We start from the raw sequence: 108,833 nt of genomic DNA on the forward strand, positions 1-108,833 counted from the left end.
AAACGCCCGGTTACATTCCGAACCCGGAAGCTAAGCCTTACAGCGCCGATGGTACTGCAGGGGGGACCCTGTGGGAGAGTAGGACGCCGCCGAACAATCATTGAAGAAAAGGCTCACACCTTATGGTGTGGGCCTTTTCTGCGTTTACAGGGCCCTTTCCGGCCCCTTTACGGCTCCACCAATCGCGTCTCGTACGCGAAGATCACCGCCTGTACCCGGTCCCGCGAGCCCGTCTTCGCCAGAATGCGGCCCACATGGGTCTTCACCGTCGACTCCGCGAGATGCAGACGGCCGGCTATCTCCGAGTTCGTCCAGCCCTTGCCGATGACCGTCAGGATTTCCCGTTCCCGGTCCGTGAGCGTGGCCAGGCGCGGATCCGGTGCCCCGGGCTCGGTGGTGCCGGACGGGAGGTGGTGGACGTACGCGTCCAGGAGGCGGCGGGTGAGGCCGGGGGCGACGACCGCGTCGCCCGAGGCGACCGCGCGGATGCCGGAGAGCAGGTCCTCCGGCTGGGCGTCCTTGACCAGGAAGCCCGAGGCACCGGCGCGCAGGCCGGCGTAGGCGTACTCGTCCAGGTCGAAGGTCGTGAGGATCAGGACGCGGGTGCGGTCGCCGGAGGCGGTGATGCGGCGTGTGGCCTCGATGCCGTCCAGGCCGGGCATGCGGACGTCCATCAGGACGACGTCCGGGTGGAGTTCGGCCGCCTTGCGGACCGCCTCGCTGCCGTTGGCGGCCTCGTCGAGGACCGTCAGGTCGTCCTGGCTCTCCAGCAGCATGCGGAAGCCGAAGCGCTGGAGGGGCTGGTCGTCGGCTATGAGGACGGTGGTCACTGTGCGGGTTCCTCCGGGAGATGCAGATGGACACGCCAGCCGTGGGCCGGGTGGGGGCGCGGGCCGGCTTCCAGGGTGCCGCCGTACAGAGCGGTGCGTTCCCGCATGCCGGTCAGGCCGCGGCCGCCGTTGCTGTCGGGAGTGCCGCCTCGGCCGGTGTCCGTCACTGTGACGGTGACCGCGCCTGTGTCGGCGTAGGAGAGGGCGATGGATGACGTGGCGTTCGGGCCCGCGTGTTTGAGGGTGTTCGTCAGGGCCTCCTGGATCACGCGGTAGAGCGTGAGCTGGCGGCCGGGTGAGATCTTCGGGTCGCCCTCGATCGTCGCCTCGACCGGGAGGCCCGCGGCGCGGACGCCGTCCAGGAGGCGGTCGAGGTCGGTGAGAGCGGGCTGCGGGGTGAGGTCGGCGGGCTCGGGGTCGTCCTCGCGCAGGACGTCCAGGAGGCGGCGCAGCTCGGACAGGGCCTGGCGGCTGGTTCCTGCGATGGCGTCGAGGGCCTGGCCGGCGCGTTCCGGGGACTTGGCGGCGGCGTAGCGGCCGCCGTCGGCGAGGCCGGTGATGACGGAGAGGTTGTGCCCGATGATGTCGTGCATCTCGCGGGCGATCCGGGTGCGTTCGGCGGCGGCCGAGAGACGGGCCTGCTGGTCGCGTTCGATCTCCAGGCGGCGGGCGCGGTCCTCCAGGGCGGCCGTGTAGGCGCGGCGCGTGCGGACGGTGATACCGATGGCGACGGCGACGAGAAGCGACATCGCGTGCGGGACGAGGCCCTCGTCGGCGGTGCCTTGCGGATGGCGTACGACGGTCAGGACCACCGGCGCCATGCAGACTGCCGTTGTCCACCACAGGGAGCGCAGCGGGCTGCGCAGGGCGATGTGGAAGACGACGAGCAGCTGGAGCAGGGCGGCCTGGAGGAGGGCGCCGGTCCAGGCGTTGACCAGCAGGGCCGGGGCCATCAGGAGCAGCACCGTGCGCGGGTGGGAGCGGCGCCACAGCAGGGGCAGGGAGAGGGCGAGGCTGAGGACGAGGACCAGGGCGTCGGGGACGTCGGTGCTGCGGGCCACGCGGGTCCAGCCGTCGCCGAGGAAGTCGATCAGGGCCGCGGCCGTCCAGAAGCCCGTGAGGTGCAGGTCCCAGACGAGCGGGTGGCGCCGGTCGAAGGCGCGCACCCGCTGCACGGTCCGCTGGAGGTACTGGGTCAGGGGCTCCGGTGTCTGGGGCGCTCGCGTCGTCTGGTCCTCCGGCACGTCGTCCATGGTCGCCGCCGACTCCTCCGTACGGAAGCCTGTTTCCGTCATCCAACTCGTCGTACGGAACTTCGTGCTCGTCATACGTCCCGTCGCTTGAGCAGCACCGCCGCCAGGGCCAGGATCGCCGCGGTCCACAGGGTCATGGCGAGCAGGGCGCCGCCGGGGGAGGCCATGCCGGGGGCGGGGTCGGCGTAGGTGAGGGCTTCGAGGGCCTTGCCGGGGAAGTAGGGGGAGGCGTCGTCCACGAAGTCGTAGGGGAGCAGGGCGAGGATCTCGGAGAGGATCATGACCAGGCCGATCAGGGCGCCGATGCCCGCCGAAACGGACCGCAGCAGCGAGCCGAGGCCCAGGGCGAGGACGCCGAGGAGGGCGAGGCCGGCGGCGTTGGTGACGAGGGCGCGGATCACGCCGGGGTCGCCGAGGGAGGCCGCCTGGTCGGTGTCGGCGAGGAAGGTCTGGGCGAGCGGGAAGGTGAGGAAGTTGGTGATCAGGACGGTGACGAAGCCGACCGCGGCCAGGACGGCGGCCTTGGACCACAGCACGGGCAGCCGGCGCGGCACGGCCGTCATGGTGGCCCGGATCTGACCGGTGGTGTGTTCGCCGGCCGTGGCCAGGATGCCGAGTGTGCCCAGGATGACCTGGGAGAACTGCATGCCGAGCAGCACCAGCAGGACGGTGTCGATGTCGTCGTCGCCGCCTCCGCTCTCGTAGCTCGCGCCGATGATCAGGCCGGTGCCGATGGTCAGGACGACGGTCAGGGCCAGGCTGACCCAGGTGGAGCGGAGCGTCCACAGCTTGTGCCATTCGGCGCGCAGCACGCGGGCGGGGGTGACGGCGACGGGGGCCGTGGCGGTGCTCATGCGCGGGCTCCTTCCAGGTGTGTGGGGCCGTACTCGACCGAGTCGTGGGTGAGGGCCATGAACGCCTCCTCCAACGACGAGGCGTTCGAGGTGAGTTCGAAGAGCGGGATGCCGTGGGCGGCTGCCGTGCGGCCGATGTGCTCGGCGTCCGTGCCCCGCACGTCGAGGGTGCTCGGGGCGGTGGCTGTGACGGTCGTGCCGGTGCCGCGCAGCAGCTCGGTGAGTGTCTGGGCGTCCGGGGTGACCACGCGGACCGAGCCCGCCCCCGAGTCCCGTACGAAGTCGGCGACCGTGGTCTCGGCCAGCAGGCGGCCGCGGCCGATGATGACCAGGTGGTCGGCGGTGAGGGCCATCTCGCTCATCAGGTGGGAGGAGACGAAGACCGTGCGGCCCTCGGCCGCGAGGGACTTGAGGAGGGTGCGGATCCACAGCACGCCCTCGGGGTCGAGGCCGTTGACCGGCTCGTCGAGGATGAGGGTGTCAGGGTCGCCGAGCAGCGCGGCGGCGATGCCCAGGCGTTGGCCCATGCCGAGGGAGAAGCCCTTGACCCTGCGGTGGGCGACCTCGGTGAGGCCGGCCAGCTCCAGCACCTCCTCGACCCGGGAGCGCGGGATGCCGTGGGTGAGGGCGAGGGCCATGAGGTGGTGGTGGGCGGTGCGGCCCGGGTGCACCGAGCGGGCCTCCAGCAGGGCGCCCACACGGGTCAGGGGCGCCGGCTGGGCTGCGTACGCCGTGCCGTCGACGGTGGCGGTGCCCTCGGTCGGGGCGTCCAGGCCGAGGATCATCCGCATGGTGGTGGACTTGCCGGCGCCGTTCGGGCCGAGGAAGCCGGTGACGGTGCCGGACCGGACGGTGAAGGAGAGGCCGGCGACGGCGGTCTTGCCGCGCCTGCCGCCGTAGCGTTTGGTCAGTTGCTGCGCCGTAATCATGCTTCGATGCTCGTCCGCGCGGGCGGCCGGGGCGTCGGACGGCGGCCGTATATCGGGTGAGCCCGTAGTACCTCGGTACTACGGTGGCCCGCATGACCGATTCCGCAGGTGAGAAGTTCGTCGTACGGGCCCTCAGGGCCGAGGAGTGGCAGCGGGCGAAGGAGTTGCGGCTGCTGGCGCTGCGCGATCCGGTCGCGCCGATCGCCTTTCTGGAGACGTACGAGGAGGCCGTGGAGCGGCCCGACTCCTTCTGGCAGGAGCGGGCGGTCCGTTCCGGTGAAGGGGCGCCCGGGGCGCGGCAGTTCATCGCCGAGGCGGGCGACGGGGACTGGGTGGGCACTTTCGCTTTGCTCGTCGAGGAGGCCGGCTCCACGGACTGGGCCGGGTTTCCGGTGGAGCGGAATCAGGGTCATGTCGTAGGGGTCTTCGTACGACAGGACTGGCGCGGTGGGGAAGTGAGTACGGCCCTGCTGGACGCGGCCGTGGGGTGGGCCTGGGAGCGGGGTCTGGAACGGGTGCGGCTGATCGTGCACGAGGACAACACGCGGGCGCAGGCCTTCTATCGCCGGGCCGGTTTCGTGCCGAGCGGGGTGACCGTGCCGCTGCCGCAGGCGCCCGGGGAGAAGGAGCTGGAGTTCGTGCTGGAGCGGGCCCGTCAGGGGCTGTGATCCGGAAGCAGGCCCTGGACGGGGAGTTCGTCGTGCGGCCAGCGGGAGCGGGCCTGTTCGCGGGAGCGGACCAGGGCGAGGGTGTGCAGGCCGTGCTCCGTGCCGGAGGCCAGGAGTTCGGGGAGCTGGGGGAGGGGGGCCACGGCCGCGATGTCGTCCAGGACGAGCGTCAGTGGTGGGTCGAGCCGACCGGAGGATGACCGTGCGGCCATGCGCCGGCCGTGCTCGACCACGCCTGCGACGAGGGCCGTCAGGAGGGGCATCGCGCCCGGCTCGGTCCGAGGGTCCTCGATGGATTCGCCTACCACGTAAAGCGTTCCCCCTTCGTGGATGAAGGAATCCAAGGCGAGCGCATCGGTTCGGTTGGGAGTGCATGCCTCGCGGATGTTCACCGTGGACAGCGCGGCGAGGGCCCGGCCGGTCAGCTCCTGGGCCATGTCCCGGCGGTCGGGGTGCGCGGTGAGGGCGGCCTCCAGCTCGCCCGCCGAGCCGGGGGCGGCCTTGGGGTGCGTGCGGAGCGTCTTGACGGCTTCCTGGATCTGCGTGCCCTGCGACCAGCGGTGGACGTGGCGGATGGTGCGGCCGTCCAGGGCGGCGGCGTGGAGGTAGCTGCGCAGGAGCGTTTCGGCGGTGTCGCCGACCGCTTGGTCGAGCCGGGAGGTGGGGCGGACCGGGGTGAGCAGTGCGGCTGCTCTCTGTGCCGCTGTCTCCTTGGTCTCGCAGCCGGTGGTGGGGGACCAGTGGAGTCGTGCCGGGGTGTCGCAGCGGTGGGTGGGGTCGTACAGGTGGGTGGGGCCGAGTTTCGATCGGGCGTCCTTGGTGGCGTGCCAGAGGGCGGGGTTCGAGGTGACCACCAGGGCGGGGCCTTCCGCGTCCTGGAGCGCCTGGGTGGCTGTCGTCTCGCGGCTTTCCTTTGTGGTCGCCACCAGGGTGTTGGCCCAACTGCCGACCCGCTGCTGCTCGGACGGGGAGGCCTGCGTCGCCTCCACCGGCGGCTTCTCCGGTGCCGTCGGCTGCGGCTGCTGTTCCACCCGCGGTTGCGGCACCTCGTACTGCGGCTGCTGCTCCTGGGGTTCCTCTCTGCGTCTCCTGCGTACGGCCCTCCAGCGGGCCACCGTTCCCAGGACGAAGACGGTGACGACCACCAGGATCATCAGCTGGCCGATGAGCAGGCCCCAGAAGAGGCCGTAGCCGGACAGGGCGGTCGCCGGGGTGTCCGGCCAGGCGCCGGTGAGGTCGTGCGGCTGGGCGATGAGGTGGCGCATGGCCAGGGGGGTGCGGGCGAAGGTGACCGTGTCCGGCCAGGAGCCGTGGGCGAACCACGCGGCGAGGCCCGTGGCCGTCCAGGCCAGCACGGTCATGCCGACGAGGAACGCGAGTATGCCGATCAGCAGGCCGTCGGGGATGCCGCCGCTCTGGGCCTCCCGCTGCTGGTTCTGGGCCTTCACGCGGTCGCCCCTCCCCACTCCTCCGCCGTCACGCCGTCGCCCCCTTTCACGCTTTCACTTCACGCTTTTACGCCACCGTCGACTCGGAGTCGCCGAGGTGTTGTTCCACGAAGGCGGCCGCGCGCTCCTCGGCCTCCAGTTCGGCGGCGAGGAGGGCCTCGTCCGCGAGGTCGGAGGAGGACTCGGTCATCGCGCGGTCGGTGAAGACCAGGGGGCGTTCGGTCTCGGTGACCAGGTGTTTGACGACCTGGACGTTGCCGTTGACGTCCCATACGGCGATGCCGGGGGTGAGGGAGGGGATGATCTCCACCGCCCAGCGCGGCAGGCCGAGCACCCGGCCGGTCGCTCTGGCCTCGTCGGCCTTCTGGGCATAGATCGTCCGGGTCGAGGCCATCTTCAGGATCGCCGCCGCCTCCTTGGCCGCCGCGCCGTCGACGACGTCGGACAGATGGTGGACGACCGCCACGAAGGACAGACCGAGCCGCCGGCCGAACTTCAGCAGGCGCTGGAAGAGCTGGGCGACGAAGGGGCTGTTGATGATGTGCCAGGCCTCTTCCACCAGGAAGATGCGCTTCTTGCGGTCGGGGCGGATCCAGGTGTGCTCCAGCCACACGCCGACGATCGCCATGAGGATGGGCATGGCGATGGAGTTGCGGTCGATGTGGGACAGGTCGAACACGATCAGCGGCGCGTCCAGGTCGATGCCGACCGTGGTCGGGCCGTCGAACATGCCGCGCAGGTCACCGTCGACGAGCCGGTCGAGCACCAGGGCCACGTCCAGGCCCCACGCCCGTACGTCGTCTATGTCGACGTTCATCGCCTCGGCCGATTCGGGCTCGGGGTGCCGTAGCTGGTCGACGATGTCGGACAGGACGGGCTGGCGCTCGACGATGGTCTCGTTGACGTAGGCGTGCGCGACCTTCAGGGCGAAGCCGGAGCGCTCGTCGAGGCCGTGGCCCATGGCGACCTCGATGATGGTCCGCAGCAGGGCCAGCTGGCCGGTCGTGGTGATCGCCGGGTCGAGCGGGTTGAGCCGGATGCCCTGGTCGAGTGCCGCCATGGGGTCCAGCCGGATCGGCGTTATCCCCAGCTCCTGCGCGATCAGGTTCCATTCGCCGGCCCCGTCCTCGCCCTGGGCGTCGAGCACGACGACCTGGCGGTCACGGAAGCGGAGCTGGCGCAGGACGTACGTCTTCTCCAGCGCCGACTTGCCGTTGCCGGACTCGCCGAGGACCAGCCAGTGGGGGGCGGGCAGCTGCTGGCCGTACAGCTGGAAGGGGTCGTAGATGTAGCCCTTGCCGGAGTACACCTCGCGCCCGATGATCACGCCGGAGTCGCCGAGGCCGGGCGCGGCCGTGGGCAGGTAGACGGCCTGGGCCTGCCCGGTGGAGGTGCGCACGGGCAGGCGGGTCGTCTCGACCTTCCCGAACAGGAAGGACGTGAAGGCGTCGGTGAGGACGGACAGCGGATCCCGCATGCGTATGGTCCCTACCTTCGGATGCCGGTGGCGAACGGAAGCGTGTTCACGAAGGCCCGGTGGTGCTCGCGGTCGCACCACTCCAGCTTGAGGTACGACTTTCCGGCCGACGCCCTTATCGTGCGCTTGTCGCGGGCCAGAGCCTCGGGACTGCGCGAGGAGACGGTGATGTAGCCGACCAGGTTCACTCCTGCGGCGCCGCTGGCGAGGTCCTCGCCCCGCTGGTCGAGGCGGGTGTGGGCGGCGACGTCACGGGGGTCGACGGTGCGGTTCATCTTGGCGGCGCGGGAGGCCTCCGCCTCGTCGTTGGTCTTCTCGGTCAGCATGCGCTCGATGGCGATCTCGGTGGGTTCGAGGTCCATCGTGACGGCGACCGTGCGGATGACGTCCGGGGTGTGGACGAGGAGCGGCGCGAGGAAGTTGACGCCGACGGGCGTCATCGGCCACTCCTTCACCCACGCCGTGGCATGGCACCAGGGCGCGCGGGTGCTGGACTCCCGGGTCTTGGCCTGAAGGTAGGTGGGCTCCATGGCGTCCAGCTCGGCCGGCCAGGCATTACGTTTCGTCATCGCCTGGATGTGGTCGATCGGGTGGTCCGGGTCGTACATGGAGTGGATCAGGCTCGACAGCCGGCCCTGCCCGAGGGGCTGGCGGACGCGGATGTCGGCCTCCTGGAGGCGGGAGCAGATGTCGGTCAGCTCGCGCGCCATGACGACCGCGAGCCCGGAGTCCCGGTCGACCTTGCCGCCGTGCGGGCGGGCCGCGCGGGCCATGGCGTTGGCCTCGGCGGCGAGTTCGCGGGTGAAGTGCATACAGGCCACGAGATAGGCGCGGTGCTGCTCGCTGCTGGTGGACACCATCGACTGGAGCTGGTCGTACGACTGCTGCAGCCAGGCCGGTGCCCGCTCGTCGCCGCGTACGGCGACGTCCTTGGCGTGGGCGTCGGGGTCGGCGGGCAGGGTGCGGGCGAGCATCTGCAGGCGGGTGACGAAGCCGTCGCCGTTGGCCACGTGCTTGAGCAGGGTGCCGAAGCGGTCGACGAGGGCTTCCTGGTCCTCGCTGTCGCGCAGGCCAACGCCGGGGCCCTCGATCTCGATGGCCGCGGTGACGGTACGGCGGTCCGCGTGCAGCAGCACGGCGATCTCGTCGGGGCCGAAGGGTGCGGCCAGCCAGGTGATGCGGCCGATGCCGGGCGGGGGACCGACCTCGACCTCGCGGCCGTCGAGCCGGGTGCCGGCCTCGACGGCGCCGGAGCGGTAGACGGTGCCCCGGCGCAGGGTGCGCTTGTAGCTGCGGTTGATCTCGAACCACTTGTAGAACGTGCGCTGCTTGTACGGCACGTAGACCGCGGCGAGCGCGACCAGCGGGAAGCCCATGAGCAGCACGATGCGCAAGGAGAGCACCGGGACGAGGAGACCGCACATCATGCCGAGGAACGCGCCGCCGATGATCAGCGCGATCTCACCGGACTCACGATTCCGGCCGACGATCGCGTTCGGCCGGGCGCGGCCGATCAGATATGTACGGCGGGGCGTGACCGGATGGGACAGATGGGACTCGGTCGTCAACGCCCTTCACCTCCCGTGCGGTTGGTACTGCTGTTGCGGGTGCTGCTGGCGTGGGGCGTGTTGACCGGGCTGCTCGAACGGGGCGAGGGTGCGGCGGAGGGGACAGATCCGCCGCCACCGGTCGAGGTGCGCGAGCTGTGCGCGGCCATGCCGCCGGCGGTCTGGTTGGCCGGGCGGGGGGTGCCGGTGCCCTGCTGTCCGCCTCCGTTGCTGTCGGCGCGGGTGCTGTGGGTCTTGATGCCCTGGGCGACGAGGGTCGCGGGGGAGCTGATGACGGCGGCGGCCTTGCCTTCGGCGCCCTGCATGATGCGGTTGCTGCGGGAGCCGGCGATCTCGTCGCCGAAGCCGGGGACGAAGCGGTAGATCATCGCGGACGCGAAGATGGCGAGCAGGATGATGGCGAGGCCGGAGACGACGGCGGAGAACGCGTCGGGGCCGTCGTCGGCGGAGAGGGCTCCGGCGAGGCCGAGCACGATGACGATCACCGGCTTGACGAGGATGACCGCGATCATGATGCCCGCCCAGCGGCGGACGTGGCCCCACAGGTTCTTGTCGACGAGGCCGGCGTAGACGACGGTGCCGAGGAGTGCGCCTACGTAGAGCAGGGCGGCGCGGATCACGAGCTCCAGCCAGAGGATGCCCGCGGCGAGGATGGACACGAGGGAGACGACGATCAGCATGATCGGGCCGCCGCCGATGTCCTCTCCCTTCTCCAGGGCGCCGGAGAAGTTGCCGAAGAACACGTCGGTCTGGTCGCCGGTGGTGTTCGCGAGGACTTCGCTGATGCCGTCGGTGGCGGAGACGATCGTGTACAGGATGAGGGGCGTGAATGCGGACGCCAGCACCGTGAGCCAGAGGAACCCGATCGCCTCCGAGATCGCCGTGGACATCGGCACGCCGCGCACGGCCCGCTTGGCGACGGCCAGCAGCCACAGCAGCAGGGTGAGGATCGTCGACGCCGCGAACACGACCGCGTACTGCTGGAGGAACTTCGCGTTCGTGAAGTCCACCGTCGCCGTGTCCTTCACGGCCTCGCTGAGCTTCTCGATCGTCCACGACGCCGCGTCCGCGCATCCGCGCGCCAGCGAGGAGAGGGGGTCGAGGGTGGAGGTGGGGTCCAGGGAGGGGTTGGTGGAGGTGCCGCCGCTGTTGTCGCCTTCGCAGTACTTCTTGGCGGGTCCGCGTACCAGGTCGCAGGGGTCGTTGCTCGGGGTCGGTGTGGGCGCGGCGAACGCGTGGGAGGCGAGCAGCACAGTGCCGGTCTGTACGGCGGCAACAGCGCCTGCCACCTTGAGGAAGAGCTGGTTAGCGCGCATACGTGAACCCTCCGTACTCCTCGACGGCCTTCGTCATGTCGTCGGCGGTGGAGGCCTTCTGATCGCGCCCGACCGGCACCGGCCCGTCCTTCTGCTGGAAGTCGGTGACCTTCCAGTCGTTGTCGATCCACTGCAACTGATAGGTCGTCGTGTACCAGCTCTCGGACACGGGGTTGGTCGAGTTCTCGCCGGAGAAGCCGAAGAGCGAGGTGTACCAGACCTCGACCGTGGCCTCGGCGCCGCTGAACGCGGTGGCCTTGGTGCCCACGGGGATGATCCGGGAGACGAACGTCTGTCCGGCGGGTGCTCTGCCGTCCTTGGCGAGCCCGATGTTGGCGAGGAACTTATCGTCCGAGTACGCGCGGTCCAGATCTGTCTGCCGTGAGGCGGCGACATCGGGTGCGTACACGGCTCTCACGATGGCGTGGCGACGGCCGGTGTCGAACATCTCGGCCGATCCGAGCGCGACCGAGTAGTTCGCCGCCGCGCTCTCCGCCCCCTGCTGGTCGTGGGCGAAGCCTGCTGCCACCGGGCGGGTTCCCGTCGGGGCCGTGGGGGAGGTCTGGGGGGTTTTGTTGCCGGCGGTGTCGGATGGCGAATCGTCTCCTCCGCGGTTCGCGAAGGCGATCGCGGCGATGAGGAGGACGACGACGGCCACGACGGTGATGAGGCTGCGGGAGGAGGACCGGCGGCGGGGGCCGCCGGTGTAGGGGTCGCCTTCGGGGAGGCGGGTGCGGGTGCCTGCGTAACCGCCGGAGGCGTGCGTGTCGTGCTCGTCTCCCAGGCTCATGCGGCGTACGCCCCCTCGACGTCGTACCGGAACTGGAACACGTACGACGGTAGCCGTGCTGGTTCCCGCGCGGGCGCGGTGTGGTGACTCGACATCAGGGAGACGCAACCTCAGCCGGTGGGCACGACGGATGGGTGGGGTGTGGGGGACAGGGGCGGTTCCGGGCGTGCGTGCCCGTCGGGGGGCGAGGTGCTACACCGCCCTACACCGCCATGCCGTAGACGATCGTGAACAGCGTGCCGAGCGAGCCGATGATGAAGACGCCCGTCAGGCCCGCGATGATCAGGCCCTTGCCCTGTTCCGCGCTGAAGGTGTCCCGCAGGGCCGTCGCGCCGATACGCTGCTTCGCCGCGCCCCAGATGGCGATGCCGAGGCACAGCAGGATGGCGACCGCCATCACGACCTCGATCATGACCTTCGCCTCGTTGCCCAGGCTGCCGAAGGGGCCCCAGTCCGGAGCGATCCCGCCGATGATGGTGTTGATGTCTCCCTTGTCGGCCGCAAAGAGCATGTAAGTCACCGCCCCTGGTGGGTAGTTCCGTCGTCCCCTGCGGTGTGCAGAGGTCAGGCCCATTCTCGCCGACAATGACGCCGCAGTATGTCGACTTGGCGTCATTGCTTGGCGGGTTTCGTACGAATACCTTGGTAACTCTGTGTATCACGGCAGGTCACGCCGGGCAATGAGGCCTGAGCGGAACCTGTCGGCGGTTCCGTCGTTGACCCCTTTTACCGTCGTGGCGGCGCCTCGTGACGATCCGTCGGGTGAAGGCTAACCCTGACGGGGGGTGAGGCCGTGCAGCAGGTGGTGGACGAGCTCTCCGACGGAGTCCAGGGCCGCGTCGGCCGGGAGGTGGCCGCCCGCGGTGAAGGCGGCCACGCCGTGCAGGGCGGCGCCCGCCAGAAGGGTGATGCGCTCGGGGTCGCCCGCGATGATCTCGCCGCGTGCCTGGGCGTCGGTGACCAGGCGGAAGAAGGGCGTCATGGCGCCCTCGACGGCCGCGGCGAGCTGGTCGGAGATGTCCGGGTCGTGCTTGCGGGCGTACATCAGTTCCAGCAGGGCCGCGTTGTCGGCGGCGAAGCGGAGGTAGGCGCGGGCCAGGGCGGTGAGCCGGGTCTCCAGGGGGAGTGAGGGGTCGTCGGCGCCGTGGACGGCCCGGGTCATGCGCTGGAAGCCCGAAAGTGCGAGCGCGTCGAGCAGGGCCTGCTTGTCCTTGAAATGGCGGGTCGGGGCGGCGTGGCTGACGCCGGTGGTGCGGGCGAGCTCGCGCAGGGAGAGCGCGGCGGCCCCTTTTTCCCGCAGGGTGTCCTCGGCGCCGGCGAGCAGGGCGGCGCGGAGGTCTCCGTGGTGGTAGGGGCGGGGCTCGGACATGGTCAGCATCGTAGCTGTACGTAGTCACTGACAGCTCGGTTCCGGCATGGCTGATGTTGCCGTTGACAGCATTGTTGTCGCTGCCTACATTGGCGCCATGTCCTCTACACGCACGCCGGCGTCCCGGCCGGCCAAGTGGAACGCCTCCCAGCTCCCCGATCTGTCCGGCCGTACGGCGCTGGTCACCGGGGCGAACAGCGGCATCGGGCGGGTCGCCGCCGCGGCGCTGGCCCGTGCGGGTGCGCATGTCGTGCTGGCGGTGCGCGACCCCGAGCGGGGCCGGAGCGCGGCCGCGGCCATGGGAGGCAGCACCGAGGTGCGTCGTCTCGACCTCGCCGACCTGGCCTCCGTGCGGGCCTTCGCGAAGGAGTGGCAGGAGCGGCCGCTGGATCTGCTGATCAACAACGCGGGCGTGATGATGCTGCCGCGGCAGGAGACCAGGGACGGCTTCGAGATGCAGTTCGGCACGAACCATCTCGGCCACTTCGCGCTGACCAACCTGCTGCTGCCGTATGTGACGGACCGGGTGGTGACCGTCTCCTCGGGCGCCCATCGCTGGGGCGGTGCGAAGAACCGCATCCGCTTCGAGGACCTCCACTGGACCTCCGGCTACACCCCGCAGGCCGCCTACGCCCAGTCCAAACTGGCCAACCTGCTGTTCACCCTGGAACTCCAGCGCCGTCTGGCCGAGGCCGGCTCCGGGGTCCGTGCCCTTGCCGCGCATCCCGGCTGGTCCGCGACCAACCTGCAGAGCCACGCCGCCAACCCCGTCGCCCGGGTCTTCATGCAGCTCGGCAACCGCTTCATCGCCCAGCCCGACACCTCCGGCGCCCTTCCCACCCTCTACGCCGCCACCCAGGACCTCCCCGGCGCCGGCTACGTCGGCCCGGACGGCCCCGGTGAACTCCGCGGAGCCCCGACCCTGGTGGGCCGCTCCCCCGCGGCGAGCGACCCTGCGGCGGCGCGGCGGCTGTGGGATGTGTCGGAGGAGCTGACGGGGGTGGCTTTCCCGCTGGCGGTGGACGCCGTCAACTGACCGTATGGCAAGGTCGCTTCGGTGGACGCACTCAGAGATCGGGATCCGGCGCACATAGGCGCGTACACACTGCTCGCACGGCTCGGAGCGGGTGGCATGGGCCAGGTCTACCTGGCCCGGTCGCCCGGCGGGCGGCTGGTCGCGATCAAGGTGATCCGCGACGAGATCACCGACCACCCCGAGGCCCTGGCACGCTTCCGGCGCGAGGTCGAGACCGTGCGGGCGGTGCGCAGCGTGTACACGGCGAACCTGATCGACGCGTCACTGGACGCGGCACCTTACTGGCTGGCCACCGAGTATGTGGCGGGGCCGACGCTGGACAAGGCTGTCGCGGACAGAGGGGCGTTGCCTGCGGAGACCTGCCGGGGTGTGGCAGCCGCGCTGGCCGAGGGGCTGGCGGCCGTGCATGCCCAGGGGGTCACCCACCGGGACCTCAAGCCGCAGAACGTCATTCTGGCGGCTCAAGGGCCGCAGCTCATCGACTTCGGTATCGCTCGGGGTGTGGGTCACGCCGTTCTCACCGAGACCGGATTCGCCCCGGGCACACCGGGTTTCGCGGCGCCCGAGGTGCTGCTGCGCAACGAGGTGGGGCCGGCCGCCGACGTGTTCGCACTCGGTGCCACGCTCGCCTACGCGGCGACAGGCCGTCCGCCCTTCGGCGCGGGCGAACCCGCAGGGGTGAGCTATCGAGCGGTCCACGAGCCGATCGACCTCGCCGGTGTGGAGCCCCGGCTGGCAGGACTCATCGAGGCCTGTGTGGCCAAGGACGCGGCGGCCCGTCCGGGCCTTGCCGAGGTGATCGCCCGTTGCGCCGTGCGCTCCGCGCTGGTCGAGGACGGGTGGTACAGGGCGCTGACGGGACCGACCGAGCCCGTTCCCGCCGTCGCCCCGTCCCGGGGGTTGCACGCCCTGCCGACGGCCCCCTCGCCGTACAGCTCCGGCTACACGCCCACGCAGCTGAACGTTGCTTCCCGCCGCCGCCCCACGCCCTGGCTGATTGCCGTAGGAGCGGGACTCGCGGTCGGCGCTGTGACGGCGGCTCTTCTGCTGCCCGGCGGGCAGGACGGGGATGCGAAGGAGACCGAGGGGGCCGGCCGCCCTGGAGCCACTTCGGCGGCACCCACCGGCGATGCCCCGGAAGATCCGGCGGTCCAACCGCCCGCCTATGTCGAGCAGACCAACCCGTCTCGCGACTACTGGACGGCAGACCCCGCATCGACGCACGGGGAGGGAGAGTGCAACCTGCCCGCCGAGGAGCCCAACGGGCTGTTCCAGGCCTCGGTGTCCGCTGCCGACTCGAACGCCCCGTACAACTCGGGCAGAGGCCGGATCGGCATCCGGTTGAAGGACGCTGCCTCAGGTCCCGGTGAGAGCTACTTCGTCTCAGTGGCCGTCAAACCCCCTCATGAGATCGACGCGGACACGGGCCGGCCGTTCGAGGGGGCGCCCCTGCAGAACCTCAGCCTCGGCTATGTCAGCGAGCCCGTCGACCTGTACCGGAACGGGTCGGCCCAAGGGGCGCCTGAGTGGACCTATCTGACGTACCCCGACGACTTCCACAGCTACGTCCGCGGCAAGAAGGCAGGCGACGCCATACCCGTCGGGAACGACCCCGGCGACTGGACCGTGCTCTTCCTGCATGTTCAGGAACCCCGGAAGTACGTCACCATTCAATGCCGTGGGTTCACGGCGAAGTAGCTCACACGGACGCGCTCAGGCTGGTAATTGACCCGTAGAACGGGCTCTGGTGGGGGAGAGTTGAGGCGTGCGGAAGGTATGGGTGGCCGGTGCGGCCGTCACGGCAGTCGGACTCAGCTTTGTCATGCTGCTCGTCGTCGGCGTCTACATCATCGCGGGAAACCTCCTCAACGGCGTGAACGGCGCCAGCAGGAGGCTTGCTGAGGGTTCGGTACCCGGCGCCTACCAGACGCTGGTTCAGCGCTGGGGCAATCTGTGTCCCGCCCTCAGTCCCGCCCTGCTGGCGGCGCAGTTGTACCAGGAGAGCGGGTGGAACCCGCGTGTCGTGAGCCACGCCGACGCCCGCGGCATCGCGCAGTTCATCCCCAGCACCTGGGCCACGCACGGCATCGACGGTGACGGCGACGGCGACCGTGACATCTGGGACCCGAAGGACGCGATCCCCTCGGCCGCGTCGTACGACTGTGAACTCGCGAAGTACGTCAAGGACGTTCCGGGCGACACCACCAACAACATGCTGGCCGCCTACAACGCGGGGGCGTACCGCGTCATAAAGGCGGGCGGTGTTCCCGCCATCACGGAGACGCAGAACTACGTGGAGAGGATCCGCACGCTCGAGAAGAGCTTCGCCGCCCCCACCACCCGAGTCGCTCCCTCCCAGCAAGCCGCCGGGGCCATTCACTTCGCGCAGAGCAAGCTCGGGACGCCCTATCTGTGGGGTGGGAACGGGACGCCCGAGCAGGGGGGTCGGTTCGACTGTTCGGGGCTGACGAAGGCGGCGTACGAGAGTGTGGGGATCACGTTGCCGCGGGTGGCCAATGATCAGTACAACGCGGGGCCGCATCCGGGGCGGGACGAGTTGCTGCCCGGTGACCTGGTGTTCTTCTCGACCGATCCGTACAACTCGCGGGCCATCGATCACGTGGGGATCTACGTCGGCGGCGGGTACATGATCGACGCGCCGCGCACGGGGGCCGTGATCCGGTTCGACCCGATCGACACCGCGAAGTACTTCGGTGCGACGCGGGTCACGGCGGATGGCGCGAAAGCGTTGCCGACGGGTGTCTGAAACAGGGCGAACCGAGGGTGAATCCCTCCCCTGAGCTGCGGCTATGGGTCTCTCTTCGATAACGTCTGCGTGATCATTCAGTGGAGTGTGGAACGAACCAGTGGGAGCCGTGCGTTCCTGTTGACAGATCCAGACGCCAGTACGACGAAGGGGCCGCTGCACCATGGCTGGACTCGCGCAATCCGGGTCGAACCCCGACGTCGAGCTGCTCTACGACATCAACGGCCTGGCCAAGGACGCACCGCACTGGTTCGACACGGTCATGGAGTACGTCGGTGAGTACGGGCTGCTGTTCGCCATGGTGCTGCTCGTGCTGTGGTGCTGGTGGACCGGGCGCCGCCGCGCCGACGCAGACGAGGCCGCCTCCTCCGCGGCCGCGCTGCTGTGGGCGCCGCTCGCGGCCGGGATCGCCGTCCTGGTCAACGTACCGATAAGAGGCTTCGTCGAGCGGCCCCGCCCGTTCCGCGACCACCAGGGCCTGGAGGTCCTGGTGTCCGGCAAGGACGACTTCTCCTTCGTCAGCGACCACGCCACGCTCACCATGGCCATGGCGGTCGCCCTGTTCGTCGCCAACCGCCGCTTCGGGCTCGTCGGCATAGGGCTCGCCCTGCTGGAGGGCTTCTGCCGGGTGTACATGGGCGTGCACTACCCGACCGACGTCATCGGCGGCTTCGCCCTCGGCACCGCGGTGGCCCTGCTGCTGTCGCCCCTCGCCATGGCCCTGCTCACCCCGCTGACCCGGGCGATCGGGCGCTCCCCGCGGGCCGGGTGGCTGATCCGCAGCAGATCGTCCCAGAAGGGCGCCGTGCTCCCGGGCACCCGCACGGAGCCCGCCTCCGGCACCGAGCGGGACCTCGCGGCCTGACGCCCGGTGCCGGAGCGGCCTCGGGCGTTCACCCTTCCTGATGCCTGGCCGCGTCCGTACGGGCCAGACTCCGCGCCCGGCGGGCCGGGCCGCGCCAGCCGCAGCTGCAGCGGGCCACACAGAAGGGCCCTTGTTCGACGGTGGTCGTACGGTGCTCGACGGGGTCCTGAGTGGGCGCGAAGCGCTCCTGCTGCGTCACATCGACCACGTTACCCAGGCCGGGTGAAGAGTGGGTCTCCCGCATCTCCGGCTCCCGCGGCGGACCGCGTGACGGCACTCCCTACCCGTCGTTAACCGTCACGAGAGGCGGCCCTTGACGGACCACGGCTTGGGGTAGGCAGGCGATGGCGGAGCGGCAGCACGGCAGGGCGGGCGGGACGGTCGTGGCGGCGGGGCTCATGGCCTGTGTCTGTCTCGGCACCTCCGGATGCGGGAGCCGCGGTTCGGCCGCCGAGGACCCGGTGCACACCCTGCACGAGGCCGCCGACGCGCTGGTGGACGCGAAGAGCTCCAAGGCGCGTACGTCGATGGAGATGGCGACCGGCGGTACCCGGGTCACCATCCGCGGCGAGGGCGTCTACGACTACACCCGGCAACTCGGCAGACTTCGGGTGCTGCTGCCGCAGGACCCGGCCGGCCGGGTCGCGCACCGGCCCATCACCGAACTCCTCGCGCCGGGCGCGCTGTTCATGAAGAACCGGGGCGCGGGCGTGCCGTCCGACAAGTGGGTGCGGGTGGAGACGGCGACGCTGTCCGACGGGAATCTGGTCACCGGCGGGGCCACCGACCCGTTCGCGGCGGCCGAGGTGCTGCGCGGCACCCGCTCGGCGACGTTCGTCGGCACGACCGACCTCGCGGGCACCGAGGTGTGGCACTACCGGGGCACGGCCGACCTGTCGGCGGCGGCGCGGGGTGCCTCCGGGGGCACGCGGGACTCCCTCGCGGCAGCGGCGAAAGGGTTCGCCACGGCTGTGGTGCCGTTCGACGTGTTCCTCGACGAACAGGGCCGCATCCGCAAGATCCGGCACCGCTTCAGCTTCGTCAACGGCCGCCACCAGGCGACAGTGGCGGTGGCCTCGACAACCCTGCTGTACGACTTCGGCACCCCGGCACAGGTCCGTCTCCCGGCCCAGGAGGACATCTACGCGGGCCGGATCGCGGAGGAGTGAGAGCGCGGCCCCGCTTGTATGAGAACTAGCCCGTCCGTGCCATGCGCGGTGCGTAGGCCGCTCCCTACTCTAGGAAGCCGGTGACGGCGGAGAAGAGGTGATGCGCGTGGCTCCGGTCGGCGGTACGGCGGTGCAGGACCACGTGGCCCTCGCCGAGATCGAACTGTGCGGGGAACTGATCATCGCGGCCTCGGCGGCCGATGTGGAGCGGCTCAGCCTGGACTGCATCGACGAGGTGCTCAGGGTCGCCGAGGAGAGAGAGGCGACGGCGGACGGCTGAAAAGCGCCGCCCGCCGCGAGACCCACCGGCTCAGGTGCGCAGCATCCGCCCGATCGCCTTGGTGGCCTCCTCCACCTTCGCGTCGATCTCGTCGCCGCCCTTGAGGGCCGCGTCGGCCACGCAGTGCCGCAGGTGTTCGTCGAGCAGCTGCAGCGCGAAGGACTGCAGTGCTTTGGTGGAGGCGGACACCTGCGTGAGTATGTCGATGCAGTAGACGTCCTCGTCGACCATGCGCTGCAGGCCGCGGATCTGGCCCTCGATCCGCCGCAGCCGCTTGAGGTGCTCGTCCTTCTGCTTGTGGTACCCGTGCACTCCATGGTCGTGGTCGGTCCCCACGGCCTCGGCGGACGCCTCGGCGCCGGCCTCGGTGGTCGTCATCACGGCCTCCCAATCAAGACGAGCTTGGTCATATACCCCCTGCGGGTATATGGTACCGAATTTCGCGGGTATGAGGGCCCTGTGTCCGACACCACGTTGTCCACGGCTTGCCCCGCCCGCCTGCCGATAACTCTGCCTGATGGGCGACACTGGGGGACGGCCCGTTAGCCGTGGCCGAATGTTGCGCCTAGCATCAGCCTGACCGAAACCGAAGCACCCCGAGGACCCCAACGTGCGCTTTCGTCTGACCCCCAGGGAGACGAGCTTCTACGACATGTTCGCCGCCTCCGCGGACAACATCGTCACGGGCTCGAAGCTCCTCATGGAACTGCTCGGGGCGGACACCTCCGCCCGGGCCGAGATCGCAGAGCGTATGCGGGCCGCGGAACACGCCGGTGACGACGCCACGCACGCGATCTTCCACCAGCTGAACTCCTCGTTCATCACGCCCTTCGACCGCGAGGACATCTACTCCCTCGCGTCCTCCCTCGACGACATCATGGACTTCATGGAAGAGGCCGTCGACCTGGTCGTCCTCTACAACGTCGAGGAGCTGCCCAAGGGCGTCGAGCAGCAGATCGAGGTCCTCTCGCGCGCGGCGGAGCTGACCGCCGAGGCCATGCCCAACCTGCGCACGATGGACAACCTCACGGAGTACTGGATCGAGGTCAACCGGCTGGAGAACCAGGCCGACCAGATCCACCGCAAGCTCCTCGCCCACCTCTTCAACGGCAAGTACGACGCCATCGAGGTCCTGAAGCTCAAGCAGATCGTGGACGTCCTCGAAGAGGCCGCCGACGCGTTCGAGCACGTGGCCAACACGGTGGAGACCATCGCGGTCAAGGAGTCCTGACCCGTCCATGGACACCTTCGCGCTTGTCGTGACCATCGCGGTCGCACTCGGTTTCACGTACACCAACGGCTTCCACGACTCCGCCAACGCCATCGCCACCTCCGTGTCGACCCGGGCCCTCACGCCCCGTGCGGCGCTCGCGATGGCCGCGGTGATGAACCTCGCGGGCGCCTTCCTCGGCCAAGGGGTCGCGCACACCGTCAGCAAGGGCCTGATCGAGACACCCACGGGCGACAAGGGGATGGGCATCCTCTTCGCCGCGCTCGTCGGCGCGATCGTCTGGAACCTCGTCACCTGGTACTTCGGTCTTCCCTCGTCCTCCTCGCACGCGCTGTTCGGCGGCATGGTGGGCGCGGCGCTCGCGGGCGGCACGGACGTCATCTGGTCGGGCGTCCTGGAGAAGGTCGTCATCCCCATGTTCGTGTCGCCCGTGGTCGGCCTCGTCGCCGGTTACCTGGTCATGACCGCGATCATGTGGCTCTTCCGCAGGTCCAACCCGCACAAGGCCAAGCGCGGCTTCCGCATCGCCCAGACCGTCTCGGCGGCGGGCATGGCGCTCGGCCATGGCCTCCAGGACGCCCAGAAGACGATGGGCATCGTCGTGATGGCCCTCGTCATCGCGGACGTCCAGGGCGCCGACGACCCGATCCCGGTCTGGGTCAAGATCGCCTGCGCCGTGATGCTGTCCCTCGGCACGTACGCCGGCGGCTGGCGCATCATGCGTACGCTGGGGCGCAAGATCATCGAGCTCGATCCTCCGCAGGGGTTCGCCGCGGAGACCACGGGTGCGTCGATCATGTTCACCACGGCCTTCCTCTTCAAGGCGCCCATCTCCACGACCCATGTCATCACCTCCGCGATCATGGGCGTCGGCGCCACCAAGCGCGTGAACGCCGTCCGCTGGGGCGTGGCCAAGAACATCGTCCTGGGCTGGTTCATCACCATGCCGGCGGCAGCCGCCGTCGCGGCCTGCGCCTTCGGCCTGGTGCATCTGGCGTTCCTGTAGCGCCGTCCCACCCGTCCCCTTCCCGCCGTACGCGACTGCGGGCCGTCGTGGGCTGGTCGCGCAGTTCCCCGCGCCCCTAAAGGACGGGGCCCTTCGCGCCGTATGCACCTGCGGGCCGCCGTGGGCTGGTCGCGCAGTTCCCCGCGCCCCTAAGGGCACGACCGTCAGCCCCGTACAACCGCAAGCAACCACGACCGGAGGACGACGCGGCCGGGGGCGATACCGGCCGCGGCCGCGTACGGCGGGACGGCATACGAACGGTCGGCGTGGGCCAGTCGCGTACGGCGGGGAGGGGACGGGACGGGGGGTTGTCCGCCCGCAGCGGCCGGCGGAAACGGGGTTCGACCCCCGTAGCCGAGCAGATCGCCGGACCGAGGACGGACAACCCCCCGGCCCGGCCCCGTCCCACCCACACACCGGGTGCGCTACCGCAAGCCCCACCGGACAGGAACAGGCCGCCGCAGGCATCCGGCGCAGGGAACGAGAACGGGCCCGCCCCCCGGGAGCCGGGGAGCGGGCCCTCTTCTGCCTCGCGGTGGCACCGCCATGCAGCACCGCGAGGGGTTCAGGGGAGCGACGGCTCAGCCGAAGCGGCCGGAGATGTAGTCCTCGGTCGCCTGGACGGACGGGTTGGAGAAGATCCGCTCGGTGTCGTCGATCTCGATCAGCCGCCCCGGCTGCCCCACGGCCGCGAGGTTGAAGAACGCCGTCCGGTCGGAGACACGCGCCGCCTGCTGCATGTTGTGCGTCACGATGACGATCGTGAAGCGCTCCTTCAGCTCACCGATGAGGTCCTCGATCGCCAGCGTCGAGATCGGGTCCAGCGCCGAGCACGGCTCGTCCATCAGCAGCACGTTCGGCTCGACAGCGATCGCCCGAGCGATGCACAGCCGCTGCTGCTGACCACCCGAGAGACCGGACCCCGGCTTGTTGAGCCGGTCCTTCACCTCGTTCCAGAGGTTCGCGCCCTTCAGCGACTTCTCCACGATGTCGCTGAGCTCGCTCTTCTTGTAGTTGCCGTTCAGCCGCAGCCCCGCCGCCACATTGTCGAAGATCGACATCGTCGGGAACGGGTTCGGCCGCTGGAACACCATGCCGACCTCACGCCGCACGGACACCGGGTCGATCCCCGCCCCGTACAGGTCCTCGTCGTCCAGCAGCACCTTGCCCTCGACCCGCCCGCCGGCCGTGACCTCGTGCATCCGGTTCAGCGTGCGCAGGAACGTCGACTTACCGCACCCGGACGGGCCGATGAAGGCCGTCACCGAGCGGGGCTCGACCGTCATCGAGATGTCCTCGATCGCCTTGTGGGACCCGTAGTAGGCGGTCAGTCCGCTTACGTCGATTCGCTTGGCCATGTCTACTTCACTTCCGATAAGTCTTGCTCAGTCGCCGATTGGCCGCGTCAGCGACCGGTCTGAGGGGCCTTCCAGCGGGCGATCCCGCGGGCCACCAGGTTGAGGATCATCACGAACGCGATCAGCGTCAGAGACGCCGCCCACGCACGGTCGTACGCCGCGGAGGACTGGCTCTGCTGATACTGCTGGTAGATGTACAGCGGCAGCGACGCCTGCGCGCCCTCGAAGGGGTTGGCGTTGATGAACGGGTTGCCGAACACCAGCAGCAGCACCGGCGCGGTCTCACCGGCGATACGCGCGACGGCGAGCATGATGCCGGTCGTGATACCGCCGATCGCGGTCGGCAGCACCACCTTCAGGATCGTCCGCCACTTCGGCACGCCCAGCGCCAGGGACGCCTCCCGCAGCTCGTTCGGGACGAGCTTGAGCATCTCCTCGGTGGAGCGCACCACCACCGGCATCATCAGGATGGCCAGGGCGAGCGAGCCGGCGAAGCCGAAGGGCTGCATGTCCCACATCAGCATCAGGCTGAGGATGAACAGACCGGCGACGATCGACGGGATGCCGGTCATCACGTCGACGAAGAAGGTGATGGACCGGGCCAGGTTGCCCCGCCCGTACTCGACCAGGTAGATCGCGGTGAGCACACCGATCGGCGCGCCGATCGCGGTGGCGAGACCCACCTGCTCCAGGCTGCCGAGGATGGCGTGGTAGATACCGCCGCCCACCTCGGAGTCGGCGACCACACCCATGGAGTGGGTCAGGAAGTAGACGTCGAGGACCTTGATGCCGCGCTCGACGGTCGCCCAGATCAGCGACGCGAGCGGCACGATCGCGAGCAGGAAGGCGACCCACACCACGGACGTGGCGACGCGGTCCTTGGCCTGCCGCTTGCCCTCGACGCGCGCGGCGATGGCGAACGTACCGAGGACGAAGAGAGTTGCGGCGATCAGGCCCCACTGGATACGGCTGTCCAGGCCGGCGCCGAGGCCGATGCCCACGGCGACGGCCACGGAGCCCACGGCGATGCCCCAGGGGGACCACTTGGGCAGGCTGGCGCCGCGCAGGGTGCTGGGGCGCTTGTCGGTTGCGACGGCTGCGTGGCTCATGCGTTGGCCCCCGAGTACTCCTTGCGGCGGGCGATGATCGCGCGGGCCGCGCCGTTGACCAGCAGGGTGATGACGAACAGCACCAGACCGGAGGCGATGAGCGCGTCACGCCCGAAGGGCGTCGCCTCGTTGAACTTGCCGGCGATGTTCTGGGCGAAGGTGCCGCCGCCCGGGTTCAGCAGGCTGGTCTCGATGGTGAAGCTCGGGGAGAGCACGGTGGCGACGGCCATGGTCTCGCCGAGCGCGCGGCCGAGGCCGAGCATCGAGGCGGAGATCACGCCGGAGCGGCCGAAGGGCAGGACGGCCATGCGGATGACCTCCCAGCGCGTGGCGCCGAGGGCCAGCGCGGCCTCCTCGTGCATCTGCGGGACCTGCCGGAAGACCTCACGGCTCACGTTGGTGATGATCGGCAGGATCATGATCGCGAGCAGGATGCCGACGGTGAGCATCGAGCGGGGCGCGCCGCCCTGCCACTCGAAGACGCCGGTCCAGCCGAGGTAGTCGTCCAGCCAGCCGTACAGGCCGTTCATGTGCGGGACGAGGACCAGGGCGCCCCACAGGCCGTACACGATGGACGGCACGGCGGCGAGCAGGTCGACCACGTAGGCGATGGGACCGCTGAGCCGGCGGGGGGCGTAGTGGGTGAGGAACAGCGCGATGGCGACGGCGACCGGGACCGCGATGACCATGGCGATGACCGAGGAGACGATCGTGCCGAAGGCCAGGACGGCGATGCCGAAGACGGGCGGCTGGAGGTTGGTGTTCCACTCGAAGGTGGTCAGGAAGTTGCCCTCGTCCTCACCGATGGCGAGGAACGCCCGGTAGGTGAGGAAGACCGCGATCGCGGCCATGATCGCGAGCAGCAGGATGCCGGAGCCGCGGGAGAAACCGAGGAAGATGCGGTCTCCGGGGCGGGTGGCGCCGCGCGCGTTGCGCTTCTGCTCGACCGGGCTCGGCTGTGGGGAGGGGGGAGGAACGTAGGTGTTCTGCGTGGTGGTGTCCATCGGGTTCTCCGGTCTGCGGAGCCGTCCGTGAAGGGCGGCTCGTGGGGCCGTACGCGATGTGCGGCCCCGGGCGGCGGTGCACCGGACGGTGCGGTCCGGTCCCGGGTGGGGGCCGGACCGCACCGGGGTCAGCTCAGCTCTTCGATGGTCGTGCGGACCTTGGCGATGATCTCGGCCGGGATCGGCGCGTAGTCGTTGTCGACGAGGACCTTCTGGCCGTCCTCGCTGGCGAGGTAGCGCAGGAAGGCCTTGGTGGCGGGCAGGGTGTCCGCCTTGTTGCCCTTGTCGCAGACGATCTCGTAGGTGACGAGGGTGATCGGGTAGGCGCCCTCGGCCTTGGTCTTGTAGTTCAGCTCCAGGGCGAGGTCCTTGCCCGTGCCGACGACCTTGGCGTCCGCGATGGCCTTGGTGGCGCTGTCGGTGGAGGCCTTGACCGGCGCGGCGGCACCCGTGTCGAGGGCGACGGTGGACATCTCCTTGGCGTAGGAGAGCTCCATGTAGCCGATCGCGCCGGAGTTCTGCTTCACCTGCTGGGCCACGCCCGCGGAGCCGGAGGCCGCCTGGCCGCCCTTGGCCTGCCAGGCCTTGCCGCCGTCGTACTTCCAGTTCTCGGGGGTGGTGGCGATGAGGTACTTGGTGAAGTTGTCCGTGGTGCCGGAGTCCTCGGCGCGGTGGAACGCCTGGATCTTCAGGTCGGGCAGCTTGGCGTCGGGGTTGAGCGCCTTGATGGCCTTGTCGTTCCAGTTGGTGATCTTGCTGTCGAAGATCTTCGCCAGGGTCGGCGCGTCCAGGACGAGGTTGTCGACGCCCGGGATGTTGTAGGAGATCGCGATCGGGCCACCGACCATGGGCAGGTCGACGCCCTGGCCGCCCTTGCAGACCTGCTTGGAGGCGGTGATCTCCTCGGGCTTCAGCGCGGAGTCCGAGCCGGCGAAGGCGACCTGGCCCTGGGTGAACGCGGTCACGCCCGCGCCGGAGCCGCCGCCCTTGTAGTTGATCTGCACGCCGTTGCAGGCCTGGGTGAAGTTCTTCACCCACGCGTCGATCGCGTTCTTCTGCGCGGACGAGCCGTCGGCCAGCAGCTGGCCCTTGGCGTCGTCACACTTGATGTCACCGGCGGCGCTCGTGGTGGCGTTGCCACCGCCGCTCTTGTCGCCGGTGTCGTCGGAGCCGCACGCCGTGAGGGCCAGGGCGCCGGAGACCGCGAGAGCACCGAGGGTGAGGGCCCGCCGGTTCATGCGCTGAAGCTTCACTTTCGGGAATTCCTTCCAGGAGCCGCCGTCCTGAATCGGCGGCGTGCGAAGTCTGAGCGGCGTGAGCGGCACTGGGCGCGCCCTCACCGGGTAAGGCCGAAATTAGGCAGAACAGGTGAAGCCGCCGATGGCCGGAAGTGAACGGGGGGTGAACCCCTGCGGTCGGTGCGGTTAGGTCACGGAATGCTCACAGGGAGGGCACGTGGAGGTACCGGAGCAAGTCGGTCCCACCGCACCGGCGGCTCCTTCCACAGCGCGGCGCAAGCGCGACGTCCGGGCGGGAACCCGGCGCCCCGCGGGCCCGTCTCGTTCCACAGGGACCGGAGCGACACGGAGGCGGACATGGAACGGCGTACGTTCATCTCAGGAGGCGTCGCCGCCCTCGCGGCGGCCACGTCGGCCGCCTGCACCGGCGGCACCGGCACGGCCCGCCCGGGCGGCACGTCCGCCTCTGCCTCTCCTACGCTGCTGTCGTCGAGTACGGCGATGACGGCGACCGGCGCCTCTGCGGCCGCGGCCGGCTGGGCCGCACTGGCCCGCGACCTCGACGGCTCGCTGATCCGCCCCGGTGACGCCTCCTGGGCGGCGGCCCGGCAGCTGTACAACACCCGCTTCGACGGGCTGAAGCCCGCCGCGGTCGCCTACGTCGCCCACACGGCCGACATCCGCACCGTCCTGTCGTACGCCAAGGCCCATGACCTGCGCGTGGCGATCCGCAACGGCGGCCACTCCTACGCGGGCTGGTCCTCCGGCAACGGGCGGCTGATCATCGACGTCTCCAAGCTGAGCCGGGTACGCGCGAGCGGCGGGGAGGCGGTGGTCGGGGCCGGCGCGAAGCTGATCGACGTCTACCGGGCGCTGGCCGCGCGCGGTACGACGATCCCGGCGGGCTCCTGCCCGACGGTCGGCGTCTCCGGGCTGGTGCTGGGCGGCGGACACGGCGTGGTCTCCCGGGCGTACGGGCTGACCTGCGACAGCCTCACCCAGGCCACCCTGGTCACCGCCGACGGCCGGCAGCTCGTCGCGAACGCCCGCGACAACAAGGACCTCTTCTGGGCGCTGCGCGGCGCGGGCAACGGCAACTTCGGCGTCGTCACCGAGCTGCGCTTCCGCACCCACCCGGCCCCGCAGGCGGTGTCGGCGTACATGAGCTGGCCGTGGTCGAAGGCGGCCGCGGTGGTGAAGGCCTGGCAGGAGTGGGGGCCGAGCCAGCCCGACGAGATCTGGTCGTCGCTGCACCTGGCGAACGCGGCCGGCGGCACCCCGACGGTCTCCGTCGCGGCGTTCTCCCTCGGCACCTACGGCGAGCTGCAGAACGCGGTGGACCGCCTGGCCGACCGCATCGGCGCCTCGGCGACCAGCGTGTCGCTGCGCCGCCGCTCGTACGAGGAGGCGATGGAGGTGTACGCGGGCTGCTCGTCCTTCGCGACCGACGCCCAGTGCCATCTGCCGGGCTCGACGCCGGGCCGCTCCCCGCGGGGAGCGCTGGGCCGTGAGACGTACGCCGCCCGCTCGGACTTCTTCGACCGCTCCCTCTCCGCGGCCGGCATCCGCACGCTGCTGTCGCAGATCCGCTCGGTGCGGGGCGGCACCGGCAGCATCGCCCTGACCGCGCTGGGCGGGGCGGTCAACCGGGTCTCCCCGACGGCGACGGCCTTCGTGCACCGCCGCTCCCGGATGCTGGCCCAGTACATCGGCGCCTGGCGCGCCGGCACCTCCGGCAGCACGGCCCAGTCCTGGCTCACCGAGGCCCACCACGCGATGCGCCCCTACGCCTCGGGCGCCGCGTACCAGAACTACACCGACCCGACCCTGACCAACTGGCGCAAGGCGTACTACGGGGACGCGGCGCCGCGCCTGGCGCAGCTGAAGAAGCAGTACGACCCGGAGCGGGTGTTCACCTACCCGCAGGCGCTGTAGGCCGGGACCTCTCAGCAGGCCCTAGTGATCCGCGCCCTCGGTGGCGGCGATGATCTCCAGAGCCCGGGTGACCATCCGGTTCTTCCGAGCGGTCTCCGCCGCGAGATCGGTCTTGTGCTCCGCCATCGCCATGCGCTCGTAGCGGGCCTCGGCGGCCGACCAGACGCGGATGAGGTCCGCGTCGTGCTTGCAGTCCATGTCGCGGTCGCGAAGTGATCGTTTCAGCGGCGTTAAGCCTTCCGCCACACATGTTCGAGTGACCGCAGCAGCTCGGTCACCAGCTCCCGGTCGCGCGGCTGGGTCAGCCGCAGGCGGGCCGCGTCCGGGCGGAGCCAGAGGACGCGGTCGACCTCCGTGCCGGGGACGAAGCCGCCGCCCGTGGCCTCGGCCGCCCAGTAACGGACCTGCTTGGGACGGCCGTTGGCCAGGTAGTGCAGCGTGGCCAGTTCCGCGCCGGGGCGGGCCGTGCAGCCCGTCTCCTCCACCACCTCGCGCAGCGCGCCAGTGAGGGCGTCCTCGCCGCGCTTGAGCTTGCCCTTGGGGTGCGACCAGTCGTCGTACTTGGGGCGGTGCACCAGACAGACCTCCAGCTCCCCGTCGGCCGGGGAGCGCCGCCACAGGACGCAACCGGCCGCCAGGACAACGGAGTTCTCTTCCGGGGTGGACACCTGCCCGTCACCGCCTTCCGTACGCGCGCCTCAGGGCGCCGCCACCGTCTGTTTCTGCCAGGACTGCTGGAAGGCGAACCGTGCCGCCTCCACCTCGTGCCGCTGATCGGCGTGCAGCACGCCCAGGGCGTACGCCGTCGCCGGGGCGATCCGCGGGGTGCGGGCGGCCTGCGCCGCGGCCGCGGCCGCCTCCGCGGCGTCCCGGTGGCGGTTCAGGGCCTGCCCGGCGGCGAGCAGGCGTACGTCCACCGGCGCGTCCTGGCCCTCCAGCACCTCACGGGCGTACCGGTGCAGGCGCAGCAGCAGGCGGACCTGGTGCCAGGGGGCGTCCTGGGGGTGCGGGGCCGGGTCCGGGGACAGGCCGTGCACCAGGGCCTCCGCGTTGTACGGGCTGCCCGCGGTGACCAGCGGCAGCGCGGCGACCGCGTCCGTGAGCCGCTCCTCGGCCGCCGCGGCGAGCGCCCGCAGGTCGGTGTCGGCGGCGGCCGGGGTGAGCGGCACCTCGCTGGCCAGTAAGGCGACCTTGTCGGCGACCGCGTGGAAGCGGCTGCTGCCCAGCGCCTGCAGGGCGCTGGAGTGGGCCCGGGTGCGGGCGAGGGTGAGCTGCCGGTCGAGCAGGGCGCCCGCCTTGGCCGCGCCCACGGTGAGGTTGCCGCGCTCGGGCGCGGGCGGGGCGCCGCCGGGCAGGCCGGGCTGGGCAGGCAGCGCCCCCGAGCCCGACAGCCGGTGCAGCGCGGCCAGCAGCCGCTCCAGGCGGGCCGAGCAGGCGTGCTCCAGCGCCAGGGTGCCGGACAGCCAGGCGAGTTCGGGACGCATGCCCTCCGACCAGTCGGCCTCCAGGAGGGGACGGTAGGTGTGCAGGCTGCCGCTGATGCGGCGGGCCGAGCGGCGCAGGGCGCGCGCCGCTCCGACGGACTCCGGCGAACCGCTGTCCCCCACACCCGACCGGGCTCGCGCCGGGGCGCCCCCACCCGCCCCGGTCTCCCGGTGCTGGCGCAGCGCGCGCAGGAACTCCGTGGCCTGGGCCCGGAGATAGCCCGCGAGGGCCTCTCCGGTCACCGGGCGGGCCAGCGGGTCCGTCGGTTCAAGGTGTTGCTGTGCCACGCCGGCGCCTCCGGGCGTCTATGAGCATCTCCTGGATGTTCCTCAGGGGCTGGCCCTCCGCGTCGACCGCGTGCCGGGTCCACTCGCCGTCCGCCCCCAGGTGCCAGGAGGCCGTGGCGCTGGACATGCCGGACTCCAGCAGCCGGTTGAGGGAGGCGCGGTGGCTGGGGTCGACGACCCGGACCAGCGCCTCTATACGGCGGTCGAGGTTGCGGTGCATCATGTCGGCGCTGCCGATCCACACCTCGGGCTCGCCGCCGTTGCCGAAGGCGAAGACCCGGGAGTGCTCCAGGAAGCGGCCGAGGACCGAGCGGACCCGGATGTTCTCCGACAGGCCCGCCACCCCGGGGCGCAGCGCGCAGATGCCGCGCACCCACACATCGACCGGCACGCCCGCCTGGGACGCGCGGTAGCAGGCGTCGATGACCGCCTCGTCGACCATCGAGTTGACCTTGATACGGACGTACGCGGGACGCCCGGCCTTGTGGTGCTGGACCTCCTTGTCGATCCGCGAGACCAGGCCGTCGCGCAGCGACTTGGGCGCGACGAGGAGCCGTCGGTAGGTCTCGCGGCGGGAGTAGCCGGACAGCCGGTTGAAGAGGTCCGAGAGGTCGGCGCCGACCTGCGGGTCGGCCGTCAGCAGGCCGAGGTCCTCGTACAGGCGGGCCGTCTTGGGGTGGTAGTTGCCGGTGCCGACGTGGCTGTAGCGGCGCAGGGTGTCGCCCTCCTGGCGGACCACCAGCGACAGCTTGCAGTGGGTCTTCAGGCCGACCAGGCCGTAGACCACATGGCAGCCGGCCTCCTCCAGCTTGCGCGCCCACTTGATGTTGGCGTGCTCGTCGAAGCGGGCCTTGATCTCGACCAGGACGAGGACCTGCTTGCCGGCCTCGGCGGCGTCGATGAGCGCGTTGACTATCGGGGAGTCGCCCGAGGTGCGGTACAGGGTCTGCTTGATCGCCAGCACGTCCGGGTCCTCGGCGGCCTGCTCCAGAAACCTCTGCACCGACGTGGAGAACGAGTCGTACGGGTGGTGCAGCAGCACGTCACGGCTGCGCAGCGCGGCGAAGATGTCCGGCGGGGAGGCCGACTCGACCTCGGCGAGGTCGCGGTGGGTGCCCGCGACGAACTTGGGGTACTTCAGCTCGGGCCGGTCCAGGCCGTGGATGCGGAACAGGCCGGTCAGGTCGAGCGGGCCGGGCAGCGGGTAGACCTCCGCCTCGGTGATCTTCAGCTCGCGCACCAGCAGGTCGAGGACCTCGCGGTCGATGGACTCCTCGACCTCCAGGCGCACCGGCGGGCCGAAGCGGCGCCGCATGAGCTCCTTCTCCAGGGCCTGGAGGAGGTTCTCGGCGTCGTCCTCCTCGACCTCCAGGTCCTCGTTGCGGGTGATGCGGAAGGCGTGGTGCTCCAGCACCTCCATGCCCGGGAACAGCTCTTCCAGGTGCGCGGCGATGACGTCCTCGATGGGGACGTAGCGGCCGGGGCTGGACTCCAGGAAGCGCGACAGCAGCGGCGGCACCTTCACCCGGGCGAAGTGCCGGTGGCCGCTGACGGGGTTGCGCACGACGACGGCCAGGTTCAGCGACAGGCCGGAGATATAGGGGAAGGGGTGCGCGGGGTCGACCGCGAGGGGCGTGAGGACGGGGAAGATCTGGTGCCGGAACAGCGTGAAGAGCCGGGCCTGCTCCTTCTCGGTCAGCTCGCTCCAGCGGACCAGGTGGATGCCCTCCTCCGCGAGCCCGGGGGCGACGTCCTCGTGGAAGCAGGCGGCGTGCCGGGCCATCAGCTCGCGTGAGCGGGCCCAGATCATCTCCAGCACCTGGCCGGGCTGCAGTCCGGAGGCGGAGCGGGTGGCGACGCCGGTGGCGATACGGCGCTTCAGACCGGCCACCCGGACCATGAAGAACTCGTCCAGGTTGCTCGCGAAGATCGCCAGGAAGTTGGCCCGCTCCAGCAGCGGTGTGTCCGGGTCCTCGGCGAGCTCCAGGACGCGCTCGTTGAACGCGAGCCAGCTGCGCTCCCGGTCCAGGAAGCGGCCCTGGGGGAGCTGGACCCCGTCCACCTGCGTTTCCTCGTAGGCGTCGAGGTCCGCGTCGAGGTCGGGTTCCAGATCGGAGACCACGGCCGCCACGGTGTGCGGGCGGTGGGCGGCGATGGAGCCGACGGAGGGCTGCGCGTGCTGGACCTGGGCCTCGGCCTGGGTGTTCTGCTGGCTCATGGACCCATTCTTCCGCGCCAGGAGTGAGACAGGCGCGTCGGAAGTCGCGGGCGGGAGCGTGAGGGCGGCCCACTCGGGAGGCGGCGAAGGCTCTGGCACGGCGGGGTTCATTGGCCGAGCGTCGCAAGGGTGTCTGAACCGGTGGTTACGGAGACATGGCGTTCGGGATAGCGGGGGGCGGATCACGGACGACCGGAGGATCGTTTCGCCGCCGGTCGCCGTCGAACGACTATTCGATTACGGCGATCAGGGGCGCGACCACGCCCATAGGCGGGGCCCCGATCAGGGGCGCGGCCACGCCCATAGGCGGGCCCCCGATCCAGGGCGCGACCACGCCCGCAGGCGGGCCGCGCCCCGCGGAACGAACGACCGGGCCTCAGGTCTCCGTGCGGTACATCAGGTCGGCCTCGTGGGTCGTGAACCCCAGCCCCTCGTACACGGCCACCGCCGCCTTGTTGTCGGCGTCGACGTAGAGCATGGCCGTGGGCAGCCCCTGGGCGGCGAGGTGGTTCAGCCCGATCGTGGTGAGCGCCTTGCCCAGGCCCAGGCCCTGTGCCTGCGGTGAGACGCCGAGGACGTAGACCTCGCCGAGCTGCTCCTCCGCGTGCACCTTCGTCCAGTGGAAGCCGACCAGCCGGCTCTCCTGGAAGGCGAGGAAGAAGCCGGCCGGGTCGAACCAGGGCTCGGCCTTGCGGTCGTCGAGGTCGCGCTGGGTGAGGGAGCCCTGCTCGGGGTGGTGCGCGAAGGCGGCCGCGTTGACGGCGAGCCAGGCGGCGTCGTCCTGGCCGGGCACGAACGTACGTACCGTCACATTCTCGGGCAGAACGGGCTCGGGGAGTTCCAGGCCGGCCAACGGGCGGCGCATCTGACGCAGTTCGCGGAAGAGGGTGAGCCCCAGCACCTGGGCGAGGTGGCGGGCGGCCGGATGCCCGCCGTGGGCCCACACCCGCAGGCGCTTGCCGGAGGCGGCGAGCAGGGCCGAGCCCAGCGCGCGGCCGTGTCCGTGGCCCCGGTGCGCGGGGTGGACGACCAGCTCGGCGGCCGGCGCCTCGACGGGGTCGGTGTCCTCCAGCTGGGCGTAGCCGACGAGTTCGTCGCCGACGCTGAGCAGCAGATGGGACACGCCCGGGCGCTCCCCGCCGCGCAGCTGGAGCCTGCCCTGTTCGGACACCGCCTGCTGGCCGTCGTTGCGGGCCGCCTCGGCGAGCAGGTCGAGCACGGCGTCGGTCTGCTCCGCGTCGAGCGCGGGACGGGTCTCGAGGGAGCGGGGCCGGCCGGGCCGTGCGAAGTCGTCGCTGGTCATGCCTACGAGGGTAAAGGGCGGCGCCCGTGAGGGAGGGGCAAAGGGAAACCCAGATGTAACCATGAAAGCACTGTCGCGCTACGCGCGTTGACTCTAGGCTGCGCCCGGACCGAGCCACACCTCTACATGCACCACAGGGGGGCGCATGCCTGCCATCTCTCAGCACCACCACCGCAGACGCCGTACGTACCGGCTCCTCGCGGCCGCCGCAGGCCTCGCGACCGTCGGAGCGCTCGCAGCAGCGCTGCCGGGCGTCGCGAACGCCGACGAGGACGGCTACGCGGGCAAGCAGTCGAGCCGCTACCAGGACGTGCAGCTGCTGTCGTTCAACGACTTCCACGGCAACCTCGAGCCCCCCACGAGTTCCTCGGGGCGGCTCACGGAGATTCAGCCGGACGGCAGCGTCAAGACCATCGAGGGCGTCGGCGGCGTGGAGTACCTGGCCGGCTCGCTGCGCACGGCCCGCGAGGGCCACCCGTACTCGATCACGGCCGCCGCGGGCGACCTGATAGGCGCCAGCCCGCTCATGTCCGCGCTCTTCCACGACGAGCCCACGATCGAGGCGATGAACGCCCTCGACCTGGACGTCACGGGCGTCGGCAACCACGAGTTCGACGAGGGCGCCACCGAGCTCAAGCGGATGCAGAACGGCGGCTGCCACCCGAAGGACGGCTGCTACGAGGAAGGGCGGACGTTCGAGGGGGCGCAGTTCCCGTACCTGGCTGCGAACGTCGTCGACGAGAAGACCGGAAAGCCGATGCTCGACCCCACCTACGTGTGGGAGAAGAACGGCGTGAAGATCGGCTTCATCGGCGTGACCCTGGAGGGCACCCCGGGCATCGTCACCGCCGAGGGTGTCAAGGGCCTGAAGTTCCTCGACGAGACCGCGACGATCAACAAGTACGCGCGCGAACTGCAGAAGCGGGGCGTGAAGTCCATCGTCGCGCTGATCCACGAGGGCGGCGCCCCGGCCTCGGACGCGTACAACTACGACTGCGGCGCCGGCGGCTCCGGCATCTCCGGCCCGATCGTCGACATCGCCAAGGGCGTCACGGCCAAGGTCGACGCGCTGGTCACCGGTCACACCCACGCCGCGTACGCGTGCACCGTCCCCGACCCGGAGGGCAACCCGCGCACGGTGACCTCCGCCGCGTCCTTCGGCCGTCTCTACACGGACACCACGCTGACCTACGACCGGCGCAGCGGCGACATCGTCCGCACGTCGGTGACGTCCGCGAACCACGTCGTCGTCCGGCAGAACCCGGCCTCCGACATGACCGCCCTGATCGCCCATTACAAGGCGATGTCCGCACCGGTGGAGAACCGCCCCATCGGCTGGATCGCCTCCGAGCTCGCCCAGCCCAAGGCGCCGGACGACTCCACGCTCGGCAATGTGATCGCGGACGCGCAGCTCGCCTACGCCAAGTCCGTGGACCCGAGCGCGGATGTGGCGCTGATGAACCCGGGCGGCGTCCGGGCCAACCTGGTGTACGCGTCCTCCCCGGCCGGTGAGGGCGACGGTGTGGTGACGTACGGCGAGGCCTTCAGGGTGCAGCCGTTCGCCAACACGGTGAACCTGGTCGACCTCACCGGCGCCCAGCTGCTCACCGTGCTGCAGCAGCAGGTCTCCGGCGCCAACGCGGCCGCCCCGAAGATCCTTCAGCCGTCGGGGCTGACGTACACGCTGGACCTGACGAAGACGGGCGCCGACCGGATCGTCACCGACTCCGTCCGCGTCGCGGGCGCCCCGCTGGACCCGGCCGCGGTCTACCGGGTCGCCGCCAACTCCTTCCTCGCCGGCGGCGGTGACGGCTTCACGGAGCTGGCCGCGGGCACGAACCGGTTCGTCGGCCAGGACGACCTGTTGGCCTTCGAGACCTACCTGAAGGCCAACTCCTCGGCGGTCAACCCGTTGCAGGCGCCTGCGACGGACCGGGTGAACGTCATCAAGTGACCGACCGCGCGAAGGGGCCCGGGGGCGCTGTCCCCGGGCCCCTTCGCCGTATCCGGAGGCTGTACGTCCGGCGTCATCCAGCCAAGTTCACGCGGCATTTTTCGTTCCGAACCAGCCACACGGGCGGTCGCCGCTCATATGCTGCGTGTGATCTTGTCGGCACAACCGGCTTATGTGATCACTGGAGGGGCAAGACTGTGAGACATCCTGTCAGACGCTCCATCACCGTCGTCCTGGCGCTGTTTCTGGCCTGCGTGGGCATATCGGCCCCCGCGCACGCCAGTTCGACCACAGGCGACCGAGTCCTCTACTGGAACCAAGCGCTGATCGACGCCTACGTCACCACGGGCGGCTCTCCCGGACCCCTGGCACGGGCCGGGGCCATGATGCATCTGGCCATGTACGACGCCGCGAACGCCAGCCGCTGCCACAGCAGCGGCGGCTTCAAGCCGGAGAACTGCCTCGGGGCGCTCTACACCCCCGGCATCAGCGTGAAGGCCGGCGTCGCTCCCAACGTCGAGGCGGCGTTGGACCACGCCGCCTACAACGTCCTCAAATCCGCCTTCCCCGCACTCGACTTCACCCCCTACCTCACTGCGGCCCGCTCGGGCGAGCCGGTCGACGCCACCACCACGGAGGGCAAGAGCGTCGGCGAGAAGGCCGCCGCGGCGATGATCGCCCGTCGTACCGGTGACGGATCCGGGGACACCACGCCGTACACCCCGAGCACCGAACCCGGCCAGTGGCGGCCGACAGGCTCCGGTCCGGCGGCGGATCCGAACTGGGGCAAGGTCAAGAAGTTCGTCGACTACGGCGACTACCCGTGGACGCACCTCAAGACCACGGCGGCCGACCTGCGTCCGCAGCCGCCCGCCGGCATCGCGACGATGCCCGAGCTGCTGAAGAGCTCGTCCTACACGGCCCAGTTCAAGGAGGTCGCGGAGCTCGGCGCGGCCAACAGCACGACACGGACCGCCGAGCAGACCCAGATCGCCTGGTTCTGGGCCAACGACCTGAACGGCACCTACAAGCCGCCGGGCCAGCTCTTCACCCACACCCGGACCGTCTCCCAGCAGCGCGGACTCGACCAGCTCGCCAACGTCCAGCTCTTCGCGCTGGTCGCGGGCTCGATGGCGGACGCGGGGATCTCCGCCTGGGACGCGAAGTACCAGACCGGCATCGATCTGTGGCGGCCCGAGAGCGCCATCCGGCTGGCCGACTCGGACGGCAATCCGGACACCGTGCAGAACAGCTCCTGGCAGCCGCTCTCGGCCGACGAAGCAGGGAACCACTTCAGCCCGCCGTTCCCGGCCTACGTCTCCGGGCACGCGACCTTCGCGGGAGCATGGGCCGAGTCGATGAAGCTGTTCTTCGGCACGGACAACATCTCCTTCACCGGCACCACCGACGATCCGCACGCGGTCGGTGTCTCCCGCACCTTCTCCACCTTCAGCGCGGCGGCCACCGAGAACGCCCGGAGCCGGGTCTACCTCGGTGTGCACTACCAGTGGGACGGCGACCTCGGCGTCGCGACCGGCCGGAAGGCCGCCGGCCAGATCATCAACAACTCGTACGGCCCGACGAGTTACAACGACAAGACACCCGTGTACAGCAGCCCCCGCCTCACCACCGTGGGCAAGCAGTGGCTGATCAAACCCATGGGTGCCACGAGCGTCGGCAACCTGTACGACGGCCCGCACGCGTCCTGGTACTGGTGTGACGACTACGGCGCGGACAACGTCTACAACCAGCTCATCTGGAACTCCTACGGCTGTGTGAACGGCTACGACGGCTCCGCGCACGCCTACTACACACCGCGCTAGTACCGGAAAGGACGGTCTTCCCGTGATCAGGAAGCATCTCCGACGCATCGGCGCGACCGCCGGTGTGATCGCCGCGCTCGTCTCCGTCTCGGTCTCCGTCGCGGTCGCCGGCGCGAACGCGACGGGATCGCAGAACGAGCCGAGCGTGCCAGGGACTCTCCGGGTCTTCGCCGGACCGTACGAGCAGGCGCAGTTCTGCGAGGGCGGCCCGACCCCGGTGATCTCCGGCACGAGCGGCGGCGCGCTCGCCGCCTCGCCGACCGCATTCGGCAAGGACGCGGGCAAGAACAGGAGTTACTCCGCCCTGCGGGCCACCTTCGAGGTCGGCAAGCCGGGCGAGGCTCCGCTCATCACCCAGACCGAGCGGATCTGGCCGAACGGCATGGTCTTCAACCTCGCTCTCGCCGCGGGCGAGCTGAAGCCGGGCGACTACCGGTTCCGCCTGCGCGCGATCGGCAACAAGGCGTCGGACTGGACGTCGTGGTGCGCGTTCACCGTCACTCAGTGACCCACGCCGTGTGCGCGTGAATCCGACCTGAACGGTCGAGAAGGCCGGTTCCTCGTCGGGAACCGGCCTTCGGCCTGTTGGTGTCAGGACGCCGACGGGGTCCAGCCGCCCAGCCAGTCCGCGACCTCCTGGCCGGAGGCCTGGGCGTCGGTCAGCTGGGGACGGTCGGCGGAGGCGGTGCCTGCGCCGGGGCCGGTGTTCTTGTACTCGGCGAAGCGGTCGTTCTTCCAGGAGAAGCCGCTCATGTCGGTCCAGGGGGTCGTCTTGATCGCGGCGCTCAGGGTGGTGTTGCGGACCGTCGTCTGGGGGTCGAGGGTGGCGTCGCCGCCGGCGTGCCAGGGGCGGCCGAGGTAGAAGGTGCGGTCGGAGACGGCGCCGGTGATCGCCGAGTTGGCGATGAGGAGGCCCTTGCGGTCGGCGGCCGTGCTGGGGGCGGTGACGTAGCCGGCGGAGGTGCCGTCCCAGCGCTTCTTCAGGGTGATGACGGACTTGTCGACGACGGCCGTGGCCCGGCCGAAGATGAAGTCGACGTTGCCGACGACGTAGGAGTTCGTCATGTAGACCCGGCCCAGCCGGTCCTTCGCGGCCGTGTCCAGCAGCAGGGTGTCCTGGTCGCCCTCGACGATGACGCTGTCCAGGAACACCTTGTCGGAGGCGGTGCGCAGGGCGACGGCCTGGTGGCCGGAGAGGGACTGGTTGGCCTTCTCGTCGAAGTCGTTGGAGACGGTGAGGTTGCGGGCCTGGAAGTCGTCCGCCTCCACGGCGACGGTGGCGCTGCCGCCGGTGCCGTACGTGCCGCCGCCGGGCTTGGGCGTGCCGGACGCGTTGTTGTAGACGATCACCGTGTCCTTGCGGCTCGCACCCGTGCCCTGGATGGTGACGTGCGGCTTGTTGGAGGGGACCTTCACCGTCTCGCGGTACGTGCCCGGCTTGACGGAGATGACGATCCGGGAGGGGTTGTTCGCCGGTACTGCGTTCACCGCGGCCTGGACCGTCGTGTACTGGCCCGTGCCGTCCTTGGCGACGGTGAGGGTCGTCGCGGCGGCCGTGGTCGTGGCTGTTGTGCCCAGGGAACTCCTCGGGCCCGCGCCCGACTTGACCAGCGACGGGACCTGCGCCGCCGTGTCCGCCGTGTAGGCGTAGTACGTCTTCGGGTCGAACCCCGTACCGCCGCCGCTCTCGTTGCGGCCGCTCGTGCCGGAGAAGACGTTGCCGCGCTGGACGAGGGTGGCGGTGGTGTCCCGGATGACGGGGTTGGTGAAGCCCTGGAAGTACGAGTTCTCCAGCAGCATCTTCGTCTTCCCACGGGCGTAGTTGCCGTACGAGGACCTGATGGTGGTGTCCGGGACGTCCTCCAGGAAGTTGTTGTAGAGGTGCGCGTGCGCGGCGTTGTCCGTGGACGGGTTGCGCTGCTCCGTCTCGCGGATCCAGTTGTGGTGGATCGTGATGTCGGTGACGACGTTCTCGGTCCAGCCGATGCCGAAGGCCTTGTTGTCGTTGCTGAGGCGGTTCCAGGAGACCGTGACGTACGTGCTGTCCTTGCGCACGTCGATCAGACCGTCGGCCATGTGCCGCAGGTCGTTGTGGTCGATCCAGACGTGGTGCGCGCCGTCCATCTGGATCGCGTCGAAGTCGTGCTCCTTGTCGTTCCAGACGCCCTGGTACGCGTCCCTGATCGTCAGGTTCCTGATGATCACGTTGTGCACGCCCGGGCCGAGGAAGAAGCCGCCGCCGACGATGTGCCCGGACGTCCCCGAGCCGATGATCGTCTTGTCGGAGGCGACCTTGATCTCCTTGCCGACCGGGTTCATGGTGATCGTGCCCGCGACGACGATGACGTACGGCTCGGGGGCCGTCGCGTACTTCTCCAGGTCGGCGAGCGTCCTGACGGTGACGGTCCGGCCGTCGCGTCCGCCGTACGTACCGTTCTGGCCGAGGGCGTTGACCGAGGCGAACCCGTCGGCGGCCGCGGTCGCCCAGGTGGGCGCGGTGGCCGCGGAGGCCTTCTCCGGGGCGCCGATTCCGAACACCGACCCGTACGCCAGCACCCCGGCGGCGGTCACGGCCAGCGGGGCGCCGATCATCACGGCCGTACTGCGCCTGCGGTGACGGGACTTGGACCTGCGGCGGCTCTCACTCATGCGCGGAATCCGTTTCGTGGGGGAGCTTCTGGTCGTGCTGTGGTCGCCGCCGGGGACGGGTTGGGTTGCCGCGCACGGCCGAACGAAAGGGAGGGGCCGTGCGTCGGGGGGACATGAAGAGACTTGTGAGGGGTGCGGTCGGGGTCGCGGTCGTGACGGTGCTCGCCGGATGCACCGTGGGCGGCGGGGACGGCGGTGAGGGTGCGGCCTCCTGCGCGTACATCGCGCTGTACGACGGCCGCCGCTACTTCGGCTACGGCGCGGGCGACTTCGAGCTCGGCGAGCGGCTCGGTACGGCGGTCCTGCCGTCCTGCGACGACACGGGCGGATACCCCGATGATCCCGGAGTGCCCGAGCGGCGCGTGCCCGCCTACGCCATCAAGGGCATCGACCCCACGGTCGCCATCACCACGGGCACCGACTCACCGGACACGGTCCTGGTGGCGGACGGGGCGGGGGAGACGCTGCCGCCTGAGGTGCGGGAGGTGGTGCGGGTGGGGGAGTGACGGGCGGCGCGGCCGGGGCTCGCATGCACGCCGGGAGTGTTTGCATGGTTTGTGGCAGCTGCCGGGCTCCCTGGGGGCATCTGCGTGCAACAAACGATGCAAACCCGCCGGACATCCCCGGACCGGCGGCCGGGCGTGGTGGGGCGTCAAGGGATCTCCGGTGGTGCTGTGGCCGCCCCCGGCAGCCGTACCGTCGCCACCGTGCCGCCGCCCTCCGCCGGGGTCAGGGTCACCTCGCCGCCGGACTGGTGGATCGTGCGGGCGACGATGGAGAGGCCGAGGCCTGAGCCGGGGAGGGAGCGGGCTGAGGGGGAGCGCCAGAAGCGGTCGAAGACGTGGGGGAGTTCGTCGGCGGGGATGCCGGGGCCGTGGTCGCGGACCTGGAGGACGCCCTCGTGGAGGGTCACTTCGATCGTGCCGTTCGGCGGGCTGAACTTCACCGCGTTGTCGAGGATGTTGACCACCGCGCGTTCCAGGGCTGCCGGCTCTGCGCGGACGTACCAAGGGTCCAGGGCTGCCGTGATCGTCAGTTCCGGGCCGCGCAGGCGGGCTCGGCGCAGGGCCGACTCGACCGTGTCCTCCAGGGAGACGACCTGGACGCGTTCTCCTCGCTGGGCCTCCGAGCGCGACAGCTCCTGGAGGTCGCCGATCAGGGCTGCCAGTTCTGTCATCTGGGCCTTCACCGAGGCCAGGAGTGCCTTGCGGTCCGCCTCGGGGATCGGGCGGCCCGTCTCCTCGCTGCGGGTGAGGAGTTCGATGTTGGTCCGGAGAGACGTCAGCGGGGTGCGGAGTTCGTGGCCCGCGTCCGCGATCAGTTGCTGCTGGAGGTCCCGGGAGCTGGCCAGGGACGTCGTCATCGAGTTGAACGAGCGGGACAGGCGTGCCACCTCGTCGTCGTCCTCGTCGTCCACGGGGATGCGGATGGCCAGGTCCTCCGTGCGGGCCACGTGCTCCACGGCCTCCGTCAGCTTGTCGACCGGGCGCAGGCCCGCACGAGCCACGGCCAGGCCCGCCGCTCCGGCGCCGACCACTCCGATGCCGGAGACGAGCAGGAGGACCCAGGCAAGTGAGGACAGTGGCTCGGTGACCTGGCCGAGGGGCTTGGCGACGGACACGGCGATGCCGGGCTGCACCTCGCGGGTGTTCCGGTCGACGACCGGGCGGGTGTAGACGCGCACGGCGGTGCCGTCGGTGGTCTTCGCGGAGTGCAGGGCCGTCTCCGCGTCGCCGTCGGCGACCGCCAGGTCGGCGTCCTGCACCTTGACGCTCTTGATGCCGGGGTTGGTGCAGGTGGTGCTGTCCGAGTAGAGGATCGTGACGATGGGGGAGTTCGGGGCCAGCGGAAGCTGCCGGGGCTCCGGCAGCCGGCAGTTGTCCACCATGACCGTCAGCAGCCCGCTCGAGACCTGCTCGCTGCGCAGCTGCTCGTCCAGCTGCCGGTACAACTGGCCGCGCACCAGGAACCAGCACGTCACCGAAACCGCCGCCACCGCGAACGCCACCGCCGAAGCCACCAGCAGCGCAAGTCGGGAGCGCAGGGGGAGGCTCTTCAGCTTCCTCACTCGGTGCCGCCCTGCCGGAGTACGTAACCGACCCCCCGCACCGTGTGGACGAGGCGCGGCTCGCCGCCTGCCTCCGTCTTGCGGCGCAGGTACATGACGTAGACGTCCAGGGAGTTGGACGACGGCTCGAAGTCGAAGCCCCAGACCGCCTTGAGGATCTGCTCGCGGGTGAGGACCTGGCGGGGGTGGGCCAGGAACATCTCCAGGAGGGTGAACTCGGTGCGGGTCAGTTCCACGGGCCGGCCGGCCCGGGTGACCTCGCGGGTCGCCAGGTCCATGCGCAGGTCGGCGAAGGTGAGGGCCTCGTCCTCGGGGGCCCCACCCGACAGGGCCGCCGCGTACGAGCTGCGGCGCAGCAGCGCGCGGATGCGGGCGAAGAGCTCGTCGAGCTCGAAGGGCTTGACCAGGTAGTCGTCGGCGCCGGCGTCGAGGCCCGTCACGCGGTCGCCCACCGTGTCGCGGGCGGTGAGCATGAGGATCGGGGTCGTGTCGCCGGCCCCGCGGATGCGGCGGGCCGCCGTCAGGCCGTCCATGCGGGGCATCTGGATGTCCAGGACGATCAGGTCGGGCTGGTACGCCCGGGCCTTGTCCAGAGCGTCCAGGCCGTCCACGGCGACCTCCGTGCCGTACCCCTCGAAGGCGAGGCTGCGCTGGAGTGCTTCGCGTACCGCCGGCTCGTCGTCGACGACGAGGATGCGCTGGGGGGCACGGTCACGGTCGCCTTCGGCGGGGCTCATGGGTGTCTGGTTCCTCGGGTGCGGTGGGACACGGGGCTCGCTTCTCAGCCTCGCACGTTCCGGGCGTCACGGCGGCGGCCGACGGCCTTGCGGCGGCTCGCGCGTGTGCCGGGCGCCGCCACCTCGGGGGCGCGGCCGGGCGTCGGCGGGTGCAGCTCGTACGCCACCGCGAGGGCCTGCCGGACGTCCCCCGGGCCGTGCCCGGTCATGAGGTGCTCCCCGCCCGCAGCTTCGCCAGGTCCGCCTTCACCGTGTCGACCGGGATCGCGAAGCCCAGACCCACGCTGCCCGCCGCCGACGACGAGGAGCCCGAACTCGCCGAGTACATCGCCGAGTTGATGCCGATGATGTTGCCGTTCATGTCGATCAGCGCGCCTCCGGAGTTGCCGGGGTTGAGGGACGCGTCGGTCTGGATCGCCTTGTACGTCGTCGTCGACGAGCCGGTGTCGCCGTTGAACTCGCGGCCGCCGAACTCGAACGGCCAGCCGCCCTCCGGCTGCTGCTGCCCCTCGTCGGTGGAGACGGTGACATCGCGGTCGAGCGCGGAGACGATCCCGCTGGTCACCGTGCCGGTGAGGCCTTCGGGGGAGCCGATCGCGACGACCTGGTCGCCGACCTGGACGCCGTCGGAGTCGCCGAGGGTGGCCGTCTTCAGGCCGGAAGCGCCGGACAGCTTGATCAGGGCGAGGTCCTTGGCGCTGTCGGTGCCGACGACTTCGGCGCCGTACTCCTTGCCGTCGCTGGTGCGCACCTTGATCTGGGAGGCGCCGGAGACGACGTGGTTGTTGGTGACGATCTCACCGTCACTGGTGATGATCACGCCGGAGCCGGTGGAGGAACCGGCGTTCCCGGTCGCGTTGATCTCCACGATGCTCGGGCTGACCGCCTTGGCGACCCCGGAGGCGGTGCCGCGCTGGCTCACCGGGACTACATCGGTGCTGGTGGAGGACGAGGCCACGGTGGTGGAGCCGTCGGTCAGCTCCTGGATGCCGTACGCCGTGCCGCCGCCGACCGCTGCCGCGACGATCGCCACGGCCGCGAGCAGGGCCACGGGCCCGCGCTTCTCGGTACGCCGCCGGGAGACGGGCTCCGTGAGAAGAACAGTCGGCTGGTACGCCGGAGGGGGCGGCCACTCGGGGTTCACATTGCTCTCGGTCATGTCCATGAGCTTCGCGCCCGACCATGAGAGCTTCCTGAGGGCTGCCTGAGAAGCCCGGCAGAACCTCGTATGCCCGATATAAGGACCGGCCCCGCGGAGCTACTTGCAGCCGCAGGACTGCCGTACCACCAGCCGTGACGGGAACACCTTCAGCCGCTCACGGCGGGACCCCGCCACCCGCAGCCCGTCGTCGAGGACGAGGTCGACGGCCGCGCGGGCCATCGTCGAGCGGTCGGAGGCGACGGTGGTGAGCGGCGGGTCGGCCAGGTCCGCTTCCTTGATGTCGTCGAAGCCGGCCACCGCCAGCTCGCCGGGGACGTCGATCCGCAGTTCGCGCGCCGCGCGCAGCAGGCCTATCGCCTGGTCGTCGGTGGAGCAGAAGATCGCCGGCGGGCGGTGCGGCCCGGACAGGATGTCCAGGCCGACCCGGTAGGCGTCGTAGCGGTTGTACGGGGCCTCGAAGAGGCGGCCCTCGGTGGACAGGCCCGCCTCGGACATCGCGCGCTTCCAGCCCTCGACGTGGTCGGAGACGGGGTCGCCGACGGCCGGGGTCTCCGCGGTGCCGCCCATGCAGGCGACGTACGGGTGGCCGTGCTCGAGGAGGTGGCGTACGGCGAGCTGGGCGCCGCCGAGGTCGTCCGTGACGACGGCGACGTCGTCGATGGACTCGGGCCGCTCGTGCAGCAGCACCACGCGCGCGTCCCAGGCCTCGATCTCGGCGGCCGCCATGTCGTTCAGCGCGTGGGAGACGAGGATCAGGCCGGAGACCCGCATCCCCAGGAACGCGCGCAGGTAGTGCACCTCGCGTTCGCCCACGTAGTCGGTGTTGCCGACCAGCACCATCTTTCCGCGCTCGGAGGCGGCCTGCTCGACCGCGTGCGCCATCTCCCCGAAGAAGGGCTGACGGGCGTCGGGGATGATCAGGCCTATGAGGTCCGTGCGCCGCGAGGCCATCGCCTGCGCCACCCGGTCGGGCCGGTAGCCCAGCTCCTTGATGGCGGCGAGGACACGCTCGCGCGTGGCCGGGGCGACCGGCCGGGGTCCGTTGTTGATGACGTAGCTGACGACGGCGGTGGAGGTACCCGCCAGTCGTGCCACGTCATCCCGAGTCACCTTGGCCACGCGCGGAGTCTACGCGGATGGAACGCCCCTGGGCAGGGCGTAAAGGGGGCCGGCTGTGGGCCGTACGGGCGCCCGGAGCGCCCCGTCCGTATGTCGGTCACGCGTCCGCCGGGACCTCTGTGGCGGCACTGGGGGCCGCGTTGTCCGCATCCTCCGGCTTTGGCCGGGCGGCCTTGGCCTTCGCCTCGTCGGCGGCACGCTCGACTTTTTCGGGCGTAACGAATCGATAACCGACGTTCCGGACGGTTCCGATCAGCGCCTCGTGCTCGGGCCCGAGCTTCGCCCGCAGCCGTCGTACGTGCACATCGACCGTCCGGGTGCCGCCGAAGTAGTCGTAGCCCCAGACCTCCTGCAGCAGCTGGGCGCGGGTGAAGACCCGGCCCGGGTGCTGGGCGAGGTACTTCAGCAGCTCGAACTCCTTGAAGGTCAGGTCCAGGACCCGGCCCTTGAGCTTGGCGGAGTAGGTCGCCTCGTCGACCGACAGGTCGCCGTTGCGGATCTCCATGGGGGAGTCGTCGTTGACGATCTGCTGCCGGCCCATGGCGAGCCGGAGGCGGGCCTCCACCTCGGCGGGGCCGGCGGTGTCGAGGAGTACGTCGTCGATGCCCCAGTCGGCGGTGACGGCGGCCAGGCCGCCCTCGGTGACGACCAGCAGGAGCGGACAGCCGGGGCCCGTGGAGCGCAGGAGCTGGCACAGGCTGCGCACCTGGGGCAGATCGCGCCGGCCGTCGATGAGGATCACATCGGCACCGGGGGTGTCGACGAGTGCGGGCCCCTCGGCCGGGGCGACCCGCACGTTGTGCAGGAGCAGGCCGAGTGCGGGCAGCACCTCCGTCGACGGCTGGAGGGCGTTGGTCAGGAGCAGCAGAGAACTCATACGTCTGGTTCCTCCTCGGTCCCTGCGAGGACGTGTGCGGTGCGGAACTGCTCTGCGATCCCGGTGCCCCATACACGAGCGTTCGCCTGAGGTTTCCCGCTTCGTATACAACGCTTCCGAAAGCACAAAAGGACCCGGGGGCTACGCTGCCCGAGTCCTCTGCCCAGCAGAATAGCCGACATGAGCGACGGTCCGGCAGGTGATGTGGTGCGTTCCACCGTTCGTCCGCATTCCGAGACGAGGGGACGCGCCCCATTGCGGACGTATCTGCGCACGTCCGACGGGGTGGCGATCGATTCCGTATACGATCCGCAATCCGTTGTATACGACCGTGTGCACGACGCCTCCGCTTCACCCCCCGTCGACCTGGTGTTCGTCGTCGCCCACGGCTTCACCGGGGACGTGGACAAGCCCCACGTGCGGCGCATCGCCGCCGCGCTGCGGCCGTACGGTGCCGTCCTGACCTTCTCCTTCCGCGGTCACGGGCGCTCCGGCGGGAGCTCCACGGTCGGCGACCGGGAGGTCCTCGACCTGGAGGCCGCGCTCTCCCACGCCCGCGGGTTCGGGCACCAGCGCGTGGTCACCGTCGGCTTCTCGATGGGCGGCTCGGTGGTGCTGCGGCACGCAGCGCTGTACGGCGCCCCGGACGCGGTCGTCTCCGTCAGCGCGCCCGCCCGCTGGTACTACCGGGGCACCGCCCCCATGCGTCGCCTGCACTGGCTGGTCACCCGGCCGGAGGGCCGCCTGGTCGGCCGCTACGGATTCCGCACCCGGATTCACCACCAGGAGTGGAACCCGGTCCCGCTGTCCCCGGTGGAGGCCGTCCCGCGGATCGCGCCCGCCCCGCTCCTCGTCGTCCACGGCGACCGCGACGGGTACTTCCCCCTCGACCACCCCCGCATGCTGGCCGCCGCCGCGGGTGAGCACGGCGAACTCTGGCTGGAGCCCGGCATGGGCCATGCCGAGCACGCCGCCGACGACGCCCTGCTGGCCAGGATCGCGGACTGGGCGGTGTCCCGGGCGGGCTAGCCTGGGCCTGTTCACTGCCGAACCGACTGTTCACCGCCGAACCGACTTGAGGGACGAGATGGCAAAGGTCACGGTCCGCTACTGGGCCGCCGCCAAGGCCGCGGCCGGCGTCGCCGAGGAGCCCCACGAGGCCGCGACGCTCGCCGAGGCGCTCGACGCGGCGCGCGAGCGCCACCCCGGCGAGCTCACGCGCGTGCTGCTGCGGTGCTCGTTCCTCGTCGACGGCGATCCCGTCGGGACCCGCGCGCACGACACGGTACGGCTGGCCGAGGGCGGCACGGTCGAGGTGCTCCCGCCGTTCGCAGGAGGGTGACCGCACCTATGAGCAACCAGCCGTATCAGGACTACCAGGGGTCGTACGACCCTTATGGGCAGCAGCAGCCGCACCAGCAGCAGCCGTACCAGCAGGAGCCCTACCAGCAGCAGCCGTACCAGCAGTCCTACGAGGACCCGCAGTACACGCAGCAGTGGCAGGGGCAGACCTGGGAGACGCAGGTGCAGGAGCCCGTGCCGGTGGTGAGTGCGGCCGAGACGGCGTACCTGCCTCAGCAGGAGCCGGTTCAGGCCGCGCCCCAGGGCACGGACGACCCCGGCTACGGCCCCGCCACCGTCGCCGGGAACTCCCGGATCACCGACGCCCAGCGGGCCCGGCTGGAGGGCCGCTCGCCGATCATCGAGCCCGGGATGCAGCCCGCGCTGCTCACCGCGCTGCTGGGCCTGCTGCTGTCGGGGGCCGCGGCAGTGGGGTCGTACGCGCTTCTGGTGCCGCTCGTCGTGCTGCAGGGCGTCACCGCCGCGGGCTGGTTCCGGCTGAACGGCATGTGGCCGGCCCGGCAGGGCATCGCGCTGGCGTTCGCCGGAGGGCTCACCGCGGACGCGGCGCTTGTGGTGGCCGGGCGGGACAACGCCCCCGCGGCGATCCTCGGCACGCTCGGCGTCTGGGTGCTGCTCGTCCTCGTCCTCCAGCTGCGTTCGCACGCCGACCCGGACGAGCGGATGTACGGCCTGATGGCCACGGTCACCTCGGCGGCCCTGACCATCCTCGCGACCGGCTTCCTCGCCGCCGAGCCCGACGCCGTCACGGTCGGCGCGGCCGCGGTCGCCGTGGCCGTACTGGCCCGCGCTCTGCCGATGCCGACGGCCGCCTCGGTCGTGGTGTCGCTGCTGGCGGCGGCCGGTGCCGGGATCGCGGTCGGCGGTATGGCCGGGGTCGACAGCAAGGGCGCCCTGATCGGCGCCGCCGCGGCCGTCTGCGCCCTGATCGGCCACCGGGTCGCGAGCTACGACTACCCGTCCCGCTTCGTCCACTTCACGGCGGGAGTCGCCCTCCCGCTGGCGGCGGCAGGGCCGGTGCTGTGGATTCTGGGCAGGGGCCTGTAGGCCGGGCGGCGTTCCGTCACAGCTGATCGACAATCTCGCGGCCCCCACCCCGCACCGGGTTACCGTGACAGCCGACCGAACGAACGCCGAGGTGGGGAAACATGCGCGCGCTGCGGATACTGGGGATCGTCATCGTGGTGCTCGGCGCCCTCTTCGTCGTGGCCGACCGCGTCGCCGTGAACTTCGCCGAGGGCGAGGCCGCGGACAAGCTGCGCGCCAGCGAGGGCCTGGCCGAGACGCCGGACGTGTCGATCAAGGGCTTCCCGTTCCTGACCCAGATGGCCGGCGGTGAGCTGGACGACGTCGAGGTCGGCATCGCGGACTACGAGGCGGCCACCGGCGACGGCGCGGAGAAGATCCGCATCGACGACCTGAAGGCGAGCATGAAGGGCGTCCGGTTCTCCGGCGACTACAGCTCGGCCACCGCGGTGACCGCGACCGGCGTGGCGACGATCTCCTACGACGAGCTGCTGCGCACCGCCAAGTCCGAGCCGACGCAGGTCGCCCCGGGCGTGACCGCGCAGGTCGTCGGCCTCTCCGACGGCGGCAACGGCAAGATCAAGGTCGCGGTCGAGGCGACGGTCCTCGGCGCGAAGCTGCCCCGGCCGGTCGACGTGCTGAGCACGGTCACCGTCGAGGGTGACACCGTCCGGGTGAAGGCCGACGCGCTGCCCGAGATGGGCGGGGTGAGCATCGCGGAGGACAAGGTCCGGGAGATCACCGACTTCGACCAGGTGATAGAGCAGCTGCCGGGCGGTATCGAGCTGGACAAGGTCGAGGCCGCCGAGGACGGGGTCGAGATCTCCGTGAAGGGTTCGAACGTCCGGCTGGCCGGGTAGGGCCACAGGGGCTCCGGGCGACCGGAGGTTCTCGGCCACCGGAAGCACCGGAAGCACCGGAAGCGCCGAAAGCACCGAAAAGCTCACCCGAAAGACTTTCGGACACCGGCTGTCCGAAAGGCGAGACAGCCCGGTCCGCACGGCAGATGCGGGGGCCTCCTCAAGGGCCCGTGAGCCGTGCGACGACGCCTCCGAGGCGCACGCGATCCCGCCATGCGGACGATCGCGTCTCACCATGCGACACGCCGGTGACACGCCCCGCTGTCCGTCCCTACGATCGACGCATGAAGCGACAGGCGGATCTCACGAAGCGGCGGGCAGTAGACCTGTGCCGCGTCGCCGCCATGCTCTGTCGCCCCTTCTGAGCGGCCCCGGCACCGCAGCCGACCGCCTTCCCCAGCCGCCCTGCCCTGGGCGCCCGTGCGCAACCCCGCATGCCCGGCCGCGCACCACCCTTCACGCACACCCCCGCCGCAACTGCCCCGGAGGAGAACGAGCATGAGCCGCAGCGACGTCCTGGTCGACGCCGACTGGCTGCAGGAGAACCTCGACAACCCGGCGATCGCCATCGTCGAGGTCGACGAGGACACCTCCGCCTACGAGAAGAACCACATCAAGAACGCCATCCGGATCGACTGGACGCAGGACCTCCAGGACCCGGTCCGCCGTGACTTCGTCGACCAGGAGGGCTTCGAGAAGCTCCTGTCGGAGAAGGGCATCTCCAACGACCACACGGTCGTCCTCTACGGCGGCAACAACAACTGGTTCGCCTCGTACGCCTACTGGTACTTCAAGCTGTACGGCCACGAGAACGTCAAGCTTCTCGACGGCGGCCGCAAGAAGTGGGAGCTGGACGCCCGCGAGCTGGTCGACGGCACCGACGTGCCGGAGCGCGCCAGGACCGACTACAAGGCCAAGCCGCAGAACACCGCCATCCGCGCCTTCCGCGACGACGTGGTGGCGGCGATCGGCTCGCAGAACCTGGTCGACGTCCGTTCGCCCGACGAGTTCTCCGGCAAGCTGCTCGCCCCGGCGCACCTGCCGCAGGAGCAGTCGCAGCGTCCGGGCCACGTGCCCAGCGCCCGCAACATCCCGTGGTCGAAGAACGCCAACGACGACGGCACCTTCAAGTCGGACGAGGAGCTCAAGGAGCTCTACGCCGAGGAGCAGGTCGACCTCGCCAAGGACACGATCGCCTACTGCCGCATTGGTGAGCGCTCGGCCCTGACCTGGTTCGTGCTGCACGAGCTGCTCGGCGTGGAGAACGTCAAGAACTACGACGGCTCCTGGACCGAGTACGGCTCCCTCGTCGGCGTGCCGATCGAGCTCGGCGCCAACAAGTAAGACCTCCCCGACCTTTACCCCTCAAGGAGTTCAACATGTGCGGAGCGAAGGCCGGCGGCCCTGACGCCTCGACGATCAAGCCCGGTGAGACCACCATCCAGGGCCAGGTGACCCGCGACGGCGAGCCGGTGCAGGGCTACGTGCGCCTGCTCGACTCGACCGGCGAGTTCACCGCGGAGGTCCCCACCTCCGCCACGGGCCAGTTCCGTTTCTACGCCGCCGAGGGCACCTGGACCGTTCGCGCCCTCGTCCCCGGCGGCACCGCCGACCGCACGGTCGTCGCCCAGCAGGGCGGCCTCGCGGAGGTCGCGATCGCCGTCTGACGGCACTGAACACCGTAGGACCGCATCTCTCGGGTTGGACGCCTGAGGTGCGGTCCTACGGCGTTCTACGCTGGAGGTATGTACGCACGGCGACGACACGTGTACTTCGCCATGATGGGCACCTGTCTGGTGCTGTTCGTCCTGGCGTGGGCGGTCGTGCGGCTGTTCTCGACGGAGGCGGCCGTCGCGATGTGCGTGGTCGCCATGGTCATCCCACCGGTCGCCGCGATGGTCGCGAACCGGCGCGGGCCGGACGACCGCTGGTGGGACGACCCGTCCGGGGACCCGAAGTCCGACGAGTGGTGGGACGAGCTGGACGGCAAGAAGCGGCCACAGTAGGAAGAGGTGCAGGCTGAGCATGCCGACCGCGAGGCTCTCCACCGTCCTCGCCCTGCAGGCCGAGCCGGAGTACGTCCGCCCCGTGTGGCCCACCCGCAGGCCCGGCGAGCAGCAGATGATGCTGCACCTCGACATCGAGGTCGACGACCTGGCGGCCGAGACGGCGAGGGCGGTGGCCGAGGGCGCGGTGCTCGCGGAGTACCAGCCCCAGGACGACGTACGGGTGCTGCTGGACCCGGCCGGGCACCCGTTCTGCCTGTGGACCGAGGCGTCTCAGTAGACGAGCGCCTGGGTGTCGTCCGCCAGCGACTCCTGCACGAACACCTGTGCGCCCGCGATGCGCACGCCCTCGATGACGTCCTTCTCGGTGATCTCCCGGCGGGCTGCGCACTGTGTGCACAGCGTGATCTTCCCGCCCGCGAGCAGCGACTCGATCAGGTCCGGCAGCGGCGCGGCATGCGGCAGCTCGAACTCCGCCGCCCGCCCCGGCAGCGCGAACCACGACGACTCCCCGGTCAGCCACAGCGACACGTCCACACCGCTCGCCACGGCCACCGCCGCCACGGTGAACGCCTGCGAGCAGCGCTCGGGGGCATCGGCCCCGGCCGTCACCTTGATCACCAGCTTCTTCGCCATGCGGGCAGCGTAGTCGCTACAGCAGGAGGCGCAGTCCGGCCGCCACGAGCATGCTCCCGACACTGACCGCGGTGAGCAGCACGCTCCAGAAGACGTCCTCGTTGCGGCGGGGCGGCGGCGGGGGCGGGGGCTCCGCCGGCGGCGGGAGCAGCGGGGGCGGAACGGCGTACCGTGGGGTCGCCTCCTGGATGTACCGGCGCCGGCTCATGCGTGCACCTGCCGCTGGTGCTGGCGCAGCAGCACGTTCGCGTCCGTCTCGGCGCTGCGGTCGTACGCCGCCTTCGCGGCCTCCCGCAGTCCGGCCAGCTCCGCGCAGATCGAGCAGCCGGGCACGGGCCGGGGCGGCAGAAGCTCCGGGGCCCGCCCGTTCGCGGCCCGCACGCCCGCCCCGATCCGCTCCTGGTCGGTGGCAGGCCGCAGGCCGTCGGGGTCGGCCTGCCGTTCGCGCCCTCCGCCGACGGGGCGCAGCAGGGCGTAGGGCCCTGAGCGGTCCTGGTATTCACCGACCTTGTCGGTGGCGGGGTCGTAGAGAAGGGTTCCGGGTTCCAGGGGGCCTCCGTTTTGCGAACTTCCTTACGGAACGCACCTGTTGAACTACTCTGTGCATTCCTGGGGCGTTACGAGGATGGCCCAGGGTGGAGGGCGGATGCATCGCCAACGGGCGCAAATTCCACAGACGGCGCTCCAAATTCCACAAATTCCACGGCCGAGGGCGGGAGGGTGCGGTGCCGCAGTGGAGGGCTGTCACGGGGCGGAGCCACGAACCGAGGGCGCGGTTCGCGGAGGAGTTGCGGCTGCTCAGGGCCGCGAAGGGGGAGAGTCTGCGGGACCTCGCGGACCGGCTGGGCTGGGACCCGTCAATGCTCGGGAAGATGGAGAGCGGGCGCAGTCTGGGCAGCCCGGAGATCGTAGAGGCGCTGGACCAGTACTACGCGACGCCGGGGCTCCTGCTGGCGCTGTGGGAACTGGCGGTGGGGGACCCGACGCAGTTCAAGGAGCAGTACCGGCGGTACATGGTGCTGGAGACCGAGGCGCACAGTCTGTGGCACTTCGGCGTCAGCATTCTGCCCGGTCTGCTTCAGACGGAGGGCTACGCCCGTGAGCTGCTCGCGCTGGGCGGTGCGAAGGGCGATGAGCTGGACCAGCAGGTCGAGGCCCGCATCGGGCGGCGCGAACTGCTGGTGGAAGAGGACGCGCCCCTGTTCCGAGCGGTCATCGCGGAGGCGGTGCTGCGGACACCGCTCCGGGATGACGGCGAGTGGCGAGGGCAGCTGGAACACCTACTGGAGATGTCGCAGCGACCGAACGTGACGATCCAGGTGCTGCCGCAGCAGGCCGGACTCCACGGCCTGGTGAGCACGAGCGTGATGTTCCTGCGGCTGCTGGGCGGTCGGACGGTTGCTTACGCGGAGAACGCGATCCGGGGTGAACTGGTCGAGGAAAACGCCTCTGTTGAGCAACTCCACCATGCATACGATGCGATGCGGGACCTGGCCCTGAACCCGGCCGAGTCGCGCAAGTTCATCCTGCGGATGTTGGAGGAAGTGCCGTGCGAGCCATCGACCTGAGCGGCGTGACGTGGCGCAAGAGCAGCTACAGCAACCCCGACGGCGGCGAGTGCGTCGAAGTCTCCGACGACCTCCCCACCCTCGTCCCCGTCCGTGACAGCAAGGACACCACCCGCAGCCCGCTGCTCTTCGCCGCAGGAACCTGGTCGGCATTCGTGGGTGGGCTGAAGATGATCGAATCGTAATCAAGGCCCCTGCAACTCCATGCAGGGCCCAAGAGTCTCCTGTGCGCGCGGACGTGGAATCCGTGCTTCACGTTCCGTGGGGGGGGGGACATCTTGGAAGATCCAGAAGTGCCGCGCCGAAGGCGCGGCCGCACCGCCGCGCTCATCACCGGTGCCGTCGTCCTGGGCCTGGTCGCCGGCACCTGCGCGGGCTACCTCGTCCAGGCCGACCGCGAGCCGACGAAGCTGCCGCCGCTGTCGCAGCCGGTGCTGGCGCAGGCGAAGGGGCCGGGTCCGGAGCCGCTGTCGGCCGCGCAGGACCGCCAGGTGAGGACCGAGGGCGACCTGCGCAAGCTGCTGCTGCCGAAACCGAAGGGTGCCAAGGAGGCCGACTGGTCCGGCATCGACGGCTGGATGGACCTCACGGAGTACGCGGACACCTACGAAGAGCCCGCGGACGCGTTCGGCAGTCTCACGGCGAGCGAGTTCCGCCGGGCCGCCGTCACCGCCTGGGAGGTCGGCCACACCGCTGTGGAGATCCGGCTCATCCAGTTCCACCAGAAGGAGCTGGCACAGGCGGCCGAGCACACCGAGGACAGCCAGTACTGGGCGGAGAAAGAGGAGGACACCGACCGCTACGCCATCCCCGGCACCGGTGAGGGCTGGGTCTACGTCCACAACCGCGCCCACTCCGAGCCGGGATACCTGCCGCAGTACTCGGCGCGGGCGCTCGCGTACCGGGGTGACATCGCCCTGGAGCTGTGGGTGACCGACACCAAGGCGATCGGCAAGAAGACGGTCATGGACCTGGCCAAGCGGCAGATGGAGCGACTGTGAGCGAGATGGAGAGGCCCGAGCCGGATGCAGGGTCCGACATGCCTGAGGGCCCTTTGGCCGCCGAACCCCGCCGCCGCCGTCGTCGTGTCGCGGCTGTCGCCGGGTCGCTGCTGCTGGCCGGTGCCGTCGTCGCCGGGGTCGGGTTCACCGTCGTGACCGTGCGAGGTGCCGACCGGGACGCGGGCGCCCCGCGGTGGAAGTTCCCCAGACACACGGTCGTCGAGCAGAAGGCGCCGCAGGCCGAGGGGCTCGCCGGGATGCTCGTGCCGTACAGCGCGCAGGGCTGGACGCGAGGGCCCGACCTGGGCGAGTTCGGCTCGGACAAGGTGCTCAGCGGCGCCCAGGCCACGGCACTGCGCAAGCAGTCGCTGAGCGATCTGCCGCGCACCCTGCGCAAGCGGCTGGAGAAGGAGATCGACCGGCAGCGTCTCACCGGCATGGCGATGCGCAGCTACGTCAGCGGCGATCCGACCCTCTACGACGACGAGCGGATCTACACCGTGAGCATCGTGCTCGCCCAGATGGACAACAGGGCCGCCGCCAAGGACGTGGCGACGTTCCAGACCGAGTTCCTCGGCGCCCTGGACGTGTTCCGCGAGGGCCCGAGGATCAAGGGGCACAAGAACGCCCGGTGCTTCCTGCCGCCCAAGGGCGAGGACACCGACCTCGACATGATGCTCTGCTCCGCGTACGTCGGAAACATCCTGGTCACCGCCACCGCGGAGGGTGCGAAGCCGCTCGACACCAAGGGAGCGGCCGACCTGGTCCGCCAACAGCTCGACCGCGTCTCGGAGCCGGGGAAGGCCGTATGAGCGAGCAGCAGATCACCCGGACGAACACACCGCCCAGCACGGAGGATTCGCAGGTCGCCGAAGTGCGGCAGGTTGACGCGGAGCCCGGTGCTCTTCCCGCGGAGCCGCAGCCGTCCGTGCCCAAGGACCGGCGCGTCCTGCGGGCCGTTCTGCGGTGGGCCGCCGCCGTCGTCGTATTCGCCGCCGTCGGCGCGGGAGCGGCGTACGGGATCATGCGGATGGAGCGGACGGACGTACCGGGACTCGCGACGGAGCCGGACGGGCGCTGGGAGTACCCGCCCCTCGTCAAGCCGCCGCTCCCCTCCGGCAGCCCCGGCCCCTTCGCCGAGTCCAACCCGATCGGCGCCCACTACGCGGACCTGCGGGCCCTGCTGCTGCCCGCGCCGAAGGGCGCGGTCGAGGACAAGGCGCTGCGCGGCTCGGACGGCTGGCTGGCGACCAAGGACTTCTTGGCGGAGTTCAAGGGAGAGTCCAGTCGCGACGGCTTCCGGCAGAAGCTCGTCGACGCGGGCCTGCGGCACATCGCCGCCCGCGGCTGGACCACCCAGGACGGCACCCGGACCCGCGTCTACCTGCTCCAGTTCGACACCGCCGCCGTCGTGGAGACCGAGTTCAGCGGCCTGTTCTCGTACAGCTCCCCCGCCTACACGGTGCGTGGCGGTGAGGTCGCCCAGTTCGACGAGGCCTTCCCGGAGGCCGCGCACGTCTCCGGGGTCCAGCGATCCCCCTTCGTCGAGGTCAAGCCGTACGGCCGCGAGCAGGTCCGCCAGGCCTACCTCGGAGCCGGTGACGCCGTCGCCGTGATCCTCCAGTCCAGGAAGGGCACCGTCCCGGCCGTGCCCTTCCAGCAGACGGTGGTCCTGCAGAGCCAGCTGCTCGGCTGAGTCCCGGAGGGCCTACCTCACACAGAAGGCCGGTTCCCGGCGGCGTAAGCTGGGGTCCGGCCGTGTGCATTCGTACCCTCCGCTCACCAAGGAGCGCCCCGTGATCCTCTTCTTCGAGCTGCTGCTGGTCGCCGTCGCTGTCGGCGTCCTCGCCTTCGCCGGTCTGACCGTGAAGAAGCTGTACCAGGGCCAGCGCTGAACCACGTCTAGGAACTTCCGCTGATGATCGAGATCCCGTCCGACCTCCACAAGAGCCTCGTCCCGCTGGCGTTCCTGCTCGGCAGGTGGGCCGGTGCGGGCGTGCACGACTTCCCCGGTGCCGAGAAGTGCAACTTCGGCCAGGAGGTCTCCTTCACGCACGACGGGCGTGACTTCCTGGAGTACCACTCGCACACGTGGGTGCTGGACCAGGACGGAAACAAGGTCCGCCCCCTGGAGTCGGAGTCCGGCTTCTGGCGTATCGACGACAAGCGTCAGGTCGAGGTCACGATGACCCGCGACGACGGCGTCATCGAGATCTGGTACGGCGAGATGGCCGACAAGAAGCCGCAGATCGACCTGGTCACGGACGCGGTGGCGCGTACGGCGGCCTCGCGGCCGTACAGCGGTGGCAAGCGGCTCTACGGCTACGTCAAGAGCGACCTGATGTGGGTCGGTGAGAAGCAGACCCCCGAGGTCGAGCTGCGCCCCTATATGTCGGCCCAGCTGAAGAAGGTCGTCACGCCGGAGGAGGTCGAGCGCTGGGCGAAGGCCCTGCCGCAGGACCTGCCGGACGACGGGATCGCCTTCTTCAAGTAGGCCGATCGCCTTCCCCGAGCCGGTCTCGAGCCGAGTGGTTCTAGACTCGTCGGTGTGGTGAGCACCGACTGGAAGAGTGATCTGCGGCAGCGCGGCTACCGGCTGACCCCGCAGCGGCAGCTTGTGCTCGAAGCCGTGGACACCCTGGAGCACGCGACCCCCGACGACATCCTCGCGGAAGTGAGGAAGACGGCGTCGGGGGTCAACATTTCCACGGTCTACCGGACGCTGGAGCTGCTGGAGGAGCTGGAGCTGGTCAGCCACGCGCACCTGGGGCACGGGGCGCCGACCTACCACCTCGCCGACCGGCACCATCACCTCCACCTGGTGTGCCGGGACTGCACCAACGTCATCGAGGCCGATGTGTCGGTGGCGGCCGGCTTCACCGCGAAGCTGCGCGAGGAGTTCGGGTTCGACACCGATCTGAAGCACTTCGCGATCTTCGGCCGGTGCAAGGACTGTTCCGGGAAGACTTCAACTACCGAGTCGTAGGCTTGGCGGTATGAAGAGCCCCCTGCTGTCCCTGCCCGGCGCCGTTCCCGCCGAGGGCGTGGACGAAGGCGTCGCCGCCCACTACGGCGACCTGTTCCGCGAGCAGCGCGCCCTCGCCGACGGCACCGGTTTCGTGGACCTCTCCCACCGCGGCGTGGTCACCGTCTCCGGCGACGACCGGCTGAGCTGGCTGCACCTGCTGCTCACCCAGCACGTCAGCGACCTCCCGGCCGGTGAGGCGACGGAGGCGCTGATCCTCTCGGCGAACGGCCACATCGAGCACGCGCTGTATCTCGTCGACGACGGCACGACCGTCTGGGCGCATGTCGAGCCCGGTACCCAGGAGGCGCTGATCGCCTACCTGGAGTCGATGAAGTTCTTCTACCGCGTCGAGGTCGCCGACCGGACCGCGGACTTCGCGGTCGTGCACCTGCCCGCCGGCTCCATCGCCCCGGTGCCGGAGGGTGCCGTCGTCCGCGAGACCGCGTACGGCCGTGATCTGTTCCTCCCGCGCGCGGACCTGGAGTCGTACGCCGAGCAGGCCGGCCCCGCCGCCGGAATCCTCGCCTACGAGGCCCTGCGGGTCGAGCACCACCGTCCGCGCCTCGGCTTCGAGACCGACCACCGCACGATCCCGCACGAGCTGGGCTGGATCGGCACGGCCGTCCACCTCCAGAAGGGCTGCTACCGCGGCCAGGAGACGGTCGCCCGCGTCCAGAACCTGGGCAAGCCCCCGCGCCGCCTGGTCTTCCTCCACCTCGACGGCAGCGAGGTCCACCTCCCCGTCCCCGGCACCGAGCTCCGCCTCGCCGAGGAGGAGCCCGACGGCCGCAAGATCGGCTTCGTGACCTCCTCCGTACGCCACCACGAACTCGGCCCGGTCGCCCTGGCCCTGGTCAAGCGCAACGTCCCCGTGGACGCCCGCCTGATGGCCGGTGACACGGCCGCCGCCCAGGAAGTCGTCGTAGAACCCTAGATCTCCAGCAGCACGGTGAACGGGCCGTCGTTCGTCAGGGAGACGCGCATCTTCGCGCCGAAGCGGCCCGTCGCCACCGTCGCGCCCAGGGCGCGCAGTTGGGCGACGACCTCGTCGACCAGGGGTTCGGCGACGTCGCCGGGGGCGGCCGCGTTCCAGGTGGGGCGGCGGCCCTTGCGGGCGTCGCCGTAGAGGGTGAACTGGCTGATGACGAGGAGCGGGGCGTCGATGTCGCTGCACGACTTCTCGTCGTCCAGCATGCGGATCGACCAGAGTTTGCGGGCCAGTTGGGCCGCTTTCTCCTTGGTGTCCTCATGCGTCACCCCCACCAGGACGCACAGGCCTTCGCCGGTGATCTCCCCGACGGTCTCGCCGTCCACGACGACACTCGCGCCGTCCACCCTCTGTACCACTGCTCGCATGCGCACCATGATGCCGTGGGGCCCGCCGGGCGTCGTAGGACGGTTTCCATTCGCTCCTTAAGAGCCCATCTGGGGCCGTTCGGGGGCACTCGGTCACATTGCGGCCAGTTGGGGTGGCACGATGCTTCCCACACGCCGGTCGAGGGGACGGTTGAGGCACATGAGCACACCGAGCACCGGGCGGCTGGGCATGACCACCCAGCGCACGCCCGTGCAACGCACCGACGGTCCGACAGGGGCCGCCGGCACCGCGCTGGGCGTCGAGCCCTGCGCACCCGATCTGGGCCTGCTGAGCCTGCCGGAACTGCGCGCGCTGCGCCGGGACGCGCAGCGCGACGAGGCCGACCTCAGCTATGTGCGGCGGCTGCTGCAGGGGCGGATCGACATCCTGCGCGCGGAGCTGGCCCGGCGGGGCCCGGCGGCCGTGCCCGCGCCGCCGGGCGAGGCGTCCGTCGTCGACCGGCTCCCGGAGATCCTGACCGACGCCCCGGCCCGGCACCGCTCCTCGGCCCGGCACGTCACGCTGGGCACGCCGCACGGGGAGGAGTACCGGCTGCTGGCCGCCGAGATGCTCGCCGAGGTCGAGCTGTCCGACCTGGCCGCACGCACCGATCTCGAGCTGAACGCCGCGATGGGCAGGCTCGTGCGGTACGAGCAGGAGGTGTCCCGGCGGCGGGCCGGGCTGCAGGGCACCACCGACGCGTGCAGCGCGGAGATCGCCCGCCGCTACCGGGACGGCCTGGCCCAGGTGGACGACCTGCTGATGTGACCCCTGCGGTCCGCCGCGCACGGAAATGCGGACGACACCGCCAGGGCCCGCACCTACCGTGGGCCCATGACTGGCCACACCGACATCGCCGTACGCCCCATCGCCGAAGCCGAGATCGCCGACTGGACCCGTGCCCTGAACACGGGCTTCCTGCGCGCCCCCGAGAGCTCCGAGGAGGAGATAGCCGACCGGGCCTCGTACATCGACCTCGCCCGTACGCTGGGCGCCTTCGAGGACGGCCGTTGTGTGGCCACCTTCCGGTCGTTCGCGCAGGAGGTCACGGCCGTCGGCGGTGCGGTCGTGGCCGCGGACGCCATCTCCAATGTGACCGTGTCGCCCACCCACCGGCGGCGCGGCCTGCTCAGCCGCATGATGGCCGACGACCTGGCGGCCGCCAAGGAGCGCGGCGACGTGGTGGCGACGCTGATCGCCGCCGAGTACCCGATCTACGGCCGCTACGGCTTCGGCCCGGCCACCTGGACCGCCGAGTGGACGGTCGACGTGCAGCGCTCCGGGCTCGACCCGCGCTGGTCGGGGCCGGGCGACGGGGGCCGGATCGACCTCGTGGACCCGGCGGACGTACGCAAGCTGGGGCCGGAGCTGTACGAGCGGGTGCGGCGGGCGCAGCCGGGCGCGGTCGACCGCGGCGAGCGCTGGTGGCAGAAGGCCACGGGCGCGCTGCGGACCGGGCCCAGCCCCTGGAACGAGCCGTTCTTCGCCGCGTACCGGTCGGCGCAGGGCGAGGTCGAGGGCCTGGTGTCCTACCGGGCGGACGACAATTGGCAGGCCAAGCAGCCGCACAACACGGCGAGCGTGGACTGGCTGGTGGCGACGGGCCCGGCCGCCGAGCGCGCGCTGTGGCACTACCTGTGCTCGATCGACTGGATCACCCAGGTGAAGTCCGGCTGGCGGGCCCCCGACGACCTGCTGCCGCTGCTGCTGCCGGACCCGCGGGCCGCCCGGATCACCACCCAGGCGGACTGGCTGTGGGTGCGCGTGCTGGACGTCGTACGGGCGCTGGAGGCGCGGACGTACGGCGGTGAGGGCGCGCTCGTGCTGGAGGTCGGCGACCCCGACGGGCTCACCGCGGGGCGTTATCTGCTGGAGGCGTCCGTCGAGGGGGCGTCCTGTGCGCCGACCACGCGGGACGCCGATCTGGTGCTGGGCGCCGGTGAGCTGGGCGCGCTGTGGCTGGGCGACGAGTCGGTGGTGCGGCTGGCCGCGCTGGGGCGGGTGCGGGAACAGCGGACGGGCGCCGCCCGGCTGGCCGACGCCCTGTTGCGCACGTCCCGGCGGCCTTGGTGCCCGGACGTGTTCTGACCGGAGCTGTCCCTGCGGACGCCGGGGTGCGGATGTGCTTGTTCAGTTGTGGCTGTGCGGTTCAGTTGTGACTGTGCTGCGCGGTTCAGTTGTGACTGTGCGATTCAGTTGTGTCTTTGCCGCATCCGTAGCGAGCTGTTCAGTTGTGGCTGTGCGTCCGCCGGGCTCCCGGCTCCCCTCCGGAAGGGAGTCCGGCCGGGGCCAACCCCCCGTGAAGTATGACCAGGTCACCGGAGTTGGCGACCAACTTCTCTTATCTCATGCCCACTTGGGGCGATGCCTAACCACCTTCACAGGGCCGGGCCGGTGACCAGCAGGGCGAGTACCACCGCTCCGACGGAGCTGACGGTGGGGTTCTTCGCCTTGATGCCGATGGTGAGCAGGAGCAGGCCGACGATCCCGGTGGGGCCGTACTGCCACTCGACGAGCTGCTCGAAGCCGATGACGAGGACCGCGGTGAGAAGAGCGAGGACGGGCACGGTGGTTCCCCCTTCGGGCAGGAGGTGGAGGCCGGAAAGCGGGAAGTAAAGCTTCCGCCAACTTGGCCGAGTTGGTGACCAACTCTGATTAAGTTGTCCCCACTTGGTCGATACTCATAAACAACTTTCCGGCAACTCCCCATAGATGGATCGAAGTTGTAGCGTTTGGTCGTGACTCAGGAGAACGTGGCAGTGAACGGCAGCAGAAGGCTCACGCCCCAGGAGATAGCCGACACTCTGCGCGAGCGGATCCGGACCGGCGCCCTGCGGGCGGGCGACCGGCTGCCCACTCAGGCCGAACTGGCCGAGGAGTTCGGGGTGGAGCGCGGCACGGTCCGCCAGGCGCTGCGCGCTCTCCAGGAGGACGGCCTGCTCAGCAACGTCAGCAAGGGCAGCCCCCCGCGCATCGCCGAGCCCACCTCCGCGCAGGCCGAGCCGCAGCCGACCATGGTCGCCCTCGCGCCCCGCCTCACCGAGGCGTTCTCCGCACGGCACGTCCACGTCGACGCCGCCTGCCTGACCGCCGAGACCCTGATGCTGGCCCTCGGCGAGCCACTGCGCCGCATCCACGAGGGCAGCATCAGCCCCGAGTCCATCGATGTACGCATCCTGCTGCCGTCCAGGAAGATCAACCTCGCCTTCCCGGTGCCGGTCGAGCAGGGCGGCGACGACGACCCCGTCCACGACCGCTGGCTCGCCCAGCGCAACGCCCAGGGCCACGTCCTGCGCCACAACCTCCAGGCCCTGCGCGCCACCCACGGCATCGACGTCAAGGTCGCCTTCCGCGCGCTGCCCTTCACCCCGCCGGCCAAGCTGTACCTGCTCAACGGCACCGAGGCGCTGTACGCGTACTACATGGTCGCCCGCCGCGAGGAGACCACCGACGGCGAGACCCTCGACATGTACGACGTGCTCGGCACCGAATCGCTGCTGTTCTCCTTCGACCGGCGCAGCGGACAGCGGGACGAGGCGTTCGTGGCGCAGTCGCAGCTGTGGTTCAACGCCCTCTGGGAAACCATCACGACGGACCTGACACTCTCTTAGTGACTTCCGACGTGACTTCCGATGCGCATTCCGACGTGAACTCCGATGGGACTTCCGACGCGACGCAGCTGCGCGAGCTGATCGGCCGCGCCCGTGTGGTCCTGTGGGACTTCGACGGCCCCGTCTGCCGTCTGTTCGCCGGCCACACGGCGCGGCGCGTGGCCGGCGAACTGGTGGAGTGGCTGGCGGAGCAGGGACTCAGAGGACTGCTGGAGGACGAGGAGCGCGAGACCGCCGACCCGCACATCGTGCTGCGCGCGGTCGACCGCAGGCACCCGGGCAGCGACCTCCTGGCCGAGCTGGAGGAACTCCTCACCCGGCACGAACTGCGCGCCGTGCCCTCGGCGATGCCCACCGCCTACGCCGACCCGCTGATACGCACCTGGTCGGCGGTCGGTGTCCAGCTGGCCGTCACCACCAACAACTCCGCGCGCGGGGTGCGTGCCTACCTGGACGGCCGGGGCCTGACAGCCTGCTTCCCGCACATCTACGGCCGTACCGCCGATCTCTCCCTGCTCAAGCCCCACCCGCACTGTCTGCACCGGGCCCTGAACGCCACCGGCGCGGCCCCCGAGGACGCCCTGATGATCGGCGACACGGCCACGGACTTCCAGGCCGCCAGGACGGCGGGTGTCCCCTTCCTCGGCTACGCGCGCAACGTCCGCAAGGAGAAGCTGCTGCGCGAGGCCGGCGCCACGACCATCGTGAGCACGCTGAAACCCGTCCTCGACGCCGTCCGCCGACGCGACTGAGCGGCAGGAGCGTCATGACCTCGCCCAGGGGACCGGCGGGTTAGCATGCCCGCACCGCGCGAGCCGTCTCCCCGTCCGCATGAGGCCGGGGCGTATCGAGCAGCTTCGAACGACCTCATGCCGAAGAGTGGCGGACCACCCATTGCGCCCACTCGTTCCCGGCCCCGGTCGTGGGCTGTGACCGTCCAGCCTTACCTTTGCCGTACTTCTCGTGACAGCCCTCGGAGCGGCTCGTGGACGTACCTCCTGTGCCCGCAGGCGTTCTCCGCGCGTTCGTGGAGCGCGCCGGAACCGAGGGCGAGGAGCGGGGCGGCCGGCATCACCGCAGTCTCCTGCTGAAGCTGCCCGAGGACCTGGCGCCCTGGGTGCGCCGCAGCCCGGGGACGCCGGTGACCGTGCGGGTGCCCCGCGCGGACGCGCTGCCCGTGGTGGTCAGGACCTGGGCCAGGGAGGCCGGGATCCACGCGGCGGCCCGGACCGTCCTGCCGCAGGTGCCGCGCTGCCTCGCCGAGGGCGACGGCGTCGCGGTCCTCGAGTACGTCGAGGGCGTCACCCTGGCCGCGCTCTGCCCGGACGGCAAGCCCGTCGACACCCTGCTGGTCGGGGAGCTGACGCGGATGCTCGCCGACACGGCCCGGGTGCGCCGGGCCGCCGTACCGCCGCTGCCCGCCGGCCGGCCGGGCAACCACACGGACAGCCGCGCGTATCTCCGCACCCTGGCACACCAGGCGGAGCTGCACGTACGGCGCCCCAACTGGCCCGTCTACGGCGGCCTGTTCAAGGCCCTCGGCGTCCCCGAGGACGCCCTGCCGCGGTTCGCCGAGCGCCTCCCCGCCCTGGCCCGGCGGCCCTACGGGCTGCTCCACGGCGACCTGCACCGCGGCAATGTGATCGTCCCGCACGAGGACGGAGCCCCGCTCGTCCCCATCGACTGGGAGCTGGCCGGCTTCGGCGACCCCCTCCACGACCTGGCGGCCCATCTGTGGCGCATGAGGTACCCGGCCGCCCAGTGGGACGAGGTGATCGACGCGTGGGCGCACGCCATGGGCCGGGTCCGCCCGGCCGCGCTGAACGGCCTCACCAAGGACCTCGGCCACTACGTCGACTTCGAGCGCGCGCAGTCCGCCTACGCCGAGGTGATGCGGGCCGCCCGGTCCCTGGAGCGGTCCACCGGCGAGGCGGGCCTTGAGGGCGCGGCGGAGGCGGTCGACCGGGCGCTGGAGGAGGCCGCGGGCCCGCTCGGCCTCGCGCGGCGCCCCGGCCGCGACGAGATCGCCCGCATCCTGCACCGTCGGCACGCGGCGCGGGCCGACGCCGCAGGCCGGCCGCTCCTGGCCGTCGCCTGGGAGCCCGACGGGCGCGTGGACGAACACCCGCGCTTCCCCGCCGACGCGGTGACCCGCGCGCTGCTCGCCGAGGGCGCGGCCCCCGCCGAACGCGTCTTCAAGGGCACCGCGCACCTCAACACGGTCGTCCGGGTGCCCGGCGTCGACTTCCCCGTCGTCGTACGGCGCAAGGTGAGCGACGTGGAGCGCCGCGAGGCCGGTTACCTCAGCGAGCACGCCGTCCTGCGGGCCCTGGAGCGCTCCGGCGCCGACGTGGCCGCGCCCAGGGTGCTCGCCCTGGGCCGGTGCGGACAGGGCGAGCCGTTCGCCGTCCACACCTACGTCGGCCCCCACGACGACCTGGACCGGCCGCCCGCCCACCCGGTGTACGGGCTGCTGCCGCACGAGGCGGACGGCCTCGTCGACCAGCTGTGCGAGCTGACCCGGGTCGACTGCCGCCAGATCGACCCCACTGCCGGCGAGGGCGGCTTCCACCCGTGGCTGTGCGATCAGCTCGCCGTGCTCGTGGCGGGCCTGCCGGACAGGACACAGCAACTGGCCCGCTCCCTCGGCCTGCCCGACGCGCCCCGCCTGCGGCAGATCCTGGCCCGCCACCGGGTGACGCCGCGCCGGCCCGTGCTGCTGCACGGTGACCTCAACCCGTGGAACCTGGTGCGCTGCCCCGACCGGCGGGCCCTCACCCTCATCGACTGGGAGCTGGCCCTGGTCGGCGACCCGCTGTACGACCTCGTGCGGCACATGCACCTCACCCCGACCGGGTCCGAGATCCGCGACCGGATGATCCGCCGCTGGGCGGAGCGGATGCCGAAGGAGTGCAGCCGGGGCTGGGCCGAGGACTGGCGGGTCTACCGCTGGCTGGAGATCGTACGGTCGGCGTACGTGGACCTGGACCGCCTGGTCAGCGGCGTCGGCCTGGACGCGCCCAACGTCCGCCGGGCCGTCGGCTCCTACGCCATGACCCTGGAGGTCGCCCTCGCTTCCCTGGGCCTGCGCCGGCCGCGGACCGCGGGGCCCAGTCTTGTGCGGGCGCTGGCCTGAGCGGGCCTCGGACTGTCCTGGCCTGAGGGTGCCTCGCCGGACGGCCCTGTGCCTGTGAGGGCCTCGCCGGACGGCCCTGGCTCACACCTCCAGCACCACCTTCCCCACCAGCGCCCGCCCCTCGATCGCCGCGTGGGCCGCTGCCGCGCGGTCCAGCGGGAACACCTCGCCGATCACCGGCCGCAGCCGGCCCGCGGCGGCCTCGGTGAAGGCGGTGGCGGTGAGGCGGCGCAGGTCGGCGGGGCCGAAGCGGTAGTCCTGGATGCCGTAGAGGGCGATGTCACGGCGTTTCGCCTCGTCGGCGTCGACGGGGGCGAAGCCGCCGGAGGGGGCGCCGTGGGCGGAGAAGCGGCCGCCGTCGGCGGTGAGGGCGAAGGCCGCCGCGCCCAGGGGGCCGCCCACGCCGTCCAGGACCACGTCCGCCGCGCCGCCGAGCGCGGTCCGGGCCCGCTCGGGCCAGTCGTCGGCGGTGAGGTCGACGGTCTCGTCGGCGCCCAGCTCCCGCACCAGGGCGAGCTTGGCCGCGCCGCGGGCCGGTGCCACCACATGGGCGCCGCGGGCGTGGGCCAGCTGCACCAGCAGGGTGCCCATGCCGCCGGAGGCGCCGAGGACCAGGACCCGGTCACCGGCGCCCACGCCGGTCCGCTCGACCACCCCGGACGCCGTGACCCCGTCATGGACGAGCGCGGCGGCCGTCAGCAGGTCCAGGCCGTCCGGTACGACGGTCAGCGCCTCCACCGGCGCCACCGCCCGCTCGGCGTAGCTGCCGGTGACGAACGCCCCCACCCGGCGGCCCCGCCACGCCTCCTCGACCCCCGCCCCCAGCGCCCGCACCACCCCCGTGACCCCGCCCCCGGGGACGTACGGCGGGCGCACCGGGAAGTACTCCTGGCCCCAGCCGGACCGCAGCTGCGTCTCCAGGAAGATGGTGTCGGCGTGCGCCACCTCGATCAGCACCTCGCCCGGCCCCGGGACCGGGTCCGGCAGCCGGACCGGGACCAGGACCTCGGGCCCGCCGAACTCCGTCACGTGCACTGCGCGCATGGCTCTCCCCCAGAAGGTGATCTCTCGTGCCGTGCCCGCAGTCTTCGACCTCGACCGCGCTTGAGGTCAAGCGCGGGTGCGTAGGCTCGGGGCATGGCTGAGATCGGGCTGCGCGAGCGCAAGAGGCAGCGGATGTACCAAGAGGTGTCGGACATCGCGGTCGGGCTCTTCCTGGAGAAGGGGTTCGACGCGGTGTCGGTGGCCGAGGTGGCGGCCGCCGCGCAGATCTCCAAGCCGACGTTGTTCCGGTACTTCCCCGCCAAGGAGGACCTCGTCCTGCACCGGATCGCCGACCACGAAGGCGAGTCGGCCCGGATCGCCGCCGCGCACCCCGACGCCCCGGTGGCCGCCCTGCGCACCCACTTCCTCGATGGTCTGACCCGCTTCGACCCGGTGACCGGCCTGAACGACCACCCCCAGGTCCTCGCCTTCCACCGGCTCCTGTACGGCACTCCGTCCCTGGTCGCCCGCGCGTACGGCCACATGCAGCGCTCCGAGGCCGCGCTGGCGCGGGCCCTCGGTGACGACCTCGACGCCCGGCTGGCGGCCGGCCAGATCACCGCCGTACAGCGGGTGCTGGCGATGGAGAACTGGCGGCGGATCGCGGAGGGGGCGTCCGCGGCCGGGTTGCTGGAGCGGGCGGTGGGGGAGGCGGAGCGGGCGTTCGGGCGGCTGGAGCGGGGGTTGGTGCGAGACTCCGCGGGGCCTTTGAGCGAGACTCGGTAAAAAACTTAACCGAGTTACAGAATATGGGTACGCTGGACGGCATGACCTCAGCCGACCTCGCCCTCGACCACGCCCTGCTCACCGCACGCGCCCACCACGACGCCTGCCGCGCCGCCCTCGCCGCCATGGTCGAGGGCGCCGACGAACAGGTCGTCGTCGGCGAGGACGTCTCCGCGTCCGGCGCCGACGCCGAAGTCCTCGGCTACCGGCTGCGCAGCCAGGCCAAGGCGCTGCGCGAACTGCCCGAGGGGCCGCTGTTCTTCGGCCGGCTGGACTTCGAACCCGGCGAGGCGGCCGGCGACCACGCCGGGCAGCGCTACCACCTGGGGCGGCTGCGCATCAGCGAGGACCCGGCCGCCCCGCCGCTGGTCGTCGACTGGCGCGCCCCCGTCTCCCGCGCCTTCTACCAGGCGAGCGCCCGCGACCCGCAGGGCGTCGCCGTCCGCCGCCGCTTCGGCTGGGCGCCCGGCAGCCGCGGCGACAGCGCCGACCTGACCGGCCTGGAGGACGAGCACCTGACCGCGGGCGAGGACCGCACCAGCGACATCGTCGCCCGCGAGGTCGAACGCCCCCGCGTCGGCCCGATGCGCGACATCGCCGCCACCATCCAGCCCGAGCAGGACGATCTCGTACGGGCTCCCCTCACGGCCTCCGTGTGCGTGCAGGGCGCCCCCGGCACCGGCAAGACCGCGGTCGGCCTGCACCGTGCGGCCTACCTTCTCTACACGCACCCGCAGCGCATCCGCCGTGGCGGCCTGCTGATCCTCGGCCCGAACCGCACCTTCCTGTCCTACATCGCCGAGGTGCTGCCGTCCCTCGGCGAGAGCGGCGTCCGCCAGTCGACCTTGCTGGAGGAGATCGCCCGCCACCCGGCCACCGGCACCGACGAGCCGCGCGCCGCCGCCCTCAAGCACGATCCGCGGACGGCCGAGGTGCTGCGCCGGGCCCTGTACGCGCGCGTGGACCCCGACGCCGCCGGTTCCTTCGTCGTGCCCGACGGCAACCACCGCCGGCGCATCGACGCGGAGGAACTGCGCGCGATCGTCGCCGACGTGCGCGCCGAGGAGCCGCCGTACGACACCGGGCGCGAGCGGGTCACGGCCCGGCTGGTGCGCGGCATCCAGGCCCGTTCCGAGCAGCGCTTCGGCCCCCGCCCGGCCCGCTGGGTCCGCGCGGCGGAACGGGCCGTCGGGCCGCACCTCGACCAGGTGTGGCCCCGGGTCCGTCCGGAGGAGATCCTCGCCGCGCTGCTCACCGACGCGGACACCCTCGCCCGGGCGGCCGAGGGCCTCCTGGACGCGGACGAACAGAAGGCCCTGCTGTGGCCGAAGCCGCCCCGCTCCTGGAAGTCGGCCCGCTGGTCACCGGCCGACCTGGTCCTCCTCGACGAGCTGTCCGGGCTCCTCGAACACCCCGAGGGCTACGGCCATCTCGTGGTCGACGAGGCGCAGGACCTGTCCCCGATGGAGTGCCGGGCGATCGCCCGCCGGGCCCGCTTCGGCTCGCTGACCGTCCTCGGCGACCTGGCCCAGGGCACCACCGCCTGGGCCGCCCGCTCCTGGCCCGAGCAGCTGGCCCACCTGGGCAAGCCGGACGCCGCGATCGTCGCGCTGACCACCGGTTTCCGCGTGCCCGCGCAGATCGTGGACCTCGCCAACGGCCTGCTGGCCCGCCTCGACGTGGACGTCCCCCCGGCCCGCTCCTTCCGCTCCGACGGCCGCCTCCGGCTGCGCCCGGCCGGACCCGACCTGCCCGCGCGGGTGGTGGAGGCCGTGCGCGAGGCCCTCGCGTACGACGGCTCGGTCGGCGTCGTCGCGGCGGACGCGGACGTGCCCCGGCTGCGGACGGCCCTGACCGAGGCCGGCCTCGCGCCCGAGGGCCCCGAACGGCTCGCGGCCCGGCTGACCCTCGTGCCCGCGAGCCTGGCCAAGGGCCTGGAGTACGACCATGTCGTCGCGGTCGAGCCCGCCACGATCGCCGCGTCGGAGGACAGGGGCCTGCACCGGCTGTACGTGGTCCTCACGCGGGCGGTGTCGCGGCTGGACGTCGTACACGCCAGGCCGCTGCCCTTCTAGGCCTGTCTCAGGCCGCCTCCATGGCGGCCAGCAGCGGCAGCAAGTGCTCCTCCTCGTAGTCCAGATGGGCCTCCAGCGTGGCCGTCAGCCGCACGACGTGGCCGCGTGCGGTGGGTGTGTCGCCGCCGCCGACCACCTCCCGCAGCTCCGCCACCAGTTCGGCGATCCGCTCATGCTCCTCGCCGAGCCGCGCCAGGAGCGGCGCGGCCTGCGGATGGCGGGCCGCGACGCCCGGGAAGAGCATCAGATCCTCGCCGGTGTGGTGGTTGTGCAGACCGTGGCAGAAGGTGAGGCAGTTGGCCCGCAGCTGGACCCCCAGCACCGGGCCCGACCGGCTCATCTCCTTTCGGATCAGGGCGAGTTCGCGCCGGAAGCCGTCATGCGCGATCGTGATGGCCTCGCTCAGGGAGCCGGCGCTGCTCTTCGGCGGCCCGTCCACGGCGATCGGGTGCAGGGCGACCACCGGGATCACCCGCTCGGTCTTCGCCTGGTACTCGGCCCAGCCCGGGTCCGACTCGACGGCCCGCGCGAAGGCCCGGTCGCGCTCCTCGCCGGCCAGCGGCACGGCCTGCGCCGGGTAGGTGAACAGGCCTGTCTCCACGGTCACTTCGGGGTGCGCGAGGAGGTTGCGGTACCAGTCGGGGTGCTGGGGGGCACCCCCGGCGGAGGCGATGACCAGGACGCTCTCGCCCCCGTCGGGCAGATAGCCGACCGGTGTGGTGTGCGGCCGCCCGCTGCGGGCGCCCGTGGTGGTCAGCAGCAGGAGCCGGCCACCCTCGAAGGGGCCGCCGACGCGGCCGTGGTGGGCGCGGAACTCCTCGATGACACGCTGATTGAAATCGTTGGGCATGCTTCTTCTTTCTCTGTCGCTCGCTTCTCTTCCTGGGACGGGGAGGAGAGACAGAGACGGCGGACCCCTGGTCCGCCCCGGCCTCACTCAGAGGCCGGGCAACACCCAACTCGCTCGCGGCACAAGGCCGACCCGGCAGTCATGATCGCCACGCTAGCGGTGGACAGACCTGAGCGCCAAGGGATTTGGGCCCTCAGTCGCGCCGCCCCAGCAGCTCGACGACCCGCATGAACCCGTCCCCGCCGTGCCCGAGCCCGATCACCCGCCGGGCCAGGCCCTCGGTCGCCCGCATCACACTCGCGTCGATGCCGTGCGCCTCGGAGGCGTGCACGATGTGCGCCATGGTCGACACGGCCGAGGTGATCGGGTTGATGTGCCCCGAGTACGTCCCCTCCTCGACGTCCCCGGCGAACTCCTCGAACAGCGGCGGCAGGATCGTCGCGATGCCCTGCGCGAAGGGCGCCAGCTCCCGCGGGGAGACACCTTCCGCCTGCGCCATGGCGAGGGCGTGCGCGTACCCCGACATCGCGGTCCAGAAGACGTCCAGCAGGGCGAGGTCGTACGCCGCCGCCCGCCCGATCTCCTCGCCGACGTGCGTGTGCGTGCCGCCGAGCACGCCCAGCACGCTCCGGGCCTGCTCGTACAGCGCGGCCGGCCCGCTGTGCAGGAACACCGCCTCCGCCGTGCCGATGCTGGTCGCCGGGGTCATGATCGCCCCGTCGAGATAGCCGACCCCGTGCTCGGCGGCCCATGCGCCCAGGTCACGGGCGCGCGCCGCGGTGTCGGCGCTGAGGTTGACGACCGTACGCCCCTTCAGCGCGGCCGCGACCTCGTCCTGCCGCAGCACCGCGTCGGCGGCGTCGTAGTTCACCACGCAGACCACGGTCAGCGGGCTCGCCTCGACCGCCTCGCGGGCCGACCCCGCGCTCTTCGCGCCGCGGGCGACAAGCTCCCCGTCCCGCCCCGGCGTACGGTTCCATACGGTGGTCCGCACGCCGGCGTCCAGGAAGGCCCCGGCCAGCGCCCGCCCCATGGGGCCCAGGCCGATCACGGTGACCGCGGGCTGATCCTCGTAGAAGGACATGCTTCGACTCCTCTTCATTCCTTTGAAAAACCCTTGAAAACCCTTGAAAGCCTTTGGAAAACGGCACAATTGATCGAACGGACGAACAACTCACGAGAAACGGGGCGAGGATGACGCGCAGCCGGGCCCAGGATCCGAACGTCTGCGGCGTGACCGCCGCGATCGCCGTGATCGACGGCAAGTGGAAGACCGCGCTGCTGTGGCTGCTGGAGTCCGGCCCGCACCGCCCCGGCGAACTGCGCCGCAGGCTGCCGGGCCTCAGCGAGAAGGTGCTGACTCAGGCACTGCGCGAGATGGAGGAGGACGGTCTGGTGCACCGTGAGGTGTACGACGTCCTGCCGCTGAAGACGGTGTACTCGCTGACCGCCTTCGGCCGTGAACTCTCCGAGGCCCTCGCCCCCCTCTCGAACTGGGGCCACCGTCGCCTGGAGCGACTGGCGGCCGCGGCCTCCTGATCCCCTGCGACCAGCCTCGCGCAGGGTTCGGCGGGCGCCAAGTACCCACAAAAAAGTGGGTAGGAGGGCGCCCGGCAGGCCCGTTCGGCCCGGCACACTGGCCCCATGAACCCCGCTGATCCCGACCCCAAGGTCGCCCTCCGCTTCTACCTCCAGTCCGCCCGCGACGCGCTGCTGTGGAAGCTGGAGGGGCTCTCGGAGTACGACGCCCGCCGCCCCATGACGCCGACCGGCACCAACCTGCTGGGCCTGGTCAAGCATGTGGCCGGCGTCGAGCTGGGCTACCTCGGCGACACCTTCGGCCGGCCGCACGGCGAACCGCTGCCCTGGCTGGAGGATGCCGCCGAGGACAACGGCGACATGTGGGCGACGGCCGAGGAGTCCCGCGAGGACCTCGTGGCGCTGTACCGCCGTGCCTGGGCCCATGCCGACGCCACCATCGAGGCGCTCCCGCTGGACACGGTCGGCCGCGTCCCCTGGTGGCCGGACGGCAAGGACGAGGTCACCCTCCATCACGCCGTCACCCGCGTGATCGCCGACACCCACCGCCACGCCGGGCACGCCGACATCCTCCGCGAGCTGATCGACGGGGCCGTCGGCATGAACGAGACCAACACCAGCCTCCCGTCGAGCGACCCGGGGTGGTGGGAGCGGCATCGGGAGCGGCTGGAGGGGGAGGCGCGTAAGGCGGCGGAGGGGTGAGAGGTTGAGACTGAGCACGGTAGGTGTCGTCATCTTCCAGTCCCGACCTGGCCTTTCGCGAAGCTCTGAGTGCGACACCTGTCGCCGAATTCGCATCGTTCCTGACGTGATCCGCGCTCTTTGCAGGCAAGTTGTCGTCAACTTCGAAGATTGCTCCTCCCAGGGGAGCCGTGCGGCTTCCCTGGGAGCATGAGCGATACCCGGCGCCCCTTGTGGTCCCACCGCTGTAAGTGGACGGACCTGCTGGTCCCGGTCACGCTAGATGCGGGGCGGAGTGGCTTGGACATCTCCGATGGCTGGCCGGACCGGTGGACGGCGACGTGGAAGTACGCCGGGGACGAGATCACGGGCCCGGTCCGACACCTGGGGCAGGTGCCGGTGGCGAGCCGCGGGCCGATGCGGGGGTTCACCTGGCGGCGGGAGCCGCTCGGCAAGCGCCATCGCGCGCTTAACTGACGACACACTCCACCCGTGGCAGTGCCGCCTTATCGCGGGTCCGACACGGCTACAGCAGTCCGAAACGGCCTGTGCAGCCGCCCTGACACTGCTTAATCCGTCTCCCACGGCACCAGACACGTCCAGCATGATCGTGCTCTTGCAAGTTCAGCGACGGCTTATTGACTTGCTTGGCGTGAACGGTCCCGAGACCGTGAGGAGCGCCGGCGCAGCGGTCCCTGTCCCGCACTACTTCGCCGACCTGCGAGCCGTGATCGCCATGATCTTCCGGTCGTGGCCCGTCGCCCGTGAGTACGCCAGCACGCCCTGCCTGGCCGTCACTCTCGACGCGGAGCACGAATCCCGCGCCGCGCAGGCCGAACCCCTGCTCAACACCCCGGGCAAGAAGAAGACCTCCAAGCCCTACACCGCGCCCCCCACGGGTCGCCTTGCCACCGGCGCGGCACTCGATATCGCGACGAACCTGCTCGACGCACACGATCCCAGAGACGCCCGGAGCCGGTTGGCACCGCTCGTTCAACGGCTGAGGGAGGTGGACCTCGCACTGAGCACCTGGCTTTCGCCGCCCGGCTTGGATCTCGGTCTCGCTGAGGCAAGCGGTCATGGATCTTCCGATGGGCAGAAGGGGCACAGCATGATCGCTCAACTCGTGACGCACCACGTAGGGCTCATCGGCTGCGGCTTTCCCAGGTGCAGGACTTGACTATCCCCTGCCATGACCGGGAACCGGTCCTGGGATTCGAGAGTGGTAGAGCCACGTCGCCCGCATTTCCGCCTGGGCGGAGGGGGAGATCACGGCCGCGAATCTGTCATCGGATCCGGTTCGCGGGTGACGGTACTGGGTGTTGGTCGCCGGTGCCGGTCCAGTAGCCAAGGGACAGCCAGAGTTCGTAGTGCAGGAGCCATGCTGAGGTCCACGGCAAGATCGTGTCCGCGAGGAACATGTGGTCCTTCCACTCCCCGGGCAAATGCAGACATAGGTCACCGTCGGGGTAGACGTGCGGTAGCGCGGTGGCGTCCGGATGCAGTGCCAGGGGCGGGTCGGTGACGGTGACTCGCGGCCTGCGCCGGTGGCGGTAGGCGATCCGGACTGTGTAGTTCCTGCTCATGGGGGTCGGTTGAAGGGGGAGCGTGCAGAGAAGTTCACCGCCCCGCACGGCCCCTCGGGTGGCGGGGACGGCGACCTTGATCGCGGCCAGCTGGCGGCCGAGGTTAACCGCGCGCGCCGGGATGCTGGCCATAGTTGGTGTTCGGCTTCCTGCGGGGGCCTGTGGCGGTCTCGGAGAGCAGCCCGGTGGCGCTCATTCGCTGGGCGGCGGGTGCTTTCATGCGGGCGCCGTAGCTTGCGAAGGAGCGCATCACGGGGCCAGCCTCGAAGGACTTGATCAGCTGGGAGTAGACCACGTCGAGGCCCTTGGACTCTGTCAGTGCCAGGTTGTCCATGATCGTGGTGATCTCGCCGAACCAGGTGAGGAAGGCCTGACGCCGCTCAGGGTATTCGTTCCACTTGTCGGTGAAGTTCTCCTCCTTGTGGGCAGGGTTGGGAACCCACCATTGACCGTCGCGGTCCTCGATGAAGCGAGGCATGGCGGCGAGTACGTTGCGTACGGCGGTGAACAGGTCGTCCTCGCCGCGGTAGGCGCGGCTGGCGAGCGTGGTCAGGAGGATGGACGGCGGTCGGTTGTCGGTGTCCTCTGCGAAGAAGAGCATGCAGTGCCACTTGAGGATCTGTACGAGTCGCTGCAGGGTGCTGCGGATGTGGTGTTCGGGGACCTTCGCGACGCTGGCGACGAGCCGCTTCTCGAGGAGGGCGCGGGAGAGTTCCGAGCGGGCGCGAAACCAGTCCGCGTAGCCGAGGGGGTTGCTGTGCTGCCACTCGCGGAGCTTCTTGTCCGTCAGAAGGATGCCACTGGGCGGGTGTTCCTCATCGGGGATGGCGGGCAGGACGTCGAGGTGGAAGCCGGGGTACCCGAGGGTCCAGCAGCGGCGGCGGGCTTCGAGGCTTTCGGGGCCGTCGGTGTGGCCTTGGTGCTGCTTCCAGCGCCGGTAGGCCGCCAGTTGGTCACCGACTCGCTGCTTGAGTTCCTCTTTCGTCGTGCTGTCCCGCTGCAGAGGGAGTCGGCAGACGAGGTCGATGTCGTACTCGCCGGTCTCGGTGTTGGGACGTACCACGGTGCCGAGGAGGAAGGAGCCCTGGGAGTGGATCTCCCATCCGGGGCTGCCGTTCTCGGCGAGCCAGGTTCCGACTTCTCCGTACCGCTCGACGGCGATGTCGTGGAGGTCGGGGGCGATGTCGAGGACTTCCACGGCGCCGTCGAGCAGCATGGAAAGCATCTGTTCGGCGGAGTCGGTGTTGTCCTGCGTGCGGTGGTACGCGTTCACGTCATTCCTTACGAGCAGAGTGGAGGGGGACGAAAGCCGGCGCGAGGTGATCGCAGAAAGTGCGGTGGACGGCCGGGGAGACGTCACGGCTGACATGTCCGGCCCATCCCGAGAGGGTTGTGGTGTCCACGTCGTCCAGAGCGAGGGCGCCGGTGGGGACCGTCGGGTTGAGACGGAGCACGTCGTCTTTGCCGACGAAGTGGCGTACCTGCTTCGCGGCGCTCTCACTCTGCGCCCGCATGAGGACCTCAACCGCGTCGCGGGCCCAGGGCAGCAGACCGCCGCGGTCGAGGCGGCGGTGGCGATGGCGGACGTCGGTCGTGGTCCCGAGGCTGAACACCCGGATCGTATCGAGGGGCACGGACAGGGGGCCCACGGCCTCGGTCAGCGCGACCATGGCCGGGTTGTTCGCCCAGACGCCGCCGTCGACGAGCCGTGCTCCATCCAGAGGCATCCCGGGCAGGTAGGTCGGCGCGGCAGAGGTGGCCAACGCGACGTTGACGGCCTTCTCGCGCCAATCGCGCTTGAGGCCGGGCAGATGCGGAGTCCGGAAGAGGTAGACGTCGTCGGCGGCGACGTTGTAGGAGGTGATGACCAGGCGTTTGGTGCTCTCTCCGAAGGTTCGTTCGCCGAAGACTTCGGTGAGGGCCGCGCGCAGCGGCTCCGTGCTGTACTTCGCGCGCACCAGGTGCTTCAGGCCCCGCAGGCGGCTACGGTCCCGGAAGATGCGCGGCCCATGCTCGGTGTAGAACTCCAGGATCTGCTGCGGGGACAGCCCGAGGCCGAGGCCCAGCGCGATGATTCCGCCTGTCGAGGTGCCAGCGATCAGATCGAAGTGGTCGGCGATGCGGACACCGAGATCCTCTTCGAGGCGAGCTAGGACCGCAGCAGAGAACATGCCGCGGAAGCCACCGCCGTCGAGGGCGAGAATCTGGAAACGCTCCGTCACTTCAACCGCCCCCGCGCCATGGGTTCGAGGAAGCTCCGCCTGTCGCAGCCGGATCTCCACTATCGAGAGTACTTAATATCACGGCATGTGTTTCCGTGCAGGTTTCTACGCGCAAGCCGTAAGGTTTGTGTTGGCCACGCAACCTGGAGCGTGCGTGGCTTCCGTGTTCCGCCAAGATGTGGAGATCAAAGTCAGGCGGGCTAGGCAAGGGGAAAGATGAGCACGCAGGCGTTCGAGCGCTCTCGGCTGCGGACCGCCCGCGAACTGGCAGGGCTGAGCCAGACGCAGCTCGCCCGCGAGAGCGGGCTCACTCCTGCCGCGATCAGCCAGTTTGAGAGCGGCGCGGCACGACCCAGCCCGGATACGAGCACTGTCCTGGCCTCGGTCCTCAGGGTGCCCCAGGAGTTCTTCCACGAAGCGATGGTCGAAAGCCATGAGGGCTTCTTCCGGTCGTTGCGCCGGACCTCGGTGTCCGACCGCCGCCGTGCGCGGGCCATTGCTCACGTTGCTCACGACCTGGCCGTCCACGCCTCATCCGCGCAGAGGTTCTGCGCTGGCGACGTGCCTATGCTCCCCGTGACCGGACTACAGGCGGAACGGGTGGAGGTCGAAGAGACTGCGGCTCGGGTACGGAAGATGTGGGGACTGCCTTCAGGGCCGGTCTCCGACGTCGTTGGACTTCTTGAGACGCATGGTGTCGCGGTGATCCGTCTCCCCCTCGACAACACAGATGTTGACGCCTTCTCCCTGCCATTTCCCGACCATCCAGTCGTCGTCCTGGGTACCGATAAGGATGACCGAGCCCGGTCCCGCTTCGACAGCGCACACGAACTCGCCCATCTAGTGATGCACGGCGAGCAGATCTGGGGCGTAAAGGAGGTCGAGACCCAGGCCCACCAGTTCGCGGCGGCCTTCCTCATGCCCGCCGAAGACATCCAGGACCAATTGCCGACCACTGTCGACTGGCCGGCCCTCTTCGCGCTCAAACGGCAGTGGCAGGTGTCCCTGGCCGCTCTGCTCATGCGAGCCCGAACCCTGGGGTGCATGAGCGAGAACACCTACCTGACCGCCATTAAGGCAGCGTCTGCCCGGGGATGGCGCCGCGTCGAACCGGTCCCTCTCGGTCGGCCGGAGCAGCCGACGAGGCTCCTCGCCTACCTTGCCTCTGCTGACAGCGCCTCGGCGCGGGCCATCTTGCCGTCCCAGATCGTGGAAAGCCTCCAGACCGCGTCAGCGGCATGACCGCACCGGCTCGTACGCGCAAGATGTCGTACGCAGCCGCACTACGCCGTCTCCCACGTAAGGAGGCGTTGGAGCTTCGCGGGCTCGCGCGACGCCAGTTACTGCGCCTCGCCGCCGTCCGTGGGCGAGGTCTCCGGAGCCCGCTCCTTGTGGTTGAGGGCTTCGGCGATCAGCTCGCGGTACACCTTGACTAGCTCATGTGGTTGGTCGCGGACAACTCCAAGACGAACGGCTCGCTCCACAACCGCCTCGTCGTCCAGTGAGTCGAGCCAGATCCTGACCGTTTCCGCCTCAGGCCCTTCCGGGGATGGAGCGAGGACCTCGACGAGACCTGCAAGGGCGACGACAGCCGAGATCCTGTCCCGGGCACGCACAACAGCGGGTGTGCGGCCCGCCATTGTTAGTTCGGCGCGCAGGTCTGCGCGCCCGATCGCGATGTCGAGTTGCGGCGGCAGCGGGCTTACCTCGTAGCTTCCGGTGACAAGAATAGGGATGGCTATGGTGCGCACCCAGTGCTCAAGAAGCTCCAGCTCATGGGCTGCGATGACCCACACCCCGGTGTGAGGTCGCTGCACCGAAACGGTCGGCACCACGGAGAAGGGAATGCGGGCACCACGCGGGGCGCTGGCGAGTACATCGCCTTCACGTAGAGGTAGGCCGTCGCCCGGCTGGGGTCGCGGTTTGAGGGGAAGTGCAACCGTCAGGTCGCTGCGCGGATTATCCGGGTACACGGCCCCGAGCCGTGTCGCCGCGACAGCGGGGGTACGGTGCTTGGCTAGGTTGGTGTGGACGGCTAGGAGTCGCAGCGGATGCTCGTCTGAGTCCCGGCGCTGGAACGGCTGCAGCCGCTCGATGCGCTGCGCGAGGGGTGTGCCGACATGAAGCGGCGGAAGCCGGCGCCGCCGACCGTCTCGGAACCACTTGGCGAGCGCCCCGGCGTCCGTGGTGGCGGGCATCTCGGTACCCCGCGCCTCCTCGTTCGTCAAGGGGCGCCCGAGATTGGCCTCGACCTCCGCATAGAGAGTGTGCTCCAACGCAGCGCGCAACTGGGTGAGAGCGTCAGCCATGAGCCGGGGTACCGCTTCCGGGAGAGGCGCAAGTGCCTTGACCACAACCTCCACCCGGTCGCCGGTGACCACCTCGGCGAACGTGATCGGTCCTCGTTCGGTGTAATCATGAGTGAGCCGCAGCGCCCGGTCGATCGTGTGATCCACATGGGCGAGCGTCGCGACCACGTGAAGCTGGTGGTCCGGCAGCCAGGAGTAGTCCACTTCGCCTCGCCTCATGGGCACAACCCTGGCGACGGTTTCTCAAGCCCCACGGGCAGCTGACGGCGAGCGCGCTGCAGACGCAACGCAGTGCTACTTAGCCGTGAGCTGAGAAAGGTACAGGGGCGCAAGAACCCGGATACGAGCCTCTGGGATATCTCCGGCAAGAGCTTGTACCGCCAGGTCAGTACCGGGGGTGTTGGCACCGCCGAATAGTTTGTATAGGCGTTCCAGCCCGTCGGCAGCGATGCCGCCGACACGGGAATCCATCCGTAGTGCCTCAAGAGCACGTGCCACTTCGTCAGCAGGAACAACGGCCATGATGCGGTAGACGTCTCCAGCGTCCTTGTTCGAGAGGCGGTCGGTCCGCCCCTTGGTCTCTGCTTCGGTGACGCGCTCGTCGAGCTTGTATGCCTTGGCAATCAGCAGGGCTGCGGGGCCAGCGACGTAGGCCTCGATGCGCCGGGTGTCTCCAGGCGTGAGGCTGCTGAGGGTCATTAGCGAGCGATCCACGGCAGCCAGTTCGAGCCCTGGGACCTTCTTGGTGGCCCAGGAATCATGTGGCGGCAGCTCAGTGCGCCGTCGGCTGTTCGGCTGGGGCGCGAGCTGGTGGGGAACCAGGAGGTCGACCTCAACGGGCACGGTGACGCCACCAACTTGCTCAGGGCGCTCCCATAGGCCGGACTGGTTGTCACGGAGCGAGAATCCGGCCTGTTGCATCGCCTGTTCCAACAAGGGGTCAGGGCCCAGACGGTCGGGGTCGATGCTGATGTCACCGTCGGAGGTGTATGCAGCGCTGCGGATAGCCGCCTCTTGAGTGCGCAGGTACACAGCCTGGGCACCGACGACGGTCAGTGCGTCACGGTGATCCTTCAGCGCAGTTAGCGCGTCGAGGAGCACGTTGCGTGCGGCCTGGTTCAGCTCGTCTTCATTCACGCCTGCTGGTGCTCGCGACATCCCGCCCCCTTGATCGTGGACGCGATCCTAGAACAGGCTTGAGTCTGCCGCTCCGGGAAACGCATCAATCATCCTGGTGTCGCAGACGCGAGATATCCGGGATACGCCAGGCGCTCTCCTCCGCTGCCATGAACTCCAGGACCTTCTCTCCTTCAGCTGGCAGGCGGCCGGGGCCGGACAGGCAGTCGAGAACGAGCTGGCTGAGGCCAACTTGACGGTAACGGTCATACCGTCGGGGGCGCTGTACCACGCTGAGATCCGATGGCTGGAGGAAGAGCACATCGGCAGATTCTGGAACGGGCATCACCCTGAGCTCGTGCGCAACGTCAGAAAAGTGGAGAGGGTCTTGCGTGACGTAGAGCATGAGTTGGCCGCCAACCGCTACTGGCGCGACCGGGCGGGCCGCATAAGAGCCGGTGACCAGCACTTCGCCGCCCGCGACTAGGCCATTCAGCTTGACGAGACGATCGAGTACGGCTTGTACACCGTTGGGGGCCAGCATGCCCTGCGGGCTCGTCTGCTTCATCAGGTCGAGATGGCTGGCGCGGGTACGTAGCAGCTGCTGCCACTCCACCCTGACGATGACCTTGCCGTCACGCTCAATTAGCAGCTGGTCCTCAAGGGTGTCCAGAAGCCTGGAGACGTACGGAAGGCTCAGGTCGGAGCGTTTTGCCAGCTCAGTCGCCCGGTATGGGGGCGATACATCGGTCAGGATGCGCACCAGACGACCAGCCCGAGGCCCCGTCAGAAGCGGCTTGCTGCTCGGTGCTCTGTGGCGAGCGGGCGCTCGGTCGGCACCTTGCGTCTGGATGATGATCGCTGGCCGCGGCACCCTCAAGGAAATATTGCCCGTGAGGTCTACGTATCCGATCTCCCGCCGTCGCAGTTCCTCTTGCGTTCTCGGGCTGATCCACGGAGAGAAGATCACGAGGCGTGTGTAGGCGTTCACCCGCCTCACCAGCAGTGCTGTCGAGCTGATGTAGCCAGCGACGTCTCTGGGCGTGACGCTCCCACGGACGTCTACGAGCAATTCGGTGAACATGCTGTCGTTCTTCGAGGTGATGCGGACGACAGCGTCCCACCCGAGGTCTGCCGTCGGTGCAGGCATGAACTGCTCGGACTGATGCTCTGGCTGCAAGGACACCTCCCACTCCTCGCCCAGGAGGTCCTGCAGAGCCGTCAGCGCGCGGCCAAGCACATCGTGGGCTTCGGCAGGAGTAGCAGCTTCGTCCATGTACTCGATCGTGCCATGGCAAGCTTCCTAGGCCAAGCAAACTTGCCAACCTCTCCACCTTTCCGAGAGTCGGAAAGTTGGCAAAATCGGCAAGTTTTTTAAATCTGGCAACTTGCTTGGCTGTGAAAACCAACGGTCTTCGGCAACTCGGTCCCGGTGGAACCCCGAGCGGGACCTGCCCGGCCTGCGGTTCCGCAGTGCTGCTGGGCAGGTAGTGGCGGTGTGCCTCCGGTGCGGAAGAGCCTTGCTGGCGCGGGCTGCACTCTGACTTACGGCCCCCTCGGTGTGGCGTTGGCTGCGTCCTTGCCAGGAGTCGCCTCCTCGGGTGATGTGGCGGGAGGCTCACGACAGGTGTGCTGCTCATGCGACACCTGTCGTGCTCAGGCTCAGAGGTCCGTTCGCGCGGCGCGAGTAACTCTTGCTAGCGGCTTGCTTGCAATTGTTAGCGGGTTGGGTGCACAGTGGAGCCATGGCATCGCTCAATGTCGGCAATCTCGGTGAGTACCTGCGCGAGCAGCGGCGCAACGCGCAGCTGTCGCTGCGGCAGCTCGCCGAGGCGGCCGGGGTGTCGAATCCGTATCTGAGCCAGATCGAGCGCGGGCTGCGCAAGCCGAGCGCGGAGGTGCTCCAGCAGGTCGCCAAGGCGCTGCGGATCTCCGCGGAGACGCTGTACGTGCGCGCCGGGATTCTGGACGCGGAGCGGGAGCGGGACGAGGTGGAGACGCGCGCCGTCATCCTCGCCGACCCCACGCTCAGCGAGCGGCAGAAGCAGGTGCTGCTCCAGATCTACGAGTCGTTCCGCAAGGAGAACGGCACCGAGGCCGTCCAGCCGGACGGCGACTCCGCCGACGCCCTGGGCGGCGCCGACGGAGATCCGCGGCAGTCGGCCGGTTGACCGGACCAGGGGACCGGCCGCCGTACCGCGGACCCACCGAACCCTCAGCCGAACGCGAATCCGGGAGGACCCTCACCATGGCCATCACCGACGACCTGCGCAAGACCCTCAGCGACCCGACCCCGCTCTACTTCGCCGCCGGCACCGCCGACCTCGCCCTGCAGCAGGCGAAGAAGGTCCCGGGCCTGGTCGAGCAGCTGCGCGCCGAGGCCCCGGCCCGCATCGAGGCGGTGCGCAACACCGACCCGAAGGTCGTCCAGGAGCGTGCCGCCAGCCGGGCCAAGGAGGCCCAGGAGACCCTTCAGACGAAGGTCACCGAGTTCTTCGGCGCCCTCGACGGCGACCTGAAGAAGCTCGGCGAGTCCGCCCAGGACCTCGCGCTGCGCGGGGTGGGCGTGGCCGCGGAGTATGCCGTCCGCGCCCGGGAGACCTACGAGAAGGTCGCCGAGCACGGTGAGCAGGCCGTGAAGACCTGGCGCGGCGAGGCCGCCGAGCAGATCGAGGACCTGGCCGTGGCCGTCGAGCCGAGCGCGGAGCCGAGCGCGGAGCCGAGCGCGGAGCCGGTCCCGGTCAAGGACGAGCCCGAGGCCGCCGGCAGCGAGCCCGCCGAGGCCAAGGGCGCCGCGCCGGCGAAGAAGACCCCCGCCAAGAAGGCGCCGGCCCGTAAGCCGGCCGCGAAGAAGGCGACGCCGCCCGCCGAGTGACTCAGGGCGTCGAAGAGCGGGCCGGGCACTTCCCGAGTGCTCGGCCCGTTGTTCGGGTAGCGGGGCCGGGCTTGCGGGTACGGTGACCGGGTAGGACGAGCCGAACCGGATGGTGGACATCATGCTGATGGAGGGATTCGCGGGGTTCATGGCCCTGCTGAGCCTGGCCTTCACCCTTTTCAGCGCCTTCGCGCTGGTGGACGCCGCCGTGCGGCGTGAGGACGCCTATCGCGCCGCCGACAAGCAGACCAAGCCGTTCTGGCTGGTCATCCTCGGCCTGGCCTTCGTGGTGAGCCTGATCTTCGGCATCCTGTCGTTCCTGCCGATCATCGGCCTCATCGCCACGATCGTCTACATGGTCGACGTCCGCCCGGCGCTCCGCCAGATCTCGGGGCCGCGGCGGCGCGGGGGCAGCAGCAGCGACGGGCCCTACGGGCCGTGGAACGGCGGTCGCTGAGCGCTTCCGCTTCGGGAGCCCGCGGGTGGGCTGAGCCCGTCGACAGCCGCTCAGCCGCGGGCATGCGTGCCGCCTGGGGCGGCACGGGTGGGCTGGGGGTCCCCCTCTGGGGGAGGCACCTCGTAGCGCCGAGGTGCGCGAACGCCCCTCGCCCCGCCGCGCACGCTTCCGCTGCTCAGCTCGGCCGGAGGCTACGGCACCCGGTCCAGCAACAGCACGGCCACGTCATCCGTGAGGTCGCCCCCGTTCAGCTCGCGCACCTCGTGCACGGCCGCCCGCAGCAGCTCCTCCCCGCGCAGGCCCTCGGCCAGCTGCCGGCTGACCATCTCGACCATGCCGTCCTGTCCCAGCCGCTCCTTGCCCTCACCGACGTGGCCCTCGATCAGCCCGTCGGTGTAGAGCATCAGGCTCCACTCGGCGCCCAGCTCCACCTGCATCCGAGGCCACCGGGCCCCGGGCAGCAGTCCCAGCGCGGGCCCGTTGTTGTCGTACGGCAGCAGCCGCGGGGCCCGTCCGGGACGGGCGATCAGCGGGGCCGGATGCCCGGCCAGGCACAGCCCGGCCCGGCGGCCGTCCGGGGCGATGTCCACCGTGCACAGGGTCGCGAAGATCTCGTCGTCGGACCGCTCGTGCTCCAGCACCTGCTGCAACGTGCTCAGCAGCTGGTCCCCGCACAGCCCCGCCAGGGTCAGCGCGCGCCAGGCGATGCGCAGCTCCACACCGAGCGCGGCCTCGTCCGGGCCGTGCCCGCAGACGTCGCCGATCATGGCGTGCACGGTGCCGTCCGGCGTACGGACGACGTCGTAGAAGTCGCCGCCCAGCAGGGCACGCGAGCGGCCGGGCCGATAGCGCGCGGCGAAGCGCAGCGGGGAGCCCTCCAGCAGCGGCGTGGGCAGCAGCCCGCGCTCCAGGCGGCGGTTCTCCTGCGCGCGCAGGCGGCCCTCGGCGAGCCGCCGCTCGGCCGTGTCGGAACGTTTCCGTTCCACGGCGTAGCGGATCGCCCGGCTCAGCAGCCGGCCGTCCAGCTCGTCCCGGAAGAGATAGTCCTGGGCGCCGACGCGCACGGCATGGGCACCGCGCTCGGCGTCGCCGGAGGCGGTGAGCGCGAGCACGGCGTGCCGGGGCGCGATCTCCAGCACGTGCTTGAGCACGGCGAGCTCGTCGTCGTCCGGCTCGCCCGCGCGGCCGGGCGCGGTGAGCGCCAGGTCGAGCAGGATGCACTGGACGTCGTCGGTGAGCAGCCGCTCGGCCTCGGTGAGGTTGCGGGCGGTGCGGACGCGGATGGGCTGGCCGGCGGAGTCGAGCAGATCGGGCACGATGGCGGACCCGCCCGGGTCGTCCTCGATCAGCAGCAGCGTGAGGGGGGCGGTGGTGTCCTCCTTGATGAGGCCTGCGGTGGACGCGGCCGGCGCCTGACCACTCTCCACGGCCGGGATCGCTCTCTGCCGCGGTACGGGTACGGGCATTGTCCTGTGTTCCTTCCCTCCCCCCGAGGGCATGGCGGGGCGAGGGACCTCGACCCACCGACCGGGACCATAGCGGGTGACGCCGCCGCAGCGGAATGGTCCACGCCACTCCGCCCGGTGCCAGGTCACTGTCATATGCCGCGTTCCGTACCGCAGTTGGGCGAGGTGACCGGGGTTCGGGGATGACGAACGTCACGTCCTGGCGGAGTTTGGGAGCGACTTGCCGTGCCGCAGGTCACGTGGTCGCGGTCACGGTTACGGTCACGCGGGCTCAACTCGGGCGGTGGCCCGCGTCACGAGGTCCCCGTCACAAGGCATGACCCCGCACCCCATAGCCGTACAAGACCTCACGCATCCGGCCGTACCACCCCGAGTATCGGCATCGAGCCCGCGCCCGCGACCGTCACCGTGCGCCCCGGGCGCGGGGCGTGGACGATCAGGCCGTCGCCGATGTACATCGCGACATGGCTGGCGTCGTCGAAGTAGATGATCAGGTCGCCGGGCCGCATGTCCTCGACGTCGACATGGGGCAACTGGGCCCATTGCTGCTGCGAGGTGCGCGGGATGGCGCGGCCGGCGCTCGCCCAGGCCTGGGAGGTCAGGCCGGAGCAGTCGAAGGAGTCGGGGCCCTCGGCGCCCCAGATGTAGGGCTTGCCCTGCTGTGCGGCGGCGAACCGGACCGCCTTTTTGCCCTGTTCGCTGGCTCCGGCGGTGCTGCCGTCGAGGACGCCGGTGTCGAGCCAGGCGGTCTGGGCCTGCTGCGCGGCCTCCCGCTCCAGGCGGGCCAGCCGCTCCTTCTCCTCCTTCTCCAGCTGCTTCTGGAGCGCCTCGGCCTCGGTGATCCGCTTCTTGATCTTCTGCCGGGCGGCGGCCTTGGCCTTGCGGTTGGCCTCCAGCTTCTTCCACTGTGCGGAGGCGTCCTTGGCGTACTGCTCCAAGTCCTGCTGGGTGCGGGTCACTTCCGCGAGCAGGTTCTTGGTGGCGCGCTCGCCCTGGCGGATGCGGCCGGTGCCGTCGAGGAACTCGCTCGGGTCGTCGCTGAGGGCGAGCTGGGCCTCGGGCGGCAGTCCGCCGGTGCGGTACTGGGCGGCGGCCGCGGCGCCCATGCGGTCCTTGAGCTCCGCGAGCCGCTCGCGGCCCGCCACGATCTTCTTGGCCAGCGCGACCAGTTGCGCGGACTGCTGCTCGGCCTTCTCCTCGGCGGCGTTGTAGGCGTCGGTGGCGACGGCCGCGTCGTGGTAGAGCTCGTCCAGCCGCTGCTGCACGGCCTGAAGCTCCTTGTTGGTGGCGGGAGTCGGCCTGGTCGCGGTGGCGGACGGCGTGGGCTCGGGCGTGGCCGGTGCGGCGAACGCCGTGCCCGGTGCCGCCAGCACGGTGACCGCGCAGACGACGGTCAGAGCCGCCGTGATCAGGCCGCGCTTGCCCGTTGCCATACCTCTTCCCCCAAACTGATTAACCGTCAGTAACTTACGGCGCCTGGGGGATAGTGCCATGTCGCCGCCCAGAACGACAGAGGTCGTACCCGGACGGGGCATGAATGGTCTTCCCCCCACGGCCGTACGGCCATGTCGTGCTCCCCGCCTGTGTGACGAACGGCTCGCCGAGATCGTTCCCCCAGGTCACCCACATGGGCGAAGGTCATCTGCCGGGGGCCAACGCGTCCCAGCGCACGGTCACTTCGCCCTGCCGCCAGCGCACCGGCCCGTCCGTCACCGGCCAGTCGGCGGTCAGGTCCCGCACCGTGCGCATCCAGCGCTGGCGGGCACCATAGGAGGCGTACGGCGCGGCGGCCGCCCAGGCGCGGTCGAAGTCGCGCAGGAAGGCGTGCACCGGCTCGCCGGGGACGTTGCGGTGGATCAGCGCCTTCGGCAGCCGCTCGGCGAGGTCGGAGGGCCGCTCCAGGGAGCCCAGCCGGGTGGCGAAGGTGACCGTGCGCGGCCCCTCCGGGCCGAGCGCGACCCAGACGTGCCGGCGCCCGATCTCGTCGCAGGTGCCCTCCACCAGCAGTCCGCCGCGCGAGGGCCCGGCGGCCGGGGCGAGCCGGGCGCACAGCCGCTCCCAGACGGCGGCGACCTGCTCCTCGTCGTACTGGCGCAGCACGTTGGCGGCGCGGATCAGCAGCGGCCGCTGAGGGAGCGGGATCTCGAAGCCGCCGTGCCGGAAGGTCAGGCCCTCCCGCTCGTAGGGCCGGGCGGCCTGCACGCGCGCGGGGTCGATCTCGATGCCGACCACGCGCGCGTGGGGCGCGACCGTGCGCAGCCGGCCGAGCAGCTCGACGGCGGTCCAGGGGGCGGCGCCGTAGCCGAGGTCGACCGCCACGGGGTCGGGGGCGCGGCGCAGTTCGGGGCCGTGGGCCGCCGCGATCCAGCGGTCCATGCGGCGCAGCCGGTTCGGGTTCGTCGTCCCGCGCGTGACCGTGCCGATGGGGCGGGCGGCGCGGGATGTCATACGTATGAGGGTATGCGGCCCGCAGTGCCCCGACTCCCACGGATATCGAACGGTTGAGCGACAGGCTGTAATGATTCGGCAAAGAAGCCAGGGGAAGAAGACGGAAGGAAATGGAACCAAGGCGTCCGTGGTTGCACCCCCTTGGAGGGCACGGCAGGTCCTCCGTCCGGCATGCCCGCAGCAAGGAGGAACGCCACGTGAGCCACTACGTCGGCCGGCTCGGGCGTCGCTCTCCGGCGGCCCCCTCGCGGCTCAGGCTCGGGCACCGCCGCCCCCGGCGCGTCGCCATGCTCTCCGTGCACACCTCCCCCCTGCACCAGCCGGGCACCGGCGACGCGGGCGGCATGAACGTCTACATCGTGGAGCTGGCCCAGCGGCTCGCCGCGATCAACATCGAGGTCGAGATCTTCACCCGGGCCACCACCGCGGCCCTGCCGCCCACGGTCGAGATCGTCCCCGGCGTGACCGTCCGGCACGTCGACGCCGGCCCCTACGAGGGCCTGGCCAAGGAGGACCTCCCCGCCCAGCTGTGCGCCTTCACGCACGGCGTGATGCAGGCCTGGGCCGGCCACCGCCCCGGCCACTACGACCTCGTCCACTCGCACTACTGGCTCTCCGGCCACGTCGGCTGGCTCGCCGCCCAGCGCTGGGGCGTGCCCCTGGTGCACGCCATGCACACCATGGCCAAGGTCAAGAACGCCAACCTCGCCGACGGTGACACCCCGGAGCCCGCCGCGCGGGTCATCGGCGAGACACAGATCGTCGCCGCGGCGGACCGGCTCATCGCCAACACGTCCGAGGAGGCCGACGAGCTCGTACGGCACTACGCCGCCGAACCCGGGAAGGTCGCCGTCGTCCACCCGGGCGTCAACCTCGAGCGCTTCCGCCCCGCCGACGGCCGAGCCGCCGCGCGGGCCCGTCTGGACCTGCCGCAGGACGCCCTGATCCCCCTCTTCGCGGGCCGCATCCAGCCCCTGAAGGCCCCGGACGTGCTGCTGCGCGCGGTGGCGGTGCTGCTGGACGAGCGCCCGGAGCTCCGCTCGCGCATGGTGGTCCCGATCGTGGGCGGCCCCAGCGGCAGCGGCCTGGCCAAGCCGGAGGGCCTGCAGAAGCTGGCCGCACGCCTGGGCATCGCCGACGTCGTACGTTTCCGCCCGCCGGTCGGCCAGGACCAGCTCGCGGACTGGTTCCGCGCGGCATCGGTGCTGGTCATGCCGTCGTACAGCGAATCCTTCGGCCTGGTTGCCATAGAGGCGCAGGCGGCCGGCACGCCCGTCCTCGCGGCCTCGGTCGGCGGCCTGCCGGTGGCCGTCCGCGACGGACGCACCGGCTTCCTCGTCCAGGGCCACGATCCGGCGGCCTACGCGCGCGTGCTGAGCGATTTCGCCGACACCCCGCACCTGTCGGCGAGCATGGGCGAGGCCGCCGCCCGGCACGCCCGCTCCTTCGGCTGGGACACCTCGGCCGCCGCGACCGCCGAGGTCTACACCGCCGCCCTGCACGCCCATCGCCGTCGCGTACGCTCCCACCATGGGTGAGTCACAGCAGGCCGCACGAACCATCGAGGGCGCCCTGAAGGACGCCGAACTGGAGTGGGAGTCCCCGGAGTCCGGCCACTACGTCGTCAAACTCCCCGGCACCCGCAAGCTGTCGACCACCGTCTCCCTGAAGGTCGGCCGCCACTCGCTGTCGCTGAACGCCTTCGTCATCCGCCACCCCGACGAGAACGAACCCGCCGTCCACCGCTGGCTCCTGGAACGCAACCTCAAGCTCTACGGCGTCAGCTACGCGGTCGACCCGCTGGGCGACATCTACGTGACGGGCAAGCTACCCCTGGCCGCCATCACCCCGGACGAGATCGACCGCCTCCTCGGCCAGGTCCTCGAAGCAGCCGACGGCAGCTTCAACACCCTCCTGGAACTGGGCTTCGCCACCGCGATCCGCCGCGAGTACGAGTGGCGGACCTCGCGGGGCGAGTCGACCCGCAACCTGGACGCGTTCGCGCATCTGCTGCGACGGCCTACTGCCTGAAGGCCGCGGCCGGCGGGTCGCTGCGCTCCGGTCACTCATCTGGATCTCCCGGGCTGTGCAGGTGACGCGACCGGCATGACGCTGGAGAGAGCCGACGCCCCACGGCTGCCCACCCTCCAGGAGCGTGCGTATGGCCCGGAACCGTCGTCTGATCCTGAGCTCGCCGTCCGAGGTCTGGAGCCTGCTGTCCGACGGCCACCGCTACGGGGAGTGGGTGACAGGGACCCAGCAGGTCCTCGCCGTGGACCCGCACTGGCCGGACGTCGGCGCCCGACTGCGCGTCCGCGTCGGCGCCGGCCCCCTCACCCTCGACGACACCTGCGTCGTCCGCATCTCCGAACCACACCAACGCCTGCAACTGGAAGCGAAGGCAGACCCCTTCGGCGCCGCCCGCATCGCCATGAAGCTGACTCCCTGGGGCGACCACACGCTCTTCACCCTCGACTGGCACCCCCTCCGCGGCCCCGGCACCCGCATGCACGGCCTCCCCGTCGACTACGTCGTCGCCATCCGCAACGGCATGATGCTGACGAAGCTGGCCCGCATCGCGGTCAGCGAGCATGCCGGGAGCGTCTGAGACGCCTCATACAGAACTGCGATGCCGAACCGGGGGAGGACCTGTGGCAGAACTGCCGGAGCGGGTGGATCGCGACATTCTTGAGGGGCGCGCCATCCTCGCGGTGAAGACGATTCGTGAGGCACAAGGATGCTCGCTCCGCGAAGCGGTCGACCTTTACCATCAGCGCTACGGAGAGCTTCGTCCTGAGCCGGAGTCATCCCAGGAAGCTCCCCGGCCCCGCGTGCTGCGGTTCGAGCGGGACGGGTCTCTGGTCGTGCTCGAGGGACTGCAAGACGGTCAGAACCCGAAGGAATGAGGGGCCGGACGGCCACCCGGACCGCTACGCGCCGGGGGCCCGGTACTGGACTTGCCCGGCTTTGCGCAGGGCATCCATGGTTTCGTCGATGCTCAGGAGAACGGTCGTCTCAAACGAGCTGAGCGCGCCGCCTCCGCTGATCGCCAGGGCGACCGCGGCCATGGAGACGTTGTCGGGGGCCTCCCACAAGTTGTAGCCGTCGCGGCTGCCGAACGCGTACCAGAAGCCGTGCAGCTTGCCGCCGACGGACTCGATGTACGACTGAGCGGCCTTTGCACGGTCCTCGGGATGGCCGATGAGTCTCGCCCAGGTCTCCGGCGTGTAGCTGAACCTCGATAGATAGAGCGGCATCATGTCTCCCTTTCGTCCCAGCAAGGGATGCCCCCGCAGGATGAGACACGCCCCCGAGGCCGCGCGCATCTCCCCCGAATGGCCGGGATGATGACCGGCATGGCCACTGCGTGAGCGACTCCGCCCGCATCGGAACTACAGCATCGAAGCCTTCAGCTCGGGCATCCCCGTGGTCAGTCCCCGCAGACTGCCCGGAGACAGCGAAAAGCCCCCTCCCCGCGGAGGAACCGCAGGCAGGGGGCCTTCCGAAACCGTGGGGCTTACTTCTTCTTGCCCTGGTTCTTGACCGCCTCGATCGCCGCAGCAGCAGCCTCGGGGTCGAGGTACGTGCCGCCCGGGACGACCGGCTTGAAGTCGGCGTCGAGTTCGTAGGCGAGGGGGATGCCCGTGGGGATGTTCAGGCCCGCGATGTCGGCGTCGGAGATGCCGTCGAGGTGCTTGACCAGGGCGCGCAGGGAGTTGCCGTGGGCGGCGACCAGGACGGTGCGGCCGGCCAGGAGGTCGGGGACGATGCCGTCGTACCAGTAGGGGAGCATCCGGATGACGACATCCTTGAGGCACTCCGTGCGCGGGCGCAGCTCCGGCGGGATCGTCGCGTAGCGCGCGTCGCCGGACTGCGAGAACTCCGAGCCGTCCTCGAGCGGCGGCGGCGGGGTGTCGTACGAGCGGCGCCACAGCATGAACTGCTCCTCGCCGAACTCGGCGAGGGTCTGGGCCTTGTCCTTGCCCTGCAGGGCGCCGTAGTGGCGCTCGTTCAGGCGCCAGGAGCGGTGGACCGGGATCCAGTGGCGGTCAGCCGCTTCGAGGGCGAGCTGCGCGGTGCGGATCGCTCGCTTCTGGAGCGAGGTGTGCACCACGTCAGGGAGCAGGCCGGCGTCCTTGAGCAGCTCACCGCCGCGGACCGCCTCCTTCTCGCCCTTCTCGTTGAGGTTGACGTCCACCCATCCGGTGAACAGGTTCTTCGCGTTCCACTCGCTCTCGCCGTGGCGGAGGAGGATCAGCTTGTACGGTGCGTCGGCCATGGCCTTTAGCCTACCTAAGCGCTCTGGGGGCCGAGGGTGTGTGCTCACTGTGTGGAATGGTGTGGGGTTCGCCCCATCGGGGCGGGGGGAGGGCGATCTGACAGCCGACCGCCCGGCCCTCTAAATTAAGGTGAACTCTTCCACAACCTAAAGCCACGTCCACCTGTCTGCCCCAGCGCAGGTGTAGCGGTTCAGATGAGGAGCACAGAACGTGACCGTGCGTTCCTTTGCGCGGCGGATGCGACCGCGAATCGAGCGGAAGGCCGCCGAGCGAGTCTGGCAGCTGCGAACCATGCGACGGCGCCGTATGGCTGCGGAGACCAACCCCGTGCTGCGTCCCGTCGTCGTACGCGGCCAGCAGTTGTTCGGGCGGGTTGTGACGGAGTTCACCGCCGTCGGAGCGGCCGCCGCCAACCTCGACCTGGTCGTCGCCGCGCTGGAGCAGGAGAACATCTCCTACTTCCTGGTGCCGACCGCCCGTACCCGCCATGTCGTCGGCGTCAACGCCGTCGATCGTGACCGGCTCCTCGCGGGCCTGGAGAAGCTGTACGCGGGCAAGGCGGTCTTCATCGGCCGCCCGCTGCCCGGCGGCCAGCTCAAGCACCCGGCGATGTTCCTGGACGGCATCCTGCCCGCCGGCCTGCGCACGGCTCCGGTGCTGCGCATCGGCGAGAACCACCTCGGCCCGGCCGGGCAGCTCCTCTCCGGCCCCGAGCTGGCCTGCGACGTGGAGTTCTGGGAGGACGGCGGGCAGCTCCTCGCCGGCGAGGACGGCCCGCGCCGCCTGGCCAAGGTGCAGCCGCAGGCGTCCGAGGACGTCTTCGCCGAGTCGCTGATCGCGCCCCGCAACAACGGCATAACGGACGTACTGCCGGCCTCCGAGCAGAAGCCGGTCACCGTGACGGTCGGCGCCCGCGAGCTGCCCAGCTTCGCCGCGCTGACCCTGCCGACCGTGAACCGCGTCACCTTCCCGGTGGACATCGTCTACACATGGGTGGACGGCGAGGAGCCCGCGATGCGGGCCAAGCGCGCCAAGTACCAGGAGAAGGGCACGGCCGAGATCCTCGACAAGGAGATCAACGCCTCCCGCTACACCAGCCACGACGAGCTGAAGTACTCGCTGCGCTCGCTGGCGATGTACGCCGACTTCGTGCGGCACATCTACATCGTCACCGACGGCCAGAAGCCGCACTGGCTGGACGACACCGCCGACGGCATCACGGTCGTCGACCACCGGGACATCTTCCCCGAGGGTGTCCTGCCGGTGTTCAACTCGCACGCGATCGAGACCCGGCTGCACCACATCCCGGGCATCTCGGACCACTACCTGTACTTCAACGACGACGTCTTCTGCGGCCGTCGCGTCACCCCGGAGCACTTCTTCCACGGCAGCGGCCTGATGAAGATCCCGGTGTCCCCGCTGAAGATCGGTGTCGGCAAGCCGCACGCCGAGGAGACGGCCACCAACTCCGCCAGCAAGAACGTACGGGCGCTGCTGCTGGAGAAGTTCGGCAAGATCACCACGAACAACTTCATGCACACCCCGCTGCCGCAGCACCGCGGCACGCTGCAGGAGATCGAGAAGCTGTTCCCCGAGGACGTCCAGCGCACCACGGCGTCCCGCTTCCGCTCCCCGACGGACATCGCCGTGACCGCGCCGATGCTCTACAACTACTCGCTGATGACGGGCCGCGGTGTGCCGGGCAAGTTCAGCTTCCGGTACGTCAACATCAGCCGCCCGGACGCCGACAAGCGTCTGACGGACCTGAAGAACAACCGCCGCTTCGACTTCTTCTGCCTGAACGACGTGGACGTTCCGGAGGAGGAGCGCGAGCAGGTGCACACCCGCATGGCGGAGTTCCTGGAGAACTACTTCCCGTTCCCCAGCCCCTACGAGAAGCGCGACTGACGGGCTGAGGCCATGGAGATACGTCACCGCCTGCCGGCATCCGCGGGCATGCGGGCCGCCCGGGACCTGCTGCTGCGCTGCCGGCTCTGGCTGACCGCCCGGCTGTGGGCACCGCGCGCCGCCCGGCGCCGCCGCCGGCTGCGGCGCACGGTCCCCGGGCTGCGCCGCGTCGCCTTCGGACCGCAGCGGCTGTACGGCCGGACGGTCGCCGCCTACACCGCCGCGGAGGCCGTCGAGGCCGACCTGGCGCAGGTGTGCGACCTGCTGGAGGCGGCGGGGGTGCCGTACTTCCTGGTGCCCTCGGAGCACGGGCACGGCGCGCCGCGCCAGGTCATCGGCGTCGCCGACACCCATCGCCGTACGGTCCTGGCGCAGGCCGCGCGGACTCTCGCGGGCACGGCGGCGTACGTCGGCGCGGTCGGCGCGGACGGCAGTGTCTCGAACGCGGTGCTGTGGGCCGACGGCAAGCTGCCGCGAGCCCTCGGCCGGGCCGCGGTGCTGCGCATCGGTGAGGTGCGCCTCGGCCCCGCCGGGCAGGTGCTCAGCGGCCTGGAGTCGGGCTGCGACATCGAGTTCTGGCGGCAGGGCCGGGACCTGGGCGCGGAGCCCGGGCATCTGACGGTCCCCGGCGACAAGCTGGCGGACGTCTACGCCACCGCGCTGGTCGCGCCGCGCCGCAACCCGGTGTCCGAGGTCGTCCCCGAGGCCGCGCAGAAGCCGGCCACGGTCGCCGTCCACGCCCGCCCGGTGCCGACGTTCGCCGCGTTCGCCGAGCCCGGCATCGACGAGGTGCTGTTCCCGGTCGACGCCGTCTACACCTGGGTCGACGGCAACGACCCGGCGATGGCCGCCAAGCGCCGCGCCCACCAGGAGCGCGCCGACAACGACATCGCCGCCCGCGAGACCGGGGACTCCCGCTACACCAGCCATGACGAGCTGAAGTACGCCCTGCGCTCGCTGGAGATGTACGCCGGTTTCGTACGGCATGTGTATCTGGTGACCGACGCGCAGGTGCCGGAGTGGCTGGACCCGGAGGCGGAGGGCATCACGGTCGTCGACCACCGGGACATCCTCCCGGCGGATGCGCTGCCGGTGTTCAACTCGCACGCGATCGAGAGCCGGCTGCACCACATCCCGGGCATCTCGGACCACTACCTGTACTTCAACGACGACGTGTTCATCAACCGTCCGGTGCAGGCGGAGCACTTCTTCCACGGCAACGGCATCGCGCGGATCCCGTTCTCGCCGCTGAAGCTGGGCGTCGGGGCGCCGCATCCGCTGGAGCCGGCGCCGAACTCGGCGGGCAAGAACACCCGTGAGGTGATCAAGCGGTTCCACGGCCGGCAGATCACCAACAAGTCGCTGCACACACCGCATCCGCAACTCCTTTCGGTGATGCGGGAGATGGAGCAGCTCGAGATCGGGGAGCTGCAGCGCACCGCGTACTCCCGGTTCCGCTCCACCTCGGACGTGGCGCCCGCCTCGACGCTGCACCACCACTGGGCGCTGGCGACCGGCCGGGCCGTCCCGGCGGAGTACCTCTTCCGCTATGTGCAGCTGGGCTCGCCGGACATGCGGCAGCGCCTCGCGCGGCTCGCGGCCGGCGAGGACGTCGACTTCTTCTGCCTGAACGACGTGGACACGCCTGCCGCGGCACGGGCCGCGGCGCAGCAGGCGATCGGGGCGTTCCTGCAGCGCAAGTACCCGTTCCCGAGCCGCTTCGAGCGCCGGGGCAAGGGCACCGCGTCGCGGCCCCGCGGGGGATCCGCACGCCGCCGGATACGCGAGAAGGCGCCGGTACAGCCGGTGGATTGACGTATCGGCATCGACGTACCGGCGGTGGATAGACGTGCAGCCCGTGGATTGACGGGGAGCGTCAATCCGGTGGCGCGTGCAGCAGTCCCCTTCGTAAGTTGTGACTGCTGCTTGTGCCGCTTACAGCCGTGGGGGATGCGCCGATGTCACCAGCCTCGTTGAGACGTGCCGCACGGGAGACCGTCTCGGGTCTCCCGAGGGAGTTCTGGTGGCTGTGGACCAGCACGCTGGTCAACCGGCTGGGCGCGTTCGTCGCCACGTTCATGGCGCTGTACCTCACGCTGGACCGCGGCTACTCCGCCTCGTACGCCGGTCTGGTCGCGGCCCTGCACGGCCTCGGCGGCGTCATCTCCTCGCTCGGCGGGGGCGTGATGACCGACCGCCTGGGCCGGCGCCCGACCCTGCTGATCGCCCAGACCTCGACGGCCTTCTCCGTCGCCCTGCTCGGCTTCATGCACGACCCGGTTGCCATCGCGGCCGTGGCGTTCCTGGTCGGCATGGCGTCCAACGCCTCGCGGCCGGCCGTGCAGGCGATGATGGCGGACATCGTGCGCCCGGAGGACCGGGTGCGGGCGTTCTCCCTGAACTACTGGGCGATCAACCTCGGCTTCGCGGTCTCCTCCACGGCGGCCGGTTTCATCGCCGAGTTCAGCTACCTCGCGGGCTTCCTGATCGAGGCGGGCATGACCCTGGCCTGCGCGATCGTGGTCTTCCTGAAGCTGCCCGAGTCGAAGCCGGTGCGGACCGCCGCCGAGGAGGCCGGGGGCGAGGAGGTCGGCCTCGGCACGGTGCTGCGCGACGGCCGCTTCATGGGCGTGGTCGGCCTGTCCTTCCTGATCGCGGTGATCTTCCAGCAGGGCTCGGTGGGCCTGCCCGTGGCCATGGGCGCGGCCGGGTTCACGCCCGCCGACTACGGCCTGGCCATCGCCGTCAACGGCGTCCTGATCGTCGCCCTCCAGATCCCGGTGACCCGCTTCATCGAACACCGCGACCCGCAGCGCCTGCTGGTGATCTCGGCCCTGCTCGCGGGCTACGGCTTCGCCCTCACGGCCTTCGCGGGCTCGGTCGCCGCCTTCGCCCTGACGGTGTGCGTGTGGACCCTCGCCGAGATCGTCAACGCCCCCACCCAGACCGGCATCGTGGTCCGCCTCTCGCCCGTCCACGGCCGGGGCCGCTATCAGGGCATGTACACCATGTCCTGGTCCGTCGCCGCCCTCGTCGCCCCCCTCTCCTCCGGCCTCCTCATCGACCACTTCGGCGCCGAGTGGCTCTGGGGCATGTGCGCGGTCGTCGGCACGGTCGCCGCGATCGGCTACTGGCTCCTGATGCGCTCGCTCCCGACGGAGCCCGCCCCGGCGGAGCCCGCCCCTGCGGACTCCCGGCCCGCTGCCGTACGACCGCTGCCGCGGGACGAGGCGGAGACGGTCAGCGGCTGACGCGGCCCCCCGCCACGACGGAATGTGATCTGGGCCACAGCCTGTCACACCCCCGTGATGCCCGGTGTCTTGAGGTCGAACGCGCTACGGACGACGGAGGAGACACCATGAACGGGAACACGCAGGTGGTCGTGATCGGTGGCGGCTACGCCGGAGTGATGGCGGCGAACCGGCTGACGCAGCGGGACGACGTGGCGGTGACGCTGGTCAACCCGCGGGCGAGCTTCGTGAACCGGGTGCGGCTGCACCAGCACGTCGGGGGCACGGGGGACGCGGTGGTCGCCTACCGGGACGTGCTGGCCGAGGGTGTGGAGCTGGTCGTCGACAGTGTGGAGCGGATCGACGCGGAGGGGCGGGCGCTGGCGCTGGAGGGCGGGGGGACCGTCCGGTACGACTACCTGATCTACGCCGTCGGCAGTGGCGGGACCGTGGCGGGCGTGCCCGGGGCGGGCGAGTTCGCGTACCCGATCGCCACGCTGGAGGACGCCGAGCGGTTGAAGCCCGTGCTCGACGGCGCGCCCGTCACCGCGCCCGTGGTCGTCGTGGGGGCCGGGCCGACCGGGATAGAGACCGCCGCCGAGCTGGCGGAGGCCGGGCGGAACGTCACCCTGGTGTGCGGTGGGGTGCTGGGCCCGTATCTGCATGCGCGTGGTCGGCGTTCGGTGGCCGGGCGGCTCGCCGAGCTCGGGGTGGTCGTGCTCGAGGGGCCCGGCACCGAGGTGACGGGCGTGGCGCGGGACGCCGTACGGCTCGCCGACGGGCGGGACGTGGCGAGCGGTGTGACCATCTGGACCGCCGGGTTCACGGTGCCGGACCTGGCCGTGCGCAGCGGGCTGAGCACCGACGCGCACGGTCGCCTGCTCACCGACGAGACGCTGACCAGCGTCGACGACCCGCGCATCCTCGCGGCCGGCGACTCGGCCGCCCCCTCGGGCCTGCCGCTGCGGATGAGCTGCCAGGCCGCGATGCCGCTGGGCGCACGCGCCGCCGACACGATCCTCAGCCGGATCGCCGGCCGGGAGCCCGAGAACCTCAGGCAGTTCTTCGCCGGGCAGTGCATCAGCCTGGGCCGCGGCGCCGGCATCTACCAGTTCGCCCACCGCAGCGACGTCGCCCTGTGGTTCCACGTCGACGGCCGCCCCGGCGCCCGCCTGAAGGAACTCGTCTGCAACATCATCCTCAAGCACCTGGCCGAGGAGGCGCACAAGCCCGGCGGGTTCCGCCTGCACCGCATGCCCGGCAGCCCCAAGCGGCAGCAGCAGCTGCGGGCCCGTCGCGACGAGGCGCTCGTGACGACATGAGCGACCCCGCCGCGGACCGGGCGACCGAGGCGTTCGTCGCCCACCGGAACCTGCTCTTCACCGTCGCCTACGAGATGCTCGGCTCGGCCGCCGACGCCGAGGACGTCCTCCAGGAGACCTGGCTGCGCTGGGTCGAGGCCGACGTGCGGCAGGTGCGCGACCCGCGCGCCTACCTGGTGCGGATCACCACCCGGCAGTCCCTCAACCGGCTGCGCGCCCTCAAGCGCCGCAAGGAGGCCTACGTCGGTCAGTGGCTGCCCGAGCCGCTGCTCACGGCGTCGGACGTGGCCGAGGACGTCGAGCTCGCCGAGAGCGTGTCGATGGCGCTGATGCTGGTCCTGGAGAGCCTTACGCCGACCGAGCGGGCCGTGTTCGTGCTGCGCGAGGTGTTCGACGTCGGCTACGACGAGATCGCGGAGGCCGTCGGGAAGACCCCGGCGGCCGTCCGCCAGATCGCCCACCGCGCCCGTCGGCACGTCGACGCCCGCCGCCCGCGCAGGACGGCCTCACCCGGCGAGTCCTGGGCGGCGCTGGAGTCCTTCCGGCGGGCCCTGGAGACCGGCGACCCGCGGGACCTGCTCGACGTACTGGCCCCCGATGTCGTCCTGGTCAGCGACGGCGGCGGCCTCAAGCGGGCCGCGCTGCACCCGGTCGTCGGCGCGGACAAGGTGGTCCGCTTCTACCTCGGCGGCATCGGCAAGGTCGACGCCACGGTCACCACCCACCCCACGCTGGTCAACGGCAGCCCCGCACTCGTCGTACGCCTGGACGGCCGGCTCGACGGCGTCATGGCGCTGCGTGTCGAGGACGCCTGCATCACCGGCCTCTACTTCGTGCGCAACCCCGAGAAACTGACGCACGTCGCGTCCGAGACCCCGCTCACCCTGCGCTGACCAGCACGCCCATCAGGACCTAACGCCGGCTGTTGAGGAAGCCGATCAGGACCGCGCCCCACCAGCACACCTGCGAGGTCAGTGCCGTCGCCGCGCCCCAGGCGAGCAGCCGGGTGCCGAGCGGGGAGCCGGCCGGGTGCTGGGCGGTCCGGCGGTTGAGCAGGCCCGCCTGGAGGCCGTTGACGGTCAGGACGAGGATCAGGGCCAGCTTGGTGCGGGTCAGGGTGGAGCCCAGGTCCGGGTGCAGCAGCACCCCGCTGGCGACCAGGCCGGCCAGGCCGGTCCAGATCGGCAGATGCAGCCGGGCCGCTGCGGTGAGGGTGTCGGGCAGGGTGCAGCGGCCCGTGAGCCACAGCAGGGCGTAGTAGTCGGCCACCAGGACCGCGCCGAAGCCGAGGATCAGTGAGGCGAGGTGGACGAAGAGCGCGGCGGTGTGGAGGGTGGCGTCCGTGTGCAGGTGCAGGGACATCCAGGTGCAGGCTGCGAGAGCCAGGCACGCGGCGAGCGCGGCGGCGCAGACCGTCCACCAGGTGTCGTACAGTCCGAGCCGCCGGACGGGCGCCGGGGGCTGAGAGGGCAACGCGGACACAGACGACTCCTAGGGGAAGCACAGACTGAGGTAAGGCTCACCTAAGGTCGATTTCTCGTCAAGGTCATGGCGTGAAGAGCGTGCATGCCGCGACGCAAGTGTGATGCCGGTGTGTCACTCCCGCGATCTGCCGCCGGGACCGCCGGGACCGCCGGGACCGCCGGGACCGTCGGGACGGTCAGTACCGCCGGGCCCGTCAGACCACCAGCGGAACCGGGTGCACCTCGTCGGCGGGATGGCCCGCGCGCTCGTGGATGCGCTGGACCGCGTCGGCCGAGGGCGCCTCGGACAGGCAGTAGACGACGCCGGACTCGGGATCGGCCCAGGCCCGCTCGAAGTGCACGGCCTCGTCCTTCTCGATGGCGAGGTCCGCCCGGTGCGCCTCCATCAGCTGATCGGCCGTGATGCCCTTCATCCCGCGGTGGACGTCCATGAACTGGGGCATGGCTTCCCACCTCCTTCCCAGGTGCGGCACCGGAAGGAGCCGCACCTCCATGCTGCGCCCGACCCGCCGCGACGGCGACACGACGAGGCCCCCGGTGCCGGAACACCGGGGGCCTCTCGACGCGTCGTGCTCAGCCGCACTGGCAGGGATTGCCCGCCTGGCACCCGCAGCCACAGCCCGAGCCGCAGCCGCACGCGCCGATCAGCATCAGATTCCTGATCTCGGCGGGCTGCTCGCTCGGGGCTTCCTGGGTGGGGTCGGGCGTACCGGGGGACTCGGCCATGGTTCCTCCTAGAGAGGCAGGTGCCTGTGCCCATTGCATGCCCGGCGGGACGGGCGCGTCAACGGCGCACGGAGGCGAAGCCGCGCCCCCTTTTGCGGGGGTACGACCTCAGGCCAGGGCGCCCACGACCTCAGGCCAAGTCGCCGGCCGTCGGCTGGATCTCCGGCTGCACATCCGCCTGGAACTCGTCCGCGTGCTCACCCGTCACCAGGAACACCACCCGCTTGGCCACCGACACCGCGTGGTCGGCGAACCGCTCGTAGTAGCGGCCCAGCAGCGTCACGTCGACCGCCGTCTCGATGCCGTGCTTCCAGCGGTCGTCCATCAGGTGCTGGAAGAGGGCGCGGTGCAGGAGGTCCATCGCGTCGTCGTCCTGCTCCAGCTGCATCGCCAGGTCGATGTCCTTGGTGATGATGACCTCCGCCGCCTTCGCCATCAGGCGCTGCGCGAGCTGGCCCATCTCCAGGATCGTGGCGTGCAGGTCCTGCGGGACCGCGCGCTGCGGGAAGCGCAGCCGGGCCAGCTTCGCCACGTGCTGGGCGAGGTCGCCGGAGCGCTCCAGGTCGGCGGACATCCGCAGCGACGTCACCACGATGCGCAGGTCCGTCGCGACCGGCTGCTGCCGCGCCAGCAGCGCTATGGCCCGCGCCTCCAGCTCGTGCTGCAGCTCGTCGACCTTCTTGTCGGCCTCGATCACGGCCTCGGCCAGCTTCAGGTCGGCGTCGAGGATCGCGGTCGTGGCGCGCCCGATCGCCGAGCCGACCAGCCGGGCCATCTCCACCAGACCGTCGCCGATCGAGTCCAGTTCCTCGTGGTACGCGTCCCGCATCAGGGTTCCCTCTCGTGCGTGTGTCCCAGGGGTTCGGCCCCTGCGGTTTCTCGGGGGTTCCGCCCCCACACTCCCACGTTCGGCCCTCCACGCGTCCGATTCCGTCATCCCAAATGAACCGGTACTGGCTCCTGGGTGAACTCTGGGCGACGAGTGTTCGAGGTCGCACATGCATGGCTGTGGCCACGCCGTATCCCATGCCTAACCTGGGGGCATGGACGTGAACGCGGCGGTCGCCGCAGCGGCAGCGATCGCCGGGGTGCTCACCGGTGTCATCGCCATGCTGGCGTTCCGCTGGAGCGAACGCGACCTGAAACGCCCCACCCGAACCTCTCTGCACACCGAAGCGGTGCTGCCGCCCGGCGTGGACACCGTCCTGTCGGTGCTGCGCTCCTCGGCCGTGGTCCTCGACGAGGCCGACGCCGTCGTCAAGGCCAGCTCCGCGGCGTACGCCCTGGGCCTGGTGCGCGGCGGCAAGCTCGCCGTCGAGCCGATGCTCCAGATGGCCCGCGACACGCGGCGCGACGGCGAGATACGCCAGGTCGAGCTGGACCTGCCCCGGCGCGGCAGCGGCCGCGGCGAGGCCCTCGCGGTCTCCGCCCGGGTCGCCCCGCTCGGCTCCCGGCTGGTGCTGCTGCTGGTCGAGGACCTCACCGAGGCCCGGCGCATCGAGGCGGTGCGGCGGGACTTCGTCGCGAACGTCAGCCATGAGCTGAAGACCCCGGTCGGCGCGCTCTCCCTGCTCTCCGAGGCCGTCATGGACGCCAGCGACGACCCCGAGGCCGTGCAGCGCTTCGCGGGCCGGATGCAGATCGAGGCGACCCGGCTGACCAACCTGGTCCAGGAGCTGATCGACCTCTCCCGGGTGCAGAACGACGACCCGCTGGAGGACGCCGAACCGGTCGGGGTGGACGAACTGGTCGCCGAGGCCATCGACCGCTGCCGGCACCAGGCCGGCACCAAACAGATCACCATGGCCGCGGGAGGCACCGCCGACCTGCGGGTGTGGGGTCACCGCGGCCAGCTCGCCGCCGCCCTCGGCAACCTCGTCGAGAACGCCGTCAACTACTCGCCCGCCCGCACCCGCGTCGGCATCGCCGCGCGCCGGGTCACCGCACCCGGCGGCGACCTGATAGAGATCGCCGTGACCGACCAGGGCATAGGCATCTCCGACAAGGACAAGGAGCGCATCTTCGAGCGCTTCTACCGCGTCGACCCGGCCCGCTCCCGCGCCACCGGCGGAACCGGCCTGGGCCTGGCGATCGTCAAGCACGTGGCCGCCTCGCACGGCGGGGAGGTCACGGTGTGGAGCTCGGAGGGACAGGGCTCCACGTTCACCCTGCGGCTGCCGGAGGCGGGGGCCTCCCGCGACCGCGCGCAGCAGCACCCCGCCCTCGACGAAGAGAGCGAGCCGGGAGCCGGAGGCTCCCGCACCCCGTCTTCCCCTTCCCCCGACTCAACCGCGTACCAGACGCTTTCCGCCCCGGAGGTCCTTCCGTGACCCGTGTGCTCGTCGTCGAGGACGAGGAGTCCTTCTCCGACGCCCTGTCGTACATGCTCCGCAAGGAGGGCTTCGAGGTCGCCGTCGCGACCACGGGCCCCGACGGACTCGACGAGTTCGAGCGCAACGGCGCCGACCTCGTGCTCCTCGACCTGATGCTGCCCGGCCTGCCGGGTACGGAGGTCTGCCGTCAGCTGCGCGGCCGCTCCAACGTCCCCGTGATCATGGTGACCGCCAAGGACAGCGAGATCGACAAGGTCGTGGGCCTGGAGATAGGGGCCGACGACTACGTCACCAAGCCGTTCTCCTCCCGCGAGCTGGTCGCCCGCATCCGCGCGGTGCTGCGCCGCCGCGGCGAGCCGGAGGAGGTCGCCCCGGCCGCCCTGGAGGCCGGCCCGGTCCGCATGGACGTGGACCGCCACGTCGTCACCGTCTCCGGCGCCAAGATCGACCTCCCCCTGAAGGAGTTCGACCTCCTGGAGATGCTCCTGCGCAACGCCGGCCGCGTCCTGACCCGTATGCAGCTCATCGACCGCGTCTGGGGCGCCGACTACGTGGGCGACACCAAGACCCTCGACGTCCACGTCAAGCGCCTCCGCGCCAAGATCGAGCCGGACCCGGGCGCTCCGCGCTACCTGGTGACGGTGCGGGGTCTGGGCTACAAGTTCGAGCCGTAGACAGCAGCCGTACGCCGGAGACAGCGGGCGTACGACGACGAAGGGCGGGCCCTCCCCGATCGGGGAAGGCCCGCCCTTCGTCGTGTGCGTACGGCCGTCAGTGCTCGGCGGCACCCGACTCCGTGGCCGACGCGGAGGCGGAGGCCTCGTCGGTCGGCGTGGCGGAGACGGACTCCGAGGCGCCCTCGGAGGGCTCGCCGCTCTCGGACGGGCCGGACTCCGGCGCGGAGGGCGCCTCGGTCGGGCCCCACGAGGCAAAGAAGCTCTCGGCCGGGACGACGTAGGCGCGCAGACTCACGTCGCCGGTCTCGCTGAAGGCGAAGGTGACCTTCTGGGCGTTGCCGTCGGTGAGGGCGGCACCGTCGCTGAGGGTGGCCACGGCGTTGCCGTCGCCGCCGATGACGACCGAGCCGCCCGCCGGGATGGTCAGCTTGTCGCCCTCGGCGGGCTTGATCTCGGCCGTGCCGGCGCCGTCCACGGCGATGGAGTCCAGCGTCTGGGCGGCGTCGCCGTTGTTGAACAGCGTCGCGGAGATCGCGGCCGGGCCCTCGGCCTCGGGGTCGGGCTGGGTGATCACCACCGCGTTCTGGACCTTGATGTCGCCGACGGTGGTGGCCGCGTTGTCCGGCCTGATCCCGAGGGTCTGCGCGTCGTTCCCGGCTCCGCAGGCGGCGAGCGAGGCGAAGGAGAACGCGATGACGGAGGCGGCGAGGGCGCCGCGTCGAAGGCTGCTGCTCACGGCGGCGGCAACTCCTTGAACGCAGGGGCGGCCTTCCTGATAAAGCCGCCCTAAGTGTCTGTCAGCGGCCCCAGGTTACCGAGCCGTTCCCGCGCCGCCGCACCCGACCCTCCCCCCGGCCCGTCGCGTCGCTCGGCAGGGGGTACCCGGGCCCCTCCCGCAGGCCACCGGTCACTTCACCCGGTGCTGGTCCGGCATTCACACAAACGCGCCTCGCAAAGCGCCGGGATCCGCTCGCAAATTTTCCGTGAAGGAATGCGCCAAGGCGCCGGAAATTGATCACCGGTGACCGGCGCGGACACGCGAGCAGATCAATTCCGGATTCGTCTCGTACCCGACTCCTCTCACCGAACGGAGTAGCGGAAGTCGATCACTTGGAAGCGGACATATCGGGATGTTCGGCCGGTTGGCGGAGCCTCCAGAGGTGTGTGACGTGCGCGTTTCACCCCGCCCGAAGACCCGCTCCGACCTGCGAATACCTGCCTCCACAGACCCGCCGCAGCATGTTCCTGTCGCTGTTGTCAAGCCCCGAGATATGCCCTGACCTGCGAAAACGCCATTCAGAACCCGCAGTTTCCGTGTTACCCTGGATAGCCACGGAAGGGGTACCTGTCACATGACGTTCAAGGTTGGCGACACCGTGGTCTATCCCCATCACGGGGCCGCGCTGATCGAGGCCATCGAAACTCGCCAGATCAAAGGCGTGGACAAGACCTACTTGGTGCTGAAGGTCGCCCAGGGTGACCTGACGGTACGTGTGCCAGCGGACAATGCGGAGTTCGTCGGCGTGCGTGATGTGGTCGGCCAGGACGGGCTGGACCGGGTCTTCGAGGTGCTGCGCGCGCCGTACGCCGAGGAGCCCACGAACTGGTCCCGTCGCTACAAGGCAAACCTGGAGAAGCTTGCCTCCGGTGATGTCATCAAGGTCGCGGAAGTCGTGCGTGACCTGTGGCGTCGCGAGCGCGAGCGCGGACTGTCCGCCGGTGAGAAGCGCATGCTCGCCAAGGCCCGCCAGATCCTGGTGAGCGAGCTCGCCCTCGCGGAGAACACCAACGAGGACAAGGCCGAGGCCCTGCTCGACGAGGTTCTCGCCTCCTGAACCGAGCGGTGTGAACCCGCCCGGCCCAGCACACCGAAATGCCGCGGTGCCCGATGACACAACGACTGTCGCCGGGCGCTGCGGCATGTGCGTACACGGAGTACGTCAGGTCGTACGCCCGCTCCGTACGCCCCCGTACGCCTGGCACGTCCGAGTCGTACGCCGAAGCCGTACGCCGAGGGGAGCACCCCCCGGTACTGTGCGGGCCCGGGACACTGGCTCGACCGGAGTCACGGAAGGGGCCGGTCGGACCACGTGCCCAAGCACGCCGACTGAGGCCATACCCAACAAGGCCGCGCACACAAACCTGACAGGAAGCGATGTCTGACGTCTCGCGCCCTTCGCCCTCGGACACCGGCTCCGGGGCCCGCTCGGCACGTACTGCCGCCGTCATCCCGGCCGCCGGCCGGGGCGTACGTCTCGGCCCCGGTGCACCCAAGGCGCTGCGCGCGCTCAACGGCACCCCCATGCTCGTCCACGCGGTGCGCGCCATGGCCGCCTCCCGCGCGGTCTCCCTGGTGGTCGTCGTGGCCCCGCCGGACGGCGCCGCCGAGGTGAAGTCCATGCTCGACGTGCACGCGCTGCCCGAGCGGACCGACTTCCTGGTCGTGCCCGGCGGCGAGTCCCGCCAGGAGTCGGTCAGGCTCGGCCTGGACGCGCTGCCCCCCGGCTACGACATCGTCCTCGTGCACGACGCCGCCCGCCCGCTGGTCCCGGTCGACACCGTCGACGCCGTGATCGAGGCGGTCCGCGACGGCGCCCCCGCCGTGGTGCCCGCCCTGCCGCTCGCCGACACCGTCAAGGAGGTCGAGCCCGCCGCGGAGCCCGGCACGCCCGAGCCGGTCGTGGCCACCCCCGAGCGCGCCCGGCTGCGCGCGGTGCAGACCCCGCAGGGCTTCGACCGCGCCACCCTGGTCCGCGCCCACGAGACGGTCACGGACAACGTCACGGACGACGCGAGCATGATCGAGCAGCTCGGCGTCCCGGTCGTGACCGTCCCCGGCCACGAGGAGGCCTTCAAGGTCACCCGCCCCCTCGACCTGGTCCTCGCCGAGGCGGTCCTCGCCCGCAGGAGGCTCAACGATGGCTTCTGACGCACCCCTGCTGCCCCAGGTCGGCATCGGCACCGACATCCACGCCTTCGCGGAGGGCCGCGAGCTGTGGTGCGCGGGCCTGAAGTGGGAGGGCGAGGGCCCCGGCCTCGCCGGACACTCCGACGCGGACGTCGTCGCGCACGCCGCCTGCAACGCCCTGTTCTCCGCCGCGGGCCTCGGCGACCTCGGGCAGCACTTCGGCACCGGCCGCCCTGAGTGGTCGGGCGCCTCCGGAGTGACCCTGCTGACCGAGGCGGCGCGGATCGTGCGCGAGGCGGGCTTCACCATCGGCAACATCGCCGTGCAGGTCGTGGGCCCCCGCCCCAAGATCGGCAAGCGCCGCGACGAGGCCCAGAAGATCCTCTCCGAGGCCGCGGGCGCCCCCGTCTCCGTCTCCGGCGCCACCACGGACGGTCTCGGCTTCCCCGGCAGGGAAGAAGGGCTGATGGCGATCGCGACCGCGCTCGTGGCCCGGGTGACCGGCTGACTCGGCGCGAGGTGTTGTCCACAACCGTCGTGGGCACCGTATCCCGCCCACTACCCTGGACCCGTGACTATTCGCCTGTACGACACCAGCGCCCGGCAGATCCGTGACTTCACCCCGCTCACGCCGGGCTGTGTCTCGATCTACCTGTGTGGCGCCACCGTCCAGGCGGCCCCGCACATCGGCCACATCCGCTCCGGCCTGAACTTCGACATCATGCGCCGCTGGTTCGAGTACCGCGGCTACGACGTCACGTTCATCCGCAACGTCACCGACATCGACGACAAGATCATCGCCAAGGCCGCCGACCAGGGCCGCCCCTGGTGGTCCATCGGCTACGACAACGAGCGCGCGTTCAACGACGGCTACCGCGCCCTCGGCTGCCTGCCGCCCACCTACGAGCCCCGCGCCACCGGCCATGTCACCGAGATGGTCGAGATGATGCGCGGCCTCATCGAGCGCGGCCACGCCTACGAGGCCGAGGGCAACGTCTACTTCGACGTGAAGTCCTTCCCCGAGTACCTGCGCCTGTCCAACCAGGAGCTGGAGAACCTCCTGCAGCCCTCCGGCGAGGGCGAGACCGGCAAGCGGGACCCGCGCGACTTCGCCATGTGGAAGGCCGCCAAGCCGGGCGAGCCCAGCTGGGAGACGCCGTGGGGCCGCGGCCGGCCCGGCTGGCACCTGGAGTGCTCGGCGATGGCCCACAAGTACCTGGGCACCGCCTTCGACATCCACGGCGGCGGCCTGGACCTGATCTTCCCGCACCACGAGAACGAGATCGCGCAGGCCAAGGCCTACGGCGACGAGTTCGCCCGGTACTGGGTGCACAACGCCTGGGTCACCATGAGCGGCGAGAAGATGTCCAAGTCGCTCGGCAACAGCGTCCTCGTCTCCGAGATGGTCAAGCAGTGGCGGCCCGTCGTGCTGCGCTACTACCTCGGCACTCCCCACTACCGCTCGATGATCGAGTACAGCGAGGAGGCCCTGCGCGAGGCCGAGTCGGCGTACGCGCGGATCGAGGGCTTCGTGCAGCGCGTCGTCGAGCTCGCCGGGGGACCGGTCGCGCCCGCCGCCGAGGTGCCGCCGGCCTTCGCCGACGCTATGGACGACGACCTCGGTGTCCCGCAGGCGCTCGCCGTCGTCCACACCACCGTCCGGCAGGGCAACAGCGCCCTGGCCGCCGACGACAAGGACGCCGCCGTCGCCCGCCTCGCCGAGGTCCGCGCCATGCTCGGCGTCCTGGGCCTCGACCCGCTCGACCCGCACTGGGCCGGCGAGTCGGACCAGGGCGAGGATCTGCACGCCGTCGTCGACAGCCTCGTCCGCCTGGTCCTCGACCAGCGCGAGGCGGCCCGCTCCCGCAAGGACTGGGCCACCGCCGACGCCATCCGCGACCAGCTCAAGCAGTCGGGCCTCGCCATCGAGGACAGCCCGCAGGGCCCGCGCTGGAGCATCGGCCGCTGACCTCGGCGAATGTGCCGCCCGGCCTCTCGGGCGGCACACTTGCACTGACGTACGTATCGAACACCCCGAAAAGACAGGTAGTCATGGCAGCCAACAACCGCCGCATGTCCGGCAAGAAGGGCGCGCAGGTCGGCAGCGGCGGCCAGCGACGCAGGGGCCTTGAGGGCAAGGGCCCGACCCCGCCCGCCGAGATGCGCAAGGGGCACAAGAAGAACCGCATCGCCAACGTGAAGGCGAAGCAGTCGGCGCGCCGCCCCGCGCCCAAGGGCCGCGGCGGCAAGTCCGCCTCCGAGCTGGTCGTCGGCCGCAACCCGGTCGTCGAGGCGCTGCGCGGCGGCGTCCCCGCCTCCACGCTCTACGTCCAGCAGTTCATCGACAACGACGAGCGGGTCCGCGAGGCGCTCCAGCTCGCGGCCGAGCGCGGCGGGATCAACCTCATGGAGGCCCCCCGCCCCGAGCTCGACCGGATGACCAACGGCCTCAACCACCAGGGCCTGGTCCTGCAGGTCCCGCCGTACGAGTACGCCCACCCCGAGGACCTCCTCGACGCCGCCGCCGACGAGGGCGAGGACGCGCTGATCGTCGCCCTCGACGGTGTCACCGACCCGCGCAACCTCGGCGCCGTCGTCCGCTCCGTCTCCGCCTTCGGCGGCCACGGCGTGGTCGTGCCCGAGCGCCGCGCGGCCGGCATGACCGCCGGCGCCTGGAAGACGTCCGCCGGTACGGCCGCCCGTACGCCGGTCGCCCGCGCCACCAACCTGACCCGCGCGCTGGAGCACTACAAGAAGGCCGGCGTCACGGTCGTCGGCCTCGCCGCCGACGGCGAGGCCGAGCTGGGCGAGCTCCAGGCCCTGGACGGACCGGTCGTCATCGTCGTAGGCAGCGAGGGCAAGGGCCTGTCCCGGCTGGTCGGCGAGACCTGCGACTACCGCGTGCGCATCCCCATGCCGGGCGGCGCCGAGTCGCTGAACGCCGGTGTGGCGGCGGGCATCGTGCTGTACGAGGCGGCGCGCCGACGCAGCTGAACAAATGTCCGCAGGATCACCCGTACGGGGTAATCCTGGCGTGCAGGGCAAGCTTGACGGGGTCCGGACAGATCCGGCAGGTCAAAGCAGTGTCCTAACCTCGCGTCACTCGGTTAGATGAGTGTGGACACCAGAACACCCCGCACACCCACGGGGGACCGCTCGTCGGGTTTCGTTTCCGGACCCGACGACGCTCCCGCGCTGAGCATGGTGAAGGTGCCGAGCGACCCGGCGCAGATCATCGTCAACCATGCGAGTTTCCGCGTGCAGTTGGGCGCCTCCTCGCGGCGCGCCCAGTCGCCGCGGGTCGCACGGCACCTGAGCGCCACCGAGGACACCGCCCGCATCCCCGCCATCAGCGCGGCGGGTGCGGCGGCGCCCGGCGGCGCCCGCCGCCGCCCCGTCGTCTGGAGCGGCCGCTCGGCCCCCGACGACACCGGCGCCCACCGCCTGCTCCAGGCCGTGCGCACAGCGGGCGTCCGCCCCGCCGAGGAAGCCGACGCCGGCGCCACCCAGGTCATCCCGCGCGTCGACGTCACCGGCCCCGGCTACGACGACGGTTACGACGACGTCTACGACCAGCTCGACCAGACCGTCGAATCCCCGCTCGTCGGCGCTCAGCGCACCCCCGAGGGCGCCGGCACCCGCCTCCTGCCCGCCATGCGCACCGTCGGCAGCGCCTACGACGAACCCGCCTACACCGGCTACGACGAGGACCCCGACGCCGAGCCGGACACCGGCGGCACCGGCCGCCGCGGCGCCCGCTCCGGCGACGACCCCGCGCGGCACGCCTACTACCCCGGC

At 70.7% G+C, this 108,833-nt stretch carries 115 protein-coding genes and 1 rRNA gene (1 of these 116 running past the window's edge); 63 read left to right on the forward strand and 53 right to left on the reverse strand.

Annotated features, from left to right (window positions below):
• Window positions 1–95 (forward strand): 5S ribosomal RNA (gene rrf, locus ACIQ6Y_RS22125); the annotation flags it as partial.
• A gap of 72 nt (window positions 96–167) precedes the next feature.
• Here the strand turns inward: rrf and ACIQ6Y_RS22130 are convergent.
• Genes ACIQ6Y_RS22130 through ACIQ6Y_RS22145 form a run of 4 tightly spaced genes read right to left on the reverse strand, consistent with a single transcriptional unit; the run spans window position 168 to window position 3,866 of the window.
• Entirely contained in the window at window positions 168–830 is a 663-nt protein-coding gene (locus ACIQ6Y_RS22130; RefSeq protein WP_404041563.1) for a response regulator, read from the reverse strand.
• Window positions 827–2,125, reverse strand: a complete 1,299-nt coding sequence (locus tag ACIQ6Y_RS22135) for a sensor histidine kinase (RefSeq protein WP_404041565.1) — start codon at window positions 2,123–2,125, stop codon at window positions 827–829. The genes ACIQ6Y_RS22130 and ACIQ6Y_RS22135 overlap by 4 nt, the downstream gene beginning before the upstream one ends.
• A 29-nt stretch (window positions 2,126–2,154) precedes the next feature.
• Window positions 2,155–2,937 (reverse strand): ABC transporter permease, encoded by a 783-nt coding sequence (locus ACIQ6Y_RS22140; RefSeq protein WP_404041566.1) that lies wholly within the window; start codon window positions 2,935–2,937, stop codon window positions 2,155–2,157.
• On the reverse strand, window positions 2,934–3,866 hold the full coding sequence (locus ACIQ6Y_RS22145) for an ABC transporter ATP-binding protein (RefSeq protein ID WP_404041568.1): 933 nt from the start codon (window positions 3,864–3,866) through the stop codon (window positions 2,934–2,936). Before ACIQ6Y_RS22145 ends, ACIQ6Y_RS22140 begins: the two co-directional genes overlap by 4 nt.
• Before the next feature lie 92 nt (window positions 3,867–3,958).
• On the opposite strand from ACIQ6Y_RS22145, the gene ACIQ6Y_RS22150 reads away from it, so the two are divergent.
• Window positions 3,959–4,534, forward strand: coding sequence for a GNAT family N-acetyltransferase (locus ACIQ6Y_RS22150; RefSeq protein WP_404041569.1), 576 nt, complete (start codon window positions 3,959–3,961; stop codon window positions 4,532–4,534).
• Here ACIQ6Y_RS22150 and ACIQ6Y_RS22155 read toward each other — a convergent pair.
• From ACIQ6Y_RS22155 to ACIQ6Y_RS22185, 7 genes are all read right to left on the reverse strand, one after another.
• The gene (locus tag ACIQ6Y_RS22155) at window positions 4,522–5,982 is read right to left on the reverse strand and encodes a type VI secretion protein (protein ID WP_404041571.1); all 1,461 of its coding nucleotides are present in this window, start codon (window positions 5,980–5,982) and stop codon (window positions 4,522–4,524) included. The genes ACIQ6Y_RS22150 and ACIQ6Y_RS22155 overlap by 13 nt on opposite strands.
• Window positions 5,983–6,049: 67 nt before the next feature.
• Window positions 6,050–7,459, reverse strand: a complete 1,410-nt coding sequence (locus ACIQ6Y_RS22160; RefSeq protein WP_404041573.1) for an ATP-binding protein — start codon at window positions 7,457–7,459, stop codon at window positions 6,050–6,052.
• Window positions 7,460–7,470: 11 nt separating this feature from the next.
• Window positions 7,471–9,027 carry an SCO6880 family protein gene (locus ACIQ6Y_RS22165; RefSeq protein WP_404041575.1) on the reverse strand — a complete coding sequence of 519 codons (1,557 nt, stop codon included), beginning with the start codon at window positions 9,025–9,027 and terminating at the stop codon, window positions 7,471–7,473.
• Window positions 9,024–10,343: a hypothetical protein gene (locus tag ACIQ6Y_RS22170; RefSeq protein WP_404041577.1), complete on the reverse strand. Its 1,320-nt coding sequence runs from the start codon at window positions 10,341–10,343 to the stop codon at window positions 9,024–9,026. The genes ACIQ6Y_RS22165 and ACIQ6Y_RS22170 overlap by 4 nt, the downstream gene beginning before the upstream one ends.
• Window positions 10,333–11,133, reverse strand: a complete 801-nt coding sequence (locus ACIQ6Y_RS22175) for a hypothetical protein (RefSeq protein ID WP_404041579.1) — start codon at window positions 11,131–11,133, stop codon at window positions 10,333–10,335. Before ACIQ6Y_RS22175 ends, ACIQ6Y_RS22170 begins: the two co-directional genes overlap by 11 nt.
• A gap of 202 nt (window positions 11,134–11,335) precedes the next feature.
• Complete coding sequence (locus ACIQ6Y_RS22180; RefSeq protein ID WP_003991275.1) at window positions 11,336–11,644, reverse strand: hypothetical protein; 309 nt, start codon at window positions 11,642–11,644, stop codon at window positions 11,336–11,338.
• A 258-nt stretch (window positions 11,645–11,902) separates the two neighbouring features.
• A complete protein-coding gene (locus ACIQ6Y_RS22185) occupies window positions 11,903–12,511 on the reverse strand; it encodes a TetR/AcrR family transcriptional regulator (RefSeq protein WP_404041580.1) in 609 nt (202 codons plus the stop codon).
• Between the two features lie 88 nt (window positions 12,512–12,599).
• Here ACIQ6Y_RS22185 and ACIQ6Y_RS22190 point away from each other — a divergent pair, with 88 nt between their 5' ends.
• The 4 genes from ACIQ6Y_RS22190 to ACIQ6Y_RS22205 all read left to right on the forward strand — a co-directional run bounded on the left by ACIQ6Y_RS22190 (window position 12,600) and on the right by ACIQ6Y_RS22205 (window position 17,170).
• Window positions 12,600–13,538 (forward strand): oxidoreductase, encoded by a 939-nt coding sequence (locus ACIQ6Y_RS22190; RefSeq protein ID WP_404041582.1) that lies wholly within the window; start codon window positions 12,600–12,602, stop codon window positions 13,536–13,538.
• A 21-nt stretch (window positions 13,539–13,559) separates the two neighbouring features.
• Window positions 13,560–15,236, forward strand: coding sequence for a serine/threonine-protein kinase (locus tag ACIQ6Y_RS22195; RefSeq protein WP_404041584.1), 1,677 nt, complete (start codon window positions 13,560–13,562; stop codon window positions 15,234–15,236).
• Between the two features lie 124 nt (window positions 15,237–15,360).
• Window positions 15,361–16,305 (forward strand): NlpC/P60 family protein, encoded by a 945-nt coding sequence (locus ACIQ6Y_RS22200; protein ID WP_404041586.1) that lies wholly within the window; start codon window positions 15,361–15,363, stop codon window positions 16,303–16,305.
• Window positions 16,306–16,468: 163 nt separating this feature from the next.
• Window positions 16,469–17,170, forward strand: a complete 702-nt coding sequence (locus ACIQ6Y_RS22205; RefSeq protein ID WP_404041588.1) for a phosphatase PAP2 family protein — start codon at window positions 16,469–16,471, stop codon at window positions 17,168–17,170.
• A 28-nt stretch (window positions 17,171–17,198) separates the two neighbouring features.
• Here ACIQ6Y_RS22205 and ACIQ6Y_RS22210 read toward each other — a convergent pair whose 3' ends face one another.
• On the reverse strand, window positions 17,199–17,369 hold the full coding sequence (locus ACIQ6Y_RS22210; protein ID WP_404041590.1) for a hypothetical protein: 171 nt from the start codon (window positions 17,367–17,369) through the stop codon (window positions 17,199–17,201).
• A 145-nt stretch (window positions 17,370–17,514) separates the two neighbouring features.
• Here ACIQ6Y_RS22210 and ACIQ6Y_RS22215 point away from each other — a divergent pair, with 145 nt between their 5' ends.
• Window positions 17,515–18,339 (forward strand): hypothetical protein, encoded by an 825-nt coding sequence (locus tag ACIQ6Y_RS22215; RefSeq protein ID WP_404041592.1) that lies wholly within the window; start codon window positions 17,515–17,517, stop codon window positions 18,337–18,339.
• A 100-nt stretch (window positions 18,340–18,439) separates the two neighbouring features.
• Complete coding sequence (locus ACIQ6Y_RS22220; protein ID WP_404041593.1) at window positions 18,440–18,619, forward strand: hypothetical protein; 180 nt, start codon at window positions 18,440–18,442, stop codon at window positions 18,617–18,619.
• A gap of 30 nt (window positions 18,620–18,649) precedes the next feature.
• Here the strand turns inward: ACIQ6Y_RS22220 and ACIQ6Y_RS22225 are convergent, their stop codons facing one another.
• Window positions 18,650–18,997 (reverse strand): metal-sensitive transcriptional regulator, encoded by a 348-nt coding sequence (locus ACIQ6Y_RS22225; protein WP_404041595.1) that lies wholly within the window; start codon window positions 18,995–18,997, stop codon window positions 18,650–18,652.
• Between the two features lie 232 nt (window positions 18,998–19,229).
• Here ACIQ6Y_RS22225 and ACIQ6Y_RS22230 point away from each other — a divergent pair, with 232 nt between their 5' ends.
• Together ACIQ6Y_RS22230 and ACIQ6Y_RS22235 are read left to right on the forward strand one after the other, a co-directional pair.
• Entirely contained in the window at window positions 19,230–19,850 is a 621-nt protein-coding gene (locus ACIQ6Y_RS22230; protein ID WP_399648038.1) for a DUF47 domain-containing protein, read from the forward strand.
• A 7-nt stretch (window positions 19,851–19,857) separates the two neighbouring features.
• Window positions 19,858–20,856, forward strand: coding sequence for an anion permease (locus tag ACIQ6Y_RS22235; RefSeq protein ID WP_404041597.1), 999 nt, complete (start codon window positions 19,858–19,860; stop codon window positions 20,854–20,856).
• 581 nt (window positions 20,857–21,437) lie between these two features.
• On the opposite strand, the gene pstB is transcribed toward ACIQ6Y_RS22235, so the two are convergent.
• The 4 genes from pstB to pstS all read right to left on the reverse strand — a co-directional run bounded on the left by pstB (window position 21,438) and on the right by pstS (window position 25,580).
• Window positions 21,438–22,214: a phosphate ABC transporter ATP-binding protein PstB gene (gene pstB, locus ACIQ6Y_RS22240; RefSeq protein WP_404041599.1), complete on the reverse strand. Its 777-nt coding sequence runs from the start codon at window positions 22,212–22,214 to the stop codon at window positions 21,438–21,440.
• Window positions 22,215–22,261: 47 nt separating this feature from the next.
• Window positions 22,262–23,323, reverse strand: coding sequence for a phosphate ABC transporter permease PstA (gene pstA / locus ACIQ6Y_RS22245; RefSeq protein ID WP_404041601.1), 1,062 nt, complete (start codon window positions 23,321–23,323; stop codon window positions 22,262–22,264).
• Window positions 23,320–24,327, reverse strand: a complete 1,008-nt coding sequence (pstC, locus tag ACIQ6Y_RS22250; protein ID WP_404041602.1) for a phosphate ABC transporter permease subunit PstC — start codon at window positions 24,325–24,327, stop codon at window positions 23,320–23,322. The genes pstA and pstC overlap by 4 nt, the downstream gene beginning before the upstream one ends.
• 128 nt (window positions 24,328–24,455) lie before the next feature.
• Window positions 24,456–25,580, reverse strand: coding sequence for a phosphate ABC transporter substrate-binding protein PstS (gene pstS / locus ACIQ6Y_RS22255; protein ID WP_404041604.1), 1,125 nt, complete (start codon window positions 25,578–25,580; stop codon window positions 24,456–24,458).
• 342 nt (window positions 25,581–25,922) lie between these two features.
• Between pstS and ACIQ6Y_RS22260 the strand changes: the two genes are divergently transcribed.
• The gene (locus tag ACIQ6Y_RS22260) at window positions 25,923–27,500 is read left to right on the forward strand and encodes an FAD-binding oxidoreductase (protein ID WP_404041605.1); all 1,578 of its coding nucleotides are present in this window, start codon (window positions 25,923–25,925) and stop codon (window positions 27,498–27,500) included.
• Between the two features lie 21 nt (window positions 27,501–27,521).
• Here the strand turns inward: ACIQ6Y_RS22260 and ACIQ6Y_RS22265 are convergent, their stop codons facing one another.
• The 5 genes from ACIQ6Y_RS22265 to mshD all read right to left on the reverse strand — a co-directional run bounded on the left by ACIQ6Y_RS22265 (window position 27,522) and on the right by mshD (window position 32,793).
• The gene (locus tag ACIQ6Y_RS22265) at window positions 27,522–27,698 is read right to left on the reverse strand and encodes a hypothetical protein (RefSeq protein WP_404041607.1); all 177 of its coding nucleotides are present in this window, start codon (window positions 27,696–27,698) and stop codon (window positions 27,522–27,524) included.
• A gap of 32 nt (window positions 27,699–27,730) precedes the next feature.
• Window positions 27,731–28,168 (reverse strand): NUDIX hydrolase, encoded by a 438-nt coding sequence (locus ACIQ6Y_RS22270; RefSeq protein WP_404041608.1) that lies wholly within the window; start codon window positions 28,166–28,168, stop codon window positions 27,731–27,733.
• A 30-nt stretch (window positions 28,169–28,198) separates the two neighbouring features.
• Entirely contained in the window at window positions 28,199–29,272 is a 1,074-nt protein-coding gene (locus ACIQ6Y_RS22275; RefSeq protein WP_404041610.1) for a CHAD domain-containing protein, read from the reverse strand.
• Window positions 29,253–31,601, reverse strand: a complete 2,349-nt coding sequence (locus ACIQ6Y_RS22280; protein WP_404041612.1) for an RNA degradosome polyphosphate kinase — start codon at window positions 31,599–31,601, stop codon at window positions 29,253–29,255. Before ACIQ6Y_RS22280 ends, ACIQ6Y_RS22275 begins: the two co-directional genes overlap by 20 nt.
• A 265-nt stretch (window positions 31,602–31,866) precedes the next feature.
• A complete protein-coding gene (gene mshD, locus ACIQ6Y_RS22285) occupies window positions 31,867–32,793 on the reverse strand; it encodes a mycothiol synthase (protein WP_404041614.1) in 927 nt (308 codons plus the stop codon).
• A 145-nt stretch (window positions 32,794–32,938) separates the two neighbouring features.
• Between mshD and ACIQ6Y_RS22290 the strand changes: the two genes are divergently transcribed.
• The 3 genes from ACIQ6Y_RS22290 to ACIQ6Y_RS22300 all read left to right on the forward strand — a co-directional run bounded on the left by ACIQ6Y_RS22290 (window position 32,939) and on the right by ACIQ6Y_RS22300 (window position 37,078).
• Window positions 32,939–34,747, forward strand: coding sequence for a bifunctional metallophosphatase/5'-nucleotidase (locus tag ACIQ6Y_RS22290; RefSeq protein WP_404041616.1), 1,809 nt, complete (start codon window positions 32,939–32,941; stop codon window positions 34,745–34,747).
• Window positions 34,748–34,944: 197 nt separating this feature from the next.
• A complete protein-coding gene (locus ACIQ6Y_RS22295) occupies window positions 34,945–36,570 on the forward strand; it encodes a vanadium-dependent haloperoxidase (RefSeq protein WP_404041618.1) in 1,626 nt (541 codons plus the stop codon).
• 22 nt (window positions 36,571–36,592) lie between these two features.
• Window positions 36,593–37,078, forward strand: a complete 486-nt coding sequence (locus tag ACIQ6Y_RS22300) for a hypothetical protein (RefSeq protein WP_404041620.1) — start codon at window positions 36,593–36,595, stop codon at window positions 37,076–37,078.
• A gap of 83 nt (window positions 37,079–37,161) precedes the next feature.
• Here the strand turns inward: ACIQ6Y_RS22300 and ACIQ6Y_RS22305 are convergent, their stop codons facing one another.
• The gene (locus tag ACIQ6Y_RS22305; RefSeq protein ID WP_404041622.1) at window positions 37,162–39,219 is read right to left on the reverse strand and encodes a pectinesterase family protein; all 2,058 of its coding nucleotides are present in this window, start codon (window positions 39,217–39,219) and stop codon (window positions 37,162–37,164) included.
• 113 nt (window positions 39,220–39,332) lie between these two features.
• Between ACIQ6Y_RS22305 and ACIQ6Y_RS22310 the strand changes: the two genes are divergently transcribed.
• Entirely contained in the window at window positions 39,333–39,725 is a 393-nt protein-coding gene (locus ACIQ6Y_RS22310; protein WP_404041624.1) for a DUF6281 family protein, read from the forward strand.
• A gap of 146 nt (window positions 39,726–39,871) precedes the next feature.
• Here ACIQ6Y_RS22310 and ACIQ6Y_RS22315 read toward each other — a convergent pair whose 3' ends face one another.
• From ACIQ6Y_RS22315 to ACIQ6Y_RS22340, 6 genes are all read right to left on the reverse strand, one after another.
• Window positions 39,872–41,287: a sensor histidine kinase gene (locus ACIQ6Y_RS22315; protein WP_404041625.1), complete on the reverse strand. Its 1,416-nt coding sequence runs from the start codon at window positions 41,285–41,287 to the stop codon at window positions 39,872–39,874.
• Window positions 41,284–42,024, reverse strand: a complete 741-nt coding sequence (locus ACIQ6Y_RS22320) for a response regulator transcription factor (protein WP_404041627.1) — start codon at window positions 42,022–42,024, stop codon at window positions 41,284–41,286. Before ACIQ6Y_RS22320 ends, ACIQ6Y_RS22315 begins: the two co-directional genes overlap by 4 nt.
• A gap of 44 nt (window positions 42,025–42,068) precedes the next feature.
• A complete protein-coding gene (locus ACIQ6Y_RS22325) occupies window positions 42,069–42,233 on the reverse strand; it encodes a hypothetical protein (RefSeq protein WP_404041629.1) in 165 nt (54 codons plus the stop codon).
• Window positions 42,230–43,183: a S1C family serine protease gene (locus ACIQ6Y_RS22330; protein ID WP_404041631.1), complete on the reverse strand. Its 954-nt coding sequence runs from the start codon at window positions 43,181–43,183 to the stop codon at window positions 42,230–42,232. Before ACIQ6Y_RS22330 ends, ACIQ6Y_RS22325 begins: the two co-directional genes overlap by 4 nt.
• A gap of 99 nt (window positions 43,184–43,282) precedes the next feature.
• Window positions 43,283–44,305, reverse strand: a complete 1,023-nt coding sequence (locus ACIQ6Y_RS22335) for a LacI family DNA-binding transcriptional regulator (protein WP_404041633.1) — start codon at window positions 44,303–44,305, stop codon at window positions 43,283–43,285.
• Window positions 44,306–44,402: 97 nt separating this feature from the next.
• Complete coding sequence (locus ACIQ6Y_RS22340) at window positions 44,403–45,182, reverse strand: winged-helix domain-containing protein (protein ID WP_404041635.1); 780 nt, start codon at window positions 45,180–45,182, stop codon at window positions 44,403–44,405.
• A gap of 180 nt (window positions 45,183–45,362) precedes the next feature.
• Between ACIQ6Y_RS22340 and ACIQ6Y_RS22345 the strand changes: the two genes are divergently transcribed.
• From ACIQ6Y_RS22345 to ACIQ6Y_RS22380, 8 genes are all read left to right on the forward strand, one after another.
• Complete coding sequence (locus tag ACIQ6Y_RS22345) at window positions 45,363–46,211, forward strand: alpha/beta hydrolase (RefSeq protein WP_404041637.1); 849 nt, start codon at window positions 45,363–45,365, stop codon at window positions 46,209–46,211.
• A gap of 58 nt (window positions 46,212–46,269) precedes the next feature.
• Window positions 46,270–46,524, forward strand: a complete 255-nt coding sequence (locus ACIQ6Y_RS22350; protein ID WP_404041638.1) for a MoaD/ThiS family protein — start codon at window positions 46,270–46,272, stop codon at window positions 46,522–46,524.
• An 8-nt stretch (window positions 46,525–46,532) separates the two neighbouring features.
• The gene (locus tag ACIQ6Y_RS22355; protein WP_404041640.1) at window positions 46,533–47,591 is read left to right on the forward strand and encodes a hypothetical protein; all 1,059 of its coding nucleotides are present in this window, start codon (window positions 46,533–46,535) and stop codon (window positions 47,589–47,591) included.
• Between the two features lie 101 nt (window positions 47,592–47,692).
• Window positions 47,693–48,430, forward strand: coding sequence for a DUF2993 domain-containing protein (locus ACIQ6Y_RS22360; RefSeq protein WP_404041641.1), 738 nt, complete (start codon window positions 47,693–47,695; stop codon window positions 48,428–48,430).
• 498 nt (window positions 48,431–48,928) lie between these two features.
• Entirely contained in the window at window positions 48,929–49,774 is an 846-nt protein-coding gene (locus tag ACIQ6Y_RS22365) for a sulfurtransferase (RefSeq protein WP_404041642.1), read from the forward strand.
• 35 nt (window positions 49,775–49,809) lie between these two features.
• The gene (locus tag ACIQ6Y_RS22370; protein WP_110628959.1) at window positions 49,810–50,097 is read left to right on the forward strand and encodes a DUF1416 domain-containing protein; all 288 of its coding nucleotides are present in this window, start codon (window positions 49,810–49,812) and stop codon (window positions 50,095–50,097) included.
• A 78-nt stretch (window positions 50,098–50,175) separates the two neighbouring features.
• Window positions 50,176–50,436, forward strand: coding sequence for a DUF3099 domain-containing protein (locus ACIQ6Y_RS22375; protein ID WP_404041644.1), 261 nt, complete (start codon window positions 50,176–50,178; stop codon window positions 50,434–50,436).
• 19 nt (window positions 50,437–50,455) lie between these two features.
• Window positions 50,456–50,716: a VOC family protein gene (locus tag ACIQ6Y_RS22380; RefSeq protein WP_404041646.1), complete on the forward strand. Its 261-nt coding sequence runs from the start codon at window positions 50,456–50,458 to the stop codon at window positions 50,714–50,716.
• On the opposite strand, the gene ACIQ6Y_RS22385 is transcribed toward ACIQ6Y_RS22380, so the two are convergent.
• The 3 genes from ACIQ6Y_RS22385 to ACIQ6Y_RS22395 are packed head-to-tail and all read right to left on the reverse strand — an operon-like array spanning window position 50,710 to window position 51,621.
• A complete protein-coding gene (locus ACIQ6Y_RS22385) occupies window positions 50,710–51,072 on the reverse strand; it encodes a DsrE family protein (protein ID WP_404041648.1) in 363 nt (120 codons plus the stop codon). The genes ACIQ6Y_RS22380 and ACIQ6Y_RS22385 overlap by 7 nt on opposite strands.
• A 16-nt stretch (window positions 51,073–51,088) precedes the next feature.
• Window positions 51,089–51,280: a hypothetical protein gene (locus ACIQ6Y_RS22390; protein WP_404041649.1), complete on the reverse strand. Its 192-nt coding sequence runs from the start codon at window positions 51,278–51,280 to the stop codon at window positions 51,089–51,091.
• The gene (locus tag ACIQ6Y_RS22395) at window positions 51,277–51,621 is read right to left on the reverse strand and encodes a hypothetical protein (protein WP_404042153.1); all 345 of its coding nucleotides are present in this window, start codon (window positions 51,619–51,621) and stop codon (window positions 51,277–51,279) included. Before ACIQ6Y_RS22395 ends, ACIQ6Y_RS22390 begins: the two co-directional genes overlap by 4 nt.
• Window positions 51,622–51,797: 176 nt before the next feature.
• Here ACIQ6Y_RS22395 and ACIQ6Y_RS22400 point away from each other — a divergent pair, with 176 nt between their 5' ends.
• The 8 genes from ACIQ6Y_RS22400 (at window position 51,798) to ACIQ6Y_RS22435 (ending at window position 57,603) form a co-directional block, all read left to right on the forward strand.
• Window positions 51,798–52,640, forward strand: a complete 843-nt coding sequence (locus ACIQ6Y_RS22400) for a helix-turn-helix domain-containing protein (protein ID WP_404041651.1) — start codon at window positions 51,798–51,800, stop codon at window positions 52,638–52,640.
• Window positions 52,622–52,825 carry a DUF397 domain-containing protein gene (locus ACIQ6Y_RS22405; RefSeq protein WP_404041653.1) on the forward strand — a complete coding sequence of 68 codons (204 nt, stop codon included), beginning with the start codon at window positions 52,622–52,624 and terminating at the stop codon, window positions 52,823–52,825. Before ACIQ6Y_RS22400 ends, ACIQ6Y_RS22405 begins: the two co-directional genes overlap by 19 nt.
• A 108-nt stretch (window positions 52,826–52,933) precedes the next feature.
• On the forward strand, window positions 52,934–53,641 hold the full coding sequence (locus ACIQ6Y_RS22410) for a hypothetical protein (RefSeq protein WP_404041654.1): 708 nt from the start codon (window positions 52,934–52,936) through the stop codon (window positions 53,639–53,641).
• A 38-nt stretch (window positions 53,642–53,679) separates the two neighbouring features.
• On the forward strand, window positions 53,680–54,453 hold the full coding sequence (locus ACIQ6Y_RS22415; RefSeq protein ID WP_404041656.1) for a hypothetical protein: 774 nt from the start codon (window positions 53,680–53,682) through the stop codon (window positions 54,451–54,453).
• Complete coding sequence (locus tag ACIQ6Y_RS22420; protein WP_404041658.1) at window positions 54,450–55,337, forward strand: hypothetical protein; 888 nt, start codon at window positions 54,450–54,452, stop codon at window positions 55,335–55,337. Before ACIQ6Y_RS22415 ends, ACIQ6Y_RS22420 begins: the two co-directional genes overlap by 4 nt.
• A 222-nt stretch (window positions 55,338–55,559) precedes the next feature.
• Complete coding sequence (locus tag ACIQ6Y_RS22425) at window positions 55,560–56,135, forward strand: FABP family protein (protein ID WP_404041660.1); 576 nt, start codon at window positions 55,560–55,562, stop codon at window positions 56,133–56,135.
• Between the two features lie 54 nt (window positions 56,136–56,189).
• The gene (locus ACIQ6Y_RS22430) at window positions 56,190–56,627 is read left to right on the forward strand and encodes a Fur family transcriptional regulator (protein WP_404041662.1); all 438 of its coding nucleotides are present in this window, start codon (window positions 56,190–56,192) and stop codon (window positions 56,625–56,627) included.
• A gap of 10 nt (window positions 56,628–56,637) precedes the next feature.
• Window positions 56,638–57,603, forward strand: coding sequence for a YgfZ/GcvT domain-containing protein (locus tag ACIQ6Y_RS22435; RefSeq protein ID WP_404041664.1), 966 nt, complete (start codon window positions 56,638–56,640; stop codon window positions 57,601–57,603).
• Here the strand turns inward: ACIQ6Y_RS22435 and dtd are convergent.
• Window positions 57,600–58,025, reverse strand: coding sequence for a D-aminoacyl-tRNA deacylase (gene dtd / locus ACIQ6Y_RS22440; RefSeq protein ID WP_404041666.1), 426 nt, complete (start codon window positions 58,023–58,025; stop codon window positions 57,600–57,602). The two genes, ACIQ6Y_RS22435 and dtd, sit on opposite strands and share 4 nt — an antisense overlap.
• 160 nt (window positions 58,026–58,185) lie before the next feature.
• On the opposite strand from dtd, the gene ACIQ6Y_RS22445 reads away from it, so the two are divergent.
• Both ACIQ6Y_RS22445 and ACIQ6Y_RS22450 read left to right on the forward strand, forming a co-directional pair.
• Window positions 58,186–58,794, forward strand: a complete 609-nt coding sequence (locus tag ACIQ6Y_RS22445; RefSeq protein WP_404041668.1) for an aerial mycelium formation protein — start codon at window positions 58,186–58,188, stop codon at window positions 58,792–58,794.
• Window positions 58,795–58,860: 66 nt separating this feature from the next.
• Window positions 58,861–60,114 carry a GNAT family N-acetyltransferase gene (locus tag ACIQ6Y_RS22450; protein ID WP_404041670.1) on the forward strand — a complete coding sequence of 418 codons (1,254 nt, stop codon included), beginning with the start codon at window positions 58,861–58,863 and terminating at the stop codon, window positions 60,112–60,114.
• 290 nt (window positions 60,115–60,404) lie between these two features.
• On the opposite strand, the gene ACIQ6Y_RS22455 is transcribed toward ACIQ6Y_RS22450, so the two are convergent.
• Window positions 60,405–60,593, reverse strand: coding sequence for a hypothetical protein (locus ACIQ6Y_RS22455; protein WP_404041671.1), 189 nt, complete (start codon window positions 60,591–60,593; stop codon window positions 60,405–60,407).
• 165 nt (window positions 60,594–60,758) lie between these two features.
• Here ACIQ6Y_RS22455 and ACIQ6Y_RS22460 point away from each other — a divergent pair, with 165 nt between their 5' ends.
• The 3 genes from ACIQ6Y_RS22460 (at window position 60,759) to ACIQ6Y_RS22470 (ending at window position 64,773) form a co-directional block, all read left to right on the forward strand.
• Window positions 60,759–61,637, forward strand: coding sequence for a GntR family transcriptional regulator (locus tag ACIQ6Y_RS22460; RefSeq protein ID WP_404041673.1), 879 nt, complete (start codon window positions 60,759–60,761; stop codon window positions 61,635–61,637).
• Between the two features lie 35 nt (window positions 61,638–61,672).
• Entirely contained in the window at window positions 61,673–62,389 is a 717-nt protein-coding gene (locus tag ACIQ6Y_RS22465; RefSeq protein ID WP_404041674.1) for an HAD family hydrolase, read from the forward strand.
• Between the two features lie 233 nt (window positions 62,390–62,622).
• On the forward strand, window positions 62,623–64,773 hold the full coding sequence (locus ACIQ6Y_RS22470) for a phosphotransferase family protein (RefSeq protein WP_404041676.1): 2,151 nt from the start codon (window positions 62,623–62,625) through the stop codon (window positions 64,771–64,773).
• 81 nt (window positions 64,774–64,854) lie between these two features.
• Here the strand turns inward: ACIQ6Y_RS22470 and ACIQ6Y_RS22475 are convergent, their stop codons facing one another.
• Window positions 64,855–65,817: a zinc-binding dehydrogenase gene (locus ACIQ6Y_RS22475; RefSeq protein ID WP_404041678.1), complete on the reverse strand. Its 963-nt coding sequence runs from the start codon at window positions 65,815–65,817 to the stop codon at window positions 64,855–64,857.
• A gap of 93 nt (window positions 65,818–65,910) precedes the next feature.
• On the opposite strand from ACIQ6Y_RS22475, the gene ACIQ6Y_RS22480 reads away from it, so the two are divergent.
• Both ACIQ6Y_RS22480 and ACIQ6Y_RS22485 read left to right on the forward strand, forming a co-directional pair.
• Window positions 65,911–66,543, forward strand: a complete 633-nt coding sequence (locus ACIQ6Y_RS22480; protein WP_404041679.1) for a TetR family transcriptional regulator — start codon at window positions 65,911–65,913, stop codon at window positions 66,541–66,543.
• A 41-nt stretch (window positions 66,544–66,584) separates the two neighbouring features.
• On the forward strand, window positions 66,585–68,618 hold the full coding sequence (locus ACIQ6Y_RS22485) for a HelD family protein (protein WP_404041681.1): 2,034 nt from the start codon (window positions 66,585–66,587) through the stop codon (window positions 68,616–68,618).
• Between the two features lie 7 nt (window positions 68,619–68,625).
• On the opposite strand, the gene ACIQ6Y_RS22490 is transcribed toward ACIQ6Y_RS22485, so the two are convergent.
• A complete protein-coding gene (locus ACIQ6Y_RS22490; protein ID WP_404041683.1) occupies window positions 68,626–69,468 on the reverse strand; it encodes a nitroreductase/quinone reductase family protein in 843 nt (280 codons plus the stop codon).
• A gap of 193 nt (window positions 69,469–69,661) precedes the next feature.
• Window positions 69,662–70,552: an NAD(P)-dependent oxidoreductase gene (locus tag ACIQ6Y_RS22495; protein ID WP_404041684.1), complete on the reverse strand. Its 891-nt coding sequence runs from the start codon at window positions 70,550–70,552 to the stop codon at window positions 69,662–69,664.
• A 110-nt stretch (window positions 70,553–70,662) separates the two neighbouring features.
• On the opposite strand from ACIQ6Y_RS22495, the gene ACIQ6Y_RS22500 reads away from it, so the two are divergent.
• The 4 genes from ACIQ6Y_RS22500 to ACIQ6Y_RS22515 all read left to right on the forward strand — a co-directional run bounded on the left by ACIQ6Y_RS22500 (window position 70,663) and on the right by ACIQ6Y_RS22515 (window position 72,868).
• Window positions 70,663–71,007 (forward strand): winged helix-turn-helix transcriptional regulator, encoded by a 345-nt coding sequence (locus tag ACIQ6Y_RS22500; RefSeq protein ID WP_404041686.1) that lies wholly within the window; start codon window positions 70,663–70,665, stop codon window positions 71,005–71,007.
• Window positions 71,008–71,112: 105 nt separating this feature from the next.
• A complete protein-coding gene (locus tag ACIQ6Y_RS22505; RefSeq protein ID WP_404041688.1) occupies window positions 71,113–71,709 on the forward strand; it encodes a DinB family protein in 597 nt (198 codons plus the stop codon).
• Between the two features lie 279 nt (window positions 71,710–71,988).
• Window positions 71,989–72,165, forward strand: coding sequence for a hypothetical protein (locus ACIQ6Y_RS22510; protein ID WP_404041690.1), 177 nt, complete (start codon window positions 71,989–71,991; stop codon window positions 72,163–72,165).
• Between the two features lie 127 nt (window positions 72,166–72,292).
• Window positions 72,293–72,868, forward strand: a complete 576-nt coding sequence (locus ACIQ6Y_RS22515) for a hypothetical protein (protein ID WP_404041692.1) — start codon at window positions 72,293–72,295, stop codon at window positions 72,866–72,868.
• Window positions 72,869–72,974: 106 nt separating this feature from the next.
• Here ACIQ6Y_RS22515 and ACIQ6Y_RS22520 read toward each other — a convergent pair whose 3' ends face one another.
• Genes ACIQ6Y_RS22520 through ACIQ6Y_RS22530 form a run of 3 tightly spaced genes read right to left on the reverse strand, consistent with a single transcriptional unit; the run spans window position 72,975 to window position 75,556 of the window.
• Window positions 72,975–73,406: a hypothetical protein gene (locus ACIQ6Y_RS22520; RefSeq protein WP_404041693.1), complete on the reverse strand. Its 432-nt coding sequence runs from the start codon at window positions 73,404–73,406 to the stop codon at window positions 72,975–72,977.
• Window positions 73,378–74,547, reverse strand: a complete 1,170-nt coding sequence (locus ACIQ6Y_RS22525; protein ID WP_404041695.1) for a cyclic GMP-AMP synthase DncV-like nucleotidyltransferase — start codon at window positions 74,545–74,547, stop codon at window positions 73,378–73,380. The genes ACIQ6Y_RS22520 and ACIQ6Y_RS22525 overlap by 29 nt, the downstream gene beginning before the upstream one ends.
• 1 nt (window position 74,548) lies before the next feature.
• A complete protein-coding gene (locus tag ACIQ6Y_RS22530) occupies window positions 74,549–75,556 on the reverse strand; it encodes a CBASS cGAMP-activated phospholipase (protein WP_404041697.1) in 1,008 nt (335 codons plus the stop codon).
• A 156-nt stretch (window positions 75,557–75,712) separates the two neighbouring features.
• On the opposite strand from ACIQ6Y_RS22530, the gene ACIQ6Y_RS22535 reads away from it, so the two are divergent.
• Window positions 75,713–76,738 carry an XRE family transcriptional regulator gene (locus tag ACIQ6Y_RS22535; RefSeq protein WP_404041699.1) on the forward strand — a complete coding sequence of 342 codons (1,026 nt, stop codon included), beginning with the start codon at window positions 75,713–75,715 and terminating at the stop codon, window positions 76,736–76,738.
• A 98-nt stretch (window positions 76,739–76,836) separates the two neighbouring features.
• Here the strand turns inward: ACIQ6Y_RS22535 and ACIQ6Y_RS22540 are convergent, their stop codons facing one another.
• From ACIQ6Y_RS22540 to ACIQ6Y_RS22550, 3 genes are all read right to left on the reverse strand, one after another.
• On the reverse strand, window positions 76,837–78,009 hold the full coding sequence (locus ACIQ6Y_RS22540) for a hypothetical protein (RefSeq protein WP_404041700.1): 1,173 nt from the start codon (window positions 78,007–78,009) through the stop codon (window positions 76,837–76,839).
• Window positions 78,010–78,099: 90 nt separating this feature from the next.
• Complete coding sequence (locus ACIQ6Y_RS22545; RefSeq protein WP_404041702.1) at window positions 78,100–78,942, reverse strand: hypothetical protein; 843 nt, start codon at window positions 78,940–78,942, stop codon at window positions 78,100–78,102.
• Window positions 78,943–79,027: 85 nt separating this feature from the next.
• On the reverse strand, window positions 79,028–80,197 hold the full coding sequence (locus ACIQ6Y_RS22550; protein WP_404041704.1) for a helix-turn-helix domain-containing protein: 1,170 nt from the start codon (window positions 80,195–80,197) through the stop codon (window positions 79,028–79,030).
• Between the two features lie 469 nt (window positions 80,198–80,666).
• On the opposite strand from ACIQ6Y_RS22550, the gene ACIQ6Y_RS22555 reads away from it, so the two are divergent.
• From ACIQ6Y_RS22555 to ACIQ6Y_RS22565, 3 genes are all read left to right on the forward strand, one after another.
• Window positions 80,667–81,092, forward strand: a complete 426-nt coding sequence (locus ACIQ6Y_RS22555) for a helix-turn-helix domain-containing protein (RefSeq protein ID WP_404041706.1) — start codon at window positions 80,667–80,669, stop codon at window positions 81,090–81,092.
• Window positions 81,093–81,169: 77 nt separating this feature from the next.
• Window positions 81,170–81,796, forward strand: coding sequence for a hypothetical protein (locus ACIQ6Y_RS22560; RefSeq protein WP_404041708.1), 627 nt, complete (start codon window positions 81,170–81,172; stop codon window positions 81,794–81,796).
• Window positions 81,797–81,917: 121 nt separating this feature from the next.
• Complete coding sequence (locus tag ACIQ6Y_RS22565) at window positions 81,918–82,253, forward strand: DUF2516 family protein (protein WP_404041710.1); 336 nt, start codon at window positions 81,918–81,920, stop codon at window positions 82,251–82,253.
• Window positions 82,254–82,444: 191 nt separating this feature from the next.
• On the opposite strand, the gene ACIQ6Y_RS22570 is transcribed toward ACIQ6Y_RS22565, so the two are convergent.
• The 3 genes from ACIQ6Y_RS22570 to ACIQ6Y_RS22580 all read right to left on the reverse strand — a co-directional run bounded on the left by ACIQ6Y_RS22570 (window position 82,445) and on the right by ACIQ6Y_RS22580 (window position 86,167).
• Window positions 82,445–83,719 carry a PP2C family protein-serine/threonine phosphatase gene (locus ACIQ6Y_RS22570; protein WP_404041712.1) on the reverse strand — a complete coding sequence of 425 codons (1,275 nt, stop codon included), beginning with the start codon at window positions 83,717–83,719 and terminating at the stop codon, window positions 82,445–82,447.
• Between the two features lie 347 nt (window positions 83,720–84,066).
• On the reverse strand, window positions 84,067–85,152 hold the full coding sequence (locus tag ACIQ6Y_RS22575) for an NlpC/P60 family protein (RefSeq protein ID WP_404041714.1): 1,086 nt from the start codon (window positions 85,150–85,152) through the stop codon (window positions 84,067–84,069).
• Between the two features lie 205 nt (window positions 85,153–85,357).
• Window positions 85,358–86,167, reverse strand: coding sequence for a class I SAM-dependent methyltransferase (locus tag ACIQ6Y_RS22580; protein WP_404041716.1), 810 nt, complete (start codon window positions 86,165–86,167; stop codon window positions 85,358–85,360).
• A 197-nt stretch (window positions 86,168–86,364) separates the two neighbouring features.
• Between ACIQ6Y_RS22580 and mshA the strand changes: the two genes are divergently transcribed.
• The 4 genes from mshA (at window position 86,365) to ACIQ6Y_RS22600 (ending at window position 89,073) form a co-directional block, all read left to right on the forward strand.
• Window positions 86,365–87,705 carry a D-inositol-3-phosphate glycosyltransferase gene (gene mshA, locus ACIQ6Y_RS22585; RefSeq protein ID WP_404041718.1) on the forward strand — a complete coding sequence of 447 codons (1,341 nt, stop codon included), beginning with the start codon at window positions 86,365–86,367 and terminating at the stop codon, window positions 87,703–87,705.
• Complete coding sequence (locus ACIQ6Y_RS22590) at window positions 87,698–88,198, forward strand: YbjN domain-containing protein (protein WP_404041720.1); 501 nt, start codon at window positions 87,698–87,700, stop codon at window positions 88,196–88,198. Before mshA ends, ACIQ6Y_RS22590 begins: the two co-directional genes overlap by 8 nt.
• 130 nt (window positions 88,199–88,328) lie before the next feature.
• Window positions 88,329–88,775, forward strand: a complete 447-nt coding sequence (locus ACIQ6Y_RS22595) for an SRPBCC family protein (protein ID WP_404041722.1) — start codon at window positions 88,329–88,331, stop codon at window positions 88,773–88,775.
• A gap of 43 nt (window positions 88,776–88,818) precedes the next feature.
• Window positions 88,819–89,073, forward strand: a complete 255-nt coding sequence (locus ACIQ6Y_RS22600) for a hypothetical protein (protein WP_404041723.1) — start codon at window positions 88,819–88,821, stop codon at window positions 89,071–89,073.
• A gap of 24 nt (window positions 89,074–89,097) precedes the next feature.
• Here the strand turns inward: ACIQ6Y_RS22600 and ACIQ6Y_RS22605 are convergent, their stop codons facing one another.
• Window positions 89,098–89,424, reverse strand: coding sequence for a GYD domain-containing protein (locus tag ACIQ6Y_RS22605; protein WP_404041725.1), 327 nt, complete (start codon window positions 89,422–89,424; stop codon window positions 89,098–89,100).
• A gap of 260 nt (window positions 89,425–89,684) precedes the next feature.
• The gene (locus ACIQ6Y_RS22610) at window positions 89,685–90,446 is read right to left on the reverse strand and encodes a phosphoglyceromutase (RefSeq protein ID WP_404041726.1); all 762 of its coding nucleotides are present in this window, start codon (window positions 90,444–90,446) and stop codon (window positions 89,685–89,687) included.
• Window positions 90,447–90,738: 292 nt separating this feature from the next.
• Between ACIQ6Y_RS22610 and ACIQ6Y_RS22615 the strand changes: the two genes are divergently transcribed.
• The 5 genes from ACIQ6Y_RS22615 (at window position 90,739) to ACIQ6Y_RS22635 (ending at window position 97,800) form a co-directional block, all read left to right on the forward strand.
• The gene (locus tag ACIQ6Y_RS22615; protein ID WP_404041728.1) at window positions 90,739–92,355 is read left to right on the forward strand and encodes a stealth family protein; all 1,617 of its coding nucleotides are present in this window, start codon (window positions 90,739–90,741) and stop codon (window positions 92,353–92,355) included.
• Window positions 92,356–92,367: 12 nt separating this feature from the next.
• Window positions 92,368–94,170 (forward strand): stealth conserved region 3 domain-containing protein, encoded by a 1,803-nt coding sequence (locus ACIQ6Y_RS22620; RefSeq protein ID WP_404041730.1) that lies wholly within the window; start codon window positions 92,368–92,370, stop codon window positions 94,168–94,170.
• A 143-nt stretch (window positions 94,171–94,313) separates the two neighbouring features.
• Window positions 94,314–95,606, forward strand: a complete 1,293-nt coding sequence (locus ACIQ6Y_RS22625; protein ID WP_404041732.1) for an MDR family MFS transporter — start codon at window positions 94,314–94,316, stop codon at window positions 95,604–95,606.
• A gap of 107 nt (window positions 95,607–95,713) precedes the next feature.
• A complete protein-coding gene (locus ACIQ6Y_RS22630; RefSeq protein WP_404041734.1) occupies window positions 95,714–96,907 on the forward strand; it encodes an NAD(P)/FAD-dependent oxidoreductase in 1,194 nt (397 codons plus the stop codon).
• Window positions 96,904–97,800 (forward strand): RNA polymerase sigma-70 factor, encoded by an 897-nt coding sequence (locus ACIQ6Y_RS22635; RefSeq protein WP_404041736.1) that lies wholly within the window; start codon window positions 96,904–96,906, stop codon window positions 97,798–97,800. Before ACIQ6Y_RS22630 ends, ACIQ6Y_RS22635 begins: the two co-directional genes overlap by 4 nt.
• 19 nt (window positions 97,801–97,819) lie before the next feature.
• Here the strand turns inward: ACIQ6Y_RS22635 and ACIQ6Y_RS22640 are convergent, their stop codons facing one another.
• The 4 genes from ACIQ6Y_RS22640 to phoU all read right to left on the reverse strand — a co-directional run bounded on the left by ACIQ6Y_RS22640 (window position 97,820) and on the right by phoU (window position 99,946).
• Complete coding sequence (locus ACIQ6Y_RS22640; protein ID WP_404041738.1) at window positions 97,820–98,389, reverse strand: hypothetical protein; 570 nt, start codon at window positions 98,387–98,389, stop codon at window positions 97,820–97,822.
• Window positions 98,390–98,585: 196 nt separating this feature from the next.
• Entirely contained in the window at window positions 98,586–98,834 is a 249-nt protein-coding gene (locus tag ACIQ6Y_RS22645) for an SCO4226 family nickel-binding protein (protein WP_404041740.1), read from the reverse strand.
• Window positions 98,835–98,964: 130 nt separating this feature from the next.
• Window positions 98,965–99,117 (reverse strand): hypothetical protein, encoded by a 153-nt coding sequence (locus ACIQ6Y_RS22650; protein ID WP_404041742.1) that lies wholly within the window; start codon window positions 99,115–99,117, stop codon window positions 98,965–98,967.
• Window positions 99,118–99,247: 130 nt separating this feature from the next.
• A complete protein-coding gene (gene phoU / locus ACIQ6Y_RS22655; RefSeq protein ID WP_404041744.1) occupies window positions 99,248–99,946 on the reverse strand; it encodes a phosphate signaling complex protein PhoU in 699 nt (232 codons plus the stop codon).
• Between the two features lie 214 nt (window positions 99,947–100,160).
• On the opposite strand from phoU, the gene ACIQ6Y_RS22660 reads away from it, so the two are divergent.
• Window positions 100,161–101,447 (forward strand): sensor histidine kinase, encoded by a 1,287-nt coding sequence (locus tag ACIQ6Y_RS22660; protein WP_404041746.1) that lies wholly within the window; start codon window positions 100,161–100,163, stop codon window positions 101,445–101,447.
• On the forward strand, window positions 101,444–102,124 hold the full coding sequence (locus ACIQ6Y_RS22665; RefSeq protein ID WP_404041748.1) for a response regulator: 681 nt from the start codon (window positions 101,444–101,446) through the stop codon (window positions 102,122–102,124). The genes ACIQ6Y_RS22660 and ACIQ6Y_RS22665 overlap by 4 nt, the downstream gene beginning before the upstream one ends.
• A gap of 97 nt (window positions 102,125–102,221) precedes the next feature.
• On the opposite strand, the gene ACIQ6Y_RS22670 is transcribed toward ACIQ6Y_RS22665, so the two are convergent.
• Window positions 102,222–102,863, reverse strand: a complete 642-nt coding sequence (locus ACIQ6Y_RS22670; protein ID WP_404041750.1) for a copper chaperone PCu(A)C — start codon at window positions 102,861–102,863, stop codon at window positions 102,222–102,224.
• A 616-nt stretch (window positions 102,864–103,479) separates the two neighbouring features.
• On the opposite strand from ACIQ6Y_RS22670, the gene ACIQ6Y_RS22675 reads away from it, so the two are divergent.
• The 6 genes from ACIQ6Y_RS22675 to ACIQ6Y_RS22700 all read left to right on the forward strand — a co-directional run.
• The gene (locus ACIQ6Y_RS22675) at window positions 103,480–103,962 is read left to right on the forward strand and encodes a CarD family transcriptional regulator (RefSeq protein ID WP_003953493.1); all 483 of its coding nucleotides are present in this window, start codon (window positions 103,480–103,482) and stop codon (window positions 103,960–103,962) included.
• A 320-nt stretch (window positions 103,963–104,282) separates the two neighbouring features.
• Window positions 104,283–105,056, forward strand: coding sequence for a 2-C-methyl-D-erythritol 4-phosphate cytidylyltransferase (gene ispD, locus ACIQ6Y_RS22680; protein ID WP_404041752.1), 774 nt, complete (start codon window positions 104,283–104,285; stop codon window positions 105,054–105,056).
• Window positions 105,046–105,543, forward strand: coding sequence for a 2-C-methyl-D-erythritol 2,4-cyclodiphosphate synthase (ispF, locus tag ACIQ6Y_RS22685; protein ID WP_404041754.1), 498 nt, complete (start codon window positions 105,046–105,048; stop codon window positions 105,541–105,543). Before ispD ends, ispF begins: the two co-directional genes overlap by 11 nt.
• 63 nt (window positions 105,544–105,606) lie before the next feature.
• Complete coding sequence (gene cysS / locus ACIQ6Y_RS22690) at window positions 105,607–107,004, forward strand: cysteine--tRNA ligase (RefSeq protein ID WP_404041756.1); 1,398 nt, start codon at window positions 105,607–105,609, stop codon at window positions 107,002–107,004.
• Window positions 107,005–107,087: 83 nt separating this feature from the next.
• Entirely contained in the window at window positions 107,088–108,029 is a 942-nt protein-coding gene (gene rlmB, locus ACIQ6Y_RS22695) for a 23S rRNA (guanosine(2251)-2'-O)-methyltransferase RlmB (protein ID WP_404041757.1), read from the forward strand.
• Between the two features lie 117 nt (window positions 108,030–108,146).
• Window positions 108,147–108,833, forward strand: partial view of a DoxX family membrane protein gene (locus ACIQ6Y_RS22700; protein ID WP_404041759.1) — the 5' end (the start) only. Its footprint extends 990 nt past the window's final position; the window shows 687 of its 1,677 coding nt (coding positions 1–687); it begins with the start codon at window positions 108,147–108,149; its stop codon lies off the right edge, out of view.

Origin of the sequence: Streptomyces sp. NPDC096205 (assembly GCF_044763135.1) — a bacterium.
Lineage (GTDB): Bacteria > Actinomycetota > Actinomycetes > Streptomycetales > Streptomycetaceae > Streptomyces.

Bases quoted from the DNA above. Each gene is read 5' to 3' on its own strand.
- ACIQ6Y_RS22390 (WP_404041649.1), bottom strand. From the start codon at position 51,280: ATGAGCCGGCGCCGGTACATCCAGGAGGCGACCCCACGGTACGCCGTT.
- ACIQ6Y_RS22495 (WP_404041684.1), bottom strand. From the start codon at position 70,552: ATGTCCTTCTACGAGGATCAGCCCGCGGTCACCGTGATCGGCCTGGGC.
- ACIQ6Y_RS22200 (WP_404041586.1), top strand. From the start codon at position 15,361: ATGCTGCTCGTCGTCGGCGTCTACATCATCGCGGGAAACCTCCTCAAC.
- ACIQ6Y_RS22225 (WP_404041595.1), bottom strand. From the start codon at position 18,997: ATGACGACCACCGAGGCCGGCGCCGAGGCGTCCGCCGAGGCCGTGGGG.
- ACIQ6Y_RS22660 (WP_404041746.1), top strand. From the start codon at position 100,161: ATGGACGTGAACGCGGCGGTCGCCGCAGCGGCAGCGATCGCCGGGGTG.
- ACIQ6Y_RS22265 (WP_404041607.1), bottom strand. From the start codon at position 27,698: ATGGACTGCAAGCACGACGCGGACCTCATCCGCGTCTGGTCGGCCGCC.
- ACIQ6Y_RS22550 (WP_404041704.1), bottom strand. From the start codon at position 80,197: ATGGACGAAGCTGCTACTCCTGCCGAAGCCCACGATGTGCTTGGCCGC.
- ACIQ6Y_RS22485 (WP_404041681.1), top strand. From the start codon at position 66,585: ATGACCTCAGCCGACCTCGCCCTCGACCACGCCCTGCTCACCGCACGC.
- ACIQ6Y_RS22185 (WP_404041580.1), bottom strand. From the start codon at position 12,511: ATGCTGACCATGTCCGAGCCCCGCCCCTACCACCACGGAGACCTCCGC.
- ACIQ6Y_RS22350 (WP_404041638.1), top strand. From the start codon at position 46,270: ATGGCAAAGGTCACGGTCCGCTACTGGGCCGCCGCCAAGGCCGCGGCC.
- pstB (WP_404041599.1), bottom strand. From the start codon at position 22,214: ATGGCCAAGCGAATCGACGTAAGCGGACTGACCGCCTACTACGGGTCC.
- ACIQ6Y_RS22650 (WP_404041742.1), bottom strand. From the start codon at position 99,117: ATGGCCGAGTCCCCCGGTACGCCCGACCCCACCCAGGAAGCCCCGAGC.
- ACIQ6Y_RS22450 (WP_404041670.1), top strand. From the start codon at position 58,861: ATGACTGGCCACACCGACATCGCCGTACGCCCCATCGCCGAAGCCGAG.
- ACIQ6Y_RS22570 (WP_404041712.1), bottom strand. From the start codon at position 83,719: ATGCCCGTACCCGTACCGCGGCAGAGAGCGATCCCGGCCGTGGAGAGT.
- ACIQ6Y_RS22320 (WP_404041627.1), bottom strand. From the start codon at position 42,024: ATGAGCCCCGCCGAAGGCGACCGTGACCGTGCCCCCCAGCGCATCCTC.
- ACIQ6Y_RS22260 (WP_404041605.1), top strand. From the start codon at position 25,923: ATGGAACGGCGTACGTTCATCTCAGGAGGCGTCGCCGCCCTCGCGGCG.
- ACIQ6Y_RS22575 (WP_404041714.1), bottom strand. From the start codon at position 85,152: ATGGCAACGGGCAAGCGCGGCCTGATCACGGCGGCTCTGACCGTCGTC.
- ACIQ6Y_RS22535 (WP_404041699.1), top strand. From the start codon at position 75,713: ATGAGCACGCAGGCGTTCGAGCGCTCTCGGCTGCGGACCGCCCGCGAA.
- ACIQ6Y_RS22235 (WP_404041597.1), top strand. From the start codon at position 19,858: ATGGACACCTTCGCGCTTGTCGTGACCATCGCGGTCGCACTCGGTTTC.
- ACIQ6Y_RS22490 (WP_404041683.1), bottom strand. From the start codon at position 69,468: ATGCCCAACGATTTCAATCAGCGTGTCATCGAGGAGTTCCGCGCCCAC.
- ACIQ6Y_RS22420 (WP_404041658.1), top strand. From the start codon at position 54,450: ATGAGCGAGCAGCAGATCACCCGGACGAACACACCGCCCAGCACGGAG.
- ACIQ6Y_RS22555 (WP_404041706.1), top strand. From the start codon at position 80,667: ATGGCATCGCTCAATGTCGGCAATCTCGGTGAGTACCTGCGCGAGCAG.
- ACIQ6Y_RS22380 (WP_404041646.1), top strand. From the start codon at position 50,456: ATGCCGACCGCGAGGCTCTCCACCGTCCTCGCCCTGCAGGCCGAGCCG.
- ACIQ6Y_RS22160 (WP_404041573.1), bottom strand. From the start codon at position 7,459: ATGCGGGATCCGCTGTCCGTCCTCACCGACGCCTTCACGTCCTTCCTG.
- dtd (WP_404041666.1), bottom strand. From the start codon at position 58,025: ATGCGAGCAGTGGTACAGAGGGTGGACGGCGCGAGTGTCGTCGTGGAC.
- ACIQ6Y_RS22625 (WP_404041732.1), top strand. From the start codon at position 94,314: ATGTCACCAGCCTCGTTGAGACGTGCCGCACGGGAGACCGTCTCGGGT.
- ACIQ6Y_RS22175 (WP_404041579.1), bottom strand. From the start codon at position 11,133: ATGAGCCTGGGAGACGAGCACGACACGCACGCCTCCGGCGGTTACGCA.
- ACIQ6Y_RS22605 (WP_404041725.1), bottom strand. From the start codon at position 89,424: ATGCCGCTCTATCTATCGAGGTTCAGCTACACGCCGGAGACCTGGGCG.
- ACIQ6Y_RS22290 (WP_404041616.1), top strand. From the start codon at position 32,939: ATGCCTGCCATCTCTCAGCACCACCACCGCAGACGCCGTACGTACCGG.
- ACIQ6Y_RS22145 (WP_404041568.1), bottom strand. From the start codon at position 3,866: ATGATTACGGCGCAGCAACTGACCAAACGCTACGGCGGCAGGCGCGGC.
- rlmB (WP_404041757.1), top strand. From the start codon at position 107,088: ATGGCAGCCAACAACCGCCGCATGTCCGGCAAGAAGGGCGCGCAGGTC.
- ACIQ6Y_RS22590 (WP_404041720.1), top strand. From the start codon at position 87,698: ATGGGTGAGTCACAGCAGGCCGCACGAACCATCGAGGGCGCCCTGAAG.
- ACIQ6Y_RS22325 (WP_404041629.1), bottom strand. From the start codon at position 42,233: ATGACCGGGCACGGCCCGGGGGACGTCCGGCAGGCCCTCGCGGTGGCG.
- ACIQ6Y_RS22170 (WP_404041577.1), bottom strand. From the start codon at position 10,343: ATGCGCGCTAACCAGCTCTTCCTCAAGGTGGCAGGCGCTGTTGCCGCC.
- ACIQ6Y_RS22645 (WP_404041740.1), bottom strand. From the start codon at position 98,834: ATGCCCCAGTTCATGGACGTCCACCGCGGGATGAAGGGCATCACGGCC.
- ACIQ6Y_RS22675 (WP_003953493.1), top strand. From the start codon at position 103,480: ATGACGTTCAAGGTTGGCGACACCGTGGTCTATCCCCATCACGGGGCC.
- ACIQ6Y_RS22425 (WP_404041660.1), top strand. From the start codon at position 55,560: ATGATCGAGATCCCGTCCGACCTCCACAAGAGCCTCGTCCCGCTGGCG.
- ACIQ6Y_RS22500 (WP_404041686.1), top strand. From the start codon at position 70,663: ATGACGCGCAGCCGGGCCCAGGATCCGAACGTCTGCGGCGTGACCGCC.
- ACIQ6Y_RS22280 (WP_404041612.1), bottom strand. From the start codon at position 31,601: ATGAACCCCGCCGTGCCAGAGCCTTCGCCGCCTCCCGAGTGGGCCGCC.
- ACIQ6Y_RS22620 (WP_404041730.1), top strand. From the start codon at position 92,368: ATGGAGATACGTCACCGCCTGCCGGCATCCGCGGGCATGCGGGCCGCC.
- phoU (WP_404041744.1), bottom strand. From the start codon at position 99,946: ATGCGGGACGCGTACCACGAGGAACTGGACTCGATCGGCGACGGTCTG.
- ACIQ6Y_RS22610 (WP_404041726.1), bottom strand. From the start codon at position 90,446: ATGGCCGACGCACCGTACAAGCTGATCCTCCTCCGCCACGGCGAGAGC.
- ACIQ6Y_RS22190 (WP_404041582.1), top strand. From the start codon at position 12,600: ATGTCCTCTACACGCACGCCGGCGTCCCGGCCGGCCAAGTGGAACGCC.
- ACIQ6Y_RS22205 (WP_404041588.1), top strand. From the start codon at position 16,469: ATGGCTGGACTCGCGCAATCCGGGTCGAACCCCGACGTCGAGCTGCTC.
- ACIQ6Y_RS22365 (WP_404041642.1), top strand. From the start codon at position 48,929: ATGAGCCGCAGCGACGTCCTGGTCGACGCCGACTGGCTGCAGGAGAAC.
- ACIQ6Y_RS22565 (WP_404041710.1), top strand. From the start codon at position 81,918: ATGCTGATGGAGGGATTCGCGGGGTTCATGGCCCTGCTGAGCCTGGCC.
- ACIQ6Y_RS22140 (WP_404041566.1), bottom strand. From the start codon at position 2,937: ATGAGCACCGCCACGGCCCCCGTCGCCGTCACCCCCGCCCGCGTGCTG.
- ACIQ6Y_RS22305 (WP_404041622.1), bottom strand. From the start codon at position 39,219: ATGAGTGAGAGCCGCCGCAGGTCCAAGTCCCGTCACCGCAGGCGCAGT.
- ACIQ6Y_RS22360 (WP_404041641.1), top strand. From the start codon at position 47,693: ATGCGCGCGCTGCGGATACTGGGGATCGTCATCGTGGTGCTCGGCGCC.
- ACIQ6Y_RS22445 (WP_404041668.1), top strand. From the start codon at position 58,186: ATGAGCACACCGAGCACCGGGCGGCTGGGCATGACCACCCAGCGCACG.
- ACIQ6Y_RS22635 (WP_404041736.1), top strand. From the start codon at position 96,904: ATGAGCGACCCCGCCGCGGACCGGGCGACCGAGGCGTTCGTCGCCCAC.
- pstA (WP_404041601.1), bottom strand. From the start codon at position 23,323: ATGAGCCACGCAGCCGTCGCAACCGACAAGCGCCCCAGCACCCTGCGC.
- ACIQ6Y_RS22415 (WP_404041656.1), top strand. From the start codon at position 53,680: ATGCCTGAGGGCCCTTTGGCCGCCGAACCCCGCCGCCGCCGTCGTCGT.
- ACIQ6Y_RS22480 (WP_404041679.1), top strand. From the start codon at position 65,911: ATGGCTGAGATCGGGCTGCGCGAGCGCAAGAGGCAGCGGATGTACCAA.
- ispD (WP_404041752.1), top strand. From the start codon at position 104,283: ATGTCTGACGTCTCGCGCCCTTCGCCCTCGGACACCGGCTCCGGGGCC.
- ACIQ6Y_RS22435 (WP_404041664.1), top strand. From the start codon at position 56,638: ATGAAGAGCCCCCTGCTGTCCCTGCCCGGCGCCGTTCCCGCCGAGGGC.
- ACIQ6Y_RS22330 (WP_404041631.1), bottom strand. From the start codon at position 43,183: ATGACCGAGAGCAATGTGAACCCCGAGTGGCCGCCCCCTCCGGCGTAC.
- ACIQ6Y_RS22215 (WP_404041592.1), top strand. From the start codon at position 17,515: ATGGCGGAGCGGCAGCACGGCAGGGCGGGCGGGACGGTCGTGGCGGCG.
- ACIQ6Y_RS22135 (WP_404041565.1), bottom strand. From the start codon at position 2,125: ATGACGGAAACAGGCTTCCGTACGGAGGAGTCGGCGGCGACCATGGAC.
- ACIQ6Y_RS22515 (WP_404041692.1), top strand. From the start codon at position 72,293: ATGATCGTGCTCTTGCAAGTTCAGCGACGGCTTATTGACTTGCTTGGC.
- ACIQ6Y_RS22345 (WP_404041637.1), top strand. From the start codon at position 45,363: ATGAGCGACGGTCCGGCAGGTGATGTGGTGCGTTCCACCGTTCGTCCG.
- ACIQ6Y_RS22595 (WP_404041722.1), top strand. From the start codon at position 88,329: ATGGCCCGGAACCGTCGTCTGATCCTGAGCTCGCCGTCCGAGGTCTGG.
- pstC (WP_404041602.1), bottom strand. From the start codon at position 24,327: ATGGACACCACCACGCAGAACACCTACGTTCCTCCCCCCTCCCCACAG.
- ACIQ6Y_RS22615 (WP_404041728.1), top strand. From the start codon at position 90,739: ATGCGACGGCGCCGTATGGCTGCGGAGACCAACCCCGTGCTGCGTCCC.
- ACIQ6Y_RS22475 (WP_404041678.1), bottom strand. From the start codon at position 65,817: ATGCGCGCAGTGCACGTGACGGAGTTCGGCGGGCCCGAGGTCCTGGTC.
- ACIQ6Y_RS22560 (WP_404041708.1), top strand. From the start codon at position 81,170: ATGGCCATCACCGACGACCTGCGCAAGACCCTCAGCGACCCGACCCCG.
- ACIQ6Y_RS22220 (WP_404041593.1), top strand. From the start codon at position 18,440: ATGCGCGTGGCTCCGGTCGGCGGTACGGCGGTGCAGGACCACGTGGCC.
- ACIQ6Y_RS22520 (WP_404041693.1), bottom strand. From the start codon at position 73,406: ATGGCCAGCATCCCGGCGCGCGCGGTTAACCTCGGCCGCCAGCTGGCC.
- ACIQ6Y_RS22310 (WP_404041624.1), top strand. From the start codon at position 39,333: ATGAAGAGACTTGTGAGGGGTGCGGTCGGGGTCGCGGTCGTGACGGTG.
- mshD (WP_404041614.1), bottom strand. From the start codon at position 32,793: ATGACCAGCGACGACTTCGCACGGCCCGGCCGGCCCCGCTCCCTCGAG.
- ACIQ6Y_RS22355 (WP_404041640.1), top strand. From the start codon at position 46,533: ATGAGCAACCAGCCGTATCAGGACTACCAGGGGTCGTACGACCCTTAT.
- ACIQ6Y_RS22505 (WP_404041688.1), top strand. From the start codon at position 71,113: ATGAACCCCGCTGATCCCGACCCCAAGGTCGCCCTCCGCTTCTACCTC.
- ACIQ6Y_RS22180 (WP_003991275.1), bottom strand. From the start codon at position 11,644: ATGCTCTTTGCGGCCGACAAGGGAGACATCAACACCATCATCGGCGGG.
- ispF (WP_404041754.1), top strand. From the start codon at position 105,046: ATGGCTTCTGACGCACCCCTGCTGCCCCAGGTCGGCATCGGCACCGAC.
- ACIQ6Y_RS22340 (WP_404041635.1), bottom strand. From the start codon at position 45,182: ATGAGTTCTCTGCTGCTCCTGACCAACGCCCTCCAGCCGTCGACGGAG.
- ACIQ6Y_RS22150 (WP_404041569.1), top strand. From the start codon at position 3,959: ATGACCGATTCCGCAGGTGAGAAGTTCGTCGTACGGGCCCTCAGGGCC.
- ACIQ6Y_RS22375 (WP_404041644.1), top strand. From the start codon at position 50,176: ATGTACGCACGGCGACGACACGTGTACTTCGCCATGATGGGCACCTGT.
- ACIQ6Y_RS22630 (WP_404041734.1), top strand. From the start codon at position 95,714: ATGAACGGGAACACGCAGGTGGTCGTGATCGGTGGCGGCTACGCCGGA.
- ACIQ6Y_RS22385 (WP_404041648.1), bottom strand. From the start codon at position 51,072: ATGGCGAAGAAGCTGGTGATCAAGGTGACGGCCGGGGCCGATGCCCCC.
- ACIQ6Y_RS22580 (WP_404041716.1), bottom strand. From the start codon at position 86,167: ATGACATCCCGCGCCGCCCGCCCCATCGGCACGGTCACGCGCGGGACG.
- ACIQ6Y_RS22370 (WP_110628959.1), top strand. From the start codon at position 49,810: ATGTGCGGAGCGAAGGCCGGCGGCCCTGACGCCTCGACGATCAAGCCC.